General features: G+C 41.6%; 92 protein-coding genes, 7 tRNA genes and 2 pseudogenes (2 of these 101 running past the window's edge). 50 read left to right on the forward strand and 51 right to left on the reverse strand.

All coding sequences use genetic code 11. From position 1 onward, the window contains the following. Positions 1-15, reverse strand: the 5' end (the start) of a protein-coding gene (msrA, locus tag ACVBIU_RS01270) for a peptide-methionine (S)-S-oxide reductase MsrA (RefSeq protein ID WP_447159202.1). The gene continues 465 nt to the left of window position 1, outside the view; only the first 15 of its 480 coding nucleotides appear in the window; it begins with the start codon at positions 13-15; the stop codon falls past the left edge of the window. 283 nt (positions 16-298) lie between these two features. On the opposite strand from msrA, the gene astE reads away from it, so the two are divergent. The 6 genes from astE (at position 299) to ACVBIU_RS01300 (ending at position 6,843) form a co-directional block, all read left to right on the forward strand. Beyond that, positions 299-1,336 (forward strand): succinylglutamate desuccinylase, encoded by a 1,038-nt coding sequence (gene astE, locus ACVBIU_RS01275; RefSeq protein WP_447159203.1) that lies wholly within the window; start codon positions 299-301, stop codon positions 1,334-1,336. Between the two features lie 183 nt (positions 1,337-1,519). Further along, positions 1,520-2,698, forward strand: coding sequence for a thiamine pyrophosphate-dependent dehydrogenase E1 component subunit alpha (locus ACVBIU_RS01280; RefSeq protein WP_447159204.1), 1,179 nt, complete (start codon positions 1,520-1,522; stop codon positions 2,696-2,698). A 3-nt stretch (positions 2,699-2,701) separates the two neighbouring features. Beyond that, the gene (locus tag ACVBIU_RS01285; protein WP_447159205.1) at positions 2,702-3,679 is read left to right on the forward strand and encodes an alpha-ketoacid dehydrogenase subunit beta; all 978 of its coding nucleotides are present in this window, start codon (positions 2,702-2,704) and stop codon (positions 3,677-3,679) included. 9 nt (positions 3,680-3,688) lie between these two features. Beyond that, entirely contained in the window at positions 3,689-5,326 is a 1,638-nt protein-coding gene (locus tag ACVBIU_RS01290; RefSeq protein ID WP_447162775.1) for a dihydrolipoyllysine-residue acetyltransferase, read from the forward strand. A gap of 129 nt (positions 5,327-5,455) precedes the next feature. Continuing rightward, positions 5,456-6,523 carry a quinolinate synthase NadA gene (nadA, locus tag ACVBIU_RS01295; protein ID WP_447159207.1) on the forward strand — a complete coding sequence of 356 codons (1,068 nt, stop codon included), beginning with the start codon at positions 5,456-5,458 and terminating at the stop codon, positions 6,521-6,523. 230 nt (positions 6,524-6,753) lie between these two features. After that, a tRNA-Ser gene (locus tag ACVBIU_RS01300) sits at positions 6,754-6,843 on the forward strand. A 165-nt stretch (positions 6,844-7,008) separates the two neighbouring features. Here ACVBIU_RS01300 and ACVBIU_RS01305 read toward each other — a convergent pair. Together ACVBIU_RS01305 and cls are read right to left on the reverse strand one after the other, a co-directional pair. Further along, positions 7,009-7,647 carry a sulfotransferase gene (locus ACVBIU_RS01305; protein ID WP_447159208.1) on the reverse strand — a complete coding sequence of 213 codons (639 nt, stop codon included), beginning with the start codon at positions 7,645-7,647 and terminating at the stop codon, positions 7,009-7,011. 156 nt (positions 7,648-7,803) lie between these two features. Continuing rightward, on the reverse strand, positions 7,804-9,261 hold the full coding sequence (cls, locus tag ACVBIU_RS01310; protein WP_447159363.1) for a cardiolipin synthase: 1,458 nt from the start codon (positions 9,259-9,261) through the stop codon (positions 7,804-7,806). 169 nt (positions 9,262-9,430) lie between these two features. Between cls and ACVBIU_RS01315 the strand changes: the two genes are divergently transcribed. The 4 genes from ACVBIU_RS01315 to ACVBIU_RS01330 all read left to right on the forward strand — a co-directional run bounded on the left by ACVBIU_RS01315 (position 9,431) and on the right by ACVBIU_RS01330 (position 15,165). Then, complete coding sequence (locus ACVBIU_RS01315; protein ID WP_447162774.1) at positions 9,431-10,312, forward strand: endonuclease/exonuclease/phosphatase family protein; 882 nt, start codon at positions 9,431-9,433, stop codon at positions 10,310-10,312. A 35-nt stretch (positions 10,313-10,347) separates the two neighbouring features. Continuing rightward, positions 10,348-12,303 carry a RecQ family ATP-dependent DNA helicase gene (locus ACVBIU_RS01320; RefSeq protein WP_447162773.1) on the forward strand — a complete coding sequence of 652 codons (1,956 nt, stop codon included), beginning with the start codon at positions 10,348-10,350 and terminating at the stop codon, positions 12,301-12,303. A 189-nt stretch (positions 12,304-12,492) separates the two neighbouring features. Then, the gene (locus ACVBIU_RS01325) at positions 12,493-14,271 is read left to right on the forward strand and encodes a DUF885 domain-containing protein (protein WP_447162772.1); all 1,779 of its coding nucleotides are present in this window, start codon (positions 12,493-12,495) and stop codon (positions 14,269-14,271) included. A gap of 219 nt (positions 14,272-14,490) precedes the next feature. Beyond that, positions 14,491-15,165, forward strand: a complete 675-nt coding sequence (locus ACVBIU_RS01330) for a response regulator transcription factor (protein WP_447162771.1) — start codon at positions 14,491-14,493, stop codon at positions 15,163-15,165. 75 nt (positions 15,166-15,240) lie between these two features. On the opposite strand, the gene ald is transcribed toward ACVBIU_RS01330, so the two are convergent. Next, positions 15,241-16,356, reverse strand: a complete 1,116-nt coding sequence (gene ald / locus ACVBIU_RS01335) for an alanine dehydrogenase (RefSeq protein ID WP_447159213.1) — start codon at positions 16,354-16,356, stop codon at positions 15,241-15,243. A gap of 180 nt (positions 16,357-16,536) precedes the next feature. Between ald and lrp the strand changes: the two genes are divergently transcribed. From lrp to ACVBIU_RS01370, 7 genes are all read left to right on the forward strand, one after another. Continuing rightward, on the forward strand, positions 16,537-17,040 hold the full coding sequence (gene lrp / locus ACVBIU_RS01340) for a leucine-responsive transcriptional regulator Lrp (RefSeq protein WP_447159214.1): 504 nt from the start codon (positions 16,537-16,539) through the stop codon (positions 17,038-17,040). A 189-nt stretch (positions 17,041-17,229) separates the two neighbouring features. After that, the gene (locus ACVBIU_RS01345) at positions 17,230-19,830 is read left to right on the forward strand and encodes a DNA translocase FtsK 4TM domain-containing protein (protein ID WP_447162770.1); all 2,601 of its coding nucleotides are present in this window, start codon (positions 17,230-17,232) and stop codon (positions 19,828-19,830) included. Between the two features lie 69 nt (positions 19,831-19,899). Continuing rightward, on the forward strand, positions 19,900-20,526 hold the full coding sequence (lolA, locus tag ACVBIU_RS01350; protein ID WP_447162769.1) for an outer membrane lipoprotein chaperone LolA: 627 nt from the start codon (positions 19,900-19,902) through the stop codon (positions 20,524-20,526). A 9-nt stretch (positions 20,527-20,535) separates the two neighbouring features. Continuing rightward, complete coding sequence (locus ACVBIU_RS01355) at positions 20,536-21,867, forward strand: replication-associated recombination protein A (RefSeq protein WP_447159217.1); 1,332 nt, start codon at positions 20,536-20,538, stop codon at positions 21,865-21,867. Continuing rightward, entirely contained in the window at positions 21,860-22,234 is a 375-nt protein-coding gene (gene crcB / locus ACVBIU_RS01360) for a fluoride efflux transporter CrcB (RefSeq protein WP_447159218.1), read from the forward strand. The genes ACVBIU_RS01355 and crcB overlap by 8 nt, the downstream gene beginning before the upstream one ends. A gap of 18 nt (positions 22,235-22,252) precedes the next feature. Further along, a complete protein-coding gene (serS, locus tag ACVBIU_RS01365) occupies positions 22,253-23,539 on the forward strand; it encodes a serine--tRNA ligase (RefSeq protein ID WP_447159219.1) in 1,287 nt (428 codons plus the stop codon). Positions 23,540-23,798: 259 nt separating this feature from the next. Beyond that, positions 23,799-24,992 (forward strand): amino acid aminotransferase, encoded by a 1,194-nt coding sequence (locus ACVBIU_RS01370; protein WP_447162768.1) that lies wholly within the window; start codon positions 23,799-23,801, stop codon positions 24,990-24,992. A gap of 617 nt (positions 24,993-25,609) precedes the next feature. On the opposite strand, the gene ACVBIU_RS01375 is transcribed toward ACVBIU_RS01370, so the two are convergent. Further along, a complete protein-coding gene (locus tag ACVBIU_RS01375) occupies positions 25,610-26,113 on the reverse strand; it encodes an HPP family protein (RefSeq protein WP_447159221.1) in 504 nt (167 codons plus the stop codon). Positions 26,114-26,421: 308 nt separating this feature from the next. Further along, entirely contained in the window at positions 26,422-27,333 is a 912-nt protein-coding gene (gene yvcK / locus ACVBIU_RS01380; RefSeq protein WP_447159222.1) for a uridine diphosphate-N-acetylglucosamine-binding protein YvcK, read from the reverse strand. Between the two features lie 154 nt (positions 27,334-27,487). Between yvcK and ACVBIU_RS01385 the strand changes: the two genes are divergently transcribed. Together ACVBIU_RS01385 and ACVBIU_RS01390 are read left to right on the forward strand one after the other, a co-directional pair. Then, positions 27,488-28,315 carry a glucosaminidase domain-containing protein gene (locus tag ACVBIU_RS01385; RefSeq protein WP_447162767.1) on the forward strand — a complete coding sequence of 276 codons (828 nt, stop codon included), beginning with the start codon at positions 27,488-27,490 and terminating at the stop codon, positions 28,313-28,315. Beyond that, positions 28,293-28,916, forward strand: a complete 624-nt coding sequence (locus ACVBIU_RS01390; protein ID WP_447162766.1) for a DUF2987 domain-containing protein — start codon at positions 28,293-28,295, stop codon at positions 28,914-28,916. Before ACVBIU_RS01385 ends, ACVBIU_RS01390 begins: the two co-directional genes overlap by 23 nt. Positions 28,917-29,042: 126 nt before the next feature. Here ACVBIU_RS01390 and ttcA read toward each other — a convergent pair whose 3' ends face one another. The 11 genes and pseudogenes from ttcA to ccoN all read right to left on the reverse strand — a co-directional run bounded on the left by ttcA (position 29,043) and on the right by ccoN (position 39,233). After that, positions 29,043-29,978, reverse strand: a complete 936-nt coding sequence (ttcA, locus tag ACVBIU_RS01395; RefSeq protein WP_447159225.1) for a tRNA 2-thiocytidine(32) synthetase TtcA — start codon at positions 29,976-29,978, stop codon at positions 29,043-29,045. Positions 29,979-30,058: 80 nt separating this feature from the next. After that, positions 30,059-30,991, reverse strand: a complete 933-nt coding sequence (uspE, locus tag ACVBIU_RS01400; protein WP_447159226.1) for a universal stress protein UspE — start codon at positions 30,989-30,991, stop codon at positions 30,059-30,061. 90 nt (positions 30,992-31,081) lie between these two features. Next, entirely contained in the window at positions 31,082-31,834 is a 753-nt protein-coding gene (gene etrA, locus ACVBIU_RS01405) for an electron transport transcriptional regulator EtrA (RefSeq protein ID WP_447162765.1), read from the reverse strand. 57 nt (positions 31,835-31,891) lie between these two features. Then, positions 31,892-32,584, reverse strand: a complete 693-nt coding sequence (locus tag ACVBIU_RS01410; protein WP_447162764.1) for a sulfite exporter TauE/SafE family protein — start codon at positions 32,582-32,584, stop codon at positions 31,892-31,894. A 172-nt stretch (positions 32,585-32,756) separates the two neighbouring features. Continuing rightward, positions 32,757-32,945, reverse strand: a pseudogene (gene ccoS / locus ACVBIU_RS01415) (cbb3-type cytochrome oxidase assembly protein CcoS); the annotation flags it as partial. Then, entirely contained in the window at positions 32,942-35,326 is a 2,385-nt protein-coding gene (locus ACVBIU_RS01420) for a heavy metal translocating P-type ATPase (protein ID WP_447162763.1), read from the reverse strand. The pseudogene ccoS and the gene ACVBIU_RS01420, both read right to left, overlap by 4 nt. 70 nt (positions 35,327-35,396) lie before the next feature. Further along, positions 35,397-35,876 (reverse strand): FixH family protein, encoded by a 480-nt coding sequence (locus ACVBIU_RS01425; RefSeq protein ID WP_447159230.1) that lies wholly within the window; start codon positions 35,874-35,876, stop codon positions 35,397-35,399. A gap of 149 nt (positions 35,877-36,025) precedes the next feature. Continuing rightward, positions 36,026-36,982 carry a cytochrome-c oxidase, cbb3-type subunit III gene (gene ccoP, locus ACVBIU_RS01430; protein ID WP_447159231.1) on the reverse strand — a complete coding sequence of 319 codons (957 nt, stop codon included), beginning with the start codon at positions 36,980-36,982 and terminating at the stop codon, positions 36,026-36,028. Next, positions 36,982-37,158, reverse strand: a complete 177-nt coding sequence (locus ACVBIU_RS01435) for a cbb3-type cytochrome oxidase subunit 3 (RefSeq protein WP_447159232.1) — start codon at positions 37,156-37,158, stop codon at positions 36,982-36,984. The genes ccoP and ACVBIU_RS01435 overlap by 1 nt, the downstream gene beginning before the upstream one ends. An 11-nt stretch (positions 37,159-37,169) precedes the next feature. Next, on the reverse strand, positions 37,170-37,784 hold the full coding sequence (gene ccoO, locus ACVBIU_RS01440; protein WP_447159233.1) for a cytochrome-c oxidase, cbb3-type subunit II: 615 nt from the start codon (positions 37,782-37,784) through the stop codon (positions 37,170-37,172). Between the two features lie 12 nt (positions 37,785-37,796). After that, the gene (gene ccoN / locus ACVBIU_RS01445; RefSeq protein WP_447159234.1) at positions 37,797-39,233 is read right to left on the reverse strand and encodes a cytochrome-c oxidase, cbb3-type subunit I; all 1,437 of its coding nucleotides are present in this window, start codon (positions 39,231-39,233) and stop codon (positions 37,797-37,799) included. Between the two features lie 259 nt (positions 39,234-39,492). Here ccoN and ACVBIU_RS01450 point away from each other — a divergent pair, with 259 nt between their 5' ends. The 3 genes from ACVBIU_RS01450 to ACVBIU_RS01460 all read left to right on the forward strand — a co-directional run bounded on the left by ACVBIU_RS01450 (position 39,493) and on the right by ACVBIU_RS01460 (position 41,968). Beyond that, the gene (locus ACVBIU_RS01450) at positions 39,493-39,957 is read left to right on the forward strand and encodes a hypothetical protein (RefSeq protein ID WP_447159235.1); all 465 of its coding nucleotides are present in this window, start codon (positions 39,493-39,495) and stop codon (positions 39,955-39,957) included. A 246-nt stretch (positions 39,958-40,203) separates the two neighbouring features. Further along, positions 40,204-40,518 carry a hypothetical protein gene (locus tag ACVBIU_RS01455; protein WP_447162762.1) on the forward strand — a complete coding sequence of 105 codons (315 nt, stop codon included), beginning with the start codon at positions 40,204-40,206 and terminating at the stop codon, positions 40,516-40,518. Between the two features lie 157 nt (positions 40,519-40,675). Beyond that, positions 40,676-41,968: a tyrosine-type recombinase/integrase gene (locus ACVBIU_RS01460; protein ID WP_447162761.1), complete on the forward strand. Its 1,293-nt coding sequence runs from the start codon at positions 40,676-40,678 to the stop codon at positions 41,966-41,968. 3,108 nt (positions 41,969-45,076) lie between these two features. Here the strand turns inward: ACVBIU_RS01460 and ACVBIU_RS01465 are convergent. The 8 genes from ACVBIU_RS01465 to ACVBIU_RS01500 all read right to left on the reverse strand — a co-directional run bounded on the left by ACVBIU_RS01465 (position 45,077) and on the right by ACVBIU_RS01500 (position 54,278). Further along, a complete protein-coding gene (locus ACVBIU_RS01465) occupies positions 45,077-46,438 on the reverse strand; it encodes an APC family permease (protein WP_447162760.1) in 1,362 nt (453 codons plus the stop codon). Positions 46,439-46,452: 14 nt separating this feature from the next. Next, positions 46,453-47,466: a low-specificity L-threonine aldolase gene (gene ltaE, locus ACVBIU_RS01470; protein WP_447162759.1), complete on the reverse strand. Its 1,014-nt coding sequence runs from the start codon at positions 47,464-47,466 to the stop codon at positions 46,453-46,455. Beyond that, the gene (locus ACVBIU_RS01475; RefSeq protein ID WP_447162758.1) at positions 47,454-48,569 is read right to left on the reverse strand and encodes a trimethyllysine dioxygenase; all 1,116 of its coding nucleotides are present in this window, start codon (positions 48,567-48,569) and stop codon (positions 47,454-47,456) included. Before ACVBIU_RS01475 ends, ltaE begins: the two co-directional genes overlap by 13 nt. 932 nt (positions 48,570-49,501) lie before the next feature. Continuing rightward, the gene (locus tag ACVBIU_RS01480; RefSeq protein WP_447162757.1) at positions 49,502-50,716 is read right to left on the reverse strand and encodes a GGDEF domain-containing protein; all 1,215 of its coding nucleotides are present in this window, start codon (positions 50,714-50,716) and stop codon (positions 49,502-49,504) included. Between the two features lie 597 nt (positions 50,717-51,313). After that, a complete protein-coding gene (locus tag ACVBIU_RS01485) occupies positions 51,314-52,525 on the reverse strand; it encodes a sensor histidine kinase (protein WP_447162756.1) in 1,212 nt (403 codons plus the stop codon). After that, positions 52,522-53,220, reverse strand: a complete 699-nt coding sequence (locus tag ACVBIU_RS01490; RefSeq protein WP_447159271.1) for a response regulator transcription factor — start codon at positions 53,218-53,220, stop codon at positions 52,522-52,524. Before ACVBIU_RS01490 ends, ACVBIU_RS01485 begins: the two co-directional genes overlap by 4 nt. Before the next feature lie 40 nt (positions 53,221-53,260). Next, the gene (locus tag ACVBIU_RS01495) at positions 53,261-53,647 is read right to left on the reverse strand and encodes a hypothetical protein (RefSeq protein WP_447162755.1); all 387 of its coding nucleotides are present in this window, start codon (positions 53,645-53,647) and stop codon (positions 53,261-53,263) included. Between the two features lie 76 nt (positions 53,648-53,723). Beyond that, on the reverse strand, positions 53,724-54,278 hold the full coding sequence (locus tag ACVBIU_RS01500; RefSeq protein WP_447162754.1) for a PepSY domain-containing protein: 555 nt from the start codon (positions 54,276-54,278) through the stop codon (positions 53,724-53,726). A gap of 517 nt (positions 54,279-54,795) precedes the next feature. On the opposite strand from ACVBIU_RS01500, the gene cspE reads away from it, so the two are divergent. From cspE to cmoM, 8 genes are all read left to right on the forward strand, one after another. Next, positions 54,796-55,008 (forward strand): transcription antiterminator/RNA stability regulator CspE, encoded by a 213-nt coding sequence (cspE, locus tag ACVBIU_RS01505; protein ID WP_447159274.1) that lies wholly within the window; start codon positions 54,796-54,798, stop codon positions 55,006-55,008. A gap of 312 nt (positions 55,009-55,320) precedes the next feature. Next, positions 55,321-55,728, forward strand: a complete 408-nt coding sequence (locus tag ACVBIU_RS01510; protein WP_447159275.1) for a LexA family protein — start codon at positions 55,321-55,323, stop codon at positions 55,726-55,728. A gap of 2 nt (positions 55,729-55,730) precedes the next feature. Continuing rightward, positions 55,731-56,984, forward strand: a complete 1,254-nt coding sequence (locus ACVBIU_RS01515; protein WP_447162753.1) for a Y-family DNA polymerase — start codon at positions 55,731-55,733, stop codon at positions 56,982-56,984. A 147-nt stretch (positions 56,985-57,131) separates the two neighbouring features. After that, positions 57,132-58,175, forward strand: coding sequence for an HlyD family secretion protein (locus ACVBIU_RS01520; RefSeq protein WP_447159277.1), 1,044 nt, complete (start codon positions 57,132-57,134; stop codon positions 58,173-58,175). Position 58,176: 1 nt separating this feature from the next. After that, positions 58,177-59,721, forward strand: coding sequence for a DHA2 family efflux MFS transporter permease subunit (locus tag ACVBIU_RS01525; protein WP_447162752.1), 1,545 nt, complete (start codon positions 58,177-58,179; stop codon positions 59,719-59,721). A gap of 490 nt (positions 59,722-60,211) precedes the next feature. Next, positions 60,212-61,477 carry a cytosine permease gene (gene codB / locus ACVBIU_RS01530; protein WP_447162751.1) on the forward strand — a complete coding sequence of 422 codons (1,266 nt, stop codon included), beginning with the start codon at positions 60,212-60,214 and terminating at the stop codon, positions 61,475-61,477. Between the two features lie 10 nt (positions 61,478-61,487). Then, positions 61,488-62,783, forward strand: a complete 1,296-nt coding sequence (locus ACVBIU_RS01535) for a cytosine deaminase (RefSeq protein WP_447162750.1) — start codon at positions 61,488-61,490, stop codon at positions 62,781-62,783. A 403-nt stretch (positions 62,784-63,186) separates the two neighbouring features. Beyond that, entirely contained in the window at positions 63,187-63,993 is an 807-nt protein-coding gene (gene cmoM / locus ACVBIU_RS01540; RefSeq protein ID WP_447162749.1) for a tRNA uridine 5-oxyacetic acid(34) methyltransferase CmoM, read from the forward strand. 308 nt (positions 63,994-64,301) lie between these two features. Here cmoM and ACVBIU_RS01545 read toward each other — a convergent pair whose 3' ends face one another. Next, entirely contained in the window at positions 64,302-64,940 is a 639-nt protein-coding gene (locus tag ACVBIU_RS01545) for a protein-disulfide isomerase (RefSeq protein WP_447159282.1), read from the reverse strand. A gap of 167 nt (positions 64,941-65,107) precedes the next feature. After that, a complete protein-coding gene (locus tag ACVBIU_RS01550) occupies positions 65,108-66,154 on the reverse strand; it encodes a Preprotein translocase subunit SecY (protein WP_447162748.1) in 1,047 nt (348 codons plus the stop codon). A 994-nt stretch (positions 66,155-67,148) separates the two neighbouring features. On the opposite strand from ACVBIU_RS01550, the gene ACVBIU_RS01555 reads away from it, so the two are divergent. The 4 genes from ACVBIU_RS01555 to ACVBIU_RS01570 all read left to right on the forward strand — a co-directional run bounded on the left by ACVBIU_RS01555 (position 67,149) and on the right by ACVBIU_RS01570 (position 76,177). Beyond that, the gene (locus ACVBIU_RS01555) at positions 67,149-67,613 is read left to right on the forward strand and encodes a rhodanese-like domain-containing protein (RefSeq protein ID WP_447159284.1); all 465 of its coding nucleotides are present in this window, start codon (positions 67,149-67,151) and stop codon (positions 67,611-67,613) included. A 444-nt stretch (positions 67,614-68,057) separates the two neighbouring features. Beyond that, positions 68,058-70,520: a peptidase U32 family protein gene (locus ACVBIU_RS01560; protein ID WP_447162746.1), complete on the forward strand. Its 2,463-nt coding sequence runs from the start codon at positions 68,058-68,060 to the stop codon at positions 70,518-70,520. Between the two features lie 220 nt (positions 70,521-70,740). Continuing rightward, positions 70,741-73,380 carry a molybdopterin-dependent oxidoreductase gene (locus tag ACVBIU_RS01565; RefSeq protein WP_447162745.1) on the forward strand — a complete coding sequence of 880 codons (2,640 nt, stop codon included), beginning with the start codon at positions 70,741-70,743 and terminating at the stop codon, positions 73,378-73,380. A 415-nt stretch (positions 73,381-73,795) separates the two neighbouring features. Then, positions 73,796-76,177, forward strand: coding sequence for an AAA family ATPase (locus ACVBIU_RS01570; RefSeq protein WP_447162744.1), 2,382 nt, complete (start codon positions 73,796-73,798; stop codon positions 76,175-76,177). A 148-nt stretch (positions 76,178-76,325) separates the two neighbouring features. Here the strand turns inward: ACVBIU_RS01570 and ACVBIU_RS01575 are convergent, their stop codons facing one another. Further along, positions 76,326-77,246 (reverse strand): manganese-dependent inorganic pyrophosphatase, encoded by a 921-nt coding sequence (locus ACVBIU_RS01575; protein ID WP_447159288.1) that lies wholly within the window; start codon positions 77,244-77,246, stop codon positions 76,326-76,328. 336 nt (positions 77,247-77,582) lie between these two features. On the opposite strand from ACVBIU_RS01575, the gene ACVBIU_RS01580 reads away from it, so the two are divergent. The 3 genes from ACVBIU_RS01580 to ACVBIU_RS01590 all read left to right on the forward strand — a co-directional run bounded on the left by ACVBIU_RS01580 (position 77,583) and on the right by ACVBIU_RS01590 (position 82,791). Further along, positions 77,583-77,918, forward strand: a complete 336-nt coding sequence (locus tag ACVBIU_RS01580; RefSeq protein ID WP_447159289.1) for a PBPRA1643 family SWIM/SEC-C metal-binding motif protein — start codon at positions 77,583-77,585, stop codon at positions 77,916-77,918. Between the two features lie 490 nt (positions 77,919-78,408). Next, the gene (locus tag ACVBIU_RS01585; protein ID WP_447162743.1) at positions 78,409-79,602 is read left to right on the forward strand and encodes an efflux RND transporter periplasmic adaptor subunit; all 1,194 of its coding nucleotides are present in this window, start codon (positions 78,409-78,411) and stop codon (positions 79,600-79,602) included. A 3-nt stretch (positions 79,603-79,605) separates the two neighbouring features. Next, the gene (locus tag ACVBIU_RS01590) at positions 79,606-82,791 is read left to right on the forward strand and encodes an efflux RND transporter permease subunit (protein WP_447162742.1); all 3,186 of its coding nucleotides are present in this window, start codon (positions 79,606-79,608) and stop codon (positions 82,789-82,791) included. Positions 82,792-83,095: 304 nt separating this feature from the next. Here the strand turns inward: ACVBIU_RS01590 and ACVBIU_RS01595 are convergent. Next, positions 83,096-83,186 (reverse strand) — tRNA-Ser (locus ACVBIU_RS01595). Between the two features lie 90 nt (positions 83,187-83,276). Beyond that, positions 83,277-84,509 carry a purine nucleoside transporter PunC gene (punC, locus tag ACVBIU_RS01600; RefSeq protein WP_447162741.1) on the reverse strand — a complete coding sequence of 411 codons (1,233 nt, stop codon included), beginning with the start codon at positions 84,507-84,509 and terminating at the stop codon, positions 83,277-83,279. 130 nt (positions 84,510-84,639) lie between these two features. On the opposite strand from punC, the gene punR reads away from it, so the two are divergent. From punR to ACVBIU_RS01630, 6 genes are all read left to right on the forward strand, one after another. Continuing rightward, on the forward strand, positions 84,640-85,542 hold the full coding sequence (gene punR, locus ACVBIU_RS01605) for a DNA-binding transcriptional activator PunR (protein ID WP_447159296.1): 903 nt from the start codon (positions 84,640-84,642) through the stop codon (positions 85,540-85,542). Between the two features lie 178 nt (positions 85,543-85,720). After that, on the forward strand, positions 85,721-86,374 hold the full coding sequence (locus ACVBIU_RS01610) for a Bax inhibitor-1/YccA family protein (protein WP_447159364.1): 654 nt from the start codon (positions 85,721-85,723) through the stop codon (positions 86,372-86,374). Between the two features lie 57 nt (positions 86,375-86,431). After that, complete coding sequence (gene tusD / locus ACVBIU_RS01615; RefSeq protein WP_447162740.1) at positions 86,432-86,821, forward strand: sulfurtransferase complex subunit TusD; 390 nt, start codon at positions 86,432-86,434, stop codon at positions 86,819-86,821. An 8-nt stretch (positions 86,822-86,829) separates the two neighbouring features. After that, the gene (gene tusC, locus ACVBIU_RS01620; protein ID WP_447162739.1) at positions 86,830-87,186 is read left to right on the forward strand and encodes a sulfurtransferase complex subunit TusC; all 357 of its coding nucleotides are present in this window, start codon (positions 86,830-86,832) and stop codon (positions 87,184-87,186) included. After that, complete coding sequence (tusB, locus tag ACVBIU_RS01625) at positions 87,186-87,467, forward strand: sulfurtransferase complex subunit TusB (protein ID WP_447159299.1); 282 nt, start codon at positions 87,186-87,188, stop codon at positions 87,465-87,467. Before tusC ends, tusB begins: the two co-directional genes overlap by 1 nt. Before the next feature lies 1 nt (position 87,468). Then, positions 87,469-87,798 (forward strand): TusE/DsrC/DsvC family sulfur relay protein, encoded by a 330-nt coding sequence (locus ACVBIU_RS01630; protein ID WP_447159300.1) that lies wholly within the window; start codon positions 87,469-87,471, stop codon positions 87,796-87,798. A gap of 591 nt (positions 87,799-88,389) precedes the next feature. On the opposite strand, the gene ACVBIU_RS01635 is transcribed toward ACVBIU_RS01630, so the two are convergent. The 6 genes from ACVBIU_RS01635 to ACVBIU_RS01660 form a co-directional block, all read right to left on the reverse strand. Continuing rightward, positions 88,390-88,475, reverse strand: a tRNA-Leu gene (locus ACVBIU_RS01635). Between the two features lie 110 nt (positions 88,476-88,585). Next, positions 88,586-88,659, reverse strand: a tRNA-Cys gene (locus ACVBIU_RS01640). A gap of 603 nt (positions 88,660-89,262) precedes the next feature. After that, positions 89,263-89,348 (reverse strand) — tRNA-Leu (locus ACVBIU_RS01645). A gap of 110 nt (positions 89,349-89,458) precedes the next feature. Next, positions 89,459-89,532 (reverse strand) — tRNA-Cys (locus tag ACVBIU_RS01650). A gap of 12 nt (positions 89,533-89,544) precedes the next feature. Next, positions 89,545-89,620, reverse strand: a tRNA-Gly gene (locus tag ACVBIU_RS01655). 561 nt (positions 89,621-90,181) lie between these two features. Further along, entirely contained in the window at positions 90,182-91,618 is a 1,437-nt protein-coding gene (locus tag ACVBIU_RS01660) for a glyceraldehyde-3-phosphate dehydrogenase (RefSeq protein ID WP_447159301.1), read from the reverse strand. 204 nt (positions 91,619-91,822) lie between these two features. On the opposite strand from ACVBIU_RS01660, the gene ACVBIU_RS01665 reads away from it, so the two are divergent. Continuing rightward, a complete protein-coding gene (locus tag ACVBIU_RS01665) occupies positions 91,823-92,683 on the forward strand; it encodes a DUF2989 domain-containing protein (protein WP_447159302.1) in 861 nt (286 codons plus the stop codon). A gap of 219 nt (positions 92,684-92,902) precedes the next feature. Beyond that, positions 92,903-93,913: a type I glyceraldehyde-3-phosphate dehydrogenase gene (gene gap, locus ACVBIU_RS01670; protein ID WP_447159303.1), complete on the forward strand. Its 1,011-nt coding sequence runs from the start codon at positions 92,903-92,905 to the stop codon at positions 93,911-93,913. A 45-nt stretch (positions 93,914-93,958) separates the two neighbouring features. Here gap and ACVBIU_RS01675 read toward each other — a convergent pair whose 3' ends face one another. From ACVBIU_RS01675 to ACVBIU_RS01705, 7 genes and pseudogenes are all read right to left on the reverse strand, one after another. Further along, the gene (locus ACVBIU_RS01675; protein ID WP_447162738.1) at positions 93,959-95,455 is read right to left on the reverse strand and encodes a transporter substrate-binding domain-containing diguanylate cyclase; all 1,497 of its coding nucleotides are present in this window, start codon (positions 95,453-95,455) and stop codon (positions 93,959-93,961) included. A gap of 194 nt (positions 95,456-95,649) precedes the next feature. Further along, positions 95,650-95,982, reverse strand: a complete 333-nt coding sequence (locus ACVBIU_RS01680) for a hypothetical protein (protein ID WP_447162737.1) — start codon at positions 95,980-95,982, stop codon at positions 95,650-95,652. A 111-nt stretch (positions 95,983-96,093) separates the two neighbouring features. Then, positions 96,094-96,369 carry a hypothetical protein gene (locus ACVBIU_RS01685; protein ID WP_447159306.1) on the reverse strand — a complete coding sequence of 92 codons (276 nt, stop codon included), beginning with the start codon at positions 96,367-96,369 and terminating at the stop codon, positions 96,094-96,096. A gap of 276 nt (positions 96,370-96,645) precedes the next feature. Further along, the gene (gene rimK / locus ACVBIU_RS01690) at positions 96,646-97,530 is read right to left on the reverse strand and encodes a 30S ribosomal protein S6--L-glutamate ligase (protein WP_447159365.1); all 885 of its coding nucleotides are present in this window, start codon (positions 97,528-97,530) and stop codon (positions 96,646-96,648) included. Between the two features lie 84 nt (positions 97,531-97,614). Beyond that, positions 97,615-98,022 (reverse strand): annotated as a pseudogene (locus ACVBIU_RS01695) (ATP-dependent zinc protease family protein); the annotation flags it as partial. 348 nt (positions 98,023-98,370) lie between these two features. After that, a complete protein-coding gene (locus tag ACVBIU_RS01700; protein ID WP_447162736.1) occupies positions 98,371-99,066 on the reverse strand; it encodes an SDR family oxidoreductase in 696 nt (231 codons plus the stop codon). A 444-nt stretch (positions 99,067-99,510) separates the two neighbouring features. After that, positions 99,511-99,900: a glycine zipper family protein gene (locus ACVBIU_RS01705; protein ID WP_447162735.1), complete on the reverse strand. Its 390-nt coding sequence runs from the start codon at positions 99,898-99,900 to the stop codon at positions 99,511-99,513. A 145-nt stretch (positions 99,901-100,045) separates the two neighbouring features. On the opposite strand from ACVBIU_RS01705, the gene ACVBIU_RS01710 reads away from it, so the two are divergent. Further along, positions 100,046-101,092: an oxidoreductase family protein gene (locus ACVBIU_RS01710; protein ID WP_447159309.1), complete on the forward strand. Its 1,047-nt coding sequence runs from the start codon at positions 100,046-100,048 to the stop codon at positions 101,090-101,092. Between the two features lie 87 nt (positions 101,093-101,179). On the opposite strand, the gene ACVBIU_RS01715 is transcribed toward ACVBIU_RS01710, so the two are convergent. Then, complete coding sequence (locus ACVBIU_RS01715) at positions 101,180-101,749, reverse strand: hypothetical protein (RefSeq protein ID WP_447159310.1); 570 nt, start codon at positions 101,747-101,749, stop codon at positions 101,180-101,182. 914 nt (positions 101,750-102,663) lie between these two features. Between ACVBIU_RS01715 and ACVBIU_RS01720 the strand changes: the two genes are divergently transcribed. Continuing rightward, positions 102,664-103,692 (forward strand): tyrosine-type recombinase/integrase, encoded by a 1,029-nt coding sequence (locus ACVBIU_RS01720; RefSeq protein ID WP_447162892.1) that lies wholly within the window; start codon positions 102,664-102,666, stop codon positions 103,690-103,692. 833 nt (positions 103,693-104,525) lie between these two features. On the opposite strand, the gene ACVBIU_RS01725 is transcribed toward ACVBIU_RS01720, so the two are convergent. The 3 genes from ACVBIU_RS01725 to ACVBIU_RS01735 all read right to left on the reverse strand — a co-directional run bounded on the left by ACVBIU_RS01725 (position 104,526) and on the right by ACVBIU_RS01735 (position 108,156). Further along, positions 104,526-105,254 (reverse strand): RluA family pseudouridine synthase, encoded by a 729-nt coding sequence (locus ACVBIU_RS01725; protein ID WP_447162734.1) that lies wholly within the window; start codon positions 105,252-105,254, stop codon positions 104,526-104,528. A 433-nt stretch (positions 105,255-105,687) separates the two neighbouring features. Further along, complete coding sequence (locus tag ACVBIU_RS01730) at positions 105,688-106,728, reverse strand: porin (protein WP_447162733.1); 1,041 nt, start codon at positions 106,726-106,728, stop codon at positions 105,688-105,690. A gap of 84 nt (positions 106,729-106,812) precedes the next feature. Next, positions 106,813-108,156, reverse strand: a complete 1,344-nt coding sequence (locus tag ACVBIU_RS01735) for an FMN-binding protein (RefSeq protein WP_447162732.1) — start codon at positions 108,154-108,156, stop codon at positions 106,813-106,815. 254 nt (positions 108,157-108,410) lie between these two features. On the opposite strand from ACVBIU_RS01735, the gene ACVBIU_RS01740 reads away from it, so the two are divergent. The 3 genes from ACVBIU_RS01740 (at position 108,411) to ACVBIU_RS01750 (ending at position 112,281) form a co-directional block, all read left to right on the forward strand. Further along, on the forward strand, positions 108,411-109,649 hold the full coding sequence (locus ACVBIU_RS01740) for an FAD:protein FMN transferase (protein ID WP_447162731.1): 1,239 nt from the start codon (positions 108,411-108,413) through the stop codon (positions 109,647-109,649). Positions 109,650-109,898: 249 nt separating this feature from the next. Continuing rightward, a complete protein-coding gene (locus ACVBIU_RS01745; protein ID WP_447162730.1) occupies positions 109,899-111,695 on the forward strand; it encodes a sensor histidine kinase in 1,797 nt (598 codons plus the stop codon). Beyond that, positions 111,688-112,281 carry a response regulator transcription factor gene (locus ACVBIU_RS01750; RefSeq protein ID WP_447159317.1) on the forward strand — a complete coding sequence of 198 codons (594 nt, stop codon included), beginning with the start codon at positions 111,688-111,690 and terminating at the stop codon, positions 112,279-112,281. Before ACVBIU_RS01745 ends, ACVBIU_RS01750 begins: the two co-directional genes overlap by 8 nt. Positions 112,282-112,454: 173 nt before the next feature. Here ACVBIU_RS01750 and ACVBIU_RS01755 read toward each other — a convergent pair whose 3' ends face one another. The 4 genes from ACVBIU_RS01755 to ACVBIU_RS01770 form a co-directional block, all read right to left on the reverse strand. Further along, a complete protein-coding gene (locus ACVBIU_RS01755) occupies positions 112,455-112,796 on the reverse strand; it encodes a hypothetical protein (protein WP_447162729.1) in 342 nt (113 codons plus the stop codon). Positions 112,797-112,928: 132 nt separating this feature from the next. Further along, on the reverse strand, positions 112,929-113,690 hold the full coding sequence (locus ACVBIU_RS01760; RefSeq protein WP_447162728.1) for a tRNA-uridine aminocarboxypropyltransferase: 762 nt from the start codon (positions 113,688-113,690) through the stop codon (positions 112,929-112,931). A 139-nt stretch (positions 113,691-113,829) separates the two neighbouring features. Continuing rightward, positions 113,830-115,143, reverse strand: coding sequence for a CDP-diacylglycerol--serine O-phosphatidyltransferase (gene pssA, locus ACVBIU_RS01765; RefSeq protein ID WP_447159320.1), 1,314 nt, complete (start codon positions 115,141-115,143; stop codon positions 113,830-113,832). A gap of 10 nt (positions 115,144-115,153) precedes the next feature. Then, positions 115,154-115,343: the 3' portion of a DUF1904 family protein gene (locus tag ACVBIU_RS01770; protein WP_447159321.1), read on the reverse strand. It continues 143 nt past the right edge of the window; only the last 190 of its 333 coding nucleotides appear in the window; its start codon lies beyond the right edge, outside the window; it ends in the stop codon at positions 115,154-115,156.

Here is a 115,343-nt window from a genome sequence, read left to right on the forward strand (position 1 = left end):
TGTTGCCAATGCCATAGTTTACCCCTTAGTGCTGCTCTCGAATGTTGATGACTTTGCCTAGTAGCCGTTTGGATGGCTAGATGTCTTTATCTTGTTTTATTTTTTTGGCTTATGCAAGCAGAAATTAGACTCGTTGATTATTAGTTATACTATCTCGATAAAATCTGTACCCGAATAGAGGGGCAAATATGCTATTATCCTTGGCAGAATCAGTTCAGAATGCCGTAGAAACAAATGCTTGTTGCTTAATGATTTCTCGGAATATAAAGCTGACGTACCAACAAATAAGGAGTAGTTTGTGTTTCACGAATTGAAACAGTCTAAGGACTTTTTAGCGCTTACCCTGGCACATCCACAATATTTACCAGAAACGTTCGAGTTTGAGCTTGATAATCAGATCCGAGTAGAAGTGTGGGACACGGGTGTTATCATGTTTGAGCCGATTAATGCTAAGCACACCAAAGATATTGTCTTATCTTGTGCGGTTCACGGCAACGAAACAGCTCCGATAGAACTGTGTAATGATCTCATGACACAACTACTGGGTGAGAACATCGCGCTAAAACAGCGAATACTATTTCTTATTGGTAATCCACCGGCTATCCATAACGGCACGCGCTTTATCGATGAAAATCTCAATCGATTATTTAATGGCGCGTACTCTCGTGGTGAGGGCTTGTGCAATCCTGAGCGGGTAAGAGCGCAAAAACTTGAGCATTATATCGATAAGTTTTTTGCCTCTCAATCAGGCGAACGCCACAGAATACATTATGACCTCCATACTGCAATTCGCCCCTCTAAACATGAAAAGTTTGCTATTTACCCTTATCGCGCCAACCGTAAATACAGTAAGCAACAGATCATGTTTCTCGAATCTTGCGGTGTAAATACTATTTTATTACACCACGAACCAACGACAACGTTCAGTTATTTCTCCTCTGAAAATTATCATGCCGACGCATTTACCATTGAACTGGGTAAGGTGTTTCCTATGGGGCAAAATGATATGACGCGCTTTATTGCGATGAAAGAGATGCTAACACTATTAATGACGGGCAAAGATCTACAGTTACCCGACTTTGATATGAAACGCTTAAATCTGTATCAAGTTTGCCGTTCGGTAAATAAACATTTTGATGATTTTGAATTTAGCTTCGCTAACGATGTTGAAAACTTTACTGCTTTTCCAAGAGGATACACCTTAGCGAAAGAGGGCGGCAAAGAAGTCAAAATCGAACAAGAGTTTGAATCGATTGTTTTTCCAAATGCAAAAGTACCTGTAGGGCAGCGGACGGTTTTGTGTTTAAAGCCTGCCGATGAAAGTCAATTGGACTAAATTCAAACTGAATAACTGTGCATGTAAACCAATATATACATGCACAGACATGCTTAGTTGTGGTTTCAATGATGGGAAGTGTTGAGAGTTAGTTTACGTTAACGTAATGTTCTTCCCGCGTATTAGAATAGCAAGGCGCCGTATTTAGTCGTTTAGCGGCACCAACAATAACAAGAGCACATTATGAGCAACGCAACAACGAATGCAGAAACAGTCCATCGCGTGAGCTTTCTCGATAAAGACTCACTGTCGATCCCGATTTTAAAAGTGTTACAAGCAGATGGTACCGCCTATGAAGGCGCTGTATTGCCTGTAATAGACGAAAAGCTAGCCAAACAGATCCATGATACTTGCGTATTTACCCGAGTATTAGACGAGCGTATGTTGGGCGCACAACGTCAAGGTAGAATTAGCTTCTATATGACTTGTACTGGTGAAGAGGCTTCTATTATTGGTAGCACAGCCGCCCTCGATGATGGCGACGTTATCTTAGCGCAATATCGTGAACATGCAGCGCTGCGTTACCGAGGTTTTACGACTGAACAATTTATGAACCAAATGTTCAGTAATGAGAAAGACTTTGGTAAAGGCCGTCAAATGCCAATCCATTACGGCAGCCAAGCACTTAACTATCAAACGATTTCTTCGCCGCTAGCAACTCAAATCCCCCAGGCAACAGGTGTGGCTTATAGCCTTAAAAGACAAGGTAAGCGTAATATTGCTATCTGTTACTTTGGTGAAGGTGCGGCTTCTGAAGGTGATTTCCATGCGGGCCTCAACATGGCTGCAGTGTTAAATTCTCCGGTTATTTTCTTTTGCCGTAACAATGGTTACGCAATTTCTACACCTACAGAAGAGCAGTTCAAAGGTAACGGTATCGCCAGTCGTGGCGTGGGTTACGGCATGCATACTATCCGTGTTGATGGTAACGATATGTTGGCCGTACTTGCGGCAACGCAACAAGCTCGTGCCTATGCATTAGAGCATAACGCGCCAGTACTTATTGAAGCTATGACCTATCGCTTGGGAGCACACTCTTCTTCAGATGATCCATCGGGTTACCGCTCTAAAGATGAAGAAGCAAAGTGGCAACAACACGATCCAGTAAAACGCTTCAAACTTTGGATGATCAATAAAGGCTGGATGAATGAGCAAGAAGATGCCGATCTGTATGTGAAATACCGTGAAGAGGTATTATCTGAACTCAAAGTGGCAGAAAAAATACCCACGCCTCATCTCGATAGCATCATCGAAGATGTTTACGATACGCCAACTCCTTTACTTAAAAAACAGTTAGCACAGCTGAAAGAACACGTTAAAAAATATCCAGAATCCTATCCAAAAAGCGCAGGGAGAGTATAAGCCGTGGCTCAAATGAATATGTTGCAAGCCATTAACCAAGCGCTGAGCTCGGAAATGGAATCAGATGAAACAATGACAGTGTTTGGCGAAGATGTCGGTCACTTTGGAGGGGTCTTTAGAGCAACCTCTGGCCTACAAGAAAAGTTTGGACGCGACCGTTGTTTTAATACGCCGTTAACCGAACAAGGCATAGCAGGCTTTGCCAATGGTTTAGCATCAAATGGCATGACGGCTGTCGCTGAGATCCAATTTGCCGATTATATTTTTCCTGCAATTGATCAAATCGTTAATGAAAGTGCCAAATTTAGATACCGCAGTGGTAACGAGTTTGATGTGGGCGGGCTGACCTTTAGAACTCCATATGGTGGCGGAATTGCAGGCGGTCACTATCACTCGCAATCACCAGAAGCTTATTTTACTCAAACACCAGGGCTTAAAGTGGTTGTGCCGCGTAATCCAGAGCAAGCGAAGGGCTTATTAATCGCCTCTATTCGTGATAAAAACCCGGTGATATTCTTCGAGCCTAAACGCTTATATCGCGCCTCAGTTGGTGATGTACCCGAAGGTGACTACGTTATCGAACTCGGTAAAGCGGAAGTCGTGAAAGTGGGGACTGATATCACGCTTCTAGGCTGGGGAGCTCAGATGGAGATCCTTGAAAAATCGGCTGAAATGGCGGCTAAAAAAGGTATTTCTTGTGAAATAATCGATTTAAGAACCTTGTCTCCTTGGGATGTCGATACTGTCGCGGCATCAGTAAAAAAGACTGGTCGCTTACTGATTAACCACGAAGCACCATTAACGGGTGGGTTCGCAGGTGAAATCGCAGCAACAATTCAAGAAGAGTGTTTCTTGTACCTTGAGTCGCCAATTGCCCGTGTTTGTGGTCTAGATACACCGTATCCTTTGATCCATGAAAAAGAATATATGCCAGATGCGTTAAAGACGTTTGAAGCAATCAAAGCTTCGGTTAAATTTTAGGAGCCCGCCATGATTAAAGATTTTATCCTTCCGGATATCGGCGAAGGCGTTGTCGAATGTGAGCTGGTTGAATGGTTGGTAGCAGAGGGTGATAGTGTTGTTGAAGATCAACCTATTGCCGATGTGATGACCGATAAAGCATTAGTGCAAATTCCTGCGCCCAATGCCGGTGTTATTACTAAGCTTCATTACGCCAAAGGTGAAATCGCTTTGGTGCACGCACCGCTTTATTCTGTCGATGTAACAGAAGAGCTGCAAGTGACGCCAAGCGCTGCTTCAGGCGAGAGCTCGATAAGTGACACAAACTTTGTCGAAACTGCCTCCGTACAAACAAGTCCTTCCGTAGCGATCACTGCAGGTGTGACTATTGAAGAGTTTTTACTGCCCGATATCGGTGAAGGTATTGTTGAGTGTGAACTTGTCGAATGGCTCGTTAACGAAGGTGATATGGTCGTTGAAGATCAGCCTATTGCCGATGTGATGACCGATAAAGCCTTAGTGCAAATACCCGCCATAAAAAACGGTAAAATTAGTAAATTACATTACCGTAAAGGCCAGCTGGCACGTGTGCATGAGCCGCTATTTGCCATTGAAGTTGTATCAGATGCAAACAGTGTAAATGTCACTGATGCAAGCAAGACTAGCACCGTCGATACACTTGCTAATGCATCAGTAACAACAAATGAAATAGTGCCACAAGGCAAAGCGCTAGCAAGCCCTGCGGTGCGACGTTTGGCTCGCAGTCTAGATATTGATATCTCAACGGTGAGTGGCTCTGGTAAAAATGGCCGGGTGTACAAGGAAGATATTGAGCGTCACCACCTTGGCGGCGCGGCAATGCAGTCAGGTATCACTGACGCAGTCAGCACGGCTAAGGCAACGGCGCAAACTGTGGCAGTTGCTCAACACGCACAGGTTGAAAACTTGCAGGTTAAAAACCACGCCGATAGAGTTGAGCCGATAAAAGGTGTACGCGCCGTGATGGCGAAAATGATGATGGACTCTGTATCAACGATCCCACATTTTACCTATTGCGAAGAGTTTGATTTAACCGATTTAGTTGCACTACGTGAAAGCATGAAGAAAAAGTATTCATCAGACGAGCTCAAGCTCACCATGATGCCTTTCTTTATGAAGTCTATGTCACTGGCACTGGCTCAATTTCCAGATATGAACAGCCGAGTTAATGCTGACTGCACTGAGCAGACTTATCTTGCAAGCCATAACATAGGCATGGCAGTTGATTCTAAAGTGGGTCTACTTGTGCCTAATGTAAAAGATGTACAAGATAAAACGATTCTTGAAATCGCTACTGAGATCACGCGTTTAACTCATGCTGCACGAAGTGGCAGGGTATCTCCAGCGGATCTTAAAGGTGGCAGTATTTCAATTTCAAACATCGGTGCATTGGGTGGTACGGTGGCAACACCAATCATTAATAAGCCTGAAGTAGCGATAGTCGCCTTAGGTAAACTGCAAATGCTACCGCGCTTTAATGAGAAAGGCGAAGTCGAAGCGCGTAAGATCATGCAGGTGAGTTGGTCTGGCGATCACCGGGTAATTGATGGTGGTACCATTGCTCGTTTTTGTAACTTGTGGAAACACTATTTAGAACAGCCACAAGAAATGTTGCTAGCTATGCGATAGCTATCAACAACGTGATAAAATGGCGCTAGTGATAGCGCCTTTTTTATCTCTATTAGCCCTGTAGTAGTTTTAAATTTGTTAACTATTCCGTATAATTCCGCTAATCTGTTATTGCCCATTGGTTTTACTATGAGCGCTTTCGCCCCAATTATCGAAAATATTGACTATCCTTTTCCACCCAAGCCTGCTCCTTTATCCGATCGTGAGAAAGCTGAATCAACAGCCAGAATTAAGCAGCTTTTAAAAGAAAAAGATGCGGTTTTGGTTGCGCACTATTATACCGACCCAGAAATTCAAGCTTTAGCGGAAGAGACCGGCGGTTGTGTTTCTGACTCATTAGAGATGGCCCGTTTTGGCCGTGATCATCCCGCTAAAACATTAATTGTTGCTGGCGTTAAGTTTATGGGTGAAACCTCTAAGATCCTAAGTCCAGACAAAACGGTGTTAATGCCAACACTGGAAGCCACTTGCTCGCTCGATCTTGGTTGCCCAATTGAGACCTTTAGCGAGTTTTGTGATGCTCACCCAGATCATACTGTAGTGGTTTATGCTAATACCTCCGCAGCAGTAAAAGCTCGTGCAGACTGGGTTGTGACATCGAGCATTGCACTTGAAATTGTTGAGCATCTCGATAGCGAAGGTAAGAAGATTATCTGGGGCCCAGATCGCCACTTAGGTAGTTATATTGCAAAACAAACCGGTGCTGAAATGTTGATGTGGCAGGGCGAGTGCATTGTCCACGATGAGTTTCAAGCCAAAGCATTGCGTGAACTGAAGAAGTTACATCCCAATGCCGCTGTTTTAGTGCATCCAGAATCTCCCGCTAGCGTAGTAGAACTCGCTGATGCAGTTGGCTCAACTAGTCAGTTGATTAAAGCAGCCCAAACCATGGATAACGATATGTTTATCGTGGCTACCGATAAAGGGATCTTCTATAAGATGCAGCAGGCAGCCCCTAACAAGGAGCTAATTGCTGCACCGACAGGTGGAAATGGCGCGACTTGTAAGAGCTGTGCACATTGCCCTTGGATGGCGATGAATGGCCTCAAAGCAATTGAAAGTGCGTTAGAGAATAAAGACGCGAGTGCGCATGAGATCTTTGTCGACGATGAATTGCGCCTCGATGCACTCAAACCACTGGATAGAATGCTGGATTTTGCGGCTTCTTTAAATATGAAAGTTAAAGGTAATGCTTAAACTTTAGCAATTGATTTTAAATAAAATAGCCTGCAAAGCAGGCTATTTTATTTTTATTCGTCGAGTAAATCTTTTAATTGACCATCAATTGTGCAAACGAAGAGTAATAGCGCTATTTGGCTTGACGCAATAAGGCCTTTTCAGTAAAGTAGCGCTCCGTTGCTAAGCAATTATTGTAAAAGATTTTTGGTAGCAATCGTGGTGCTTAAACACGTAAAAGATAATGCATCGGTGAGCTGGCTGAGTGGCTGAAGGCGCACGCCTGGAAAGTGTGTTTAGGTTAATCCCTAACGAGAGTTCGAATCTCTCGCTCACCGCCATATTAGAAAAGCCCGTTATCGCAAGATAACGGGCTTTTTGCTGTCTGTTACTTAGCTGTCTATCTATATACCTACCGGTAACTCTTTGTGCTACGAATTATCTGTTACTTTCACTCTGTTACTAATAGTTTGATAACAGGGCTTTTAATCAGTTTAGTTAAGGGCTTATCGTTTAGCTGCATAATCAAAAAACTTTCTATTTTCGATCCCCGCACTATTTGAATTCACTTTATTCGGATGCTTATGCTCCGCCCAGCAAGCCACTTTTTTTCCGATATTTAAGTGGGGGAACTTTGGCGTGCCTTCGAATCCGATACCGAGAAAACTCAGCATGCGGGTTAAGCTATCTTGATGGCTAACATTAATACGAATGAAATCATCACGGCCATCGAAATAATGAATGACTTGTTGTTGATGACGTAAGTAACAGGCTTTTAGATGCTCTGCATCATCAGGTTCTTTTGCAATAGCAAGATCGAACGTATTGTTAAAGGTCCGTTTAAGGATCGGGTTAAACGTACCCGTTTTCAGATCCAGCTGTGCCTTCATTTTATTGATAAGCATCTGCATAGAGGGAACCCATTGCGACAAATCACGCTCAAGGTAAACAAATTTGGAGTTGGGAAAGAGCCCATCCAGTTGTTGATAATCACAAAAACAGGGAGAGTCTGAAATGATGTCGGCTAAATGAAATGCCTGTTTAGTATATGCGGTATGGGCGACTTTAAAACCATAATCGAGCATAGCAACACTGATACTTGTAGTGCCAGTTCGCGGAAGGCCAATAATAAAAACTTTATTCATAATGTTGCCAAATATCGCATTCAAGCGATAACTACTATCAGGCCTAGCTTTCTAGGCTAGACCTCGGGGTAATGAGCAAGGGCTCTGAGTAAGAGTACTGGCTAAAGTTCTGTTCAAAAGTTCTGTTCAAAAGTTCAGCGAAAACTACCCAGATGGTTAGAGTAACGGACTAAAAAGATAAAATATTCGCTCAGCGGTGCGGCTAGCAATAGAGCGCTTTGCCCATTCCTGAGGTGAAATCTTATTTGAATCTTTAAGGTAATCCTGTTGAACCTGTTCAAGCTTTTGAGTGAAAACAAGGTTATCGACAGCGAGTGTCACCTCGAAGTTAAGCCATAAACTGCGCATATCCCAGTTAACTGTGCCGATTAAGCAATGATTACTGTCGATAACAACTGACTTGGTATGCAGTAAGCCACCTTTAAATCTATGTATGTTGACCCCAGCCTCTAAGAGCTCGCTGAAAAATGCGCGACTTGCCCATTCAACCATCAATGAGTCATTTTTATCTGGGACAATAATATCAACTTGAACATTACGCTGTGCGGCAATAATCAATGCCATGTGTAAGTTATCGCTGGGAACGAAGTAGGGCGTTGTTATAACAATACTTTTTTGAGCCTGATATATACTTTGGAGTAGCACACGGTGGATCACTTCTTCGCGCATGCCAGGCCCTGAAGGAATCACTTGCACTAAATCGGTAATTTCACTGTCTTCATGAGACAAGCACTTGGGTTGCTCTGGAAGAAAACGTTCGTTGGTTTCAACTTCCCAGTCCCAGGCGTGAATACTATTGAGTACGGGGACAGACGTGCCAGTGATCCTAACCATGACATCAATCCATTGTCCGACGCCCGCGTCTTGATTAAAAAACTTAGGGTCGACCAAATTCATTGAGCCTGTATAGGCAATTTGATTATCTACGACAACAATTTTTCGATGTAATCTGAGATCTAAGCGTCTAAAGAACATACGAAAAGGTGATACCTCTAGCGCGCTAACGACTTCAACACCCTTTTGTTTCATGAGTTTTGGCCATTGGCTTTTGAAGAAGTGTCGACTTCCCGCCGCATCGAGTAGTAAGCGTACTTTCACGCCTCGCGCCGCACTTTGTATGAGCGCCTGGGCAACATCATCGGCTCTGCCGCCGGGGTGCCAGATGTAAAACTCTAATAATATTGTTTCAGTCGCTTGGTTTATGTCTTCAATAAGATTATCTAAAATCTCATAGGTTTCGCTGCACAGGGTTAAATTATTATCGGCCAATGCAGGGATCCCGACTTGCTTTTCACAAATGGCACTGATTGATTGACCATATAGGCTGGCAACATGAGGGCGATACTTTCGGTACTCATAGAGCTTTTTAAACCACTCTCCATAAGGTTTGAACATCAGCTCTGCTCGAAGCGCTCTTTTTTTGCCTAAATTGAGCTCACCAAAAAGTAAGTAAGCAAAAGCACCGCCTAACGGGACAATATAGATAATCATTAACCAAGCGAGTGATACGCCAATCGTTCGCCGTTTGGCAACGACACGAATACTAATACCAGCAATTATCAACCAGTACACAAAGACGCCTGCTATGGTTAGTAGCTGATAAAACTCATACATATTGTGTTTGATAAATTTATCCTTAGTCACTCAAAGCCAAGTGCGGGCGAGCGTTGGAGGGTGCTTGAGCGAATAATCCCTGTCTAGAATGATTATGTGATTAAGCGTAATAAGCTATTATAATGAAAAGATTACTTTAAATCTAAAAACAGAGCTGAATAAGTCAATTATGGCGAAAATTATCCGTAAACTCATTTTATTAGCACTTATCGCAGCTGTAGCCGTGGTTATTTATGTCTACGACGCATCGGTTATTCCCTCTGACGATATTCTCGTTAGTAACGATAATCCTGCAGGTGTGCAGGCCCAGTGTATGACAAAACCAACCAAAGCGTCGCTCGATAGGTTCGGCAAGCTCGATATCACTACTTGGAATCTTTATAAGCAAAACAGCGACGGTTGGGATGATACCTTAAAGCAACTCGTAGAACGTTCTGATCTGTTGTTACTTCAAGAGGCGCAGTTAACCAAAGAGCTCAAGAGCTTTGTGGAGTCACAAAAGCTTTCTATGATTCTGGCGCAGGCATTTAGTTTTGATGGCGAACCCGTTGGAGTGATGAATTTGACGAGAGAACCCGCAATGAGTAGTTGCGTGTTTAGGAAGGCTGAACCTTATATCAATTTCCCAAAATCAATGTTGGTGTCGTATTATTTACTGTCAGATCAAAGCCAGCTGTTAGTGATCAATATCCATAGTATTAACTTCACCATCGGTCTAGAAGAGTACCTATCTCAGTTACGGGTAGTGGAAGAAGCGATGCAAGATCATCAAGGACCTGTCATTTTTGCTGGTGACATGAATACCTGGAGCGATACTCGATTGGATACGGTTAAACAATTGGCAAAGCGCACAGGTTTAACTGAAGTTATTCCTGAGGTTGACTCTAGAACAACCATTCTTGGTCACCAGCTTGATCATATATTTTATCGAGGACTAGAGTTAGTAAAAGCTGAATCAATCATCACCTCAAGTTCTGATCATAACCCGGTTAAAGCCTATTTTAGACTAGTGAAAAAACGCCCCGTTAAAGGCATCGCGACAACTAAATAATCATCACATTTACAAAAAATCATACAGGATTTTATATGGATAACGCACTGGCGTTACTTAATCGCTATTTCGGTTTTAGCGAGTTCAGATTGGGGCAGGGCGATGTTATTAACAACGTGTTGAGCGGAAAAAGCGCGGCGGCGATTTTCCCTACAGGCTCGGGTAAATCCTTATGCTATCAATTGCCAGCACTTGCATTACCTCACCTTACTTTAGTGGTTTCACCGTTACTTGCGCTGATGGATGATCAATTACAGTTTCTTAATCGCAAAGGGATCCCCGCGGCATCAATCGATTCAACACAAACAAATGAACAGTCCAGTGCCGTGATCCAAGGTGTGACTGACGGGCAGATTAAAATTTTAATGATCTCGGTTGAGCGTCTAAACAATGAGCGTTTTAGACGTTTTATTTCATCGGTTCCCATCTCGTTGTTAGTGATCGACGAGGCGCACTGTATTTCTGAGTGGGGCCATAACTTTAGACCTGATTATCTCAAACTGCCAGCGTATCAAAGACAACTTAATATTCCTCAAGTCCTGCTGTTAACAGCCACTGCAACTCCGAAAGTTATCGAGGATATGGGCAGTAAGTTTGGCATAGAGCCGCAATGTATTACCCTGACGGGTTTTTATCGCGCTAACCTTAATTTATATGCGGTAGGAATAAGCGCACAGGATAAAATACGTTACTTAAGTGATTGGTTGGTTCAAAAACAGGATCAGAATCAAAGTGGCATTGTCTACGTCACCCTACAGCAAACAGCTGAGACTGTAGCTAAAGCGTTAGTTAATAGAGGTTTTTCAGCTGTTGCTTATCATGCAGGAATGGATAGCGATAAACGTAAAACCATACAAAATCAGTTTATGGCGGGTGAGGTACCCATTATTGTCGCAACGATCGCGTTTGGCATGGGGATTGATAAAAGTGATATCCGTTTTGTGGCGCATTACGACCTGCCCAAATCGATTGAAAATTATGCCCAGGAGATTGGTCGAGCTGGACGAGACGGCTTAAGCTCTGACTGCCTAGTGCTGGCTAATCGTGACAATCTTAACGTGCTAGAAAACTTTGTGTATGGTGATACGCCAGAGCCTAGTGCCATTGAATTTGTCCTAGATGAAATCCGTCAAGCGTCAACCGTAAGCACGCAGTGGGAGCTGATGCTTAACCAACTATCAACGGCCTCAAACATCCGTACATTAAGCTTAAAAACCTTACTGGTGTACCTTGAAATGCTGCGGGTGATTAAGCCTAAGTACAGTTATTTTGCTGATTATCGTTTTAAACTTTTATGTCCTATCGATGAGCTCTTGTCAAAGTTTGATCCGCAGCGTCAAGTGTTTATCAATGCTGTTATCGACAGTTCTGATAAAGCCAAACTTTGGTACAGCGCCAACTTCAGTGCACTGGAGCAAACACTCCCAAATAGCCGAGATCGTGCCATTAAAGCACTCGATTACCTACATCAAAAGCAACTTATAGAATTACAAAGTAAGCAATTAACTCAGGTTTATGACATCTATAGCGCTAATATCAACGATTCGCTCGCGGCGCGTTTATTCGACCGATTTAGCACTAAAGAGCAGAGTGAAATAAGCCGAATTAATCAGTTAGTCGACTTTTTCGACAGCGAAGTTTGTTTAAGTTTACAGCTGGCACAATATTTCGCCGATCCTCACTTAACAGCCCCTTGTGGTCACTGTAGTGTATGCCTAGGTAATCTTGCGCGCTTACCTGCACCGCAACCCCTTAAGCCTTTAACCGACTTCTATTTTAATGATATTTGCCGTGAAGCAATTGAAAAGTTGGCTAAACACCTATCTCCAGTATTATTAAGCAGGTTTTTATGTGGTTTGACGACGCCGATATTTACCAAGATAAAGCTACGGCAGGCTAAAGGTTTTGCTCAGTTTGAGCATTACCGTTTTGCAGAAGTATTGGCCTGGGTTGAAGCCAACCTAGAAGCAGGTCGAATGCAATCAGAATAAAGATGTGAACCCTTAGCGAGAATGTAACGCTAAAAGACAATTTTTAGTGCCGAGCTTTGACAGCCTTTGTTGTGTAACAAAGGTTGTCAAACTGAGTTTAGTTACTGAAAATATGCACAGAACATGATTTACTGGAGCGGATTTTAAAGTGGCAGTAGACCACGCTCTAACAAATTAAGGGACCACACCATGAAAAAAGCCGCACTGCCTTTGGCCATTGCGTTATCTCTTGTGGGCTTAACAGCCTGTCAAAGTCAGCCTACAACTGAGCAAGTGGCGGTTGAGATCACCGATCAAAACTTAGCATTTGCCCAGTTCAGTCAAAATTTTATTGATGCGTTATGGATAGAGTCTCCAACTTGGGCACTTTATAGTGGTTTTCATAAATATGATGGTGTGTTAAAGGTTCCTAATGCTGAAACCCGTGCAGCGAGTTTAGCGTTTATTCAAACACAACAAGCAGCGTTAGCTAAGTTTGACCCTAAACTCATGTCACCAGCGACACTGACCGATTACCGTCTTATCGAAAACTTACTTGCCGAAATGAAGTGGAACATTGACACCTTCAAGTCATGGCAATGGAACCCTGCCAGTTATAACGTCTCTGGTGGATTTGCCCAGATTATTAATGAAGACTTTGCCCCGCTTAGTGAGCGTTTGCGTTCAGTGTTAGCAAGAATGGAAAATGTGCCAGCTTATTACGCTGCAGCAAGAGAAAACATTCAAAACCCAACGATTGAACACACGCAACTCGCGATAATGCAAAACCAAGGCGCATTCTCTGTTTTTTCTAATGATCTACTGAATCAAGTTTTAGCGTCGAGTTTATCCAACGCTGAAAAGGCGTTATTTGCTAATCGTTTTAATAAAGTGACCATGGCAATTAATGAACACATTGATTGGTTAACTGCATTAGAGGCTAAACTTGAGGTCGAGGTCGAGGGCGCGAAAAGCTTCCGTATTGGTGAGAAACTGTACGAACAAAAGTTTACCTACGATATACAAGCGGGTATGTCAGGTAAGGCGCTTTATGAAAAAGCTGTCAAAGACAAAAATCGAGTTCAGGCCGAAATGGCCAAAATCACCAAGAAAATTTGGAGTAAATACTTCGATACTCCCATGCCAAAAGATGACAAAGTTGCAATTAAACAACTGATTAATAATCTTTCTGCCAAGCATGTTAAACGCGAAGATTTTGTTGATGAAGTTCGAGCGCAGATCCCAGAGCTGATTGATTTTGTTAACGAGAAGAACCTAGTCACCCTAGATCCAAATAAGCCCTTGGTGGTTCGTGAGACACCCGCATACATGCGTGGATATGCCGGCGCTTCAATTAGTGCCCCTGGCCCCTATGAAAAGTCAGGTAACACCTATTATAACGTGACACCACTTGATGGAATGAGTGATCCCTCTGCTGAAAGTTACCTCAGAGAGTACAATCATTGGATACTACAGGTACTTAATATCCATGAGGCCATTCCTGGACATTACACTCAATTGGTTTATTCAAATGAATCGCCGAGCCTAATTAAAAGTTTATTTGGCAACGGTGCGATGGTAGAAGGCTGGGCTGTGTATACCGAACGTATGATGCTTGAAGAGGGCTATGGCAATTTTGAGCCTGAAATGTGGCTGATGTACTACAAATGGAACTTACGAGTCATCGCGAATACTATCCTAGATTACAGTATTCAAGTTAACGGCATGACTGAAGAGCAAGCTTTAGATCTTATGATTAACGAGGCATTTCAGCAGCAAGCTGAAGCTGAAGGGAAATGGCGCCGTGCAACACTGAGTCAGGTACAGTTAACCAGTTACTATTCGGGTTACCGTGAGATATACGATTTAAGAGAAGAGTATAAAACGCTTAAAGGTGATGACTTTGACTTAAAGGCATTCCACGAAGAATTTTTAAGTTACGGCAGCGCACCGGTAAAATATATTCGTGAGCTTATGCTGAATAAATAAGTTGTTTACGGTCAATACGTCAACATTAAACCTGCTTACATAGACAAAGCGCAGAGCCGCCAGTAAAAACTTGCGGCTCAGCTTCTTTCAATACCAGATCCTTATCAGAAAAATCGCGATAAATCCCGTTAAATCAATCCAAGTTAATCAAAGATGCTGGTAAATTCTTACCTTTCAATGTAATCTTAATGAAAATTATTCGTATTAAGATTGTTTGAGATGAAACACCTTCTATTGGTAGATGATGATATTGTATTCCTAAAAGCTTTATTACCTGTTTTGGAACAAGAAGGCTTTATTGTCACCGTTGTAAATAGCGGCGCCGATGCACTGGATAAACTAAAGTCCATTAGGCCGGATTTGATATTGTTAGATATCAATTTGCTAGAGTTAAGCGGCTTTGAGTTGCTAACACTGCGACTCGATAAAACACCGGCTATCGTTATCTCAACTTTAGATACAGAAGAGGACAGAATTAAAATATATGAGTTAGGTGCCGATGACTTTCTGAGTAAGCCATTTAGTCACCGTGAGCTAGTGGTGCGGATTAACGCATTGATGCGCCGAATAGACTGCATTAAAAATAATGCTGATTGTCAGCTTAAATTCTCTGAAGATATTAGCTTTGATGATAACCAGTTTATGATTTCAACCTCTGAGCAATCAGTATCGTTCACTCAAACAGAGTTTAAACTGTTTAAGTATTTATTTGAAAGGAAAGGTTTGGTCGTAACAAAGCAGGAATTGCAGCTTAGGGTCTTACAAAAAGAGCTAGGGCAGTTTGATCGTAACCTTGATATGCATATCAGTAATACACGCCGTAAACTGTCAGAAAATCAACTCCCGAAGACATTGATCAATACAGTGAGAGGTAAAGGGTATAGCTTTGCGTAGCCAAGTTGATAGGTTTTATATGTTCATAAAAAAGGGAGCGATTTGCTCCCTTTTTTAATGACTGGTTCTGAGGTGTTACTTAAGTAGAATCATTGGATCAACAAATTCTAAATTAAGCGCTTCAGCAACTTCAGCACAAGTGATCTTACCGTGCATAACATTAAGACCGTTCAGTAAGTGCTTATCTTGTAGAAGTGCTTCTCTGTAACCGAGTTGAGCCAGCTTAATGATGTATGGCAGTGTTGCGTTGTTCAATGCAAATGTCGAGGTGCGAGCGACTGCACCTGGCATGTTAGCAACGCAGTAATGAACAACATCATCAACGATGTAAGTAGGATCTTGGTGAGTCGTCGCATGGGATGTTTCAATACAACCGCCCTGGTCAATTGCAACATCTACGATTGCAGAGCCAGGCTTCATGCGTTTGATATGTTCTTTAGTCACAAGTTTCGGAGCCGCAGCGCCTGGAACAAGAACACCACCAATCACAAGATCAGCTTCAAGTACATGTTTCTCAATTGCATCAGCAGTTGAGTAAATTGCTTTAACTTTATTGTCAAATTGAGCGTTAAGGCGACGAAGAGCATCAATGCTTCTATCTAAAATAACAACGTCGGCACCTAAACCCACAGCCATTTGCGCTGCGTTTGTACCCACCATGCCGCCGCCAATAATCACAACTTTAGCAGGCTCAACACCTGGCACGCCACCGAGTAACATACCGCGTCCACCCATAGATTTCTCTAGAGCCATGGCACCGGCTTGAATAGACATACGGCCTGCAACTTCAGACATAGGGGCAAGCAGTGGAAGGGTACCGCGATCATCAGTGACTGTTTCATATGCAATACAAACAGAACCGCTTTTCACTAGGTCTTCTGTTTGTGGAAGGTCTGGCGCTAAATGAAGGTAGGTGAATAGCAACTGGTCTTCACGTAACATTGCGCGTTCAACAGCTTGAGGCTCTTTTACTTTAACAATCATCTCTGATTGAGCAAACACCTCTGCAGCAGTGTCCAGTATTTTTGCACCGACTTCGATATAATCTTGATCTGTAAAACCAATGCCTGAGCCAGCATTTGTTTCAATAAAAACCTTATGACCACGTGACGTCAATTCACGAACACTTGATGGAACCATGCCAACACGATATTCGTGGTTTTTGATTTCTTTTGGAACACCTATAATCATCTTCGAGCCTCAAATTCGCATAAAAACCCATTTTCTATGGGTGTAATTGTTATTTTGTATTGCCTGAACGTGAATGTTTCAGGGAAATCTAGTATAGTATTCATTCCGCAGTTTATGCTGCTGAAGTTTTTTTAAAAGCAGATAATAATATCGTCTTTGACGTCAACCAGGGTTATATATATGGTTAATAATAAAAAGAGTCCTATAAAAGACTTAGATCGCATCGATAGAAATATACTTAATGAATTACAGATTGATGGCCGAATTTCTAATGTCGAGTTATCTAAGCGCGTAGGGTTAAGCCCAACACCTTGCCTAGAGAGAGTGAAACGACTTGAAAAGCAAGGGTATATAAAGGGTTACACAGCATTAGTGAACCCTCATTATTTAGGTGCCTCTTTGTTAGTGTTTGTAGAGATCACTCTAAACCGTGATACTGCAGAAGTGTTTGATAAGTTTAATAAAGCGGTTCAGTTACTCGATGATATCCAAGAGTGTCACTTAGTCTCTGGAGACTTTGACTACCTATTGAAGACCCGAGTTTCTGATATGTCTGCATATCGTCGCTTATTGGGTGAAACACTTCTTAAATTACCAGCAGTTTCAGACACTCGTACTTATGTCGTGATGGAAGAAGTTAAGCAAACTAATCGTGTTGCTATCAATACTGTTTCAGACTCATAAATAATATACTAAATACAAAAAGGGGCCTAAAAGGCTCCTTTTTTTATACAAAATCCAAACTGATACAAATTGATGCAAACTGTTTGGGTGCATATTTATTCAATATTACTAGAAAGTCGCAAACGCTGCATAAAGTCTTAAATTCTGGTATGTTATCCCTAATTAACGTTTTTTAGTGTAGGTTTTCCATTGTCTAAGGGAAATAGTGTTAAAACGCTCTCAGGCGTACAACGGCTATTAGAAGGTAGTCTCATTGTTTGTTGCATGTTGGCAACTTACGTTCTTATCGCTTTGAGCAGTTTCCATTCTTCCGATCCAGGGTGGAGTCAATCAAATTTCAGTGGCGAAATTAATAACCTAACGGGCGCTGTAGGCGCGTGGTTAGCGGATGTTTTATTTTATTTCTTTGGTTACTGCGCATACATCATTCCTATCATTATCGCGTTAACGGGTTGGTTACTGTTTAAACGAACTCATAAGCTGTTAGAGATTGACTATTTTTCTGTTGGTCTACGTTTAATTGGCTTCTTGTTAATTGTATTTAGTCTTGCTGCGCTAGCGAGTATGAATGCAAACGGACTATATGGTTTTTCAGCCGGCGGCGTAGCGGGTGATGTTATTGGTCAAGCAATGCTGCCTTACTTTAATAAGTTGGGGACGACGCTATTACTACTGTGTTTTGTCGGTGCCGGTTTTACACTACTGACCGGTATTAGCTGGTTAACCGTGATAGAGCTAACAGGCTATGCCACTATTTGGCTATTTAAAAATCTGCGCGATCTACCTAATAAATTTAAGCCTGAATTGGGTGATACCGAAGATACACGCGGTTTTATGTCTGTGGTTGAACGCTTTAAAGAGCGACGTAATAGACAAACAGATGATGACTCGCATGAATACGAAGACGTCGATGAAGACGGCATTGAGCATGATGAATTTGATTCACAGCAAAAAGCCCAAAACAGTAACAGTAAGATTGTCGGACGAGAGTTAACACCTCAACCAAGAGTAAAGCCTAAAGTTATTGAACCTCAATTCAATACACCTAAGGCCAATGAACCTCAATTAACCGAGGCTGATAGCCACCATGCTACTTTAGCTGATGAACCAAGGATTTCAGCCCCATGGGTGAATGAAAGCTGTGATGAAATTGAATCAATCGATTTCAATAATAACGCCTCGTCGGGTGCGGTTAATGCAGTTAAGCGTATTGAGGATGACAAGGCTAAGATTGTTGATGGGATAGTTGTATTACCCGGTCAAGCCATTGAGCAAGAGCGCCAGCCTATGGCGCCGTTACCTAGTATCTCTTTATTGGATGTCCCAAATCGTAAGACCAATCCAATTAGTCAAGAAGAGCTAGAGCAAATTGGTAAGCTAGTTGAGGTTAAACTCGCCGACTTCAATATTACTGCAAACGTAGTAGGTGTTTATCCTGGCCCGGTTGTAACTCGTTTTGAGCTTGAACTCGCTCCTGGGATTAAAGCCTCTAAAATCACCAATTTATCGAAAGATCTGGCGCGTTCATTGTTAGCTGAAAATGTACGAGTTGTTGAGGTGATCCCAGGTAAAGCCTATGTGGGGCTAGAGTTGCCGAATAAGTTCCGTGAAACGGTATTTATGCGTGATGTGCTCGACTGTGAAGATTTCAGAGACGACCCTTCACATCTAAGCATGGTGCTCGGTGCTGATATCGGTGGTAAGCCAGTTGTTGTTGATTTAGGCAAAATGCCGCATCTGCTTGTTGCAGGTACTACCGGTTCAGGTAAGTCAGTGGGTGTAAACGTAATGATCACTAGTCTGTTGTATAAATCAGGCCCTGATGATGTGCGTTTCATCATGATTGATCCTAAGATGCTTGAGCTATCTGTTTATGAAGGGATCCCGCACTTACTGTGTGAAGTGGTTACCGATATGAAAGAAGCAGCTAACGCGCTACGTTGGTGTGTCGGAGAGATGGAGCGTCGCTATAAATTGATGTCAGCACTTGGCGTGCGAAATCTAAAAGGCTATAACGCTAAGATTAAACAGGCTAAAGAGTCAGGGCAGCCTGTACATGATCCACTGTGGAAGTCGTCTGACAGCATGGAGCCAGAAGCGCCAGAGTTAGATAAACTGCCCTCTATCGTAGTGGTCGTCGATGAATTTGCCGACATGATGATGATTGTAGGTAAAAAAGTAGAAGAGTTGATTGCACGTATCGCTCAAAAAGCCCGTGCTGCAGGGATCCATTTAATCCTTGCTACTCAAAGACCTTCTGTTGATGTGATCACCGGTTTGATTAAAGCTAACATTCCAACACGTATGGCGTTTCAAGTTTCATCTCGCATCGATTCGAGAACGATTCTAGATCAACAGGGCGCGGAAACCTTGCTTGGTATGGGGGATATGTTGTACTTGCCACCAGGTACTAGCGTTCCTATCCGCGTTCACGGTGCATTTATTGACGATCATGAGGTTCATAAAGTGGTCGCCGATTGGCATGCTCGAGGTAAACCGCAATATATCGAAGATATTTTGCAAGGTTCTGCAGAAGGTGAGCAAGTGTTATTACCTGGCGAAGCCAGTGATTCAGAAGAGGAGATGGATGCCTTATACGACGATGCGGTTGCGTTTGTGACACAAACTCGTCGCGGTTCAATATCAAGTGTGCAGCGTAAGTTTAAAATTGGTTATAACCGTGCAGCGCGTATTATCGAACAGATGGAACTTCAAGGTGTTGTCAGTGCCCAAGGTCATAACGGTAATCGAGAAGTATTAGCGCCGCCACCGCCAAAAGATTACGTGTAAATAAGTGCCATGCCCCACAAAATATATTCAGTGTTAAGCCTAAAATATAGGCTTAACTCGGAGAACAAAATGAAAAAGATTTTTGCTATTGCAGTGCTAAGCCTGCCTTTGTTGAGCCACTTTCCAGCTTTTGCTGGAGCGTCTGATGAACTAAAAGTTAAGTTGACTGAGGTCAATAGCTTAAAAGCTAACTTCACTCAGACTGTTACCGACATCAACGATAAAGTGATTCAAAGGGGCGAGGGGGTATTTGCTTTGTCTCACCCCAATCAATTTTATTGGCATTTAACCGCACCTGACGAGTCTTTAATTGTTGCAGACGGTACTGACGTTTGGATTTATAACCCATTTGCAGAAGAAGTTTCTGTTATGGACCTAAATCAGGCTATCAATGCATCTCCCATAGCCTTGTTAGTGCACTCTGACGATGCCACCTGGTCACAATACAATGTTATTCAACACCAAAACTGTTTTGATATCAGCCCTAAAGATAAAGACAGCGGTGTATCTGAAGTGCAAGTTTGCTTTAACGATAAGCAGTTAACTAAAATGGTACTCAAGGATCAACAGGGCAATATCAGTGACTTTACACTGACCAATCAAAGTGTCATTGCCGGTAAAGACCAAGCACTGTTTGAGTTCATCGTACCTGACGATGTAGATATCGACGATCAACGTCTTAAATCGACTAATTAAGAGAAGTTCGTGTCCAGTTTCAGTTTTGATTTTGCACCAGACTTTAGACCGTTAGCCGCAAGAATGCGGCCTGAACGGCTAGAGCAATATATTGGCCAGTCACATCTGTTAGGTGAGGGCAAGCCTCTGCGCCAGGCGCTTGAAGCGGGTCGGGCGCATTCGATGATGTTCTGGGGACCACCAGGCACAGGTAAAACAACCCTGGCCGAGTTAGTCGCACATTATGCCAATGCACATGTAGAACGCATTTCTGCGGTTAGCTCGGGGGTTAAAGAGATCCGTAGTGCCATTGAGCATGCCAAGAGCGTAGCGCAGTCGCGAGGGCAACGTACCTTACTGTTTGTTGATGAGGTACATCGCTTCAATAAGAGCCAGCAAGACGCCTTCTTACCCTTCATTGAAGATGGTACGGTGATATTTGTTGGTGCCACGACTGAAAACCCATCCTTTGAGATCAATAATGCATTGTTATCTAGGGCGCGGGTATACCTTATTAAGCAGTTAGCGCCCGATGAGATAGGCCAAATTGTTCAGCAAGCGCTTGAGGATGAAGAAAGAGGGCTTGGAAAACGTCATTTACTCATGCCTCCAGATGTTTCGTTAAAGTTGGCTCAAATCTGTGATGGTGACGCGCGGAAAGCGTTAAACCTGATTGAGCTAATGAGCGATATGCTTAAAGATGGCGAAGCATTTACCGAAGAGATGATCATCGCAGTTGCAGGTCAACAGCTTGCTGGATTCGATAAAAATGGTGATCAATATTACGATCTGATTTCAGCGGTTCATAAATCAATTCGTGGCTCGGCTCCTGATGCGGCGCTATATTGGTTTTGTCGGATGTTAGAAGGCGGCTGCGATCCTCTTTATATTGCACGTCGCCTGTTAGCGATTGCATCTGAAGATATTGGTAATGCTGATCCTATGGCGATGACAGTCGCCATTAACGCGTGGGAGTGTTTTCATCGGGTTGGGCCATCTGAAGGTGAGCGAGCAATCGCACAAGCTGTATTATATCTTGCTAGTGCACCTAAAAGTAATGCGGTCTATACTGCTTTTGCAGCTGCACGTCAGTTAGCGCGTGAAACGGGTCATGAGCCGGTACCTGAACATTTACGTAATGCACCGACACAACTGATGAAAGATATTGGATACGGCGAGGGCTATCGTTATGCTCACGATGAACCAAATGCGTACGCCAGTGGCGAGAAATACCTTCCGGCCTCGATAGTTGAACATCGTTTTTATTATCCTACCGAGCGTGGATTTGAAAAGCGGATTAAAGATAAGCTATCTCAATTACAGCAGTTAGATGAACAGAGTGAGGTGAAAAGATATGAATAATGTACTTTTTATCGCCTTGGGTGGATCAATTGGCGCTGTTTTACGCTATCTTATCTCATTATTGATGCTTCAGGTATTTGGTAGTGGATTTCCTTTTGGTACACTGGTCGTTAATATTTTAGGTTCGTTTTTAATGGGTGTTGTTTTTGCACTCGGAGAAGTTAGCGAACTTAGCCCAGAGATAAAAGCGTTCATTGGGGTCGGCCTGTTAGGAGCCCTAACCACGTTTTCCACTTTTTCCAATGAGTCTTTGCTTTTGATGCAAGAAGGTTTATTGGTTAAAGCCATATTGAATGTTGTTGTTAACGTATGCGTTTGTATTTTCGTCGTATATCTAGGACAGCAATTGGTGTTTTCTCGTTTTTAACTATTAAGATAATAAAATATGTTAGATCCAAAATTTTTACGTAATGAATTAGAAGTGACCGCAGAGCGTTTAGCGACTCGCGGATTTATTTTAGATGTTGAGCGCCTAGGCAAGCTTGAAGACAAGCGTAAGTCACTACAGGTTGCTACCGAAGAATTACAAGCATCACGTAACGCTATCTCTAAATCGATTGGTCAAGCTAAAGCTAAAGGCGAAGATGTTGCACCAATCATGGCTCAAGTGGGTTCACTAGGTGAAGAGCTTGATGCTAAGAAAGTTGAGCTTGCATCTTTACTCGACGAGCTAAACTCTATCGCAATGAGCGTTCCTAACCTACCTGATGAGTCTGCACCTATTGGAGCGGATGAGTCTGAAAATGTTGAAGTTCGCCGTTGGGGCACGCCTAAAGAGTTTGATTTTGACGTTAAAGATCATGTAGAGCTTGGTGAGAATATTGGCGGTTTAGACTTTAAGAATGCCGTTAAGATCACCGGTTCACGCTTTATCGTTATGAAAGGCCAAATCGCTCGCATGCACCGCGCACTAGCACAGTTCATGTTGGATCTGCACACTACTGAACATGGTTATACTGAAGCTTATGTGCCTTTACTGGTGAATGAAGACAGCTTATTGGGTACCGGTCAGCTACCGAAATTTGGTGAAGATCTATTTCACACCAAACCAGCAACAGAAGAAGGTCAGGGCCTAAGCCTTATTCCAACGGCAGAAGTTCCGCTAACTAACTTAGTTCGCGATACCATTGTTGATGAAGAAGAGTTACCGATTAAGCTTACGGCACATACACCTTGCTTCAGAAGTGAAGCGGGTTCATACGGTCGTGATACACGTGGTTTGATCCGTCAGCATCAGTTTGACAAAGTTGAGCTAGTACAACTTGTAAAGCCAGAAGATTCTATGCAGGCATTAGAAGAGCTAACCGCTCACGCTGAAACTGTGCTGCAAAAGTTAGGTCTACCGTACCGTACTGTTGTGCTTTGTACTGGTGACATGGGCTTTGGTTCAAGCAAGACTTTTGATATTGAAGTTTGGTTACCTGCACAGAACACCTTTAGAGAGATCTCATCTTGCAGTAACATGCAAGATTTCCAGGCACGTCGTATGCAGGCTCGCTTTAAGGCTAAAACCGATAAGAAGCCAAGCTTACTTCATACTCTAAACGGTTCAGGCTTAGCAGTAGGTCGTACTTTGGTAGCGGTTATCGAAAACTACCAAAATGCAGATGGTTCTATCACTGTGCCAGAAGTATTACGTGGTTATATGGGCGGCTTAGAAAAGATTGGTTAATACCAAGCGCCATTAACCGTAAAAGCCTTCATTTATTTGAAGGCTTTTTTGTTTGTGGCAATGTACGCACCGTCTTACAGTATTGTGATTAATTCGGAAAAATTTTAAGAAATACGTATATTTACTCCCCTTCGACTGATGAAAGCTAAGCGATAGCGCAAATTTTACTAATAGTCGCAGATCTCGCTTTGTGCTATTTAGCTTCAATGTTATAAATACACGCGAAAACCCTACACTTCTAATATTTAGGAAAGCCGTCATGATATTTTCCCAGGTTGAACTGGCCCCAGCTGATCCCATTTTAGGTCTAACAGATGCATTCAAAGCAGATGCTCGCGAAAACAAAGTGAATTTAGGCGTTGGCATTTATAAAGACGAATCAGGCCAGACACCTATCCTAAAGTCAGTAAAATTTGCAGAAGAAAAGCTATTAGGAACTGAGAAAAGTAAAAGCTACCTCGGTATGGAAGGCGTTCAAGCGTACAACCATGCCGTTCAAGGCTTACTATTTGGTACTGAACATGATGTAGTATCACAGCAACGCGCATTAACGGCGCAGGCACCAGGTGGTACGGGCTCTTTACGCGTTGCGGCAGAATTTATTGTTCGTCACACGTCATCAAAAACTATCTGGATCAGTAATCCTACATGGGCCAACCATAATAATATTTTTGCTACTGCGGGCCTACAAATTGCTGAGTACCGCTATTACAAGGCTGAAACTCATGGTCTAGATTTCGAGGCTATGCTAACAGATCTTCAGGGCGCTAAGGCTGGCGATCTTGTCTTACTTCACGGCTGCTGTCACAACCCAACGGGTATCGACTTAAACCTTGACCAATGGCAGCAAGTTGCTGATCTGTGTTTAGAGAAGTCGTTAGTTCCGCTTTTTGATTTTGCTTACCAAGGTTTTGGTGCTGGTGTTGAAGAAGATGCTCAAGGTCTTCGTATTGTTGCTAATACGGTTCCTGAGTTAATCGTTGCCAATTCATTTTCAAAAAACTTTGGCCTATATAACGAACGTATTGGCGCAGTAACGGTTGTTGCTTGTAATAGCGGCGAAGCAGTGAACGCATTCAGCCAAATTAAGAGCACTATCCGTGCATCATATTCGAATCCTCCAGCACACGGCGCGCTGATCGTTAGTACTATTTTGGCTGATGACACACTTAAGCAATTATGGCACGACGAACTAAAAGAGATGCGCGAACGTATTGCAGAAATGCGTACGCTGTTTGTAGAGTCATTAAAAGCGGCTGGTGTTGAGCAAAATTTTGATTTTATCTCTCGCCAAAACGGTATGTTCAGCTTTTCAGGTCTTAATAAAGACCAAGTTAATCGCTTAAAAGAAGAGTTTGGCGTTTACATTGTGGGTTCTGGGCGTATTAGTGTTGCAGGCATGACTAAAAACAATATGCCGGTCATCTGTGAAGCTATTGCTAAGGTTCTTTAATCTAGTGATGATACGATTACATCGTTGAAGATAAGCTCAGCCTAGTTATCAGAAGCTTAACATGCGCGTCAGTGACACACTACGCGCATTTTTTATGCTTATCTTTTAACAATCAGTATAAAGATCTCCTCGCTTAGCAAGAGTTTAGTACTTTCAAACCAGGAACATCAATAGCTCCTGTGTTATACCAATCGCATTAAGTATTTAATCAATTCAGAAGCGCTCAAGCTGTTCAATTGAAGGCCCATGGACGACAGAATGGTTATTCCCTTGTGAGTCGGTGCAAAGCATTACTCTAATCTTATAATTTATATCCATATAGTCATGCATTAATAACATTGGCAGCTTATAAAAGCATTAAAACTGGGCTTTAGCAGTGTTATTGGCCTTCCTACTACGGCGTTGAATAACACCTCAAGGGAAATTCTACTTTTTGATTCATTCGTTTAGTTTTAGTTGGTCAAACACACTCTGAATAGAAAGCTTTCTTAATGCAAATTAGTATCAATTGAGGTTTATTAGGCTAATAAACCTCTTGCTGCCGAGCATAAAGTCAATTTAGTTGTTATTGCAAAAGTGGTGATAGTGATATTAAAACGGCACGAGTTAATACTTAATTACTCTTTCTTTTCAAAGTAGGGATAAATATGCCCAGGAATTAACTTATGGTAGAGCACTGCTAATACCACAATTCCTAAGGTGCCAATTAAGATGGGATGCAGTAAAAAAGTCCAACTTGTATGGCCTCCAAGCATAATAAGCAAAGGGTTTCCCCCTGCGGGTGGATGGGTAACATCAAAAAGTAACATGAAAAATAGGCCAAGTCCCACAGCTAAACCAAGTGTTAAAGATGTGATAGGGAGATAGTTCACAAAGATAAGCCCAACCGTTGCAGTAATAATATGGCCCAATATGACATTTTTAGGTTGTGCTAATGGACTGCGGTGCACCCCAAAAATAAGCACCATAGTCGCCCCAAAAGGTGCAATTAAAACATAGGGAGAGTCAATTTCAGTATCAATTGCCGCTAGAGTCCATATACAAAGTGTCGCGCCTATTGCTGAAATAGTCGCTGTAACTAATTTATTATCTTTAATAAGTGAGGTGAGAGATGTTTTCATCGTGACAACTGGCCATTGCTTATCGATATCTGTAACTATTCAGTCTGGCTAGAGGAACCTAATAGGTCAAGTAATGGAACAGTGAAGGGCTGAGTTGCCAAATGCAGATAATAACGTGTGTTGTAATGACGGAATTCAAATATTGTATTACTAAATAGAAACTTACTGACCTGGATTTACGGCCTTTCTAATGCGATGTTTAAGTTAATTATATCAAACAATAATCCATCGCATTTTGTTAGCAACCCATAAAAAAGCGCTTGGCTGATTCCTCGTTAATCCATGGTCAACTCTTGAGTGGTTCTTGACTATGTTGTCATTACCTTAAAATCGTGACCAACCATTAAAGACAGTGCATCTGCTAACGCTCGTTTATCGTGTAAACCAATATGGTGTGAACTACGCAGCGGATAATAACTAATATTACCTTCCTGGTAAGCACTGTCAGCGTTGCACAGCACTTGATCGATAATCTTTAGCCCCAATACTTGATGGCACCAATCGATTTTGTGGCTCAAGCTGCAATTAGCAATGGGAGACGGCTCATCGGTGAGATTATCAATTAAAATCACTTCAGCCTTTGATTGTGCGAGTGCATTGGCTATTTTGGGGAGTAATAGTGGTGGCATAATACTCGTTAAAAAACTACCTGGACCTAAAATAATCAGCTCGGCCTCTCGAATGGCTTCACAAGCTTCGCATGTTGCCTGAACTTGTGGATCGAGTGACAAGGCGATGGGAGTATCTTGCATTCTATCAACATCGGTTTCACCAAAAACACTTGTCCCACAGGCTTGTAGTGCCACTAAGTGAGTAGGCTCTTCTGACATGGGGATTAGGCGAGTGTCGATATTAAGAAAGTTACGCACCAAGTTGACAGCGTCTAGCGGCCGTACACAAAGTTCATCCAGTGCCATAAGCATTAAATTGCCAAGGTTGTGACCTGACAACTCATTATCGCCACTAAAGCGATATTCAAACATTAACGAGCCGACAGAAGGGCGCTTGGCAAGTTGAGTTAAACAGTTACGTAAATCTCCCCAAGCAATGCAGTCTTGCTCTGCTCTTAACCGTCCCGTAGAACCACCGTTATCGGTCGTCGTAACAATACCGGTAAGCCTAGGGCCTAAGAATGAAAGTGCAGATAAAACTTGTCCTAAGCCATGCCCGCCACCTATGGCTACCACATGTTTGTATTGATTAAGCCCATTTTGTTTCATTTTTGGGGTCTCCTTCCTGAATACCCAAAGCAATATAAAAGACTGCAGAATTATAACTGAGATAACAAAATTATTCGCGATGTATTCTCAGCTAAAGCTAGCATATAATGGCCGTAATTAAGCAAAGTATTAAGCGTTTGATAAAGGAAAATGAGTGAAAACAGGTAAAGTCGGATTGTTTACCCTAGCATTAGGGCTTGTGATAGCGCTAATTCTACTGGTTAGATTAATATTAGTTCCCGTGAGTGAAGAGCAAACACAATCATTAGGAAAAGCAGTTAAAAACGCAGAAACTGCTAGCTTAGTGCCGGATTTTGCAGCCATCAACGATGTTAGCGAGAAAAAAAAGGCCTTCTTTGCCTTTCTTAAGCCTTCGATCAAACATCAAAATGCCATCATTCAAGATGAGCGCAACTTTCTTATTGGTATTCGTAATCAAATCGTTAATGACAAAGCGCTTACCGAAGCCGATGAGTTTAGACTGCAGCAGATCTCTGAAAAGTATCAATATACCTTTAGAAGTCTCAATATTGGCAATATAGATACCTTATTAGTTCGTGTTGATGTCATTCCACAAGAGATGGTACTTATTCAAGCTGCGAACGAAACTGGTTGGGGCAGTTCGCGTTTTGCTCGAGAAGGGCTTAACTTCTTCGGTCAATGGTGTTTTAGAAAAGGTTGCGGACTGGTGCCACAATCTAGAACTGAAGGCCTGTCTCATGAAGTCGCACTATTTAAAACAGTTGAAGATTCAGTGGCTTCTTATATGCGTAACTTGAATTCGAATGCTGCTTATTCTTTGTTGCGATCAATTCGTGCAGATTTACGTGCTCAAGACAAAAATCCAGAAGCACAAGACCTTGTTTATGGTTTAATTAATTACTCTGAACGTCAAGAAGCTTATATTGATGAGTTACTTGAAATGCTACGCCAAAACCAACGATTTTTAGTGGATAACAATGAAAAAACAACTGCTGTTTAGCTGTATCTTATTAGGACTTGCATCTGCAAGTCAGGCTGCGCCGATCTCACTTGAGTATCAAAGCTTTTACCAACGCCTTAAGCAAGTTAATAAAGGGAATTACCAATTAGTTGAACTGGCATTTTCTGTATCAAAGGCGAATGGCTGCAAAGTTAACAGTGGCACTATAACGACTGAAAACGATTCTTTTCCGCTGACAATCACTAAAGATCAACGTTTGTTCTTGCCTTATGATGGCCAACTAAAATCTGATCGCGCGCTAATTAATTTAGACGTTGAAGGTGATGCCAAGTCTTGTGCTATTGCCATGCAGGTTAGAGCTAAAAATACAAAAAAAGCCTATAACCAAGAAGAGCTTAAACAGATTGCAGCAGAGATGAATGCATTGTTGAGTCAGATGCAAGGTTTTCCAATGCGCTTATTTGCATCCGATATAGCGGGTCTAAATCTTGAATTTGATGGTGATGCAAGTTTAATCATTGATGGAAAAGTGATCCCTGTTACGGGGACTTATCGTCTTGTGATGAGTGACTTAGATAAACTGACAACGCTAGAATCTTCAGTAGCACCTAAGGTCATTAGTCCCTGGACCGCGAAGTAATAGGCATGTATATAAGCTAATGAAACTCAGTCATCGAGGGCATCTAGCTGCATAATCTAAGTCATAAGCATACAAAAAGCCCTGCATTGCAGGGCTTTTTGTATGGGCTTTTTATGCCAGTATTAACTAATCAGGCGTATAGGTGCTGACCACATCAATACGGGCCGCTTTATCTAAATTGATGTGGCCATTGTTGGCTACATCAACAAAGTCAAAGGCGGGTAGATCAGACTCAGCCACATCACCACGCATAGGTGCATCTGGATCTCGAGTCAATGACAAGAAATCGAACTGCTCTCTATCGACACCTTGAGACGGCGCAGTATTTTGCATCGCAGTGAAGATGGTTTCAATACGGCCTGGATGTTCACTATCCCACTGGACTAACATCTCCTTTACTGCCGCACGCTTTAAGTTTTCTTGTGAACCACAAAGGTTACAAGGAATAATTGGGAAGTTTTTAAGTTCAGCATATTCAGCGATATCTTTTTCACGGCAATAAGCTAATGGGCGGATCACCATATTGGCGCCATCATCTGACAACAACTTTGGTGGCATCGCTTTCATTTTGCCAGCAAAGAACATGTTTAGGAACATGGTTTCAATGATGTCATCTCTGTGATGGCCAAGGGCGATCTTGGTCGCGCCAATTTTCTGTGCAAAGCCATAAAGCGTACCGCGGCGTAGACGAGAGCACAGAGAGCAGGTGGTTTTACCTTCTGGGATCTTATCCTTAACGATAGAGTAAGTGTCTTTTTCCAGAATATGGTAAGCAACGCCTAAAGTATCAAGATACGCTGGTAAAATGTCTTCAGGAAAGCCAGGTTGCTTCTGATCTAAATTAACCGCTACGATTTCGAATTTAATAGGTGCGCGTTGCTGAAGATTCAACAAGATATCAAGCATGGCATAACTATCCTTGCCACCAGATAGGCAACACATAACGCGGTCACCTTCTTCAATCATGTTGTAATCACCAATAGCACGGCCAACTTCACTGCGTAAACGCTTTTGCAATTTTGACATGCGGGTGACTTGTTTTGGAGTTAATTCTTCGGACATAAAAAAACGCGCCTAGTACACAAATGTTCAGGGCGCGTATTATTCCAGCTTAAAGGCTTTTGGTAAAGCTTAGAAAGCGGTTATACCTCTTCTAATGGTGATTTATAACCATCAGGCTTTATCGCAAGTAGATCGCAGTTGATGCTATCAATAACATGCTCTGCAGTATTACCGATTAAGGCTGCTGAAAGTCCAGTTCGGCCAACGGTACCTAATATCACAAGTTCTGCATCTAAAGAGGCTGCCATGTCAGGGATAACATCTTCTGGGAGACCTTCTTTAACGTGGCAAAAATCGGGTGAGATCCCATAAGCATTAGCAAGGTAACTGATGCGTTCCTCATGCTGTAACTTTATGGTTTCACTATAGGTATGAGCATCAAAGTCGGGGAGTTCGATAGCCAAGTTAACGGGGGTGCCAGGATAACCATTAACTAAATGCACTTGAGCGCTAAACTGCTGAGCGAGCTTTTTCGCGTGAGAGATAATCTTACCATTGAGTGATTCGTTAGCATCTTCTTCAGAGCTGACATTAACCGCACAAATAATTTTACCCGCTACAGGCCAATCATGCGTTTTTACAAGTAGCACTGGAATAGGGGCTTTACGCAACAAGTGCCAATCTGTCGGGGTGAAAATGACTGATTTTAACTTGTCATGTTCATGGGTACCTTTGACAATAAGATCATACTCACCATCAATAGCGTGTTTAATGATGCTTTCGAACGGGCGGTTGTGCCAAATAACATCTAAATTTATGGTTAAACCGTCTTTACGATAGGGTTTAACCACATCTTCAAGCCACGCTTTGCGTTGATTAACCACGCCTTCACGCATTGACTCTCGCTCTTGACCTGAAAGAATAGAGGTCATTTCATAAGAAAAGTCAAAAATGGATAAAAATACAGTTATTACGGCTTGATTATCACAAGCAAGTTCAACAGCTCTGGCTAGAGCCGTCTGTTTATCTGTCGTAGGGTCGACAACCACAAGGAGTTTTTTATAGTCCATCATAACTTTTTCCTTATCTAATATCGTCTAGTTTTATCTTGCATCAATAAGATGATTTCGTATTGTTCTAGATCAAGTGATAACCTAAAAGTTCTACCTTGCAATATTACTGTTACCAGATAGTTCGCTCAAGGCACCTATATCAAGTATTGTAATATATTTACCTTTAACTTCAATTAGTTCTGCTTTCTGAAAGCGGCCAAGCAGACGGCTGATGGTTTCAACGGTTAACCCTAGATAGTTACCAATATCACCGCGAGTCATGGTTAATCTAAACTCTCTTGGTGAGAACCCTCGGCTGCCAAAGCGTTTAGCTAAGTTACTGATAAAAGCTGCGAGTCGTTCTTCTGCATTCTTTTTGCTCAGTAATAAAATCATCTCTTGATCGCTTTGAATTTCGTTACTCATTAAGCGCATGATCTGCTGTCTAAGCTTAGGCATTTTACCTGTAAGTTCATCGAGGGTCGTGTAGGGGATTTCACACACCATCGACGTTTCAAGCGCTTGAGCAAAGCTTTGATGAAATTGTGAATGAATTCCGTCAAAACCGATAACGTCACCCGCTAGATGAAAGCCCGTGATCTGTTCATCGCCTTGTTCGGTGATGGTATAACTTTTAATTGTGCCAGAGCGAATAGCAAATAAAGACTTTAATGGATCACCTGATTTAAAAATTGGCTCACCTTTTTGAATCGGCTTCTTGCGCTCAATAATTTCGTCAAGTTGATCTAACTCAGTAGAGTTTAGTGTAAACGGAATACATAGCGTACCCATGCTGCAATCATGACAATGAATCGCACATCCAGAAGCCATTTGGCGACGATTTTTGTTGTTATCTGTTGGCATTGTCTCTCTCAATTTTGACTATTCATCTACTATGTTAAACTAATTTGATATTAGGAGCTAGCGAAGCTGGGCGATAGCAATGTACAAGGTCTGCAATCCGAACCCCACCAAAGCGATCCCGCTGATAATGCGTACGGCTCTTTTCTGTACCCAACGGCTAAATGTACTTGCCGCAATACCTGCACTTAGCAGGGCGGGTAACGTACCTATACCAAAAGCAAACATAATTAAGGCGCCGTCTAGGGCATTTCCTGCTGCAACCGACCAAGTTAACATGCTGTAGACTAAACCACAGGGTAACCATCCCCATAGGCTTCCGGCGATAAATGCATGTCGCTTGTTTTTGATTGGAATAAATTTGTTAGCAATAGGCGAGATGTACTGCCACAGCCATTTTCCGAGGCGTTCTATCTGCACGATGCCGGCCCAAATTTGAGCAATGTAGAGGCCGGTGATAATCATCATAAAGCCAGCAAATAGTCTTAGTACCAGCAAATAGGTGTCAACATCAAATAACAAGCCTAATGCACTGGTGCTGGCACCGACTAATGCGCCTGCTATTGTGTAGCTAATTATCCGGCCACTGTTGTAACTTAACAGGTAACCCAACTGTGCAACGAGCTTATTGCCCGTTTGTTGCTTAGGCAGGTTTGCAGATAGTGCGCCAACTAGCCCACCGCACATACCAATGCAATGACCGGCGCCCATGATTCCCACAAGTAATGCGCCAATTAAGCTATAGTCATTCACTTTTAGCGCTCTTTTGTTTAGTAGCCTCTTGTTGAGCTGTATCGGTTTTCGCACTAGTTGCTGCTGAGGAGGATTCAGTGCCCTGGGGAGCGGCAGCGTTTGTTTCAACAAGCTGTATATTTTCAGCCTGTGAACTAGATGTTTTGAGGTTAGTTGTATTAGCCAGGGGATCAGACAGGTTGCTTGACGTATTGTGCTGGCTAGCATTGTCACTTTGCGCTTTGTCGTCTTCAAAGAGTATCGATACGCTTTGCTTTTCAAGATCATCAAACTGATCAGACTTTACAGCCCAAAAGAAGATCCCAACGGCAACCAAAACAAAAAGCATGGCAATTGGGATTAGGACATAGATAATACTCATAAACGAACCTTAAGTAGTCTTAGGCTATTACTGACAACAATGAGTGAACTGGCGGACATGCCTATTGCTGCAATGTATGGAGCGACGTGACCGGTTACGGCCAACGGAATTATAAACAGGTTGTATCCAAGCGCCCAGAATAAATTCTGTTTGATGATCCGCCCGGTAGATTTGGCCACTTGGACCGCATCGGCAAAGCGTGAAAGGTTATCACCCAACAAGATAATATCTGCACTGTTTTTAGAAATCGCAGCGCCACTGCCCATCGCAATAGATAAGTTCGCGCCAGCAAGTACAGGCGCATCGTTAATACCATCACCAAACATGGCCACTTGCCCTTGCTGCTGAAATTTGTCAATTAATGCCAGCTTACCTTTGGGTGAAAGCCCTTTGTGCACATCATCAATGCCGAGTCTTTTACCTAATGCTGTTACTTCAGTCGAGTTGTCGCCACTTGCGATACTCAGTTTGCAGCCCATCTGTTTAAGTTGTGCCACGGCTTTAGCGGTATCAGGTCTAACTTCATCATTTAACGTGACCTTAGCTTGAATAACGCCATCACAACTTAACCAAACCGTTGTCGCACTCTCTATTGTATCGGTGCCATTAACAAATTGCTGACTGCCCACTTTAAACGCCTGGCCATTTATCACTCCTGACAGACCATTACCAACCACACTTAGTCTTTGTGTCACGCTAATAGACTTATCGATATGAGCTGTAAACGCTTTGGCAATAGGGTGCAAGGAGCCAGATTCTAATGCCGCAATGTAACCAAGTGCTTCGGCCTTTGATATGTCGCCGGTTAGCTCCACATCACTAATCGACAATGAACCTAAGGTAAGGGTACCGGTTTTATCAAAAACAACATGTTGGATTTTAGGCAATTTTTCAAATATACCAGAGCGACGGGTAATGATCCCAAGGCGGGTCATAATCGCTGTACCACAGGTCACAGCGGTTGGCGTTGCTAAAGCAAGGGCGCAAGGGCAGGTTGCTACTAATACCGATAAAGTGACCCAAAAAGCGTCTTCCGGTGAATAGAAATACCAAAACAGATAGGTCAATGTGGCAATCAGTAAAATAGCCGCGGTAAAGTAATTAGAGAACCTGTCGGCGTATAAGGCGACTTTGGGCTTATTATTAGATGCTATCTCTTGCAGACGAATAATTTCAGCAACTAACTGATCTTGCCCAAGCGCAGTCACTCTAACTAATATTGGCTGCTCAATGTTAATGGTACCGGCAAACACCTCTGATTCAAGCGCTTTATGTAATGGCATCTGCTCACCCGTTAACATGGCTTCATTTACCGCAGACTCACCTTCAACAACAACACCGTCAGCAGCAATAACGTCACCCGGCTTAACTAAAATGATATCGCCAATAACCAGCCGTTTAGCGGGTACTTCATCAAAACCTTCGTCAGTTTTTAATTGTGCGGTTAACGGTACAAGCTTATGGAGGTTGCTGGAACTCACTGAGGCTTTTTGACGGGCATTTTGCTCAAAGAAACGGCCTAGCAACAAGAAGAAGGTAAACATGGATACCGACTCAAAGTACACTTCGCCAGTACCATTGATGGTTTCAATACAGCTTGCGATATAAGCGCCGCAAATGGCGATACTCACAGAGACGTCCATGTTTAATCTGCCCATCAGCAACGAGCGCACGGCACTAAAGTAAAATGGTTGAGCAGAATAAAAAACAACAGGGGCGGCAAATAACATGCTCACCCAACGAAAGTAGTCTCGGTACTCGGTATCAAGATCGCTAAAATAGCCGGAATAAAGGGCGAGGGCGAACATCATCACCTGCATGGTCGCGAAACCTGCAAGGCCGAGTCTTAATAAAAATTTACGACTGTCTTTCTTACTTTTAGTTTCTTGTTCGTCGACTTGAAACGGCGCTGCTTGATAGCCAATATGGCTAATTTGATTGAGAATTTCGCTGAGTTTGATTTTGTCACTGTCCCACGCGATCAAAGCACGCTGCGTGGTTGAGTTAACTTGAATGTTAGCGATGCCATTAAGCTTATTAATCTTATGTTCAATCAGCCAAGCACAGGCCGCGCAAGTGATCCCATCAACCGTTAACGAGACTTCATTTAACGCATCTCTTTGTTGAATAAAGTCTTGCTGCACTTCTGGTAAGTCATAAGCACTGAAATTTGATAACTCTTCAGGCACCAACGCAGTTTGCTTATTACCAGGCTCTGTACGGAACTTATAGTAATTGGTCAGTCCAGCATCGATAATCGCTTGCGACACTGCTTGGCAACCTGGGCAACACATGAGCTGCTCCACTTCGTTAATGGTGGTTGTGAATTGCTGACCAGTTAAAACGGGTTCGCTACAATGAAAGCAGCTTGTTTGACTCATGGGATGTTATTCTTTTTGTAAGTATTTGAAAAACCCGCTGCAGATGCGAACGGGTTAGGCCATAAACTAATTAGTTTAACCAGTACTGTTGATCATCTTTTAGCGTTACGCGTTGCTGTATACGCCAAGTTTGATCATAACCTTCAATTCTGACGTCCCAAGGGCCTTCAATACTCTGCGTTAAATCAATTCGATATACGCCATTGGCATCAGCGGTGACAATTTGCGAGAAATCTCGTTCTTCAAGAGTCGGGTGATAAAAGCTAATGCTTAAGCCTGCAAGATAGGTATCGCCACCTTGTTGAGAGAGCTCAACGTATTTGTCATCAAACTCTAGCATGTAGTTCATGCCAAGCTGCTTAGCATGCTTTATCTTTCGAAGGTCAATATTAATGCCTTTACCTTCTTTATAGTATTCTTCGGTAACCAATGGGTCTTGGTTGTTAAAAGCAACCCAAAATAAATTGATACTTGCGACCACGGCACATAATGGCAGTATGATAAGAAACCAAGGCCAGAACTGTTTATACCAGGGTTGTGGAGTCGACATTATTTACCGCCTTTACTTATTAGAATAGTTGTTAAATGCTGGGAAAAAAGAACGCATATTTTACCCAAAAAACTGTGATTTAGCACTTAAAAAAAAGGCCTCGTTGGTGACGAGGCCTTATTAGCACACTAGATGTTACTCTGGTGTAATTACTTGTTTGACAAGCTGTAAACGTAAGCTGTGATTACGTGAACTTTTTCTTCACCTAATACATCTTTCCATGCAGGCATAACACCTGTACGACCGTTCTGAATTGACTGCTCGATAGCGCCACGACTTCCGCCGTAGACCCACGCATTGTCAGTTAGGTTAGGTGCACCCATAAACTTGTTACCGGTGCCGTCCATACCATGACAGGCAAAACAGCCTTTCATAAATGAACCCTGTCCTTGAGCTGCAAGTGCTGCGTCGTGCTCACGACCAGATAGGCTTACAACGTATTCAGCTAGACCTGTAATCTCACTGTCTTCAATCGGTAAACCACCTTTTGGCGGCATCATACCGTGACGACCGTTCATGATTGAGGTCTTAATCGTTGCCAGCTCACCACCATATAACCAAGCGTTGTCGGTTAGGTTAGGGAAGCCTTTGCTACCACGCGCGTCACTACCATGACACATTGCACAGTTTTGTAAGAATAGACGTCCACCCACTTTTAGGGCTTCTTCATTCTTAACTAACTCTTCCAATGGTGTATCAGCATATGCCTTGAAGATAGGACCAAACTTTTCGTCTGCGTGCTTAACTTCTTGGTCATACTGCACCCAACGCCCTTCATTTTGAGCGTCAATAACAGCTTGCTTTGACTCTTCAATAGTACGAACGCTTTGGTTAGCACTTGTCCAACCTAATAAGCCTTTGAAACTACCAAGTCCTGGGTACAGTGCTAAATAGATAACACTGAATACGATGGTAATGTAGAACATATAACTCCACCACTTAGGTAGTGGGTTGTTTAGTTCTTCAATACCGTCGAAGCTGTGACCCATTGATTCACCTTCTTCTACGCCCGTGTCGTTCTTAGAACAAGCACGAAGTAGAACAATACAACCAATGATTACCACAACGGTGAGTACGATAATCCATACACTCCAGAAGTTACTCATCACTTTTGTTCTCCTGAGTCCTTCGATACCGAGATTTTCTCATCATCTGAGAAAACTAGGTTAGCTGCATCGTCGAATTGTTTCTTACGACTAGCGCTATATGCCCAGGCAAATATACCGATGAAGGTCACCATTACAACGATAGTAATAATTCCACGTAATGTGCCGTAATCCATATTTTGCCTCCTTATTTAAGCGCGTGGCCAAGTGATTGCAGATATGCGATCAATGCGTCCAGCTCAGTCTTACCTTTCACAGCGTCTTTAGCGCCAGCAATCTCTTCAGCTGTATACAACTTATGAGTTGGGTGAAAGTTTTGCAGGATTTCCATCTTCTCACCGGTCAAATCACCAGTAAGGATGTTTTCTGCTAACCAAGGGTACGCAGGCATATTTGACTGAGGTACAACAGCGCGAGGATCAATTAAGTGAACCTCATGCCATTTGTCACTGTAACGACCGCCAACACGGGCTAGATCTGGACCTGTACGCTTAGAGCCCCACTGGAATGGGTGATCCCAAACTGACTCGCCAGCTACAGAGTAGTGGCCATAACGTTCAGTTTCTGCGCGAAGAGGACGGATCATCTGGCTGTGACAGCCATAACAGCCCTCACGAACATAGATGTCACGACCTTCAATCTGCATTGCCGTATAAGGGATCTGACCTTCTAATGGCTCAGTTGTATCTTCTTGGAACAGTAGGGGTGTAATCTCAACCAAGCTACCAAAGCTGATTGCGATAACAGTAAAGATCCCTAATAGACCGATGTTTTTCTCAACTAGCTCATGATTAAATTTCATCGTATCTACTCCTTAAGCTGCTTTTGCTTCAGCAATTGCTGGCAAAGAATCTTTAGGGGCCTTAACAGTACGCAGTACGTTGTATGCCATTATGAACATACCTGTAAGGAAGAATACACCACCTAGGAAACGTACAAAGTAGAACGGGTAAGAGGCTTCTAAGCTTTCAACAAAGCTATAAGTCAATGTACCGTCAGAGTTAACTGCGCGCCACATTAGACCCTGCATCACACCAGAGATCCACATTGAAACGATATAAAGAACAGTACCGATTGTTGCCAACCAGAAGTGAACGTTAATTAGGCTTGTGCTGTACATACGGCCGTGGCCAAACAGAACTGGGATCAAGTGATACAAAGAACCGATTGAAACCATAGCAACCCAGCCCAATGCACCAGAGTGAACGTGTCCAACAGTCCAGTCAGTGTAATGAGAAAGTGCGTTAACCGTCTTAATTGCCATCATTGGGCCTTCGAAGGTAGACATACCATAGAAAGACAATGAAACAACAAGGAAACGCAAGATTGGGTCAGTACGAAGTTTGTGCCAGGCACCAGATAAAGTCATGATACCGTTAATCATACCACCCCAAGACGGAGCGAATAGGATTAGAGACATCACCATACCAAGTGACTGTGTCCAGTCTGGAAGCGCTGTATAGTGTAGGTGGTGAGGACCAGCCCAGATATACAAAGCAATCAATGCCCAGAAGTGAACGATAGATAGACGGTACGAGTAAACTGGTCGGCCAGCTTGCTTAGGAACGAAGTAGTACATCATACCTAGGAAGCCTGCAGTTAGCAGGAAGCCCACCGCGTTGTGACCATACCACCACTGGACCATCGCATCTACTGCACCACTATAGAGTGAGTAAGACTTAGTCATCGTTAACGGTACAGCCATAGAGTTAACTATGTGAAGTACTGCTACTGTGATAATAAAGGCACCAAAGAACCAGTTCGCCACATAAATGTGGGACGTTGTTCGTTTAATGATAGTACCGAAGAAAACCACAGCATAGGAAACCCATACGACGGTAATTGCGATATCAATTGGCCATTCTAATTCAGCGTATTCTTTACCACTGGTAATACCAAGCGGCAAACTAATGGCTGCTGAAAGAATGATGGCTTGCCAACCCCAGAACGTAAATGCAGCTAACTTAGGTGCAAATAGTCGAGTTTGACAGGTGCGTTGAACGATATAATAGGATGTGGCGAAAAGGGCTGAAGTGCCAAACGCAAAAATCACGGCATTCGTATGTAGTGGTCGTAGACGACTATACGTTAACCATGACGTTTCGAAGTTTAGCTGCGGCCAGATCAACTGAGCTGCAATTAATACACCTACTGACATACCAACAATTCCCCATAACACGGTAGTTAGGGCAAATTGACGGACGACAGTGTAGTTGTAATCAGCGCCTTGAGGCTGGGAATGGTTCATCATATTGCTTCCACTGCTTATTACTTATACTTATTGTTGTGTAGAGTAAAGCTCTACCCGTATATATGACAAAAACCATGCTACCTAACGGAAACATAGGTTATGTGTCAATGTGTAACCTTACATTTCATGAAGTAACGCAAGGCAAAGCAATGATACTTGAGCTATATCAAAAAAGATAGGAATTACCCCTCCAGATAAGTTGATCTAGATCAAGGTACTCAATAGAATGTTAAAACAAATGATGTAAAGGTTAAATAACGTGCAAGTTACTCACAAATCAACACTATTAAGAATTCTATACAGCCTCATCCCGGTCGCATTTTTACTGGGGTGTGAGCCAAAAAGCCAAGATGTTACACCGTCAACTCCTGTAGATATAAGTCTTTGCAGTTTTAAAACGGGTCCATGCATCAAAACGGTTGCCGATGTTGACATCGAGTTAAGCCTTAACCCTTGGCAGGCGCCGAGTGAGCAGCCTATACAGATGACACTGCATACCTCGAAACCCTTAAGTAATGTTAAGGTTAAATTACAGGGTAGAGACATGTTTATGGGCATTATTCCGGTAAATTTGACCCAAATGGGAGAAAATGACTATAACGCACCACTAATATACGGTTCGTGTAGTAGTGGCTATATGGTTTGGAGTGCAGTAGTCAGTTTTGAGCACAATGGCGTAGAGTCATTTACCACTTTTGACTTTTTGGCCGATAGCCCCGAGTAGGCCTGAACAAGATAATCAGGGTAATTTTTAGTGCACTGCTTATTAAGAGTGTGCTGTTTATTCATCGTTTCGGCCTGTTTATTAATAGTAAACACTCAAGCACAGATTAAGCACACCAAGCTTTGGGTTTTGGTTTGGGTTTAGGTTAAACAATGCTCAGTTATCACGCATTCATAAAACAGTTGTTGATAATCATTCTCACGTAGGTATATTGTTTTTAAATGAATCGCATTGGGAGGTTTCATCATGACCACTCCAACCAGACAGTTAAATATCAGTATCTCTGAAGACAAAATAGCTAAGCTTATCCAGCAAGGTGTACTTTGCGCCGCAGATTTCAAATGCCTCGATAGCGACACCAAAAAAGCGGTTTGGCAACTTTGTTTATGGAGCTGTGAGAAACGCATTCACTGCGACAAGCAGTGCCAAGACCATTGTAAAAACCAATGCGCTATTGCCGAAAGCTCTGATGTACAAAGCCCTAATGTACAAAAAATTGATGTACTAAGCTCTGATGTACAAAGCTCTGAGCTGATCTTAATGTCGCAAACTGTTACATAAGTTGTGACATAAACTGTGATAGAAACCTTAAGTATGCACACATTGATCGCTTGTTAAGCGATACGCCCATTTAAGCCGGTTAAACCCTAAATAACCATATCGCTTCTTCATCTTACTGATTAAGATAGTGATATACGGATTGTTACTGGCTCTATTTATGCAATTACCCCCGGTTATCCCATTTTTTGATTCCATCGATTTTATTCAACAGGGTAATCCCGTTGTTAATCAACGCATCACTCAACTTAGCTTGAGTTCACTCGATGAAGCAGGGCTCGCCTACGAGTTAGCTACCGATTGGTTGTTTGAGCAAAAGTACAATGAAAACAACTATAAAGCTTATAGAAGCGAACTGACGACATTTTTACATTGGTGTTTTGATGTGATTAAACTGAACGTTAGTGCAATAGGGCGCAAAGAGATCGGACTCTATGTCGACTATTGCAAGCACCCGCCGTTAGCCCTTATTGGCTACTTTAATGTCGCCCAATTTAAACAAGATAAAACCAGCGACATGAGAACGCCCAATCCAAGCTGGCTTCCTTTTAGAGGCTGCAAGGTCGATGGCCAGATAAAACCCTATGCCCTCAGTGATAGCGCACTCAAAACAAAGATAGCCATTCTATCTAGCTTTTATAGCTACTTAATGGGTGAGGACTATTGTGAGCGGAATCCTGCGCAGATGTGGCTCAATAAGAGCCGCTTTTCATCTAGCCGAAAATACCGCCTCAACACTGACGACGATAATCAGTTGGCATTTACCGAGTTGCAGTGGTCCTACATTATGTCCACGGTTGAGAAACTGGCCAAAGCACAGCCTGAATTACACCAACGTAGTTTGTTCCTCATTAAACTTATCTACTCCTGTTATCTGCGCGTATCAGAAGTCTCTGCCAGGGCGGGTTACTCACCGGTGATGAGCCAGTTTAAACAAAACCGTCACTCTGGGATCTGGAGTTTTCATATCCCTAAGAGTAAAGGGGGCAAGAGTCGAAGCGTGGCGATATCTAAAGCATTATTAGCTGCCTTAGTGGATTATCGACGTTACCTAAAGCTGTCAGATTATCCCTCTGCTACTGAGCAACATCCATTAATCGTACGTCAAAAAGCCGCTGGGCGAGGGCGCGAAGTTGGCAATGTAAATGCAAACCTCGGAATACGCCATATCCGAGACGAAGTCGATAAGATCATCGAAATAGCGGCGATTAGCATCAAAACTGACGGTTTTATTGAAGATGCCCTACAAATGCGCGGCTTAAGTATCCACAATATTCGTCACACCGGCATTACCCACGACATCAATATTAACGGTCGTCCGTTATCACACGTACAAGCCGATGCTGGACACGAGAGTATCGACACCACCTCGCAATATTTGCACACCACTCAGATAGAGCGTCATGAGAGTGCACAGAATAAACCATTAGATTATCTGCAGGGGATTGAGTAACTGTTTGTATAAAATGAATGAAAGCTGAGTAGGTACCAAATACAAACCAACGTAGCCACCTGCTAAAACTAGACTGCCTAGCAGGGGCTTTGCTTTCGTGCTTTAGCAAGACGCCGTAAATATATCCCTGTGGTCTTTCTTTATAGTATGAGCTAAGGCATGGCTAAATCCCTGACCGCCATGGATTGGTGGAAATGCCAACAAATGTAGGGAACATTTGTGGCCCTGATTTAGAAGCTTGCACAGCATTTCTAGCAAAGATTCACTTTGACACTGTATTTAACTCCCGCAAAGGCTGCTCCCGTGGACTGTCACCTATTGTAGTAAATGCCGCAATCGGAGCTTATGCAGAATAACGCAGGCGAGTAGGGCATGTAGACACACCTTTTACAGCTAATGCCATTTGAACTCCTACCAATAGAAGTCCATTTATCATCAAAAGGTTCCTGCTAATTCTCGTGATACTGCGAAAGCGGGGGAAGATAACGCCTGCTTTTATAGGCGAATTTTGGGGTGTCATGTGAGGCTTTTAGAGCTTAAGGACCAGGAGATAAGGATCAAGAGATAAGCGCGGAGTTAGCAGTCAAAACAGCCAGGCGAGCAGGGCGCTGTGATGACTGCGATCTGTCTAAAAATCTTGTCCGAATAAACTTGTGTGAACTTTTATGAATAAAGTGGCAAAAATACAGGCTCAAACCTTAAAAGGAGATAACAGGTTTTGGCGGTTGTTTGGCTTATTCCGCTTTAATAAATCAACTGATACATGATTAACATCAGCAGAGAGAACCGCGATAAAGTAGGGCGCGTGCGCGATATTTTACCGCATAATAGTATTCGAGATGAAGTTAACTAGATGGTTCAATGTTAGTTATAAGTGGCTGATTATATGTAAATAACCTCTGGGTCACGCCAGAAGCACAGGCCTTATAACGTCAGCTGATATTAGCCATTTGAGCTCCTTAGCTTTTGCCAAGCTTGTAACTCAGTACTTTGTTTTATTCCTAATCCTGTGCCTAATTCTGTGGCTAATCTAATTGCTAACGATAAAAGCTAACTTAGCGTTTCAGCTTGGAATTTTACCGAAATTGCTGCTGGGATTTCAGAGACAGGTTAATGCCGATAAGTGACATTATCGGCATTTGCCTTAAAAGGGGATTTTGGGGCTATATCTCTATATATCCTTAAAGTTCTTATCTGTCTGCTTAATGCTTTAACTATTTACTTAAAAGTCAATCGCTCACCAGATATGACGTCACTCTATCAGAAAGGTAATGACTAATGTTGGGCTATCCGTACTATGTTCGTTTTTTGGCATGAGGCTGCGTTCGCAGGCTTTCTGATTACCGATTTTTTACTATTTAGTTTGAGCTAGTTTAGTTCGATCTAGTTGAGTTTGAGTTACTTAAGTTGGAGTTAGCCTGCAGCTAATCCTAAGTCTACTCAAACCTTATCTGAACCCTGAAACTAACTAAGTATTAGCCTTAACAAGATTTGGCGAGATTTAGCCAAGGTTAGCTAGGTTTAGACAAAACGGTTCCAATTAAGACTCTCCAGTTTACGGCATTGTGAGTTATGACATTGCTATGATTAAGCTAGATATGACTTAGCTGGATTAACGCTTGTTTGGTACCGTGCTGATAACTAGCTGTGCTAGACAAAGCTACTATTAGAACAGCAGTTTCAGATCTGGACTTAATCTAAGGCTAAGATTTGGCTAAACCGGTTATTGGTATCTAGCTAGTTATAGTCAATCAGTTTTAGTTAATCAGTTTTAGTGAAAATCATACGGCGCGCTGTGTGGCTGCTTTAAAGTTTTGCCTAGCTCAGCGCGCCAGATTTCACGTAGCGCACGATAAAAAATAGCTAATTTCACTATATTTTCAATCTACTGCGAGCTTTCTGGGTTTCTAGCTATAGGACTAAGACGCTGCATTTTATTCAAGTGTTCAGTGCAAAGCGCTTAGATTAAGTGCTTAGGCTATGTGCCAAATCAAATGCATCGTGGCACATAGTAAGTCCAAATATAATCTGCTTAGCTGTTAACTGAGTCTGCGTGATTGAGTTTGTGTATCAGCTTTTGAATATGAGATTTTGAGTATCAGCCTTTGAGTATGAGGTATTAATTTAGTATTTAGAGCTTGGGATATTAACGCCATTTAAGAATGCTGCTTGATAACCTGAAGCCTTAACCAAATGAAGCCTTAACCAAGTTCAGTTCAAGTATTGTTTTAGCCAAGTGAAATAGAAAGCCGTAGCTTAAAACAGCAAAGGCTCAATACATAAACCAAGTGATGTAAATCTCAGGCTGCAGGCATACAGCTTGTATGAAACTAGAGAACACGAACGTACATAGTAAAGTATTGCCTTAGGTGTCAGCATAGAATCACTGTAGAAGCTCATTTGAGCTAAACATTCAGGTCTAACCCCATCTTAATAGCTCTCACATAGCTATGCGCACAATGTATATTATGTTAAATAAGATTTATGAAGAGATACCTTTTCTGATGTTTTTGGGAATTGTCACCTAATTTGAGAATCTCAGTCAGCTTGTGTATTTAGAAACTATGACTTGGCAAACACATGCTAAAGCTAAAACCATGTAGGCATTGTCTGCTGTGGCTTAAAGCTTGTGAGTCTAATCCTGTGAGCCATTTTTTTATGGCTCTATCTTGCTTCAAAACATTCTCATTAACTCTATCTAATTAACCAGATAAACGAGACGCTGCAATGGATTAGCGCTTTTCTTTGCTGCATGTTTTTTGTTTAGCTCTGTGTTCAGTTCTATGTATAGCCCTGTGCATAGTCTGAATAAGCTTAAAACAAAGCTCTGTTAGTGCTGACTTTCTGTAATTGCTTACTTTGCTCTGAATTACATCGGTTCTAAATGGTTTAAGATCAATGACCGTAGCAGCCAATCTATTGAAATTCGCTGTATTTATTTGAACGCTTGATAAAATGCTTACGGCCTGACGATATCGGCTTACCCAGTTGCTTAAGTTCGCAAAAGGCGCTGCAGAATAGCTGTAGCGCCTTATAATATTGGCCAATAATGAAATCGCTTAAATGAAAGTCATAATGAGAGTTATCTATCAGTGACTATTACTTTAATTAGTCTGATAGTAACTCTTCATTCATACCTGTCTCTGTCTCTGACATGGTTTTGGGTTTTCTTTGTAAGGCGTATATAGGTAAACCTAATAAAATCAGAAAGAAAGAATAAAAGACAATCTCCTGCCCTGCTCCCAAAATACAAAACAAACTATATACAAAGGTGCCAATGCCAAGAATGATGGCGCGGTTTCGTGCTGCTGATGGTTTATCCTGTTTTAAAAAGTAGAACTCTGCAATGGCACATAAGGTGTAAGCCATCAAGGTCGCTAACGTCGCCATCATCACTAAAAAAGTGAACGCGCCGATTAAGCCTTTGGTGTAATTCATTATCAATAACACCGAGACAATAGCGCCCGACACGAGTAAACCGAATGTTGGCGTGCCATTTTTAGACAAACGTTTAAAGCGCTTTGGAAATAATCCATTGCTCGCAATGGCCATCGGCATCTGTCCACACATTAAGGTATTCGCATTTAGCGATCCTAGCGTCGACAATAAAGCACCAAGGGTCACGACTAATGCGCCAACAGGACCCATTAACCGTTCTGCTGCTAACTTAAAGGGCGCGGTTGAATTTTTAAGTTCGTTTGTAGGCACCGTTAGGTTCACCGCTAAACTCACCAATATATACAAGACTAAGATAGTCAGCACTGAGGCAATGATGGCTCTTGGGATTGTTTTTTCAGGTTTAATCACATTACCCGCAGGAACGGTGGCAGATTCAATCCCTAAAAATGACCACATAACCAACATAGTGGCAGCAGATATTGCTGCGATTGGTGATAACTCTGTCGGATTGAACTCAGGTAGCATCTCCGGCTGCATATTGATTAAGCCCAATAGCGCGAGTATTAACAAGGGCACGATCTTTAAAATGGTCGTGATGACTTGAAAGGTACTACTGCCCTTAATCGAGCGAATATTTAAACCGACAATAAGCCAAATTAAGCCTAAACATGCAGCTAACCCGGCTTCATTGTGTTCTGCCAGTATCGGCACATAAGCGGATAAATAACTGATAAATGCAATGGCAACGCTTGCTACGGCAGTTAAACAGGAGATCCAATAGCACCAGCCGACAATAAATCCGGCCATAGAGCCTAAACCTGAGTCAGCGTAAATATATAAACCACCGGTTTTAGGTATTCTGGTTGCTAGCCTTGCGAATGTCAGTGCAATCAGCACCGTACCCGCGCCAGCAACCAACCAGCTACTCAATCCTAACATGCCATAAGGGGCCAATAATGTCGGCATCATAAAGATCCCCGAACCAATAGCGCAGCCTACGGCAAGGGCCCAAACGCGCCAAAACCCCATGACTCTGTGGTCTTGGGGATGTGCAGTTATATTTTGTGTCATCAGATGTCCTAGCGTTAAGCCGCTTGTTGAAATAACTCAATAATGGCTTTTAGATCATCATCATTAATATTTAAGTGGGTAACCAGTCGCATCTGCTCCCCTGAAGGCAGCAAAATATTGTTACTGGCTTCACGCTTTGCAAGGCGTTGTCTCATTGCTTCGCTAACGCTCACATATAACATGTTTGTATGGGCTTGGCCGAGAGGGATCCCTACACCGTCAATTTGTTCTAATGCCCTTGCTAATTCGTTGGCTCGCCGGTGATCTTCGCTCAAACGATTTATGTTGTTTTGTAAGGCATACAAGCCCGCAGCCGCAATAGTTCCTGCCTGGCGCATACCGCCACCTAACATTTTTCGCCAGTGCCTAGCTTCGTCGATGAACTCATTTGAGCCAACAAGTAGCGAGCCAACTGGCGCCCCTAAGCCTTTTGATAAGCATATTGAAACACTGTCAAAATCTGCGGTTAAGGCTGCAGCGCTCGTGTTACCGTCAACAACAGCATTAAACAACCTTGCGCCATCTAAATGCATGGCTAAGCCATGGCGCTCTGCTATCGCCTTAACGTCTTGAGTGTAACCGCGAGGTAAAGCGAGACCACCATGAGTGTTTTCTAAGCAAATCAACTTGGTTCTGGCATAGTGAACGTCTTTCGGTTTAATGGCTTTTTCCAGTTCGGATAGATCCATGGTTGCATCGCGTTGTAGCGTTAATGGCTGGGGTTGAATGCTCCCTAATACCGCAGCGCCGCCACCTTCGTAAAGATAGGTGTGCGCGACGCTGCCGACAATGTACTCATCACCGCGGCCACAATGAGACAGCAGTCCCATTAAGTTGCTTTGGGTGCCAGAGGGACAAAATACCGCGGCTTGTTTATTAAGTAACTCTGCAGCATATGCTTCAAGTTGCTTAACGGTAGGATCTTCACCGTAAACATCATCTCCCGTTTCGGCTGATGCCATTAACGCGCGCATGTTCAGGCAAGGCTGCGTGACGGTATCACTGCGTAAATCGATTACTCCTGCCACGGTGTTTCTCCCTTTAAGGTTAACTTTTTGCTAATGTAATCTTCTCGATTAGTGTAGCCGCCAGCGAGATGACGAAAACCGCTAAAGGCTGTGCGCGCATGAAGTACACGCCAATTATCAAACCATACCGCACGGCCAGGTTGTAATTGAAAGCTCACCTGAAACTTAGGGTCGTTAATTAAACGCTGAAACATACCATAGGCATGATAAAAAGCCTTTTGCTCACTAGCACTTAGCATAAAGGGGCTGCGATCAAAGTTATTAAAACAAATTTGTTCAAACTGGCCATTAATATCTTCGCGCACAACCTCATGCTGACCTTTTAATTGAATACCGGGCTCAATATAATGGGCTGGCACCTTAATCCTGGTCAGGACCTCATAGGCGGCTGGATCTTCATTTTTAATGGTTTGAGCAACCTTAAAGCCATCGGCAAATTGATTGAAAGCACCTTCGCCGTCAAAGGCCAAACAATGCAGTAACTGTAATCCAGGAGGATCAAGTGTATAGGTACTATCGGTATGTAGGCCTATGCCCACACTCGTGTAGGCACTGTCACTATGAGCGCCATTATTAGAAAAGTCCCATAAACTACCGAATACGGTATCTCGAATATACCCGACTTGATTGAGTAACTTTTTAGTGGCTTCCATGTCCGTTGGCATGCCCGAAAATGTGACTAAACCATATCGTTCCATACTTTCTAACACAGGTAAAAAAGCAGCATCGTTAGCCGTCACCTGTTCAAAATCAAAATCTGGGACTTGGTTTTGTAGCTCGTTAGCCCATAACTGATATGCCGGCTCTTTGACTGGCGTAAATGCCATATTAAACAGAAAGTCAGCATCAAACTCGCTCACTACATCAGCATCCAACCACTGAATGCGCAGTTGAGCGCCGTTATTAATCACTTGGAATTCTTTTAGCTCAGGGACTGCTGGTAAGGAAAAGGTGTCAACATCTCGTTGTAATGTACCGGGGTTAAGGCTAGAAGCATCGTTACTGTGATCTCTCAACCAAAATAAACTGAAGTGTGATTCTTTATTATTAGAAAATTTAATCGAAAGACTTTCATCCACACGTTTACATTCGTGAATAAACATAAAATAGATCCCTAAGTTAACCTGTCAAATAACAGTTAACACCGCAAAGAAAATAACAATCACCAAACTTAACACTAACAAGTTGCAACAATCAAGCTGTAAGCAAAGAGCTTTACCGGGAAGGTCTTAAAGCCATCTTCGGCTAATAATGTTTTCATTATGTTAAATTAAGTGGCTATCCTTTTATCCCTAGAGGCTATTCTCATTATTCTATTTTGTCAGGATCGCAATATTAAATTTCCGGCCAAGCTTGATCCGTAGAGCTAAAAACTATTTTCTTTATTAACGTTAGTCAAAATAGCTGCTGCGGACTACTCGTATTTATTTCTTTACGGGAAACATGAGATAAAATCAGTCTATAAACTCGCTCTAAAAAATCAGTTGTGACTGAACTTTTGCGCACACTTAATCACTTGCTCTCTAAGCCATTTACGGCTTGGATCGCTCGTTATTGATGAATGCCAGTACATGGCAACAATTAGCATAATGTATTTCAGTGTATAGCAACGTCTAGGACGACCAATCTAGAGCATCGCTTTTATTATTTGCACAAGTAATGTCTTGGAAATGGTATGAATACAAGCTGATTGTTTCTAACCCAGCATTGGCAAAAAATATGAAATGAAGTTTATAACTGATATGAAGTAAGTTGAGTCAAATTGAAGCAGGTAAACGGGCTAAAGGCATTACTTGGCAACAGCCAAGCAGCATAATGAACAACTAAGCCCCTAATTGTTCTGGGCTGTAGTTGTTCATTTAGTTGTAGCTTTGGTTCTAGTTTAGGTTGTAGCTTTAGTTGTATTAGCCTAACAACTTTTAACCTACTGAAAGTAACACTCGAACAAGATTGGCCTCACAGCCTTTGGGCAGGAGGTTCATCGCCGACATCATGCATGTTAAATACAATGGCAATCATTAGATTGTATATGCACTCAACTATGACGATAAATGGTGACTTTATTTCGTCCAGAGTTCTTTGACTCATAAAGCGCTTTGTCTGAAAATTGAAACGCTTCCTGCAATTTCATTTTAGATTCACAGTAAATAGCACCTATAGATATAGTAACGCCAATCTCATTTATTTTTTCACTATTGATTACACTCAATAATTTATTCGCTTTGTTATTAAATTGTTCGAAAGAAAGCTCACCATTAAAAATAACAACAAACTCCTCCCCGCCCCATCGGATTGCGAGATCAGTGGAGCGCATTGAGGATTTTATTCTATTCGCTACTTCTGATATCACAATATCACCAACAACGTGTCCATGAATATCATTGATTTTCTTAAAGTGGTCTATATCAATCAGACACATAGAGGTAACTGACATATCTTTATTCATAAACCCATCTTTACGATAGAATCCAGATAGCCTATCTATGCTGCTTTCGATATAGAATCTTCTAATGTATTGTGCAAGTAAAAAACAGCTATGTATAATTAGTGTGCATATGAAGATTGCTATGCCGCTGTATAGTAAGGAAGTCTTTATTGTTAGACCTACTTTTTTGTTTTCAGTTTTAAGCGCTAAAGATTCGTAAACAAGCGTACTTATTTTTTTACTGTCTTCATCAGAAATATCAAACCAAGTGAATTTTTCATTATTGAAATCTGAGATGAAGTCATTCAAAAAATTACTTTTCACATCAATGACCAATACGGAAAAAACGTCACCTTCTAAATATAATGGATAATAAATTGAATATAACTCTTCATTAGTGCCAGATTCTATATAAGGCCCAAAAACCCTCACGGTTTCAAAAACAGTTAAACCACTGCCTTTTAAAGTCTTTTCTATATTTTCTAATTTCAAAATACGTTCTAAGTAGTTTCCCTCCGCAAAATCCCTATCATAAAGGTGAACGTACTGCTCTCTAAATGGCTTGGGAATGACATATTCTGGATATACATTCGCGACCGTCCATAGATTGTCAGCTATGATGGGGTTTCTTTTTAATACACTAAATAGGTTATCTATATGCTTAGATAGGTCTCGAATTTTCTTATCTTGAGAACCTTTGACTATGACCCCCTGGCTTAAATCACCAGCTGGTAGAGAAATATACTCACTGTTAAGGCTGTTGACATTAAAGCGGTATATTGCATCACTAATAAAAAGGATGTTAGTTAAAAACTTACTATTCAACTCGCTCTTATTGACAGTGATAAACAAATTAACAGCACTTATAGATACAATAAAAGATAAGCAAATGCTAAGCACGTTCCTTTTTGTCATAATATTTACTATCCGGTAATGGTTATAAAAAAGTGGTCACAACTCAAAATTATTTTTCAACAAGAATCCTTTATCAAGATTTCTTTATCAAAAGTGCTTTGTTAAGAATGTTTTGTTAAAAATCTTTTATTAAGAGTTCTTTGTTAAGGGTTCTTTGTTAAGAGGTAATTGCTACATATCAATAGCTTAACGTTAATTTTAATCGATTTGCTAATCTGATAAGTCCTGTACATATTCATAAAGTCTGAATACTAGTTCAATCTTAAATTATATCATAGATTTCGCATTGTATTTTCCACTAAGAGCGAACAAGATTGCCCACTCAATATGCACAAGCAATAAAAATCCCGAACATAGGTTCGAGATTTTTCTACACATTAAGGCTGTGTTATTGCGTGGCTTTGGTAAGTGCTCTCTAATCTCCGTCACCGTTAATCGAGCTAGATTAACGTTCACTAGGTATTAGGCATTAGAAGGCAATAAGCACTTGGCATTAAGCATTAAAAATTAGACATCTTCTCTTGGCATCGTGATCATCACACCCAGACCTGGCTCACAATCATGTAAGGTAATAGTGCCGTGATGTAGGCCCGCAACCGCTTTTGCCAACGAGAGACCCAGCCCCAAGCCACCATCGGTACGGCTTTTATCGACACGATATAAACGTTCAAAAACACGCTCCCTTTCTGTTTCAGCAATACCGAGCCCATTATCTTCAACCTTGAGCCAAACCAGTGAGGCTTTATCATCCGCGCCGCAGCTGAGCTTGATCACACTGCCTGCAGAGCAATATCGCAGCGCATTTTCTATCAAGTTGGCAATTTGCTGGATCAGCAGTTCTCGATCGCCTTGGATCAGTAACGGTGATTGGGCTTTATGGATCTGCAACTGCATTGCGGCATCTTCTGCAACATCGACATAAATTTCGGCGACGGTATCAACAATCTGGGTTAAATCCGTTGTCGTGAAGCGGCTTCGTCTCGCGCCTGACTCAATTTGAGTAATGCGTAACAACGCATCAAAAATAGAAGCAAGACGTTGAGAATCAGCTAAGGCATGGTCTAACTCATTGTTAAAGCTCTGACTTTGCGCAATTGATGATGCATCAGCCTCGTCACGTAAGGTTAGTAAATTGTGCCTCAAACGCGTGATAGGCGTTTTCAGCTCGTGGGCAATATTGGACGAAATATCGCTCATCGCCGCCACAGAGCCGTCTAAACGAGAAAGCATTTCATCCACAGAGACAGATATTCTCGCCAGATCGTTATAGGTGTTTATCTCGCCCGTTCGTGCCGACAAATCACCGTCTGCCGCCGCGTTCAATACTTGCTCAATACGAGATATTCGTTGCTGACTGACACGGCTCATCGCGACAACAATGGCAATGGTAAAGAGTGATACTAAAACGCCAGCAAGAATAAAACCTGTGGTAAGCACCGCGATAATGTCGTCATCTTCAATCGGATCTTCGTCGATATCGTGTTTATCACCTGTTGCCCGTAGCTTTGATTCTTTGACTATCTCACTGTTCTGTTGACCCAGTTCATAGTCAACATAGAGAATGGTCACGCTGGCCATAAGCACAAGACTAAACAGCGACACCAGAGCAAACATCACGCCTTGCTGGATAGCAGAGCTTTTCATCCACATTGGGAGTCGATTAACGATTCGCTGAAGTGAGACTTTATTTTGCAACATATCAAGCAGTCTGCGTTTCATTTAGCCTCCTCAATATGTCGATGTTCTAACTTGTAGCCTGCGCCTCGTACGGTTTGGATCAAAGTGTCGCCAAAAGGCTTCTCTATTTTATTCCTAAGACGACTAATGTGAGTTTCGACAACGCTGGTTTGAGGATCAAAATGAATATCCCATACATGCTCAAGCAGCATAGTACGGGTGATCACGCGGCCAGGATGACGCAAGAATAATTCTAGAATACGAAACTCTTTAGGCTGTAAATCCAATAGCTTACCTTGACGTGTTGCGGTATGTTCAAACAGGTTTAATACCACATCGCCAAAAGTCAGTTGCGGTTTAGTGTCGGTTGATGTCAATCCGGACCGGCGAGAAAGAGCGCTAACACGCGCAAGCAGTTCAGAGAATGCAAATGGCTTAGTGAGATAATCATCACCTCCCGCTTCCAACCCTTGCACACGGTCATCCACCCCGCCTAAGGAGGTCAAAAATAAGATAGGTGTTCCCACTTGCGCAGCTCGAAGGGCCTTAACTAAAGACAATCCGTCTAACCCCGGCAACATGCGATCGACGATCGCCACATCAAAGTGTTCCGTCATGCATAGGGTCAACGCATATTTGCCATTTTCTGTCACCTCGACTTGATGCCCAGCTTCACGCAGCCCTTTTTCAACAAAAGTGCTCAGACTCACATCGTCTTCAACTAGTAACACTCGCATGACGGTTCTCTCTCAGATCATAGGGTAACGTCGTTGTCGCTTAAGCCGCAACGATAGGGACATTTTGTTGTTCAGTTGGCGTTGGTTCTGCCACATTAGTTGGCATCGTTTCCGCTTTATGCTGTTGCCATTTCATCATAATCACCGCTGCGATACCAGCTAATAAGCTCGCGCCCAGCGTAACCAATCCTAGTATGAAAAACAGAGAGAAAGAGGCTAAACCAATAAGTGCTTTTGGTCCATTTTCACGAAGGATTTTAAGCCCTGATGGTATGTTTGACGACGATTGTTTCGATTTGTTAAGCAACAGTTTCACTTTATTAATACAGCATTTGACACTGTTTAACCAAGACGTCGACCTTTTCGAGCAAGGCTCAGCTTCTTGGTTGGTATTTTTTGATTCAGTTGATTCAGTTGATTCAGTCATTAGATCTCCTTGGGGTCATCAAAGATCACCCCTTTTTTAACTATTCATTGTTCGGCTCAAGTGTTCAACGAGAGAATTATTTTGTCACTGCTGTTGTCAATGCATTCACTTCAGTTTCAACTTGTTTACCATTGACTGTCATCAACTTGATTTCATAACAAACATTACCGTGGTCATCATCAAGTTCAACGCTCCACGCTTTACCGCTAAATTGTATTTCTGCTTGCTTCACAACATCTGCAAACGATAAATATTGACCACTGTTCAAGCCAGATAAATACAATGCATCTTCTAATTTATCATCAGCGTCATGATCATCATTCTGACCACGATTGTCTGTTAAAATAACATCACCGGTTTGTGTGTTGATTGCGGTATAAATTTTCTCACCGTTTTTACCGATTAATTCAATTTCATAGAAAACGTGTCCCATTTTCACTTCACGCTCGGCTTCAACCGTTACGCCGCCTGTGTTGGCTTCAGCCAATGCGACAGCCTGAAGTAGAGAGACAGTGTCTTGATTAAAAGATTTAGGGGCATCACCTGCATTTGCAGAGCCAATGGCCATCATGGCGCTCAGTCCAAGCAGAGTTGAAATAGTTGTTGTTTTAAAAACTGATGTATTGTTCATGGTTAAATCCTCATTTGTTTTAATGCAGACAGGGTGTTTCCTTGTCGATGAGGCTACTTTACTTAAGACATCTTTCCGCAAGTTTTCCTGAACTATACATTTTTGTAAGGTTTCAAGGCGAAGTCATATTGCAAGAGATAGGTTTAGGCCTATTTCTCTTACCCTGACAGCTCTTCCCCTAGCCAAAGTCAATGAAGCTAAAGTCAATGAAGCTAAAGTTCAATGGAGCAATGCGGTCTAAAACGAAAATATGCATATAACTGTTAAATAAAGGTATTGCTTAAACAAGGCAAAATAAATCAAAAAAGTGCTGTACAAAAAACGCACAGCAGTTATTATATCGCTCAGTTGTTCAGAGAGTTATTAAATGCAGCATCAAGTACAAGTAAAGCTTCCACTATCAAAACCGTGTTTTGTAGCTAGACGTTTGCCTTATATTTTAGCGTAACATGATATAATTCAATAAATTAACATAGTGTTAATGTTGAACTTTTTAAAACTAAATAAGGGGCATCATATGTCTAACTCAACTACTGGTACTGTAAAATGGTTTAACGAAGACAAGGGATTCGGTTTCCTTGCTCAAGACAACGGTGGCGCTGACGTATTCGTACATTTTCGTGCTATCGCATCTGAAGGTTTCAAAACGCTTACTGAAGGTCAAAAAGTGACTTTCGAAGTAGAGCAAGGCCCAAAAGGTCCACAAGCAAGCAACGTAGTCGCTCTTTAATCAAGCGCTAATAACGTAAGCTGATATGCAAAAAAGGTCGCTAATGCGGCCTTTTTTTGTGCCTGTTATTTTGAAAAAGTTGAATAAAAATCCGCTTTATTTACGACATTAACATCCCCCATAAAAGCGGCGTTGTTGGCTTAACCACCAGAGCCCGCTCTAGCTGCAATACCGTTGCTCATACTTGGCATACCGCCCCACCTTTCGCGCGTTCAATCTGATCACACCGCTCACAGAAATCTGTCATCCTTATTGCGCAAAATCACATAAAACCACTATACTGTATAAATATACAGTTAACTATTTTTTAGCATGAACATAATTCCAATTTCAGCCAGTGCAGGCATAACAGGTTTTGAATCCCCTGCCACCGATTACAAGCAACTGCCGTTAAGTCTTGATGAATTACTGATTGAGCATCCGAGCTCGACCTTTATTGGCCATGCTTGTGGTGACTCTATGCAGGGGGTCGGCATATTCGATGGCGACATTTTAATAGTCGATAGGCATGTTGATGTGCGTAATCAAGACGTTATCGTGGCAAATTTTAACGGTTCATTTGTTTGTAAGATTATTGATAAGGTGAACAGATTGCTGTTATCTGCCAATGAATCTCACATGAGCACGCCTATCCTCGAGCACGACACTTTTAGTGTTGAAGGCGTGGTGATCCGCTCTATTCGCTGCCATCGTAAAAGCCCAATTCTAGAGAACGACTAACCATGTATGCGCTTGTCGATGCGAATTCTTTTTATTGCAGCGCTGAGCAGGTTTTTAGACCTGACTGGCGTAACCGCCCTATCATAGTGCTAAGTAATAACGATGGCTGCATTGTTGCGGCTAACAGGTTGGCAAAAGAGGCTGGAATTAACAAGTTCGGTCCTTACTTTGAAGCGCAAAAACTGTGTGAGCAAAAAGGTGTTATCGCTTTATCTTCAAACTACGAGCTTTATGGCTCGCTATCTACTGCAATGATGGAAGTGATTGGCCGTTTTGCTCCTGAGCAGCATATTTATAGTATCGATGAGTCATTCTTATCGTTTAAGCACTGTTACCCCGCTATCCCTTGTTTAACTGAGCATGCGATGAAGATAAGGCGCGCAGTTTGGAAGGAAACACGGCTTCCAGTCTGTGTTGGGATTGGCTCGACGCTAACTCTGGCTAAGGTCGCCAATCACGCAGCTAAGAAAATACCCGGTTATAAAGGTGTTTGCGCCATTACCTGTGATGAACAGCGCATTTCAATTTTAAAGACTATGAAAACTGACGATGTATGGGGGGTTGGCAGACGTATATCTAACAGACTTGCGCTGATGAATATTCACAGTGCTTTTGCCTTGTCGCAGATGAAAGTCGGTATCGCAAGCAAGCAATTTAGCATCGAGCTTGAGCGCACCGTGAGAGAGTTAAATGGCGAAGTGTGCAAAAATTGGGATGAGGCTCGTGCTGACAAGCAACAGATCTTTTCTACCCGCAGTGTTGGTAACCGAATAACCGACTTAACATCATTGTGTCAGGCGTTAAGCAAGCATGCATCAACCGCGGCAGCCAAAGCGAGGGCTCAAGGCTCACTCTGTAAAAGCATGTTAATTTTCGCTTCTAATTCCCCTTTTGATGAGCAGCCTAGCGGTTTTAAGTTTGTGTATCATTTTGCTTATCCAACGAATGACACGTGTGAATTGATAGAAGCTGCAACACGCGCGGCTATCGTCAGATTCAACTCCTCTATTCGTTATTACAAAATCGGCGTTGGACTGATTAATCTATGTAGTGAGGCAAACTTGCAGCAGGACTTGTTCGAAAGCAGCAGAAACCCCAATAGAATGCAGGTATTAGATAGCATTAATGCTAAATATGGCACAGATTCTCTGTTTTTAGCAGCTCAGGGCATATCGCAGAAATGGGGAATGCGCAGAGAGATGCTAACACCTCAATACACCACTCGCTGGAAAGACATCCCTATCATTAAGTGTTGATGGGGACTTTCTAAATTTTTTTAACGACTTACATTGTTACTGAAACAAACTAGGACTAGTATTTGTTGAGACGAATGAACGCCTTGAAGCGTTATGAGTCTTCACCCCCTTCTCGACGACTGTCGAATAACCGGACTGGTTAACATTATGAGCGAAAATTCAACACAAGCACCATCCCATCTAGTACGTAATCTTATTCTTGCAGCCGTAGTGCTCGCAGTACTTGTTACTCTGAGTTATTTCTATATTCAACATCAAAAAAACTATCCGAGCACAGATGACTCTTATGTGCATGCCAATATTATCTACATCGCTCCACAAGTCAGCGGCAAAGTCGTCAGTGTTAATGCATCTGATTATCAAAAGATTAGTCAAGGTGACTTATTGGTGCAGATCGACCCTGCTCCCTTTCAAGCTAAACTAGATGAAGCTCGCGCAGCCTATGAAATGGCGCTGCAAAATAATGCGGCAACCGATGATGCCATACTTGCTGCGAGTGCCAATGTTAAAAGTGCCGTCGCTCAATTATCTGATGCTCAGGTAACCTATAAACGTATTAAAGACTTAGTCGATAAAGAGTTGTTGCCTGCTCAGCAACTTGACGACTCGCGTGCCAAGCTATCGGCAGCTGAACAGAGTGTTATCGCCGCGCGGGCAACCATGGCTCAACTGATCAAATCTCAAGGTGCGCACGGTAATGCTGCGCCAGAAGTGAAAAAAGCGGCTGCAGCACTGAGTCAGGCAAGTTTATCGCTTTCATACACTAATATTTTCGCGCCTAAAAACGGCATTTTAGGTAAATTAAGTGCTCATGCTGGTAGCGTTGTATCTCCAGGGCAAGCGCTTGTGCCTTTAGTTGTTGATAACACGTATTGGGTTCAAGCTAATTTTAAAGAAACCCAACTTGAACGATTGACCGCAGGCCAGAGTGCAACAATCACCCTAGACCTTTACCCTAAGGTGGATTATCACGGCACAATTGAAGCCATTTCACCGGCCAGTGGCGCTTCCTTTACGCTGTTGCCGCCTGAAAATGCCACGGGAAACTGGGTTAAAGTGCCACAACGTTTCCCTGTGTTAATTCGCCTCTCTAACGAAAGTGAGCATCCTGACTTTCCACTACGTGTGGGTGCAAGTGCTAACGTAACCATTGATACGATTGATAGCCAACCAAAGCATCAAGAGAAGTAACATGAGCGATAATTCAGAGAAAATGCCTAATACTGATGACAGTCAGGTATTGAGTGAAAGCAGCCGCAAACTCGTCACGTTAGCGGTAATGCTATCTGCCATCATGGTATTGCTTGATATGACCATCGCCAATGTTGCCTTACCGCATATGATGGGGGCATTGGGGGTCACGTCTGATCAAATTACCTGGGTACTGACCTCTTATTCTATGGCTGAAGCGATATTTATTCCGCTAGCCAGTTTCCTCGCGCTTAAATTTGGTGTGCGTAATCTACTGTTGGTTTCAGTGAGTGGCTTTATGATCAGCTCTGCACTTTGTGGACAAGCAGATAGCATTGCTGAAATGGTCACCTTTAGGGTGATGCAAGGAGCATTTGGGGCTTCGGTTATCCCACTGTCTCAGTCAATAATGGTGCAGATCTATCCCGCAAGCCAACGTGGTAAAGCCATGGCACTGTTTAGTGTCGGGATATTACTAGGGCCTATTTTAGGGCCGACACTGGGTGGCGTTATTACCGAGAATATGAATTGGCGCTGGATTTTTTATGTGAACCTCCCCGTTGGCGCTGTCTGCCTTACGCTGATTTACTTATTTGTTAAGCTCGGTGGTAAAGGTAAACCTAAAATTGATTGGCCAATCGTCATCGCAATGACCATTGGTATTGGTTTGTTGCAGATGGTGCTCGACCGAGGGAATCAAGAGTCCTGGTTTGAGTCTAATACCATCTTGTTTGCCACCATTATTAGCGTAATTGCGATAGTTTTCTTTGTCGCGCGCTCTTTTATTACTAAGAGTGATATTGCACCAGTGTGGTTGTTACGCGATCGTAACCTTGCTATGTCATGCCTTGTGATGGCGGGTTTCTCAATGGGGATGTTTGGCATTACTCAGCTGCAACCCATGATGCTGGAACAGCTATTGAATTATCCGGTTGAAACAACAGGTTTTGCAATGGCACCAAGGGGCCTAGCCTCTGCAATTGTTTTGCTAGGAATGGCACGTTATATGGACAAAATCGATGCAAGGCTGCTTATTACTGTTGGCCTATCGCTTAATGCCCTTGGCACCTATTTGATGACTCAGTATTCACTTGAAATTGATATTTACTGGATTTTACTGCCGAGTATTATACAAGGTGCGGGAATGGGATTGGTTTTTGCACCGTTAAGTCAGCTGGCCTATGCAACCCTATCACCGAAAGAAACGATTAGTGGTGCTGTGGTGTTTAATTTGTGCCGAACTATTGGTGGCTCTTTCGGCATATCTATCGTTAATACCTATTTCTCGCGGATCCAGCAACAAGAGTGGAACCAGTTAGGCGGCGCTCTTTCGCCAAGTAACCCTGTTTTACAGAACGCGGCGCAGATGCAAGGTACTACGATCACTGACCCGTCATTTATAGCCCAACTGCAGAATATACTGCAGCAGCAATCAACATTAACGGCGTTCGTGTATACGTTCGGTTTTTTACTGGTCTCCTACTTATGTTTAATTCCGCTACTGGCTTTATTTAAACCTAAGCCCAAAATTGAATCGGCACCATAACTCAATTCACATTTTCTAACTATGCTGGCAGTTTAAAATAATAAGCTAAGCGTTCTATCAGAGGACGCTTAGCTTTTATTATTTAGTCTTATATGTCGAGAATCCAGGCTTCACTTCGATAACACTAGGGTGATGATTAATTTACGCTCGATAAATGGATTTATATCAGCCTACTTTTTACGTTTAAGCTTTTGATACAAACTTCGACATAAGTTAACGCCCCCGCTCTAGGCGGTCTGCCATTAACATTTTGTATTGTTATCCGCCTCATTTCACATCGCTCTACAACTAAGCATTAGCTTTATTTATACGGCTTGATTACGTTTGTTTTTATTTATTAGATTCGCTTCTATATTTGCTTGACTCTGCGTCAACAATCACTAAACTACGCGCCGTTTGCCTGATGTGCAACTGCTGTAGCCCTGTATTGGCGTAGCTTTTTCGTTTTAGGTAAGCCGTGTATTTTCTTTATTTAATCCAAGGACAATAAATGGCAAGCGATAATAATTATAGTTTAACCCCGGTACCGATATCGGCACGTAAAGGGGTGCTTTCTCTAACAATGGTGATGTTAGGGTTAACCTTTTTTTCAGCAAGTATGTGGACAGGAGGAACACTCGGCACTGGCCTCTCCTTTAATGATTTTGTTCTCGCAGTTCTCATTGGTAATTTAATTCTCGGTATTTACACTTCGTTTCTTGGTTACATCGGCGCTCAATCTGGTCTTTCGACTCATCTCCTCGCTCGTTACTCTTTCGGTTTAAAAGGTTCTTGGTTACCCTCGCTACTTCTCGGTGGCACTCAAGTTGGTTGGTTTGGTGTTGGCGTTGCTATGTTTGCTATCCCAGTCCAAAAAGCCACAGGCATCGACACTAATCTGCTTATCATTATCTCGGGTCTATTAATGACCATCACAGTTTACTTCGGTATCGGCGCGATTATGATTTTATCCGCCATAGCAGTTCCTGCAATCGCACTATTTGGTGGTTTCTCAGTAGTTCAAGCGGTTGATACCATGGGCGGGATGCAAGGTTTAATGGCTGTTGAGCCACAAAATCCAATTGATTTTAATACCGCCTTGGTTTTGGTTGTTGGCTCGTTCATTTCAGCTGGCACACTGACTGCAGATTTTGTTCGCTTTGGTAAGAACCCAAAAACTGCCGTGTTTGTCACTATGTTTGCCTTCTTCGTGGGTAACTCACTGATGTTTATCTTTGGCGCTGCAGGCGCGGCGGCAACAGGCCAAGCCGATATTTCAGAGGTGATGATTGCACAAGGCTTGTTGATCCCAGCGATTATCATCTTAGGCTTAAATATTTGGACCACTAACGATAATGCGCTATATGCTTCAGGCCTTGGTTTTGCAAACATTACCGGCTTACCGAGTAAATACTTATCGATTTTTAACGGCATAATCGGCACCCTGTGTGCACTATGGTTATATAATAACTTCGTCGGTTGGCTAACCTTCTTGTCTGCGGCAATCCCGCCGATTGGTGGCATTATTATCGCCGACTACCTTCGAAACCGCGAAAAATACAAAGACTTTGCCAATGCCAAGTTTGCGACTGTCAACTGGGCTGCGATTAGCGGCGTCATGATAGGCGTACTGGCAGGCCATTTGTTACCTGGCATAGTGCCAATTAATGCTGTGCTTGCTGGCGCCTTCAGCTATCTATTAATAGATGAAGTTCAGGTTCGTATAGGCAAACAGAATTTAGTTAAATCAGATTGTAAAAATGCTACCAATGCATAAGGAAAACTCCATGTCATCAGCAAATATGTTGATCAAAAACGTATCGCTAAGCGGTAAAGAAGGCCTTTATCAACTACTCATTGAAGGTGGTCAGTTTAAAGCGATTGTGCCAATGGCTGATAGCATTGAGCTGCCAAGCTCTGCGTCATTAGAGATCATCGATGGCGAAGGCGGTATGGCTGTAGCTCCTTTTTGTGAGCCTCATGTCCACTTAGATACAACGCAAACCGCTGGTGAGCCAAGCTGGAATATTTCAGGCACCTTGTTCGAAGGTATCGAGCGTTGGTCTGAGCGTAAATCTATGCTGTCTATCGAAGACGTTAAGTCTCGCGCTAAGCAAACACTAAAGTGGCAAATAGCCAACGGTATTCAACATGTTCGTACTCACGTTGATGTGTCTGATCCAACCTTGATTGCACTTAAAGCTATGCTTGAAGTGAAAGAAGAGATGAAAGACTGGGTCGATATCCAGATTGTGGCTTTCCCGCAAGAAGGTATTTTGTCTTACCCTAACGGTAAAGAGCTGCTAGAAGAAGCCGTTAAACTTGGCGCGGATGTGATTGGCGCAATCCCCCACTTTGAATTTACCCGAGAATACGGCGTTGAGTCATTGCATTATGTATTTGAGCTAGCGCGTAAATACGGCCGCCTTATCGATGTGCATTGTGATGAGATTGATGATGAGCAGTCGCGCTTTGTGGAAACCGTTGCAGCCCTTGCCCATAAGTATCAAATGGGCGAGCGCGTAACGGCGAGTCACACCACGGCGATGCATTCATATAATGGTGCTTATGCGTCGCGTCTGTTCCGCTTACTTGGTATGTCGGGCATTAACTTTGTCGCTAACCCGCTGGTTAATATCCACTTGCAAGGTCGCTTTGACGATTACCCTAAGCGCCGTGGTATTACCCGTGTGAAAGAGATGCTCGCCGCTGACATTAATGTTTGTTTCGGTCACGACGATATTTTCGATCCTTGGTATCCGCTCGGTACAGCTAACATGTTGCAGGTGCTGCACATGGGTCTACATGTTTGCCAAATCATGGGTTACGATCAAATCAACAACTCGCTTGAGCTTATCACCAGCAAGTCTGCCCGTACGCTAAATATTCAAGATCAGTATGGGATTGAACTTGGCAAGCCTGGTAACTTGCTCGTTCTACCTGCCGACAATGGATTTGATGCGGTTCGCCGTCAGGTTCCTGTTCGTTATTCAATACGCCAAGGTAAGGTGCTGGCTGAAACTCAAATTGCCACCACGCAGATCCATTTGGCTGAATTAGAGAATGTGACCTTCCGTCGTTAAACAGTATAACCTCAGTTTCAGACCATTGAAGTTATCATCACAAGTGGTTCAAGATTGTAAAAAACGGCTAAGCTAACCAGCTTAGCCGTTTTTTATCTGCAAGTGTTGCATTAAAAATGCTTGAAACCATTAGCTGTAGAGTTAAACCCCGAAGTGAATCCATAATCACGTTTTATGCAAAATAAGAAATATAACCTCGGGAATTTTTGATACCTTCATTCAGCTATCTGCATATCTAGTCGTCACGGTTTCAGTCTTCGTATGCAAAACCAAGTTAATACCCTTCTCTTCCACGTCTTTACAAAGCTTTAGATTATACTGATGGTAGTGTGATTTTCATTTCTATGATTTGATTTTTATGCAAGCTATGAGAAAATCCGCGCCCACGTAATGTAGCCGCAAAATGATGACCCAAGTGATAGAAGATAGAAATTTTGATGATTTAGCTCATAAGTTTGCCGCCAGTATTTACGGCACCGCTAAAGGCGAAATAAGGCAAACCGTTGTTTGGCAAGATATTGAACAGATCTTGTTGATGCTATCTAACGATAAATCGGCCAATACCGCGAGTGAGCTCAGTGTGCTTGATGCGGGCGGGGGTCTAGCGCAACTATCACAAAAAATTGCAGCACTTGGCCATAATGTCAGCCTATGCGATCTATCAAGTGAAATGCTCACTCTGGCTAAGCAAGATATTAGTGGCAATCAGCTGTTGGATAAGTACCAGTTTATTCATAGCCCAGTGCAAAACATTGCTGAGCACTTACAAGCTCCTGTCGATTTAATCCTGTTTCATGCGGTGATGGAGTGGTTAGCGGAGCCGATTCAGGCGTTATCGACACTGTGTGAGCAGGTCAAACCTGGCGGCATTATTTCGGTGATGTTTTATAACTATAATGGTCTGCTATTTAAGAATTTAATCTGTGGCAACCTTAACCATATTGAAAAAGGGATGCCCCACCGTAAACGGTTTAAGTTACAACCTCAGCAGGGAATAAAGCCAGAATTGGTATATGGATGCCTTGAGCAAGCGGGTTTTAATATTTTGGGGAAAACCGGCGTTAGAACCTTTCATGACTATATGCAAAACCATGATATGGGAGACTTTAGTTTTGAGCAGATTGTTGCCATGGAGCAGAAGCTATGTCGTCAAGAGCCATTTTTATCGTTAGGCCGCTATATTCATGTTTATGCACAAAAATGGGTATAAAAATAGCACTATTAATCCCCGTTTAACCTTGTGTTGATAAAATAACCGTGACAAAAGTTGGAGCAAAAGTATCACAAGAGGTGCTTTATGTTTATTGGTACAGGGTTAACATTGAAATGGCTAGGGCTGGTGATCTTTTATATTGTGCTCATAAGGATCTGCTCTAAATAAGTCACTTTATGCGGTGATGATTATGCAGTAATGGTTTAGAGTAACCGCTTGAATGGCTATAAAATCGCGCTAACAATAACTCACTGTTAGCGCTTTAGCGCAATTACACTATCCGCATTTAACTATCGCAAGGCGGCCTAACTTAACGCTGCTAACTCTTTTTGTACCGCTATCACGACATCTTCAGGTTTAGCTAAATACTGTGAGTGATCGATAAAGATAGCATCATCACCATAAGTCAGCACGAGTACAGGAAACGCCGATGTTCCAATGGCCTCTCCTATGTCAGCAATCCCCGCCAACACACTTTCAGCTTCGTGGCTGATAACATCTTTAAAAACTTTATTAGAAGGCGAAAGCTTGTATTGTGCAATGATAGGCTCGAAATCTTCTCTAGAATTTAATGGATTGCCAGTAACAAAGTGTTGCTTTTGCAGTGCTTGTAGCAATTCAAACTCTTTATCAGCCTGTTTAGACTGAGCCCAAGACATGAAGTTAGCGCTCTTGATTGAGTTAACTTTAGTGCTGACTTGTTTTACGTAGTCATCACCAAAAACGACTGGACTGATAGCGCGAACTTGCGAGACCTGATCCTTTTTAGGGGCATCTTTGCCATTATAGTGGGCACAATGTAGTAAATGAATTTCAGTAAAATCAAAAGCATTAATCAGTTCAGCAGCGATAGGTGTAACTGCATAGCTCCATGGACAATGAGAGTCGTAGATAAAATAAAGCGTTAAAGATTCGTTGTGAGTATTTGTCTGATTGGCTGGCATTGACGATGATCTTGTTCATATATTCTGTAATGCCGATCCTAAGGGCTTTATTGTTTTTATTCAAACAGCAATCTTGTTTATCTGGAACATTTTTATAAAAAGGGCATAAAAAAAGGAAGTAACTTGTCAGATACTTCCTTTTCGCCTGAAATAGCTCGTTATTACGATTATATGGCTTCTGGTTCTAAGACCGGGTTGACACCTTGCCATTGAAAATGATTATTTGGTTTTTTAGTCACTATGCCTTCACTAAACATTTTACTGAAAATGTCATCAACCTCTTCAGCACTGATCTTCAAGTACTGACTCACCGCGCGTTTACTGCAATTAACTCGATTTGCACCTAATGCATCGATTACTTGCTCATAAGTCGACTTAGCTTCTGGCTCGTTGAGTTGTTTAGGCTCAAACAGAGGAATAAAACCGGTTTCATCACTATGTAATCGTCTATAAGCATCTAGCGTAATAGGTTCAAGTTGCGCCGATTGTTGTTTAAATCGTTGTCGAAAACGATTTTCTTCACCAATTAGCCCCACAAAAAATGCGGCAAAGAAATCCAATAAAATGGATAAGAACACCACTAATCCAAGCTGCGCTGTCTCAGCTTTAATATTCAATGACATTGCTAGACTTTCAATTAAGCCAACAATCGAACCTTGGCTTACAACCGGGATGCTGTCTCTCTGGATGGCTAGCTGTTGTTGCTGCTCACGTAATTTATTGTTCTCTTTTTGAATTCGCATCACACCGGTAGCAATTCGCTCCATCTGGATGTACTTTTCAGCGGCAACATTGTTAAGTGCAATCTGCTTGTCGATAGCATCGATTTGCATATTAAAGGCATTAGCCTTGCTCTGCTGCACATGAACATGTTCTTGGGCCTTGTTCGTGGCGCTGTTGATCCCGCCAATAGAACCGCCAATAGAGATGGCAGCCAACACGGCATAAAAGCCAAGCGCTGAAAACATGCCAATAAAGTTCTTCCTAGAGTAACGTTCACCGACTTCATACCACGCAAAGAATTTACCGAGTTCAAAAATGACGGCTAATCCACCAAATAACAACTGCATGACAGGATCATCATCAATTGAAAGAAACAGTAATAATGAAAAGATAATCGAGGCTAAGATAGATGCGCCCGTGAAGCTGTAAACACTCCACATAGCAAACTTGCCTTTTGGAAAACGAACTGCGTGATTTTGATTGTAAAGCATAGTGGACTTCTAATATTAGACTTATAAGTGAAAATAGGAAGGAAACTCTGAGTATGTATTACTTGAGAATATAAGCGTTTAGCTTACACTAATTCAGACTAATTCTCTTCAACTAACTTAGTTACTAGAATCTTATGCGCAATATTCAGCCGGATATTAAATTTATGCTAATTCAATGTTTGAATTCAGATGATTAACTGGCAAGTTGTACCGCTTATGTCGAGAATTTAGGAGTAAACGTACAAGCCTTTATATTAATTTGGTTCAATCTATCGTTTTTCCAAAGTTAAATGAGTCAGAGTTAAGTTCGTTCATTGGTAAATTAGTTGATTATTAAATTCCTACAGAGTTTAAATCTAGCTAGGTTTGAATTGGTCCATTGAGTTTTTATTAAACAAATCCATTTTATAAGCACGTTAAGCTTGCTCAGTGAAAGAGCTCTATGAAATATCTCTTGAATGAATTGAGTAAAAAAACTATGCACATAATCAAGTTTAACTATTCTACTCATAAGACTATTTAGCGCGCTTAAACATCAAGCATGTTGATCTCTTTTCCCCCACATGCTTAACAAAAGCTGAGATTTATAAATAAAACATTGTAAATCAACTGTGCCGTCAATCTAGCCTGGCTATAATGCGCCGCATGCGGTAGTGACCATATCACTATGAATTTATTGACTTATATCATTGTTGTGAACCGATGAGATCTAAATGGTGCGTCGTTAACGCCTTTTGATTTTCATTGAGATCTTATCTGCAACTTTAATGTGATTTAGTGCAAAAACTTTAGCCGCCCTGTCTATCTATAATCAGTTTGCTTCACTGTGAACTGAAGCACTGCAGCTAAGCCAAGTTCATTGGGCTGAATACGGTTTCAAATAAAGACTGTTTTTAATAAATACCAAATAAAAAAGATACTATTTTAACAAAACAATAATAATGTGAGGACAAGCATATAGCTAACGCTCACAATAAAACTGGAGATAAGGTGTATGAACAAAGTGGTAAATATGACGTTATTATGTGCGCTACTAGGCCTTAGTGTACAAGCTAACGCATATGACGCTAAATTGGCGAATAGCTTTAATGACCAATTTAGCCATGCAACAGGTAAAAGCGTGGGTAAAGATATTGGATTGATTAGTGCTGAAGTCTTTGTTAAACAGTTACAAAATAACACTGGCGTTACTGCTATCGATATCCGTACCATCGAGGAGCGTCAAGTGTTCGGTCTTGCGATGAAAGATCAGCTAAATATTAGTTTAGATGAACTGTTTATCCCTGAAAATTTAGATAAAATCCCAACAGATAAGCCAGTCGTTATTGTGTGTAAATCGGGGGCGCGCGCTATGGCGGCAGGTACTGCCCTACGTCAATTAGGCTTTGATAATGTCAAAGTATTAAAAGGTGGCTATAGCAAGTTGTCTAGCTATGTCGGCCCAAATATCGCTAAGTAAATTTTCTAACGAAAAAAGCTCTTGTGGGTAAGGCTGGAAATCAGCACAGAATCTGTTATCCCCTCCTCCTTACCCTATTAGAGCCCACCTTAACTTCCACTCTGCTTTCATCTGCATGTTAAATCTTGTTTGAACTGCTTGCTAACCGAATAAGAAAGCACTCTCTATTTGCAGGCCCCTTAATCTTAGTCCCTTATCAGTGTCCATTAATCAGTGACCCCCTTTTCGGCTCACTTTTAATCTGTCCCTATAATCAGGGCCTTCATGATCAGTGGCGATAGGGCCAACAATGGATCAATATCATAATTTAGTAAAATAAGATTGCCTGTCCTAGATCTCAGCTGTACCACACCTTACAATTCACAAAGCAACACCAAACTGCACCATAACCAAGCAGTTCCCCATGAATTCTTTATCAGGAATTCAGCCATCAATAGGAATACCATGAGAAAACTTGAATTACTCGCGCCAGGTGGCGACATCGAGTCAATTAAAGCGGCTATCGTTGCCGGTGCTGACGCGGTGTACTGCGGTCTTAATAGCTTTAATGCCCGTACCCGCGCCGAGAATTTAAGTTTTGAAGATCTGTACGGTCTGCTGCGTATTGCCCACCAGCATAATTGCCAACTGTTTCTAACGCTTAATATCATTGTGTTAGAACAAGAACTGCCTGCATTACTAAAACTGCTAAATCAATTGGTTAATACCGCTATAGATGGCGTGATCGTGCAGGACCTTGGCTTATTTTACCTATTGAAACAGCACTATCCGACGTTAGACATTCATGCATCGACTCAGGTAACGACCCACAATACGGGGCAAATCGAGTTTTTGTCACGTTTAGGCGCATCAAGAGCAAACTTATCGAGAGAGCTTAATCTGACCGAAATTAAACAGCTGTCAGACAAAGCTCATGCTCTTGATATGCTCACGGAAGTCTTTGTGCATGGCTCAAATTGCATTGGCTTTTCTGGTCTGTGTTACTTTAGCTCGGCCCATGGCGGTAATTCTGGCAATCGTGGCCGTTGCAGTCAACCTTGTCGCGATCAGTATCAAACCACTGATACTGGTGCACAATATCCACTAAACCTGAAAGATAACTCAGCATTTTCAGATCTTGATGCGCTTTACGCTGCTGGCGCTGACTCGTTGAAAGTGGAAGGTAGAATTAAGAAGTCTCATTACGTGTATCGGGTGATTGATACATGGCGTAAACAGATCACAAGACTTGAGCTGCGCAGCGCTATCTCGACCGACAAATCCCCGCTATATACCGTGTTCAATCGTGACTTTTCTAATGGTTACTTACACGGCGCAGTGGGTACAAATATGTACATAGATAACCCACGCGATAACGCGGTGCAGCATTTTACTCAATTAGAAAGCCTTAGATTGCTTACCGAGAAAAGCTCTGCTGCCTCGGTGAATGTGAAAAAGGCGCTCTATGATGAAAAAACAGAAATTATTGCTACTCTTGGCGACAAAATAGCGCGACTTAGTTTAGCCAAGCCGCTTATTTCGCTAAAATTTTATGGTCAGGAAGGCCAAGCATTAGGGATAACACTCTGTGTTCGGCCTGCCAACATGCTAGACGTTGATGCTGAGCAATCTGAGGCGATACGTGAATTTAGTCTTTTATCTGACGCTGCGCTTGTTACATCTGATAAATACGGGCTAAAAGAGGAATTACTAAAACGTTTCACAAGTCTTGGTAACATTGAGTATGCCTTAGACTCTATTTGTTTCGATGATTTAGCCGCAGACTTGTTTGTGCCGTTTAAGCAGTTAACCACTATGAGGCAGCAGATAGTGACATGGTTAAATAGCGGCCGAGAGCATGTTGAGCCAGTATCTTTGCAGCAGGTTCGCCAGCAAATAAATAGTGATCTATGCATCAACAGCGTTAACGCAGCAACTAATACAACGAACACCATCGCTCAGGCACAGGTTTCACATAACGAGAACCTCACTCAGTTATCAATACTAATAGCCAATAGACGGGATCTTGCTCTGTATCGTCAATTAAAGCAGCAGATCGAACTTAAAGGGCTCCAGGTTTATTATTTAGTTCCAGATGCGATAAACGCAGAGCGCGAGAAACTCGCCCTACTGTTTTCTCAAGAACCTGAGCTTATTCCTTGGTTTGGCGCTGTTATTATGCAAACAGATTTTAATGCCGCTAAACAATTACTCGAAGAGATAAAACCTAAGTTGATCGTGACTAACAATAGTGGCGTTGGCGTTGTGGCCACAGACTTAGGTATAAATTGGGTTGCGGGCCCTTACCTTAATACCAGTAATTCGATAAGTATGTACAGCTTGCAGCAACAAGGATGCAGCGGCGCGTTTGTGTCTAATGAACTAAATAAAATACAGATAAAAGCGATTAAAGCGCCTAAAGGCTTTAAGGTGCATTACAGTCTTTTTCACCCGATAATGTTAATGACTAGCCGTCAATGCTTGTTTTTACAGTCCAGTGGTTGTGACAAAGCAGTGATGGATGATGAGTGCTTAACGGTTTGTAAGAAAACCAGTTCACTGACTAATGTAAAGGGGGTTGATTTTGTGATAGACAAGAAGCGCCGTGAGCATAATGCCTTGTATGGCAGTCAACACTTCTTTAATCCACAGATCTTGACTGAGCTATCAGGTTACTTTGATAGCGTTATGCTGGATTTACGCGCGATTGTAACTAATAGCCAATTACAGCAAAATCAGTTTGATACTGTAATCAAGTTAACTCAGTTTCTATCATCGCAAGCACTATCAAGCCCAGGGTTATCAAACCAAAAGTTATCAAGCTCGAAGTTATCAACAAAAGAGGTATCAAGTCCAAATTTATCAAGCACTGAGTTTACAAACCTTGTTAGCAATACTACCAACGTTCAATACTTAAAAGGTCTGTAAGGCAACCTGAATAAGCTCTTAGCAGTTGGAGTTAGGAGCTTAAAGATAACGTCATCTCACTTAAGGATTTTTTCACAAAGCGCTATCGTTATTGATGTAGGGCAAAGACATGAATAGTTACGTGATATTTAATCCTAGCTAGCTTGTCAAAATAGCGGTTATGTACCATAACCAATAGCATGTTCCTCTACAATCTTCCATAAGTGAGAGCCTGACTGATATGACATTCTCTAGACGCACCTTCCTTAAATCTGCACTCGCAAGCACCGTTGCAGCGCAAGGGCTTACCTTGTTTCCTGCAGGCAAAGTATTTGCAGATGACACTCAATCGATCCCCCATGCCAGCCATTATGGCCCCTTCAATGCTATCGTCAAAGAAGGCGTTCTGATCGGCGTACAGCCATTGAAAGACATAGATCCTTTCCCGACCAAGATGCTATTAGAAGGGATCTTAAGCCGAACTTACAGCGACACTAGGGTTAAATACCCGATGGTGCGTAAATCCTATTTTGAAAATCCATTAGGCGATCATAAACCACACCTTAGAGGCAAAGAGCCTTTTATCCGTGTGGACTGGAACACCGCTATGGCCATGGTCAGTACTGCGATTGCCAATACGATAGCCAAGCATGGTAACCAAGCGATTTTTAGTTCTTCTTATGGCGGTTGGTCCCATGCTGGTTTAATGAGGCCACAAACATTACAAGGCCGGTTTTTTAACTTAATTGGTGGCCAAAGTGCTTGTAGCGGAGATTACAGCGCGGGGGCGTCTGAAGTAATATTGCCTCATGTAATAGGCGATATGGAGGTTTATTCCCCTCAAACAGCATGGCAAGTTATCGAAGATAATACAGAACTGATGTTATTGGTTGGCTGTGACCCATATAAAACAAATCGGATTGAGTTTAGGGTTGCTGATCATGCTATGCATAAACACTGGCAAGCCTTTGCTGAAAAAGGGATTGAGTTTATTTCGATAAACCCGCAACAAACCCAAACAGATAAAGCCATGGGTAGCGAGATGATCAATATTCGCCCCAATACAGATGTCGCACTGTTTACCGCTATGTCGTTCCATATTTACCAATCCGATTTGTATGATAAGGCTTATCTAGACAAATATACGGTCGGCTTTGACCGGTACCTTAACTATCTCAAAGGGGTTGATGACAATACACCTAAAACCCCTGAATGGGCGGAGGAAATTACAGGAGTCAGTGCTAAACAAATTCGTAAACTAGCAGAACAGGTGGTAAAAAAGCGCACGCAGATCTGTGCCGGTTGGTCACTGCAGCGAGCGCAACATGGAGAGATGATCCACTGGGCGATTATTAACTTTGCGGCTATGGCAGGTAAAATAGGTAAACCGGGTGAAGGCGCAGGCTTCAGCTGGCATTATGGTAACGGTGGGATGCCACAGTCAGGCAAAAAAATGCCTGCGGGTCTATCGCAAGGGCGTAACCCTATAACTGCACGTTGCCCTGTGGTACTTATTTCTGACATGCTGAATAATCCTGGGAGCAACTACACTCGTAATGGTCAAACCCTGAAATTCCCTAACGCCAAGCTTATCTATAATGCAGGGAATAATTTGCTGTCCCACCAGCAAAATACCAATGAACTCATTCAAGCACTTAACAACAACGTGGAAACCATCATTAATCAAGATCCATGGTGGTGTGCCTCCTCACTGTATGCCGATATTGTACTCCCCAGCACGACAACGCTCGAACGCAATGATATTAGCTCTGGTGGAACCTATTCTAACAATAAGATCTATGCCATGAAACAGGTCATCAAGCCTGTAGGCGAAAGTTGGAATGACTATGAGATCTTTTCGGCATTGGCAAAAATATTTAATGTCCAGCAACAATTCACAGAAAATAAGACCTTTATGCAGCACCTTAAAGATGCATACGCGGCATCTGATGCGAGCGAAAGCTTTGACAGTTTCTGGCTTAAAGGTGTAACCCATCTCAGTACCCCAAAAACCGCCAATGACTGGGTTAGACACCGCGATTTTTACCTTGATCCGGCTAAACATCCATTACATACCCCTTCAGGTAAAATTGAGCTTTATTGTGAGCAGATAGAGTCTTATCACTTACCCGACTGCCCGCCCATGCCTGAATGGATCCCTCCTGCCGAGTGGCTAGGAAATGCCAAACCTGATCAAGTCCATGTATTGAGCCCACATCCATGGATGCGCCTTCATTCCCAAATGGCAAATGCTGACGTTAATCGTTATGAGTCTGTTGATGGCCGTCAATTTGCGTTAATTAATAAAGATGATGCGGCGCACCGTGGCATTAAAGATGGGGATTTGATTGAAGTATACAATGAACGCGGTGCGTTATTAGCGGGAGCAAAAATAGCTGACAATGTGATGCCCGGCGTTATTTATATCCATGAAGGAGCCTGGCTGCAACTGGATAAAAAAGGTCGCTGTAATTCAGGTTCGATTAACATGCTAACCTCTGCTCGGCCATCAAGTGGACTCAGTCAAGGAACGAGTGCGAATACCTGTTTGGCAGCCTTTAAAAAGTGTTTAGATCCCGAATCCCCGAATAAGGCTTACCAGGCTCCCAAAATTGAAACACTTAAGCAGCCCTTCGACATTAAAAGCTTGGGACTTGCAGCGGCTCTAAAATCAATAAAATCTGTGAAACAGCAAGTTCAGAGTAAAGGTGAAAAAATCTTCTACCATGCATGTACCATGTGTCATGCGGCGCCAAACCCTGCCGATCATAGCTATAAACAGTGGCAAGGTATCACTCGTAGTATGTTCCCAAGAGCAGGATTAAACCCTGATGAACAGGCTGAAGTGCTAAAGTTTTTACAACAGCATGCTAAACAATAAAACGGTTTAAGTTTATGCTTATGTTTAAGTGCCTGAACGGATAGTCTGATGTGATGCACGTAGAGCCCTCTTATAAATTGAGGGCTTTTTCTTTTTGTCGTAAAATTTTCTTTCTTGTCGTAAAAAGTGTCATTAATTGTCTCTTAAGCTCATCATAATCCTCGTCATAAACCACTTAACAAACTAAGTCATAAAAGATAAGTACGTTTATGCCCTATAGCGACAAAGTCTTTGAAATAGTCACCTTTTTTAAAAGTATTTCGCTGAAAAAAGTCATCGCAACACCGTTATGGTTATAAAATCGGCAGTCAAGACTGTTTTTCGCTCAATATTTGGCCTAAAGGTAAATAATTGCAGAAATATGCGATTTAACTGTATAGAGTAAAAATATTGACCGTCATTAAGAGGACGTATTATGCCAATAAAACCTCTCAGCAGTACCAAGCTTTATCGCGTATCGGCGCTTAACAAGCTCTCTTCAGACTGCAAGTCGACAAAACACCTCGAACCATTAGACCAAATTGTGGGTCAAGCCCGCGCTCAACAAGCGGTAGAGTTTGCGCTTTCTATGAAAGAGAAAGGCTACAATATTTATGCGCTTGGTCGCAATGGCCTAGGAAAACGCACCATGGTGCTGCGCCATCTAAACCGTCAAGCACCCAATAGTAACGGCCGCACCTTATACGATTGGTGTTATGTGGTAAATTTTGACGATACTCGTAGCCCCAAGGTGCTTAAGTTACCTGCAGGTATGGGCTTATGCTTTAAAAAAGATATTGAAAAGCTCATGTCAAAACTGCTAAAGGCATTGCCTTTAGCATTTGATAATGAGATGTACTATAGCCGCGCTGACAAATTAAAGAATCAGCTTGCAGCCAAACAGGAAGAAGCCTTGCTCTTGCTGACAGAAGAGGCGAAGAGTCATTCTGTAGGACTCTCGATTTCCCCTCAAGGTAATTATGAGTTGGTAGCATTAAACGGTGACGAGCCCCACACCGAAGAAAGCTACTTGGCGTTATCGGCCAAAGAGCAAGATGTGATGCAAGATGCGATTTCTGCACTTGAAGCACAGCTGCGTGGCATCGTAAGACAAATAACCATTTGGGAAGAGGAGTATTCTGAGAAGCAGCAAAAACATGATGAACAAGTTGCTGAAGAAGTCCTAACCCACAGCCTTACTGCGTTAAAAGAGCAATATAAAGACCAAGCGAATGTAAAAGCCTATATTAAGGCGATGCATAAAGACATCATTGATAATCTGGATATCTTCCTAGAAGAAAGTGAAGAGCAAGCTGCCCTCGCCTATGCCTCAATGAGCAAGAAAATGCCAAGGCGTTATCAGATCAATGTACTGGTGTCGCAAGCGTCACAATTGCAGCCGATTATTGTTGAGGAAACCCCCAACTATCACACCATTTTTGGCTACGTAGAAAATGCGACCTATAAAGGTACCGTTTTCACTGACTTTTCATTGATCCGCCCAGGTAGCTTGCATAAGGCGAATGGCGGCGTGCTTATGATTGATGCGGTTAAAGTACTTGAGCACCCTTATGTATGGGACGGACTTAAGCGTGCGCTGCGTTCTCGCAAATTGAGTTTGACCTCACTGGAACGCGAAGTCACCTTATCTGGCACGATATCTCTGGATCCTGAAGCGATCCCCTTAGATGTTAAGATCATTTTGTTTGGGGATTTTGCGACATATAAACTATTACAACAGTATGACGCCGAGTTTACTGAGTTGTTTAGGGTTACAGCTGATTTTGAAGATAGAATGCCACGTAGCGATGATTCTGAGGCCCATTACGCCCAGTTCATCTCGAGCATAGTACACAGCAATAAAATGCTGCACTGTGATAAAAAAGCGATTGGACGTGTAATCGAATTCAGTTCTCGCCAAGCCGATGATCAAAATATGTTATCACTGCACTCCGTCGATATTGCCAATCTATTACGAGAAGCAAATTATTGCGCGCGTTCAGTTAACTCAAACATGATTAGAGTCAACCATGTAGAGCAAGCGTTAGCGAATAAAGAAAAACGGATCTGCCGCGCAAAAGATGACTTTATGCAAAGCTTTGTTAATGGCACTACCCTAATTGATACTCAAGGAGAAACCGTTGGCCAAGTGAATGGCTTATCGGTGATGTCGACTTCCGATTACCAATTTGGAGCCCCTAGCCGGATCACCGCGACGACCGCTTTTGGTGAGGGTCGAGTGTTCGATATCGAGCGCAAAGTAGAGTTAAGTGGCAGCATTCACTCTAAAGGCGTAATGATTTTATCCGCATATATCGCATCGATTTTAGGCAAGACAGATAAAATTCCGTTGTCGACACACCTTACCTTTGAACAGTCCTATGGCGGTGTAGATGGTGACAGTGCTACCATGGCAGAGTTGTGTGCCATGCTATCTTCTTTTTCAGGGGTTGCGCTACGTCAGGATATTGCGATAACAGGTTCGATGAATCAGTTTGGTGAATCTCAGCCGATTGGTGGCGTTAACGAGAAAATTGAAGGCTTCTTTGACGTGTGTAAAATCAAAGGCCGTAAAGATACGCAAGGCGTCATTATTCCCAAGTCAAATATCCATAACTTAATGTTACGCCGAGACATAGTTGACGCGGTGGAAAAAGGAAAATTCCACATTTGGGCAATCAGTCATGTAGAGCAAGCAGTAGAACTACTGACAGGGACTAAACTCGGTAAAATAAATACCAAAGGTGAATATACCAAGGGCAGCATTTTAGGCTTATCCCAATTAAGGCTAGATAAGTTACGTGAAAAAGTTACGTGAAAATGACACTAAAAAGTAATGGCTAATTCATCCGCATTTTATGAAATGTGTAGCTAACAAAAAGGCCGAACTCAATGTTCGGCCTTTTTTGTCAACCTATTTTAGGACTGACAGCATTTTAAGACTAGACAGAACTTGCTAGTAGAGACTAGGCAAACACATCTTGCAATGGAGGCACGATTTGCTTCTTACGGCTTAATACCCCATCTAACCATACTTTACTGTTTTGTGACTCACAGTTATAAGCCGATTCGATTTTTGCTAAATCGTCACTGACAATAAGCATCTCAGAACCTTCTCTCATGATGTCGGTCAGTAATAATAGAACGCTGTGACGATTACCTTCTGCTTTTAGTGCCGCAATATCAGCTTCAAGTTCAGCTTTAATCTCGTCAAATACAGCAAGGTCAATCACTTCAAGCTGACCGATCCCCACTAGGTTACCGTTCATGTTGAAATCTTTAAAGTCACGCATAACAAGATCACGAGCAGGCGTGCCTTCTACAGCAGATTTCACTTTAAACATTTCCATGCCTAATGCTTTAACATCTTCAATACCAGCGATTTCAGCTAATGCTTCAACACACTTAATGTCAGCGGTTGTACAAGTTGGTGACTTGAAGATAACCGTGTCACTTAAGATGGCACAAAGCATAATGCCTGCGATCTCTTTTGAGATCTCAACGTTGTAGAAGTCATACATCATCTTAATGATGGTGTTACTACAACCTACAGGGCGGATCCAGCACTCTAAAGGTGTTGAAGTCGTTAAGTCACCCAACTTATGGTGATCAACAATACCAACAATCGTCGCTTGCTCGATATCATCTGGTGCTTGAGTTAGCTCAGAATGGTCAACGATATACACTTCTTCGCCAGCGTAGCTGGTTTTAAATTCTGGTGCTTCGAAACCGAATTTTTCTAAAATGAAAGCTGTTTCAGGTGATAACTCACCTAAACGAGTGGCAACTGATGCTTCACCAATTTGGTTTCTTAGGTGCGCAAGTGCAATAGCACCACAAATTGAATCTGAATCTGGGATTTTGTGGCCCACAACATAAACTGGCATATATAAAGCTCTCCTTTAATTTGCCGCGATTTTAACAAAGTTTTTCACGATGCGGAAATACCAAAAGGTCGCAGATGCAAATCAATTGGTCAAAAATCACGATTTAAGCCGTTTTAACGCGTAATCAGCCGAAATAGCAAGCCATTGACGCCTACTTATTTAGACCAATCCTATAACGTGCAGTTCTCAAATGAGTTAAGAACGATACTGAAAACCGTGAATATGGCGCATTTTTAGATAAAATTGCCGTCTAGATTAGACTTCGATACCACTGAGTCCATTTTTATAGTATAAGCTTGCGTAAATTTATCTTTATCAAAATTGAGCGCCATAGCTATGTCAGACAAATTCTTCTTTAAAGGGCGTAAAACCCCAAAGCCTAAGCACGAAAGCTATGGTTACAACACTAAACGTGAAGTTAAAATCGGTACTGAAGTAAACCCTTTAGTACTTATGGTTCAAAATGCTGAGCGTGAAGCTGAAATCACCCAGTTACTCAGCGATAATGAGCTGGTGGGCTTAATTACGGTTGATGCAACCCAGGATGAAAACGTCGTTCAACTGATGGGGCTGCTCAATAAGCCACAGACAACTCGTTTTGAAAAAGTACCTAATCGTAACGACGCTTGTGTTTGTGGAAGCGGCAAGAAATATAAGAAATGTTGCGGTTAACATCGTAAAATTCAAAGCAGTGCATGTCGCACTGCTTTTTTGTATGTAATGCCCTTTCAAATCCCCTCATGCCCTTCTTTCTACCCAGCGCAGATAATCAATCTAGCTTCTATTCAGTTTCTAAATCCAAATGGTTTGAGTTATAAACAGTTTTTTTACATTTTTGCCAATTCAAAAATAAAGCGTTTTTATCGATTCTGGATCAACAATAGCCAATTACATCCCACCAGCCAAAAAATCTTCCATTTAAATACAAAGACTTGCACTAAAGCCAAATGCGATATCAATAAACTAAACGCCTATGTGTAATTCATAGCGTATTCATAAATGTTAATTTTAGTTACACACGTTTACACAATCATACTGTTACATTTCGCCAGTTCCATTAACATGTAGTCAAAATTCTAAATAGATTACTCATCTTTATTTTTTAAACACCAATAAAGATGGGGCATTGAGTGCAAAATTGCTTCAACAAGAGGACGTGTTTGTGGCTACTAAAAAACAGATCATTTTACCAATGGTTGTCATTGCCGTTGGCGTGGCAGGGTTTATTGGCATCTCGGCATTAAAAAAGCCCCCTGAAGAAAAGGAAGAGCTTGATACCACTCCCCTAGTATCAATTCAGTCAGTTGAAATCAACCCGATGAGTTTTGCTGTTACTTCATATGGAGTGGTGAATGCCAAGTACGAAACAGAATTGGTCTCACAAGTGAATGGTGAAATTGTTTACCTATCAGAGAAATTTGTCCGCGGTGGCTTTGTCAAAAAAGGCGATGTTCTCGCAAAAATCGACCCAAGTGATTATGAAGCTGCGCTTATTGATGCCAAAGCCAGTATGGCGTCAGCAAGAGCTACACTGGTACAAGAAAAAGCATTTGGTAAAGTGGCAGCCGAAGAATGGAAGCGCATTGAAAATGGTGTACCCACTGAGCTGAGTTTGCGTAAGCCACAGCTTGCCCAAGAAGTGGCTAAGTTAAACTCTTCGGAAGCGGGCCTAAAACGGGCTAACCGCAACCTTGAGCGTACCATCATTAAAGCCCCTTACGATGCCTTAATAGAGGCTAGAAATATTGGTTTAGGTTCTTATGTCAGCATGGGGACTCCCCTTGGTAAAGTATTGAGTACAGCGCATGCGGAAGTGCGCTTACCGATTGCCGACAAAGAGCTGCAGTTTTTAGATAGCAAAGGTAAAGGTGCTGAAGTTATGTTAACTGGTGAGTTTGCCGGACAAACAACACAGTGGCCTGCGACAATAGTGAGAAGCGAGGGCGTAATTGATAGCCGTAGCCGTATGACCTATTTAGTTGCTGAAGTGACAGATCCTTATGGGCTTAACTCGAACAACAATGAACTGCGTTACGGCACCTATGTGACGGCCAATATTGATGGTAGCCATGCAGGTCAAGTCGCTGAAGTACCACGTCATTTGGTTATCAATAATCAAATTGCAATACTCGATGATGAAGGCAAACTTAGATATAAAGACATTACTATTTTGCGTCAAATAGGCGCTAAAGTTATTGTATCTGCGGGATTAGAAGCAGGTATGAATGTCATCACCTCAGCCCTTGATTACCCGATTGAAGGCATGCAGCTCGCCTTACCAGAAGATAAAGCCTTATCTGAGGATGAACCTACCGCTCCACAAGCTACCCAGATAGCGATGGAAGATGAGGAATAATTCATGATCGATACCAATAAAGGCATTATCGCTTGGTTTGCGCGTAACAGTGTAGCTGCTAACTTATTGATGATTATCATTATCATAGGCGGCTTACTTACCGCTAACACGATTCGTAAGCAGTTCTTCCCAGCCGTTGAGATCAATTGGTTAGAATTCAACGCGGTCTACCCCGGCGCAGCACCACAAGAGGTAGAAGAAGGGATCACCATTAAGATTGAGGAAGCACTGGAAAGTGTGCAGGGCCTTAAGCGAGTGATCACCTATTCTAACCGTAATGTCTCTTCAGGCTATTTCCGTGTAGAAGACTCTTATGATCCACAGGTGGTACTGGAGGAGGTAAAATCAGAAATTGATTCGATCTCAAGTTTCCCCGATGGCATGGAGCGCCCCAAAGTTGAGCGTATAAAACTTCGCCAAGAAGTGATGTATATGAGCCTCTATGGTGATTTATCCCAACGACAACTAAAAGACTTGGGTGAAAAAATTCACGATGAGCTTTTACAATTACCACTGGTTAATATCACGGATTTCTATGGCGGACTTGGCTATGAGATTGCCATTGAAGTCAGTAAAGATAGATTACGAGAGTTTGGTTTAAGTTTTAATGATGTCGCCGAAGCGGTTCGTGGTTATTCGCGTAACATGTCAGCTGGACAGATAAGGGCCGAGAACGGTTATATTAACTTACGCGTTCAAAATCAGGCCTATGTCGGCTATGAGTTTGAAAGCTTGCCGTTAATCACCCTTGAAGATGGTACCACTTTGCTGTTAGGCGATGTGGCAAACGTAATCGACGGTTTTGAAGAAGGTATTCAATACTCTAAATTTAACGGTAAAAACTCAGTTACTTTCTTTATTGGCGCCGCTAACGATCAGAGCTTAACCGATGTTGCTGACGTCGTTAAGGCTTACATTAGCGATAAACAGAAAGTGTTGCCTCAAGGGGTTAAATTAGAGCCTTGGGTCGATATGACCTATTACCTTGAAGGTCGCTTAAACCTCATGCTCGACAGCATGAAAAGTGGTGCCATATTAGTCTTTATATTACTAGCACTATTTTTACGAGTGAGACTGGCATTTTGGGTGATGATGGGTTTACCTGTTTGTTTCTTAGGCACCTTACTCTTTATGCCTATGGGTATGATTGATGTCACGATTAATGTCATCAGCCTATTCGCTTTCATTTTAGTGCTCGGTATTGTCGTCGATGATGCCATCGTCATGGGCGAAAGTGCTCACGCCGAATGCGAAGAAAAAGGCCAAAGCTTAGATAACGTTATTCGTGGCGTAAAGCGGGTTGCTATGCCAGCTACCTTTGGTGTGTTAACCACCATTGCAGCATTTTTACCTATTACACTCGACGACGGTCCCTCTTCTGCATTTGGCCAGGCTATTGGCTTTGTGGTGATCTTATGTCTTATCTTTTCGTTAGTAGAATCTAAGCTTATCTTGCCCGCGCATTTGGCACGTATGAAGCAAAAAACTATCGTTAAACCAGGATCAAAGAATCCGATTGACTGGCTACGTATCGTGGTTAACTTTTTACAAGGGAAAGTTGATACCGGCCTTAAAACCCTAATCACTCACTATTACCGCCCTTCTCTTGAAGTTGCTGTTAAGTATCGCTACACAGTCATTATGGTTTTCTTCAGTCTGATCCTAATTTGTGCAGGTCTTTATTCAGGTGGATTAATTCGTTTTATTGGCCAACCTAAGATCCCGCATGACTTTCCTCGGATCACTTTTGAGATGAATATTGATGCGTCTGAAACAGCGACATTATCAGCAGCCTTATCTATTGAAGAAGCATTGAGAAACGTTGATAGCAAGCTTGAGCAACAATATGGGCAAAAGATGATATCAGACATGCAAGTCGAACTTCGTGGCCGCACGTCGGCACAAGTGATGACTAAGCTGGTTGATCCAGAAATTCGTCCAATCGATACCTTTGCGGTGGCAGAGCTATGGCGCCAGAATATGCCATTAATCCCCGGCATGAAGTCTTTTACTATCCAGGATAACCTATTTGGTGGAGGCCGCGATGATGGCGATATTAGCTTCAGACTTGAAGGTAAGGATGATGCGCAGTTAGTCGCAGCAGCAAAAGAGCTCAAAGCAAAATTGAATACCCTTAAAGGTGTGGGTGACGTTAATGACAGCCGTCAGTCCAGCGCTAAAGAGATCCAATTTGAATTAAAGCCTCTTGCTCATAGTTTAGGCTTAACGCTTGCCGATATTGCGCGTCAGGTCGGTAATAGTTTTTATGGCCTTGAAGCTCAGCGGATCTTACGTAATGGCGAAGAGATTAAAGTCATGCTGCGTTATCCTGAAGAGCAGCGTAACTCCATCGCGCAGGTATCAGATGTAAACATAAAAACTCCACAAGGGGCTGAGATCCCATTGTCTGAAGTTGCAGAAATAGTTGTAACGGATGGCGTTAACAGTATTCGCCGTGAAAATGGCAACCGAACAATTAATGTTTGGGGTTCAGTAGATGCAGATCAAGCAGAGCCCTTTAAACTTGCTAAAGATATTCGAGATAACTATTTACCAGAGTTATTAAAGAAGTATCCAAGGGTTAAGAGTGAGGTGTCTGGTAATATCCAGGAGCAACTAGATAGTGCTGATACTCAGTTACGAGACTTCTTAATCTCTATGCTGGTGATTTACAGCCTATTAGCCGTACCGTTAAAGTCATATTCTCAGCCAATCATGATCATGTCGGTGATCCCTTTTGGTGTCATTGGCTCTGTCCTTGGGCATATGCTTTTAGGACTCGATCTCAGTGCCCTTTCAGTATTTGGTATTATTGCGGCAGCAGGTGTTGTGGTGAACGACTCGCTGGTGATGGTTGATTACATCAATAAATCACGGGAATCTGGTATTGCGATGAAACTATCGGTACTCGAAGCGGGTTGTCGCCGTTTTAGAGCCATTTTATTGACCTCTCTCACGACCTTTATCGGTTTAGTGCCCATCATGACTGAAACCAGTATGCAGGCGCAGATGGTGATCCCTATGGCTGTATCATTAGCCTTTGGTGTGCTGTTTGCCACTGTTGTGACATTAGTATTAATCCCGTGCTTGTACGTGACGATTGAGGACATTAAACGATTAATTGGCAGCAAATCTCGTGTGCAAGAACCTGTTGAGCCTGAACTGCCGACCGAACATGCAGTAAGTTAACTTATGAGTTAGGTTATGCGTTAGGTTAAAAATCATCTAGAAAGTCAACAAGGGCTTCCCTCTATCTAATGAGTGGAAGCCCTTTCTTTAAATATGGCGTAGGGATAGCCGGCTTCTAACAATAGCAACCCTAGGGTTCAATATGACCTCAAGAATGCGAAAGGCCTCTGCATTTCTGCTGAGGCCTTATCTAAATGTGGTGCTGGGATAGCTGACTATTAAACAATAGGAATCCTGGGTTCTAATCAGCTTTATAACCGAAACGAGAAAAGGCTTCCATTACTGGAAGCCTTTTCTCTATATGTGGCGGAGGGATAGGGATTTGAACCCTAGATGGGCTATAAACCCATGCCGGTTTTCAAGACCGGTGCATTCGACCACTCTGCCATCCCTCCGAACGCCGCGAATAATATAGCGCTCTGTTAACCTTGTAAAGAGATAATTATCATAAATTATCTCTTTGAACAATTACCAAGCTGTTTAGCTTATTTATCATCCTGATTTATTGCGATGCGAGCAGGATCGGGCATAACAATGTTTTCGCTCACTTCTTGCCAATTATTGTGATTACGTAGCTTGTAGCCAATAAACACAATAAATGAACAGATCATGATGCCCCAACCTATCGCCACTTCACCGCTGGTTGCCCAAATGGCAACAAGACTTGAAGCGCCAAAAGATAAACTTATCTGTAAGAAGTTTTGTAAACCTGCCGCTTTTGCAGCGTTTTCAGGAAACTGCTGTAAGGCGCCATTAACCACGATGGGGTATATCGCACCATTACATGCAGCAAGAACAGAGAACACAGCTAGCAGTGGGAATACTGACAAGCCTGTAATCAAAATAGTCACTACAACGATGGCAAGTGAACATAAGCCAAATACTGATAACAATACTGTTAGCGCTTTTTCGGCACCGACTTTACGAATAAGCGTCTTGCTTGCATAGCCGCCTAAAACGAACATGATAGTTTGTGGAATAAAGCTCAAACCGATCGCTGTAGCATCGAATCCATGCTGCTCCATAACCATAGGCCAAACAGTTAGGTATGAGAAGAATGCACCAGAACAAGCACCAAAAATAACAACATTGCCTAAATATTTGGTGTTCTTAAAAATTTTAAGGTAACTGATCTCTTTCTTTTCATGATTTACCGCTTTGGTTTCACTTGGCACAAACCAAACAGTCAATAAAATCATGGCGACTGACATACACGTCAGAGTAACGAAAATGCTTTCCCAGCCCATTGATTCCAGAATGAATGCACCTAAAATTGGGGCTAATGCTGGCGATAACGCCACAAGCGGCATAATGTTTGAAAAAACACTTTGCGCCTTTGAAGCATCATACTTCTCAATCACAATGGCTTGCCAGATCACACCTGCAGAACAAGCACCCAACGCTTGCATAAATCGTGATATGTTAAATACTAACATTGAGTCACTAACAGATAGTGAAAAGCTCGCAACCGAAAATAATACTAATCCAAAAATGAGTGAGTTACGCTTACCAAAGCGCTCTACTAATGGACCATATAATAATTGACCCAGTGCCAAGCCCGCTAAAAAGAAGGTCAAAGACATCGCGACTTGTGATGGCGAGGTTGCCATTGAGTCTTCAATTGCTTTGAACGCAGGTAAGTACATGTCGGTTGCAATAAAACCTAACATACTTAGTAACGCAAGGTAGGCTAAAAACACATAGTATTTAACATTCATTAGAGGTTTCATAAGTAAAATTTTAAATGGTAATTTAATAATGGCGCGCAGTGTAAACACTTGCTAAACCCCTGTGAAACGTTTATTTTTCACATTAGCCATCAAAAAAAATCACAGCAGGATGTGACCTATGCTTTCAGAACAATCTCTTCAGCTCATTGACATGGTAGCCCGTGTAGGTAGCTTTACCGCTGCAGCCAATAAATTACACAAAGTTCCTTCCGCCGTAAGCTATGCGGTTAAACAAATTGAGGAAGAGTTAGGGGTTGTCTTGTTTATTAGGCACCATAGAAGTGTGAGCTTAACCCCTGCAGGAGAGCACTTTGTTAAACAAGCAAGAAGCTTACTCACCGATTTAGACGTGATGAAAGCCGATACGATTCGGGTCGCAAATGGTTGGCAACCCACCCTATCTATTGCCCTCGACAACATTGTTAGGGCCGACAAAATAAGTAATTTAATCGCCGACTTTTACCGTACATTTGATAATGTCGAGCTGATTATCCGCATCGAAGTGTTTAATGGTGTTTGGGAGTCAATTGCAACGGGACGAAGTGATATTGCAATTGGTGCAACAACAGCTATACCTGTCGGTGGAGACTTCCATTTTAGGGACATGGGAGAAATTGAATGGAATTTTCTTGTTGGCAAAAACCACCCGCTGGCCAATATTGATAGACCGTTAAGTGACGATGAATTAAGGCAATACCCTTCTATATGTCTTGAAGACACTTCACGTGAAATCCCCAAAAGGATGACCTGGTTACTTGAGAATCAAAGACGTCTTGTTGTACCTGATTGGATCCGCGCGATTAATTGTTTTAGAGAGGGTCTTGGTATTGGTTATATGCCCGCGCATTTTGCATTCCCGTTTATCAAAACAGGCGCGCTTATTGAAAAACAACTTGAACGCCCAAAGCTTACCAGCCCTTGTTGTTTAGCCTGGAACGCCACTAATCAATCGCCAGCCATGGCCTGGGTACTTAATTATTTAGGTGATAGTGAAAAATTACATAAGGATTGGCTCGATTAACTAAGCTTAACTTGAGGTCTTTTATGCGCTAAGCGCTTTATACCTTGTTGTGCCTGCTGTATGATTCAATAACTTAACGAGCGATAGGTTCTCATTTTGACTGTGAGGGAACTCCTTGTTTAACTCATGTTCAAATAGATAGCTTTACATTTTGTCTTCGGAGAAAGATATGAAAGATATGACACAACAAACCGCGTATAGCAGTACTACCGTTGAGGTAAATAAACTGCTTAAAAATACGTATATGCTGCTCTCTATGACCTTAGCTTTTTCTGCAGTGTGCGCAGGTTTGGCGATGGCATTAGCAATCAGCCCATTAATGTCTATTGGACTATCACTTGGTAGTTTAGTGCTTTTATTTGTAACACTAAGAAAAGCTGACTCTAGTGCGGGTCTATTCTGGGTGTTTGCTTTTACAGGTATGCAAGGTGCATCGCTAGGTTATATCCTTAATCATTACGCAGGTATGGCCAACGGCCCACAATTGATCATGCAAGCATTGGGATTAACCTCAGTAATCTTCATCACCCTTTCAGGTTATGCTGTTACGACTAAGAAAGATTTCTCTTTCATGCGTGGTTTCCTTATTGCCGGTCTTGTTATCATGGTCGTAGGCCTTCTCGTTAACCTATTCCTAGGTAACGGCATGGTGTTTATGGCGCTTAACGCCGGTATCGCATTATTAATGACAGGCTTCATTCTTTACGATACAAGCAAAATCGTTAACGGTGGCGAAACTAACTACATTCGCGCGACAATCTCTTTGTACTTAGATTTCTTGAACCTTTTCATTGCTCTACTACATTTAATGGGTATTGGCGGCGATGACTAATACCAATTAAATTTAATTGAGTTAAAATGGTCCTATTACAGGGCCATTTTTTTTATCATGAGCAAATTTATTATCCAAGTTAACTCAGCAGCTTACGGCAGCGCCTCGAGTTACAGTGCCTATCGGTTCGCTAAAGCGGCTGTTGATAGCGGCCATATTGTCGAAAAGATTTTCTTCTACCAAGATGGCGTTCTTAATACTAATCACCTTAATAGTCCGGCTAGTGATGAGTTTGATCTAAAGCAAGCATGGATTGACTTGCATGAGCAGCACGGTGTCGCTTTGGTCAATTGTGTATCTGCTGCGCTGCGCCGTGGTGTATTATCTGAGTCTGAGGCTAAAGAAAACCGCTTAGAGCATTGGAATATGCAAGCTCCATTTACTATGGGTGGTTTGGGTGAGTTAGTTACCGGTATTGAGAAAGCTAACAAGCTTATCTGTTTTTAGGAGCGTGCATGAAGAAACTTTGTATTATCTTTAAACAGGCTCCTCACGGTACAGCACACGGCCGAGAAGGTCTTGATCTGTCATTGTTAAGTGCCAGTTTTGAACAAGAAGTTAGCCTTATATTTACCGGTGAAGGCCTGTTAACATTATTAAAAAACCAAGATCCTGAATCTATTGGTTGTAAAGACTATATAGCGACACTCGGTGCACTCCCCCTTTACGATATAGACACTGTATTAGTATGCCAAGAGTCGATGCACGAATTGGGTTTGCTTGAAACAGATTTTCGAATTACAGCTTCTATTTCAACTGCCATAGAGATTTCCACTCATTTAGCCGGTGTCGATGAGGTAATTGTTTTCTGATGATATTACATCTAATACAGCACTCTCCTGACCAGAGTGCATCACTAAAAACATGCTTACGTTATGCAACTAAAGAAGATTGCATCTTATTGTCAGGCAACGGTGTCAACAGTTTGCTCAAACAAGCGTGGCGAGCACAATTATCTGAGTATAGATGTGTTGCTTTGCAAGAAGATGTCGATGCTCGGGGCCTTACTCGCTTTTTAAAAGAGATAGAGCTGATAAACTACAACGAATTTGTGGCGCTTAGTCTAACGCACGATAAAGTAATTAGTTGGTAAAATGATAGAATTTAATGGAAAGCAGATAGACACCGATCCGCAAGGCTATTTAAAGTCGGTAAGTGACTGGACTCCAGAATTGGCGCTAGTCATTGCAGAGGAAGAAAAGATAGCGCTCACTGATGCACATTGGGAAGTGATTAACTTTGTCCGAGAATTTTACCTCGAGTTTAAGACTAGCCCTGCTATAAGGGTATTAGTCAAAGCAATAGGCCTTAAGCTTGGAGCTGACAAGGGAAACTCTAAGTATCTCTATACCCTGTTCCCCGTTGGTCCCGCCAAGCAGGCAACCAAAATAGCCGGCCTACCGAAACCCGCTAAATGCATTTAATCTCAATCTTTATAAGGCCCTACTCGTTAGGGCTTTTTTAGGCCTATTTAATACAGGTTTGGTTATTTATTCTTTATAAGAAGGCTGTGTCCTGGCCTGTACTGCTTTATAAAAAGAGCAGCCCGGCCTACTTTATTGAATTTGAGGGGATCTCGTATCAAAATAAATCGCTTGTCGCTTGATGCATGTTTCAGAGTGATTTACTGAAGCTAAAATTTAAACGTAAAAAAAACCAGCTCAATGGCTGGTTTAGTCACTCTTCATATGAATATGGTACACTTACCAGACCTGCTCTATCAAATGAGAGGCACGCTTATTCAGCGAGGCATCTCTTACAAAAAATAAATCCCTTTTCGCTTATTCAGGGTTAAATTTGAAATACAAAAAAGCCCCGACATTGTCGAGGCTTATCTGCAACTCTCCGTAGAGAATTATTTGGTACCCGTGCCCAGACTTGAACTGGCACGCTTATTCAGCGAGGCATCTCTTACAAAAAATAAATCCCTTTTCGCTTATTCAGGGCTAAATTTGAAACACAAAAAAGCCCCGACATTGTCGAGGCTTATCTGCAACTCTCCGTAGAGAATTATTTGGTACCCGTGGCCAGACTTGAACTGGCACGCTTATTCAGCGAGGGATTTTAAATCCCTTGTGTCTACCGATTCCACCACACGGGCAAACTCTTTGACTTTGACGATACGTATTGTCGGTATCAATACTGCCTGACTTCTTAATGATTAAGTGTCAAACTCACCAAACTCTTATTCTTTATAACTATAAAAAGTTATGGAGGCGCGACCCGGAGTCGAACCGAGATCGACGGATTTGCAATCCGCAGCATAGCCATTCTGCCATCGCGCCATTTTGTTTCCCTCTTACCGGGGAACGAGGCATACTTTACTAGAATTAAAAAATGAGTCAACAAGTAATTAATTGATTTTATTCAAGTGGTTAAATCGCATACTAAACAGATATTATATAAACAATGAACGCGTAAATAATATTCGTTATAGTGAATCAAAGCTTAAAGTAACGCTTTACCGTGCAAAGAAGTCGTAGCGGAAAGCGCGTAACAGAAAGTATTAGCTTATTTGTTTATTTCTCTAAAAAATAAACTGCATCGCTGTTGAGGATGCAAATGCCATTAATAGGGGCTTTACGAGTAGAGGGGGCGTGATTGAGCACCTCAAAGCGCTAAATGATTGCTGTTCGCCCTGCTTTATGTTGATGGGTATGAACTCACTGAAAGTCTAGGCGCAAAAAACAGCTCAATGCCTGGTTTGATTACTCTTCATATAAAGATGGTGCCCGCGGCCAGATCTGCTTTATCAAAAGGAATCGCAGGCTTATTCTGCGAGGACGCCAAGATTTTATCGTATACCATCATTCAATGGGCTTAATTTGAAATACAAAAAAGCCCCGACATTGTCGAGGCTTATCTGCAACTCTCCGTAGAGAATTATTTGGTACCCGTGGCCAGACTTGAACTGGCACGCTTATTCAGCGAGGGATTTTAAATCCCTTGTGTCTACCGATTCCACCACACGGGCAAACTCTTTGACTTTGACGATACGTATTGTCGGTATCAATACTGCCTGACTTCTTAATGATTAAGTGTCAAACTCACCAAACTCTTGTTCTTTATAACTCTATAAAGTTATGGAGGCGCGACCCGGAGTCGAACCGAGATCGACGGATTTGCAATCCGCAGCATAGCCATTCTGCCATCGCGCCATAACTTTAAATTGGAGCGACATATCGGGTTCGAACCGATGACCTATACCTTGGCAAGGTATCGCTCTACCAACTGAGCTAATGTCGCTTTTCAATTTAAACTGTATTCAAGTTCTTGCTTGGTTTGCTTCCCCTTGACTACGGAATGGCATTCTACCGATTTGGTTGTCAGAGTCAATCGAGAAAAACCTTTTTTATGACTGTTTGATGTTAAATCAATCAATGTAAACAATATTGCAGCTTTTTGCTTATTAGATAGTCAAAATGGTAAAGCGACTCACCTGCCCTCGACTACATTTATTTGCATTGCCATGGTTTTAGCTTCTTTACTAGCGTCAATACCGGAGCCTTTAATACCGGAGTAAATTAATTGGCTTGTCTTTAACTTAATGGCATTAGCTCAGGAATGTAAAACTCTCGGTGGCGAACGCGCGTTCTAACTGATTGGCGATAAGTATCGTGATGACTTTATTATTTTAAGGATAATGTATTTTAAGACCTGAGTTTTTAAAACCCCAGAGCAGCCTGTAGTTATACCTATTACTGTTAGTACGTTTCAACCAATAATACTTAAAACAAAAAACGCCCCTATAAATAGAGGCGTTTTAGTTACTTAGATCCGCGATCTAAGCTTAATCCTAATTAGCATTTATGCATTAGGTAATGATTGGTAGTTAAGACCAAGCATTTTTTGCATCACACCTACAACTTGACAGCTGTAACCAAATTCGTTGTCATACCATACATAAAGAATAGTACGGTTACCGTCAGCAATAGTCGCTTGTGAGTCCACAACACCCGCGTAACGTGAACCGACTAAATCACTTGATACGATTTCAGTCGAATCAGTGTAATCAATTTGGTTTTGCAGTTCAGACTGCAGCGCCATATCTTTTAGGTACTCGTTCATTTCATGTTTATTCGTTTCACCGTCGAGGTTAAGGCTAATGATAGCCATAGACACATTTGGTGTTGGAACACGAATAGCGTTGCCTGTTAACTTACCTTCAAGCACAGGTAGTGCTTTTGAAACTGCTTTAGCTGCGCCTGTTTCAGTAATGACCATGTTTAGTGGTGCACTGCGACCACGGCGATCTGCACTGTGATAGTTATCGATAAGATTTTGGTCATTGGTGTATGAGTGAATAGTCTCAACGTGACCATTTACGATGCCATATTTATCGTTAACAGCTTTTAGTACTGGGGTAATAGCGTTAGTCGTACAGCTTGCTGCAGATACAATTGTATCTTCGTCAAGAATGTCTGACTCGTTAACACCATAGACGATATTTTTAATGGCTCCTTTTGCAGGAGCGGTAAGTAACACTTTACTTGCACCAGGTGACTTAAGATGTAGACCTAGACCCGCTTCATCTTTCCAAATACCTGTGTTATCAACCACAAGTGCATTTGAAATACCAAACTTAGTGTAATCGACTTCATCTGGAGAATTTGCGTAGATAACCTGAATGTAGGTACCATTGGCAATGATTGCATTGTTTTCTTCGTCAACTTCTACAGAGCCATTGAATGGACCATGTACAGAGTCACGACGCAATAAACTGGCACGTTTTTCTAAATCGCCCTTGCGGCCACCACGAAGTACAATTGCGCGTAGTCTAAGCTTATTGCTTACACCTGTTCTTTCGATAAGAAGACGAGCGAGTAAGCGTCCGATACGGCCAAATCCGTATAGCACAACATCTTTGGCTGCTTGTGTGTCTTCTAAGGTGATTGCATCTGCAAGTTCGCGGCTCATATAAGCCTCTATTTGACTCGCATCTTGATACTCGCGCCAGTAATTGACTGCCAGTTTACCGATATCAACTTTACATTGTTTTACCGCTAACTTACTTAAAGCCTCGATAAATGGAAAGCTTTCACGTAATCTCAGTTTTTCACCAACATGGCGACGCACTAAACGGTGCGATTTAATGATTTCGATTGTAGAAGCATTTAGCAGAGGTTTGCCATAGACGACGACTTCTACACCTTGGTTACGATATAATTTACCAAGTAGAGGTTGCATAGCCTCTGCCATTTCGAAACGTTCTTGCCAACTTTGTAGGTGTTTATCAGCGCTCATTAACAGATCCTTTATCTCACTTTTCCAATTTTTTAATTAGAAATGTTTGAGTAACAAAAAGAAAAGACCAATAATCTAACGTTATATTAGGGTTCTTTCCCCGTTTGGTCGGCGCCATTGTAATGAAAAGTTAGCTTTCAGGCTAGTCAGAAATTTTCGTTAACAATGTAATTTTATTAGAAAAAAGTCCGCTTGGAGCCATGTTTGAACAAAAACTTTGTAATGTTTACATCATTTTTAGGAATTAGCGCTTTTTTGGGGCTTTTTGGCTGTGAAGGACCTACAAATACTCAGGTGATTTGTAACAAAAATCCCGAACTTTGTGCCGATTTGCACAAAGATAGTTGGTGTCGCTTCGAAAAAGGTGACCTGATCCGTAATCGATTCAAGTTGAAAGGTACACCGGAGCCCTCAGGTAAGCTAGTTTATGAGCAATTGTTATATTTAGAACGTTACAATAAATGTGTTGAATTGGCAGCTGGAGTTCAACATATTTTGCATCCTGAGCGAACCAATGATCGTGCTAGAGCATTTGGGTTAAGTTCACAATCATTAGCTGAGCTGGAAGCAACCACTAAGGGCAGTAATGACCCTCACCTCGCCTACTATCATTGGTCTCGATTTAATGATCCTCAGGCCGAGAGAATATTGTTTGCCGCAGAGGAACGCGGAGCTATTACCGATATAGTATTAAAAGCAGAGTTGGCTTCTTACTATCTTAGAATAAACCAGGCTAAGTCTAAGCAGCTCTATACTGAGGTGCTCGATGGCAGTACTGAAGAAAACTTTAACCCTGATTGGTTACTTGCTTTAGCGACACTCTATCGACAAGAAAACCAGTTAGAAATCGATTATTGGCTCTCTAAAACAAATATTGAATTAACTGAGGCTAATTTTTCCGAAGAGCAAATGCTGGCGTTGCTGAAAGGTGATAAAAGATTGCAGCGCAAATTAGATAAAGACGCGTTAATACTTGCAGATCAACTACAATCTGGAAGTTATCAAAAGAGTAAATTAAAGAAACTACTTGATAAAGATATGAATGAAGCTTATTTACCATTATAAGCTGACATTTAACTATCATTTAGTTCTGGCAATATATTTGCCAAGTTTCAAGTTTTTTGTACATTTGTGCAATAATTGCTTGGAATCGCGACATGTGTAAAAAAATTACCTAAATTACGCTGACAAAGTGGCTTTTATAGCCGATATAACTTGACGATAGCTGTCAGTTTGGTAATTTTACTACCAGATACTTTTAAACATTTACCTGAGGGATATGAGATGACTATCCGAGTTGCAATTAACGGCTATGGCCGTATCGGCCGCAATGTTCTACGTGCTCTATATGAAAGCGAGAAGAACTATCCTATCAAGATCGTTGCACTTAACGATTTAGGTGACGCTTCAATCAACGCTCATTTAACTAAGTACGACTCAGTACATGGACGCTTTAACGCTAAAGTTGAGCATACTGATGACGCTATTTTTGTTAACGAAGATAAAATCCTTACCTTCCAAGAGCGTGACCCTTCAAAGCTTCCTTGGAAAGAGCTAGATATCGACGTGGTATTTGAATGTACTGGTATCTTCACTTCTAAAGAATCTGTTCAATCACATTTAGACGCTGGCGCAAAGAAAGTACTTATTTCTGCTCCTGGTAAAAATGTGGATGCAACTGTTGTTTACGGCGTAAACAACGATGTTATCACCAGCGATATGACTGTGATTTCAAATGCGTCTTGTACTACTAACTGTTTAGCTCCATTTGCTAAGCCGTTAAATGATGAAATTGGTATTGAATCAGGTCTTATGACAACGATTCATGCATACACCAATGATCAACGTTTGTCTGACGTTTACCACACTGACCTACGCCGTGCTCGTGCTGCTGCAATGTCAATGATCCCAACACAGACGGGTGCTGCTGCAGCTGTAGGTCTTGTTGTTCCTGAGCTTGCTGGTAAGTTTGATGGACTAGCAGTACGTGTACCTACTGTTAACGTGTCACTCGTTGACCTGTCTTTCGTGGCTGCACGTGACACAAGTGTTGAAGAGATCAACGCCATCATTGAGAAAGCAGCTTCTGTTGCTCCATTGAGTGAAGTGTTAGCTGTAAACCACGAGCCATTGGTATCAATCGACTTTAACCATAATCCATACTCTTCAAACTTTGACGCAACTCAAACTCGCGTTAACGGTCGTCTAGTAAAAGTAATGGCATGGTACGACAACGAATGGGGCTTCAGTAACCGCATGTTAGATAATGCAGTTGCACTTATGTCTGCTAAGTAATTCGAATGTTGTAATAAAAACCCAGCGAATGCTGGGTTTTTATTGTTATATACTTGAGAACTCGAAACAATTACGACCATTACCTTTCGCTTTATACATAAGTAGATCGGCTTGATTCATCAAGTAAGTGCAATCTATATCAACGTTCTTGCAATAAATGGCACCTAGGCTAACGGTAATAACTAACTGTCCAGCATCGCTATCTACCTTCGCCTCTGAAATACATCTTTGTATCGTATTAGCAAAAGCTTCTGCTTGCTCTTCGTTAAGCCCAGTCAAAAAAACACAAAACTCTTCGCCTCCTACACGGCCAAATACAGCGCTTCCACAAAGTGTTAGTTCCACTCTTTTGACGATTTCTATAATCGTTTGATCACCAACCTGGTGGCCAAACGTATCATTAACCCCTTTAAATCCATCGATATCGAACAGTAATAGCGTAATACTAGTTTTTCTAATATTATTTTGACGTTCAAACTCACTCATAAAAGCACGTCGATTATCGATACCCGTTAATGAATCTTTCTTCGCCAATAATTGTAATTCCTGATTTGCCGAGTAGAGTTCTTTAGTTCGCAGCATGACGGTTCTTTTAAGCTGTATAACGTAAATCGCAATCATGCTTAACGATAAAACTATCAGTAGTGGCAGTAAGTAACTCGGGTATACCGTTTCAACATGCAACCATTTCCTCTGAATACGATTCAAAGTGTCCTGCTCTACGCGGTTAAATCCATTCTTAACAAAATTAAGCAGTACCTCATTCCCTTTTGCTACAGCGGGTTTAACTGACGCGGTATAAAGATGCTGGACAGGTGCAAAAGCACTTTGCCTGTTTGATGTATACAAATAAAAGTTTGCAACTTGAAAATCAGCTACAAAGGCGTTGATGTCAGAACGTAAAGCCGCTTCAATCATCTGCTCATTATTTTTAAAACGGATAAATTTAGCTTTTGGGTAAGCTTGACGGATGAAGTTATCTTCATAGCTTCCTTCGATCACGCCTAGCGTTGTGTGCTCTACAATTGAATCTAAACTATCGCTAAGTAAAGACTGCTCTACAAATAGTTGACCTTCTAGCTGAGCGAGGTTATTAGCGTAGTCCAAATACCTCGCCCTATCATTTGACCATACTAAGCCAGCATGTATGTCGGCTTTACCTAGCCGTACATTATCGATAGATTCTTGCCAATCAGATAAAAGAAATTGAATTTCTATCTGATTAGTCTCGCCAAACTCTTTCCATAAATCAATTAGCAAACCTCTGGGCTCATTTTTATCATCAAGGTAAGAAAAGGGTTTCCATGCTTTGGAGTTCGCTATCACGAGTGCGATAGTGCTTTTGGGCGTATTATAAGATGAGGCTCCAATGCCGTTTGGGTACATTGGTGTTAATAAGAGAATTAATACCAATAACATAAGCATTGAGAGGATAGTTAAAGGCGCAAATCGTAGGAATGGAGATTTACTGATTGTATTAGGTTTTTGCTGTTCTTGGTCACCTTTGGGGAAAGTCGCCACGGGATACAGTTCCTTTGCCATAATCCTTTAGGGGTAAAAATAACACTTTTAAAACAATTACTCTACGTCACCTGATTTATGTAAGCATGATTAACACTTAAGAATGATAACAAGCGTAATTTCGAATTTTGGCATGTTTTATGGGGCGGCGCGTATTGATGTCGACATAAACCCCATAAGTCCATTGTGTGCAATAAGAGCAGGAAAAGGAGAGTTTAGATAAATTTCCGTTTTTTTGTTGAACTAGATCCAATAGCTTCATCTATTACTTCGATATTTTGATTGATATAGCTAATTAGTATGTGCTTCTCGCTATCACCCATTCCAGTATTTAACACTGCACGGTGTAACTCTAGAGCTTCAGATTTATGACTAAGAAGTGTAAGCGCTGATATTTGGTCTAAATTGTGATAACGCATCAATAAGGCTCGTTGAGTAAGCCTTATTGATGCATGAATAAGTAATGTGAGACTTGTCACTTTGTCTTCAGTAATCACTCGCGGCTCAAAAGCCTGACATTGAAGAGCTTGTTGTCTAGTGGAATGCATATTTACCCCTGTAAAGTTTGCCCTGCTATTAGGCTATTGGGGTAAATAGTAACTTTCTAACGCTGTACGTTGGCTTAATGGCTATATTATCAACAAAGACACGTTCCAGGGTTAACTTCGTTTTATTCTCACGACTTTAAAAATATCCATTTCGAAGCCAGCAACCCCCTGCTTGTCTGGATAATAAGTCATGTTTACACGGGCACCGCTCAAACTCTTATATTTTTTGGTTCGCCTGAACGTAAAAGGAGTATCACAGTTATCAATCATGACAGTGTGAATGACCCAGTCATCTTTAGCTCTTTGTGTATGGGAACAAACTTTAACATCTTCTGAATGAACGAGCTTGTCATGCTTAACTAACATTTTGTCTACTGTGGACTTCACAATTTCCTCCATAGAAAAAAAGTAAGTAATAAAAGTAGCACAAAGTACTATTTGAGTAAAAAAATTTACTCAAAATGGCGGCCTTTAACCTAGCATAATCGTCATTGCTTCATTATTCCTGTTCATCTAAAGCCAGCTATGGGTCACCAAAGTAATGATTGTTATATGAAGGTAAACTTATTGCAGAATGCCACAAAAAGCATGCGGATATTGGATGAAAAAAAAGCGCTATGTCTGAGACATAACGCTTTTAATTAAGTCGTTATTGGATGCTAATTATTCAGGCTTCCAACCTAACTTCTTCTCTATTGAATCAATCATTGCACCAGCAATATCAATACCAGTAGCAGACTCAATACCTTCTAGTCCTGGCGATGAGTTGATCTCCAGTAAAAGTGGTCCACGGCTTGAACGGATAATATCAACACCGGCAACACGAAGTCCCATTGTCTTAGCCGCTTTAAGTGCTAACTGGCGCTCAGCAGCACTTACCGAAACGATAGATGCACTACCACCTTGATGAATGTTAGCTCTAAACTCACCAGGAGCCGCTGTACGCTCGATAGAAGCAACAACCTTACCGTCGATTACAAAGCAACGTAAATCCTTACCTTGAGCTTCTTTGATAAACTCTTGTACCAATAGATTTACATGTAACGATTTAAAAGCATTAATCACACTTTCAGCTGCTTTTGTCGTTTCTGCAAGTACAACGCCTTTGCCTTGAGTACCTTCAAGTAGCTTAACGATAAGTGGTGCACCACCAACCATATCGATTAGATCTTTAGTATCAACAGGTGAATTTGCAAATCCACTGGTAGGAATATCTAAGTTATTCTTTTGCAATAACTGCAAAGAGAATAGTTTGTCTCTTGAGCGTGTTATCGCATCAGAAGTATTAAGCGCCATGATATTCAGACTTTCAAAGTGGCGTGTTAACGCACAACCGTAAAAAGTCATACTTGGTCTGATCCGCGGAATAACCGCATCGAGGTCGTTTAATATACGGCCACCACGGTAATGTACTTCAGGCTCAGAAGCATCAAGCTTTAAATAACATTGCTTGATGTTTAAGAATACCATCTCATGACCGCGCTGTTCACCAGCTTCGATTATACGGCGGTTACTGTATAAGTCAGGGTTGCTCGCTAGTAAGCCGATCTTTAAACCGCTTTTCTTAGCCGATTTAACACCATATAGTTTTTCAACTTCATCATCATTTTGCTCACCTAAGCAAAATGAAGCAGAAGGGTCAACTAAGGTCTTGTTGCTCATCGCTTCACGGCCTAACAGCATGCGGTAACCCATGCTATCGCGGTTCGTTAATGTAAGTTCTACTTCCCACGCGTGACCACCTAGCTGAATAACAGAGGCAATAACGTAACGCTTTTCTGATTCGCCATTTGAACTCTTGATATTACGACGATCGATAACTTTACTTTCACATCGAAGAATGATCTTGCGACTATTTTGTATCGGGTGAAGCTCAAAAGAAACCCATGGCTCGCCTTCTCTTTTAAAAGGTCGGATATTGACAGCATGGATTGATGACGTTCTGGCGCCAGAGTCTACTCTAGCCTTAATTGCAGGAACACCAAGAGCTGGGAATGCACACCACTCTTCACTTCCGATAATAAACTTATTGTCGCTCATTACAATTCTTCCAGTTAAGTTAAATTAAGGAGCGCGAAAGTACTCCTTTTTTCAGCAGATGCAAACTAAATTTTAGTTATTTTCTGCATACCGATAGATTTTTTTCTAAAATCCTGAAAACTGAGATGTTCATCGTCGTTTTATAGACGTATGAACGGCTGACATCACGTTAACTCGATTAAAGATGTAGAGTATCAAAAATATGTTTTTTTGAGTAGTTTCATTAAGTAAATTATAATTTATACACATAATAAATGTGTTATTTTTACAATTTGTCAGTCAGTAGTTCTCAACAGCAATCGTTTTTATCCAGGTGCAACCGTGTAACGTATTCTGTTCTAAATACTGTTACCAAGGGATCACCTTAGCCTGATAATCATAAAATTCACCACTTTGTTCTTGTGTTAAAGAGTCTAATACTTGCATCATTCCTTTTACTGATGCATCTGTATCTATTAATGCATTAGGCCCCCCCATTGCAGTTAGCACCCAGCCAGGGTGTAAGGCGACACATTTAATATCATCAGCTTTAAGATCGATTGAAAGGCTTTTAACGACAGAGTTTAGTGCCGCTTTTGACGAGCGATAGTAATAGCCCCCTCCACTACTGTTATCCTGCATACTTCCAACTTTGGAAGAGATAAATGCAGCAATGCTGTTAGACCCAAGTTTGAGATTTGTATATAAGGCTTCTGTTATTAGTAAAGGGGCAATGGTGTTGATCTCGAGTACTCTTCGCCACTCATTTGCATCCGTTTGTCCAAAGCTGACTCCCTTAGGACCATAATACCCGGCGTTATTGATGAGTAGATCTATCGGAACGCCATCTAATTCAGTGGTTAATGCCGAAATGGATTCTGCCACAGTAACATCTAGCGCTATCACCTTTAGCTGATCGAAGTTCGACTTTAGCACCGACAGCTCTACTGCTTTTTTGGGGTTTCGGCAACTAGCTGTAACTTGCCAGCCCGCCTTTAAATAGTGCTCAACGAACGCACGGCCTATTCCGCGATTCCCACCAGTTATGAGTACATGTTTAGTCATTTAATTTACCTTAAAAAGATCGAGTTCTATCATCAAAGCTCAGTCTAGTTCAGAGTCATGCAAAGTTGCGAAATAATGAGGAAAAAAATACAAAATATGAAGTATTAGTTACTCATTAACATCTATGCATTTCAAAAGCTTGTCTATTATATAAATGTGTTATCAAACGATATTATTCAGCAAATCAAGTGTTAGAGCGTCTGCTCGACTATTGGATACCGATACAGCGCCATGCTTGCCCTGATAGACTTAGTCTATGTTAAAGATAAAGCAGAACACCTAATCAGATTGCAAAGGTAAAGAAAGTGTAAAACTCACACCAATTTAAGTGATGAAAGTTTAGCTACTGCAGATGAGCTTCTGCAACCACAGAATCACATGTGAGTAACAACTGGCAAGTATGGACCATCTCTTGCCAGTTTAAATGTAATCCCATTTATCCTGTTAATTTAAGACCACATAGCCACGATTTGTCATACAGTTTTTGATCACTGTTTGCTGCTCGGCTTCAAATGAATCTCTGTTTTGGCGCTTCTCTCTACCCTTAGAAATCACCCCAATTCCGAGCCCTATTGCAGCGCCCTGTTTTGCCCCATCGGAACCTGAACCACCTGCGATAGCCTTACCGGCAGAGCCAATTGCAGCACCTTTAGCTGCAGTGCCAACAGCGCTCGAGTCTGTACTTTTGTGTTTAACTTGAGTTGATAACTCTGTACATTGATGCAAATCATATACATAGTCCTTCTCATCAACTCCTGTTTTATCCACAATAATATTGGCTATGGCACTAAACGGTAACAACATACAACCAATTGCTAATAAATAACTTTTCATTAATAATTCCTATTTATCAAATAATTTTACTTTAATCATCAACAGAATCAATGGACATACTCTGTTTTGAATTCTTATGTATATCGATTATAGTACAGCCTTTTTCCTGTCCATCACTTGAACAGATCTTCACTAAGGCTCATTAATGAAACAAAATGTAAAATCTGTTGAGGAGGCCTTGTCTTACATATTGGGCACACAATCTTTCTACAAAGTAGAAACAATACAGTCGCTCTGGGCTGGATATGGTGAGATAGCAAGATACCGATTCACTTCATCAACACAGAGCAAGCTCAAGAGTGCAAATACCTTTATCGTAAAACATATCTGTCCGCCAAAGCAGGTAAAGCACCCAAGAGGATGGGCTGGCTCTTTTTCACATCAGAGAAAACTCAACTCTTATAAAGTTGAAATGAACTTTTATAAAGACTTTGCCGACCAGTGCGATCATAATTGTCAAGTACCTATGCTATTAGGGATGACAAGCTTCAAACATAGAGATGGATTGACCCAGCTGATTGTTATGACTGATCTAGATTCAAACGGGTTTTCAACGAGAGCGTCATGTCTGACGATAGATCAAACTAAGTTATGTCTTCGTTGGTTAGCGCATTTTCATGCAAAGTTTTTAAAAATTTCAACTGAGACTGCACATGAAGGGCTTTGGCCAATTGGAACATATTGGCATCTTGAAACTCGCCATGAAGAATGGCTTGCAATGCCTGATACAATGTTAAAATCAAATGCAGCCAAGATAGATAACATACTGAAACAATGCAAATATCAGACACTAGTACATGGTGATGCCAAAGTTGCAAACTTCTGTTTTAACAAAAAATTCACGGATGTGGCCGCTGTCGATTTTCAATATGTAGGCACTGGAGTGGGTGTTAAAGATGTCATTTACTTGCTTGGTAGTTGTTTGACTGAAATAGACTGCGAGAGTAATTTCTCAGTATTACTGCATGATTATTTTTCAGAGCTTGCAAGGGCCATAGAATTATACCAACCCAATATTGATGCCTTACTCGTCATCAAAGAGTGGCAAAAATTAGTCTTTTTTGCCTGGGCTGACTTTGAACGCTTCCTCGTTGGCTGGGCACCAGAACACACAAAACGAAATCGATTCAGTGAAAAGATAACGCAAACGGCTTTAAATTATTGTAATGATCCTGCGTATCTTAACGTTTAACAGAACTAAACCGAGAGCAAACCGAGTGAAAGGCAAGAATATACTTGGATAAAATTTCTTATATATTAGCCAAGTGTTCCTCACTCTTTAGTTTCTATCTTGATATTCACTTAACAGAAAATCAATTGCTTGATCAAAAGTATCGACTTGATTGATAGACATGAACTCTTTTAAGCGAGTGACTAAATCATTACCAATCTCTATATGTGATTTTTTTTTACGTTTTTTTATTTGCGATAATTCTTTACGAACCATTCTCCAACCATAATCACTGAAGTACTGGTTGAGCAAAATATTCGATTTTTCCAAAGCTATATCTAAACCACGATTCTGTTTACGCTTATGATTTAGCTCTGATAAACTTTCTGTCAACATAATATACAGCTGATGACTATCGCCATTAGAATTAAATTCAACGAACCAGTCTTTTCTCTTTGTAACTTCAGTTAATGGAATGAGACGATAGATCAAAGGTAACGCAAATATCAGTTCATCGAGTTGCAGCAGTTTTAACATCCGCCCTGCTGTCGGCTTTGCGTTATGGTACTGCCAAACTTGTGCTGGCTTAACTGGATTTTTTGTATCTGTACCAGATTTAGACTCAGTCACAAGCTTAGACTTTTGTTCAACCTCAGATAACATTTTTTGTGTGACCATAATAAATTCTCGAGCCCTGTATAAGTATCAGAATAATGCATAAGGAAATAACCAACAGATAAAGTATGGTGTAACCACATTATATAAAAGTATTACTCTTTTCTCTATATAACTATCTATTAAATCTAGTGTTTTTATATTGCCCTCTATACATATAGGTAAGACAGATAAAATGGTGTCACCATACTAAACCCGTTGTTATCAAGTGTTATCACTCACATATTAGAACCTACATGCTAATCTAGCTTATTCATAAATACTCTGTTTCTTGCTATCTTGTTTCTAGTTAGCTTGGTCTTAATGGCCGTCCTTCTGCAGGATAGTTTTACTGTGTAAAATTTTACTCAAATTATAATGATGTCAGACTTACCTATTAGATATTATTGCCACGTTATTTACCTATGCCTTGTCTCAATTTATTTAAACTAGTTCTAACTCAAAGCCAACTCAATTTAGAACCAATTTCAAACATTAAAATGGTTACACCATTCTTTATTGAAATGATTTTCTCAAGTGCAATGCACCTGAGCAGGTTAATTTTAACCACTAAGTTTTGATTTCACTATTGCTGTTAAAGTGAGCAAAGAATGGCTACCTTTGTTCATAAAAAACGCAATTCTATCTTTTTTAATCTCTACCAGTGATAATGACGATTATCACTGGTAGAAAATACAGGATTTATGTAGAATATCAGTGATTTACTGGGCTATTCTCCACAAGCAGATGTTGGTTTTAGGTGTATTTGAAAGATGAGTGTTGATAAAAACATAGATGATATTGACAATAATGCAGAAAAAACAGATGTCGAATTATCAGTCAATATTGCAGCAGTAGATCCTCATGCTAACTTCCATGCTAAAAGCGATCCCGACGCTAATGTCGTTACCTCTGGCTATGACAATATTCACCCTCAAATCAATACCCTAAACAAATCGCAGTACAGCCAAGGTTCAGATGAAAAGTTTTTTCGAGAGCAACAATTGCCGGTTTCAATCTTAGATGATTATAAAAGTGCCGCAGATGAAACTCAGTATGAAATATCTCACAATACTCGCAGAGTTTACTCTTCAAGTTTCTCGATCTTTCAACGTTACTGTGAACAACACGGATTAAATGCCCTGCCCGCGGATCCACGAAGTGTCATTTCGTTTATCGGTCATCAAAAAGAGTTGTACCAAGAAAAAAGTGGCCACCAGCTTTCAAAACAAACTATCAATACTCGATTAGCCGCGATCCGTTTTTTTCATATTCAAGCCAGTTTTCATTCGCCAACAGAACATCCATTGGTGATAAGAGTTATGCGTGGATTAATGCGCAATCAATATCGGCATATGTCAGATTACGATCAGCAACCAATAACTTATGATGAACTAGAGATGCTATTGTCTGTGATCGATGAACAGCCGCAAGAGTTAACGCGATTACGAGACAAAGCTATTTTACAACTTGGATTACAAGGTGGGTTTAGACGTTCAGAGTTGGCTGAAATTAAAGTAGAACATATTAGTTTTTTGAGAGAAAAACTTAAGGTGCGAGTGCCCTACTCTAAAAGTAATCAACAGGGCCAAAGAGAGTGGAAAGATCTTCCTAAACAAGAAATGTTTTCTGCTTATGAGGCTGTACAGCTATGGCTTACGGCAACTAAAATAAAACAAGGCCACCTTTTTAGATCCCTCAGTCGAGATGGAAACAGTGTACGAGATTATATTGTTAACAAGCCAAGAATGGGAAAAGGTTTCTTAAAGGGAGATGATATTTATCAGATGATAAAAAAATATTGCGACAGAGCCGGACTAAACTCTCGTTTTTATGGTGCTCATAGTTTAAGAAGTGGTTGTGTTACCCAGCTACATGAAAACAATAAAGATCATCTCTATATTATGGGTAGGACGGGTCATACAGATCCGCGTTCACTTCGCCATTATCTAAAGCCAAAGGATTAGTTGTTTAATATGCGGTGCTTGGTTTCGACAGCAATCGATGCTACTTAGCTGATTGAAGCCTCCATTTACGATTGATTTTGTTAACAGTAAATCCTGGACAGGCTTCTCACTGCCAAATAAAGCTCTGATGTAAAGCGCAACAGTATTATTGATTTTTATCGTTTTAAAAATAACTTTTTAAATTTATTTAAAATACAGTAGTTCATTCTATATTATTTTAACACGCTATTTCATATTGAAAACAGAGCAAGATTAAGACCGAATTAATGTTAAGAGCATTTTCAAATATAGATGATGTACGTTATTGCTACGATTAAAAATAATGCGCTTACCTTAATAATTTGCATATAGCTCCTAGTTATAAAACAAGTTTATTGTGAAGCTGAGTTGCCTGTGTATTTCAAGAAAGTATCATGCTTTAAATATATTTCACTACAAACATATTGCACTTTAAACATATTGTACTTTAAAAAGTGTAAATCTCAATTATTAATACCGAGTTATACATGTTGATATTGATTGTATATCACATTAATTAAATTCCACAATTTTTATATTTTCAGTACGCGAATGATAAATATTTATCAGCACGGTAAATATAAAACTAGCTGGTTTTTTATCTAGAACATCAGCTAAATATCTGTTAGCTGTTAGCTGTTACAAGTAGACATATGAAGATGGTGCTAACTTTAAATAACCTAATCAAATAATTTAGTATTAGTACTAACTACTCGCCTCACGGATTACATCAATCACAAATGCCAATTAAAAGGATGAAGATTAAAAGCTATCATTACAAACTATTATTAATTGAATCACAATAACCTTCGAAACTAGAATGGGCATGGGCTATATCCTAGTATTCTTTTGCCTGTAATAGGATGATCAAACTCAAGTCGGGTTGCATGCAACATTAATCTTGAAGCCACTTTATGTGAAAATGAAGTGCCATAAAGATCACAACCGATAATAGGATGACCTAAGTATTGACTATGGATCCGTAATTGATGAGTACGACCTGTTTCGGGCGTTAATTCAACTCGAGTGACATCTATAGATTTATCATCAACATTCTCAATTAGCATTTGCTTTTGTACTGTTGGAATGACAGAAAATCTTTCTCTAGATAATACCTTATAACGGGAACAAGATGGTTTACCGCTTTCGGCGCAGATTTTCATCATAGGAAAATTAGGTTTGTCTTTAGCAATTGGGGCCGATATCAAGCCGTTATCATCAGCAAGTGCTCCCAATAAAAGTGCGTTATATCTTTTTAACACGCTACGCTCACTAAACTGTTTACACAGTAGCGCGTTTATCCCCCTATTGAGTGCGATCAACATAATTCCAGACGTACCCAAATCTAATCTATGCACTAGAGAGCATCCGGGGAAATCTTTCACTAATCTATGGTGCACCGAATCTAAATTAGCGGGATGCTTACCCGACAAAGATAAAAGGCCCGAGGGTTTGTTGATAAGTAGTAAATCATCGTCCCGATAAAGTATTGTAATATCTTCAAAACATGGCGGAGCGATAAAGTCATCTACGATTGGCAGCATTGGTGATCCCAGGTGCTAAAATATGTGATGGATGATACATGAGTTTATCTTTATCAACGAGTGATGCTTTAGTTAAGGCTGTAGCATGGTTATGCATGAGTTTGAATTATTACTCAAAAGTTAAAGTGCAAACCCGAGATATTTTTAACTTAACAACATAAAAAGTCAGATATATGAATAAAACTGGTGGCAGTATCATTAATTTTTATTTTAACAATAATGAGCATGGCAGAGAGAGTAACTGTGAGACTGATTGTGAAGTGATCATGAAAATGATGAGTACAGAGTAATATAGGTGCAGAGAACAGTCAGTTTTAAAATGAAATAGACTAGTCTTTTATGAAGAAATAGTACATGAAACTTAGTCGAGTAAACCAAGAAAGTGCACATCCTTGTACACCCTCGAGGAGCAAACTATGAATTAATTTAGCGCTTAAAAGTCTATTCTAAAACCAATACTTGCGATAGTATCATCAAAATCTGAGTACTGCTTTACATCAAATTGGCCTAATTCAGTGTGTACTCTCGTTGACTTAGATAAGCGATATTCTGCACCAATTGCCCATTGAGACACCTCTGGTACGTCTGTCGCTGCAGCGCCTAACTTGTCATATACACGCCCAGCAATTTTACCTGTACCTGAATCATCCTGTCCGTATTGCGCTTTTAGCGTCAACTTATCAATTTGATATTTAGCACTGACAGTAAAGCCATCACCATCACGTTGCTGCCAGTTATCTAAATTTGGATTAACAATTTCAGAGCTCTGATAGATAGAACCTAACATTAAATTATCATACTTATACTGAGCAACTGCGCGGAAACCTTTTATATCTTCAACACCGTCAGTATAGGCTGCAGCTAGATATAGGTCGCCTGTTTTAAATAGCTTGTCACCATATGTTAGTGCAACTTGATAATTACCATTATCACGACGAACATCATCTTCGCCGTAGTAGTTATCTTCTAAAATATAACTTGCACCAAATTGTACTTTATTCCATTTAACGGTTTTATATTCTAGTGAGTCACCCCAACGTTTATCACCCGCAAATAAACGGTCATGCTTTAGCGAGTACATGTCCATAGCATCGGCAGTACCTTTTGCCATTTTAAAAACTGGATCAATACGACCTGCGGCAAGTTGACCAGCTGTAGAGTGCTTTATTCCTAAATACGTTGGACGCGCCGAGAAGGGATTGTTTTGTTTACCTTCAGTTGCACCATTTACACCCACTTCAATTTGATAAAATACACTAAAATCATCATTTAACGGTGCGTTACCTTTAACACCAAGACGGCTCCAGTTATTTTCTAAAATGGTACCGCTTTTTCCACTGTGAGTTGCACTACCGCTGTCAGAGTGTGTAATTGAGTAATCAATGCGGCCATAAAATTTATAAGCATCAGCCATTACAGTTGGTGAAGCTAACACTGCTGCGGCAAGTAAAGTCAGTTTAATTGTTTTCATCATCTTCTCTTTTAATGTATTAATACGTTGAAAGGCAAGAAGACTCCTTGGCTCTGTGGCAATTAGGAGTCGACGTCCAGAGCTGGATTAGTTTTGTTTGTGTTTAACAATCACGCCGTCTTGGCGCATTTGCGTATATAAGATCTCAGCTTGCTTCAAGTAAGTATCCCAAGAGTTAGAACGCTTAGTGAAACCCGTCGCAGCATAGCTACCGGTATCGCCGGTAGCAGGTAGATCATTAATTAAGAATAATGAGCCGCCTTGCTGCAAATGAGTATTAAGCGCATCAATCATCACGTTAAAGCCAATTCGAGCCGGTTCAACGTAATTAATAGATTCATACTTTGACTGACGGTAGAACTTCTTTTGCGACGCATCTGTGATCGAAGCTTTCTCATCAGCAAAGATTTCGTCGTAATGAGCTTTGGTAATTTGCTGAGTATTGGTGTCGACAACAATACGCAACATGGCTGTTACGCCAGTCCATTTACCTTTGCTATCAACGAGCTTTTCAGCGTATTGATAAAAACGTTGATGAGTACCATCCCCATTGATCTGAGCATGAATTTTGGCAGTTAGCGGTACCATAGACTGTTGAATACTGTTTGAGGCTCCAGCGACAACATCGATGCCGGTGTATTTTAAACGATTCGGTTCTTTAAGCTTATTGCCTAACGATGGATCAAAATCAGGATTAAGCTCAAAAGTTAGCTTGTCTTGCTCTACCATTAATTTTTCCATGGTTAGAGCTGATTGAACCCAAGCCGTGCCCTTTTTCTTACCCATAGAAAAGTTATATTCAGACATACGCTTAGGGACATCTTGGTATAAACGGGTGTAGTAGTTAGGACGCCCACTTTCATTAAACTCTGCAAATATCACGTTATCTGAGTTTTTAAGCTCGGTAACTATGGCTACACTACCCATGTGACCTTGACGGAAGCGGGCCTCTTGGTAATAATAGTCACCCTTTAATAAACCAAGTTGAGGCTGAATAGACCATTTCAGTTTGAAATCTTCATCAGCTGATTCATCTTTTGCACCTACTGACACATATTCAGGTTGACTACCATCGGCTCTAGGCAAAGTGTTAATCGCTTCTAAAATGCCATTCGATGAATAGGTCGCACCAGAAACAGCATCAATACCTTCATGGCCATTATTCGCCACAACTTTAGCCAATAAGCGCTCAGCATTTAAGTAAAGTGATTCAGTTTCTTTATGAGACTTTGTTTTGATATCAACGATATGACCATTTTTAACTTCGACGGTTAGCGTGATTACACTTTTTTTGCCTTTAGCTGATACATCATGAGTACCATCAGCATACTTACCTTGGCTCATGGTTGTTGAACAGCCTGCAAGTGTCATGGTGGCGAATAATATTGCGCTGCTTACAAGTGTTTTATTGAATAATGTTAAGGTTTTCATTCTGTCGGCCTTCAATGTTTATTGCATTGAGTTCAGAATATAAGTTTTAAATTTATCCACAATTGCGGTTTTCCGCAATAAGGCTTGCTTAGTTCTATTTATATGACAGAGTTAACATAACGAGAAGTTGTTTTTCACTCAATTCACTGTCCATGATATTTATTTAAATATTGCCATCTAAGCCTGAGAGTAATGTGAATAAAATACCAGCTTCGCGTAAATCATGCAGATTACCTATGATGTACTCGTCCGTAATGAGCGGTACTACATCCAACGGTACTGTATCTAACAGCTCTAAATTTAATCGTTCCAAAAGAGTTATATCAAGATTACTTTTTTCCATGTTCGTGATATCTAATTCGGCTTATGCACAAACACAAAACAATTTTCCTGAAGCGCCAGATTTCACCATCATTAAAGTGGACACAAAAGGTAGACCATATCAGTGTGAAGGTAACGCAATTATAATAACTGATGAGATAAAAACGAACCTAACAACACTTAAGTATTTTGGCACATCAATAAGTATCGATATATATGACAAAGAAACAGAACATTTAGATAAAACATTGTGTAACGCGTTAAATGTAATCCAGAAATACCATTATCTTGCATCGAACTACAGTACTTACCCACACGTCACCAATATTAAAAGCATCAATAATGAGCCAGAGAAAAAGCACACTATTGATCCTAAACTCACTGAGCTTATCCAAGCAAGTATTGACTGGCATGCTAAAACCAATGGCTATTTCAATATTGCATTATCGCCTGTTATCGATCTTTGGCGAGGTCATAGAGCCCAGTGTAAAGGCGAACGTAAACAACAGGATAAGTGCAACATTCCTACTCAAAAAGCACTTGATTTAGCTAAGCCATTAACCAATATAGACAATATAACGTTAGACTCAGAACAAAACACCATAGAGATGCAAGCGGGTATGAGTATCGATCTTGGCGGTATCGCTAAAGGGTGGATGGCTGAAATGCTCTACAGACAATTGAAAAACGATGGCCTAAAAAACTTCATGATAAATGCAGGAGGCAATATTAGGCATTACGGCATTCATCCTCAAGGGCGACTGTTTGCGACAGCTGTAGAAAACCCAGTATGTAAAAAATATAATAATACTTTGCCTCAATGCCAACTCTTTGAAGAGCAATACCATGAGATAATAAGCGGTAATGATATCACTGTTGTATCCAGCGGTAATTATTTAAGGTACTACAGGGTTAATGGTAAAGAATATCACCATATCATTAATCCTAAGACGTTATACCCAAAAGAATCTGGGATATCGACAACAATCGTGATGAATAGCAACCAACTCTTTGCCGATATTATTTCAACCGCGTTATTTTTAATGCCTATAGATGAGGCGATTAAATATACTAATAGTCACAATGAGATTGAAGCCGTTTGGTTCTTAAATGAAGCCGGCGATAAAGTAGAATCTAAAAAATTTGACGACTATAGATTAAAAAATGACTGAGCAATAATTTAAAGTTGATTTAAAATTAATTGATACATTAAATAAACTTCAATCAAGCAATGGAATTATAATATTAACCCGTAAACTAATTATAAAGTTACGGGTTATTTTTTATATAGCGGTTTTCCGCAATCGCAACTAAAGCGTGATGAGCTTCACTTAACGACCGCGTATTCCCAACATTTAGCGACAAAAGCGTCATAATAGCGTTTTAACTCTTGTTGAATCACCTATCTGTTGGGCTAAATGATGTTGGTAAAACTAGCTGGCCTAGTAAGCTTAAGTACTCTTATTTTCTGCTCTATTAGTGATGCCTACGCAGCACAATCGACTCAAGCCAGTCCAGTACGTGTCGGGGTGCTTGCTTTCACACATCCAGGTACAGTAGAAAAGCGTTGGCAACCGACCATTGATAAATTAGAGGACGACTTAAATCATCCCTTTGAGCTGGTGGCGCTAACACCGACTCAACTTGATCAAGATGTTGCACAAGGCAAATTAGATTTCTTAATTACCAATGCGTTAACCGCGGTGAGCTACAAAAAGGATTATGGTACTAGCAGCATACTGACGTTGGTGTCTTTAAATAATAAGCAGCCGACGTTGTCCGTTGGTTCCGCATTAGTTACCCGTGCAGATGTCGACGTATCAAATATGGCGGTTCTTAAATATCTAACAGCGGTTTCTACAGATAAACAAGCATTTGGCGGATTTCAAATATTCGCAGGAGAGATGGCGCTAAACGGCCTAAACCCGTTTAGCGATTTTAAACAGCTCAACTTTGTCGGCTTTCCACAACAGAAACTGCTTAATTTAGTATTAGATGGCAAGGCTGATATCGCAATATTACCAACCTGTGTTTTAGAGAACGCTGTGAGTAAAGGAGAGATAGCCCCAAATAGCCTGCATGTAGTGCTGACTAAACCACAGACTCACTTCAACTGCCAAAGCTCCAGTGCGCTTTATCCTTACTATTCATTCTCCAAATTGGGAAAAACAGATCATCTTTTGGCAACTCGCGTTGTTCGCTCATTGCTATCCATCACTAAAGATGAGCCCGCGGCTATCGTTGGCCGTTATGACTCTTGGTCTGCAACCGTCAATGATAGTGAAGTCTTTAAACTGTTAAAGCAGTTACAGCAGTGGCCTTTTGTCACCAACTGGACCACAATTTTTAAGAGTGCGCTTCCTTGGGTTATCGTCGTGTTAATCGTACTCTTACTCGGTTATATCTATCATTTACGAGTAAAGCGCTTAGTTGTTTTGCGTACCCAAGATCTTCAGGCTGAAGTTGAACAACATACCCAGACACAAAAAGCTTTACTAGAACAAACAAAGCAGTTCTATAAAGCCCAACGCGTATTATTAACGGGTGAAATGGCATCCGGTATCGCCCATGAGTTAAATCAACCATTAGCCGGGATCCGTTATTTAACTCAGGGCTGTATTTATCGATTATCAGATGATCAGGCTGATCTAAAAGATGCAATGACAAAGGCTATTCAGCAAGTCGATAGAGCTCAAGCAACCATTAAGCGCTTTAGGCATTTCTGTCAGCAACCCAGTGTTATGACACAGTGCAGTCTCAATCAGATTTTAGACGATACATTAAGCCTAATGGCCGCAGAGTTTGCCCGAATGCTAATAACACCAGCGATCAGCTGCGAGCAAGTAGAATTACTCGCGGATCCAAGCTTACTCCAGCAAGTGCTAGTCAACATTATCCGTAATGCACTCGATGCCATGGAAGCCAGTAGCGATCCTAAGCTTTCAATCTCGCTAACCAAAGATAGGCAGAAAGCCCATATTGTATTTATAGATAATGGTTGTGGCCTGAGTGACATCGCACTAGAACGTCTGTTTTTTCCCTTTGAAACATCTAAAGAGAATGGCTTAGGGCTTGGCATGGTGATCTGTAAGCGCATCATCGAGGAACATGATGGCCAAATAAAAGCGACCAGCAATTTCAATCAAGATACTCTGCCGCCACAAGCGGGTTTAACCATGACCATAACATTACCAATTAAGGAGTCCTTAAATGACTAATTTGTATCTAGTCGATGACGATCAAGCTGTATTAGACTCGCTAACCTGGATGTTGAACGGCCTAGGTTATCAACCTAAAGGCTTTAACTCTGCAGATGCCTTCTTACATCAAGTTGACTTGCATAGCCCGGGGATCGCAATCTTAGATGTACAGATGCCAGGAATGGATGGCAGTGCCCTATTAACTCATATGACCCAAGCACAGAGCCCTATTGCCGTTATCATGCTCAGTGGTCATGGCAGTATCGCGATGGCGGTACAAGCGATTCAAAAAGGTGCCCTCGATTTTTTAGAAAAACCCGTAGATGGCGATAAGCTTGTTCTACTGCTCAATCAGGCAAGTCAACAAACAGAGCAAACCATGCAGCTAAAGCTGGAGCGTCAAGCCTTAGGTGATAAGTTAGCGACTCTTACCCCAAGAGAGCATGAAGTAATGAACAAGGTACTTGAAGGCAAGCTTAATAAAGTTATCGCGGCAGAGCTCAATGTCGCCCAGCGAACCCTTGAACTACATCGTCAAAAAGTCATGCAAAAAATGCAGGTCAGTAACGTTGCAGAACTCGCATTCTTAATGGGAAAAAGGTAATGTAGAAGCGTTCAAGTAGAAGAAAACTGAGCCCTTGATACAGCGATATGTGATACCGCTAGGATTAAAGCGACTAGCCAGCTTTTAATTGATAACTCATATCCAGCAGCTCATATGTAGTCGTTTATATGTTTTAAATCATACGCAAGTAAACTTGCCGACACAGTAGATCACTAAGCGATTCGACTGCCAGGGCTACGGCCTGATTTGGCCCATCTGGCACAAAACTCCCAACCTTTGTCCTGGCAGACAAGCCCTGCACTATAGCGACTTTTTACCAGCAGTATCTTACGCGATTGAGTTAGCGATACTACAGAGGTAAACACCTCTTGAATGTTACGTTTTGCAATAAGGTTATCTAACATGCTCAAGTCTTGACCTGATGAACTACAGGTTAATGGCGCCACGTTTGAGAGGACAAAAACAAACATGCTAGGTATGAGCAGTAGACAACGGCTAAACGAAATAAACGGTTTAGTTAAACCGCCAAAAAATAACACATTACCAGCTGCCATTGATGCTCCTTAATCACTAATAGCTCAACCAAAAAGCTATCAAATAGTAAGCATAACCCAAATAGCAGCAGATTCAACTCCTTGATTTGCCGATTAACTTTATACGGCTAATCGCACGCCTAACCGCCTACTCTACTTATCTTTTCCGCAGGCGTTCTGATACGCAATAGAATAATTTTGCTTAAGCAGGCTTAATGTTGAAGCCTCACGAACATTGCGAGTTCGTCCGCGCAATGAAGACTCCACGAAAAGTGCAAACCATGCTTCTAGCACCGCACTATTTTTGTTTTCTCCAGCTGCTGACAGCGCCAGCGAGGCCACTTCAGCGGTGCCCAATTGAAAATCTCTCGCCCCTTTTCTCAGGGCATAAGCCGCTGCCGATTCTGGAGAGAAAGAAAATAGCGGAAATTGATGCAGATAATCACTCTTACGAAACATCTTAATAGCTTCACGCCAACTGCCGTCTAATAAGATAAAAAGCGGCTTTTTATCTTGGTCGAGTTTTGTTTTTTCTACGCGATCAACCACCGATTGTCCATCAACCGCATATTCTGCCGGAAAAATAACAAATGGCTGATACTTAGGATCGTTGATGATCGACAGCATCTTACGATTAGGTTCGTTACGTGACCAAATAAACGCATGCGTATCAGGAACAATATCTGCGATTAACCGTCCGCTGTTGCTAGGTTTAAGTACTTCATCATCGTACATGATCAGCATAAACGCTAAATCACTATCAATCTGCTTGCGCAAACTACAGGTACAAAGCGTCTCTGCCAGTAAGCAACGTTGACAGCGTATTACATTCTTGCCCCTTGCAGTAAAAGGCCTTGAAGAGATAGCTTTTCTGTACTCATACAGTTGATGCACAGCATGTTTAGGCAAATTCATTTTCGCAAAACCTTTTTAGTAAAACTTTTGCGCCAAGTTATTTAGCAAAACTATTTAGCAAAAATTAGTCAAATGATAAAAGTATGAGAACAAAAAAGCCTACTAATAAGCAGGCTTTTTCATCACAAAAATCTTAAGCTTACAGGATACGCCTTAACAAAAAATCTGCTTTTAAGCGTTTAATGCGCTTCATGATCTTGCGTACAGGGGCTGGATAGTTATGCAATGTCTCGATTTGGCTGTAATGGAACAAACGCTCAGTATGCTCAAGAATATGCGTTTGCTCTTGTTCAAACTTTTCTTTCCAGCACTCACTTTCATCTTGCAGTAACAAACCGTTTTCTAAATCCAATGCCCATGCTCTTGGATTTAAGTTGCTACCCGTTATTAAATGGCGCTTACCGTCAGCACTGATCCCTTTTAAATGGAAACTATTACGACCATCTTTCCAAAGGTGAATATTCAGCTGACCGTTTTCTATTGCCCATTGCTGACGTTTAGCAAACTTTCTAAGTGACTGCTCATACATGTAAGGCAAAGCACCAATAGTAGAAAACTCTTCTTCTGGTGGAATATAGAAATCGTTAGACGTTTTATCCCCTACCACGATGTCAATCTTCTTACCCTTACGCAGATGCTTAGCCAACGCCCTAACTAAAATGTATGGCGGATTAAAGTACGGCGTACAAATAAACAAAGTGTCTTCAGACTCTTCAACTAAGGCAACAATAACCCTATTAAGTTTGTTATTTTTACGGCCAAGACCAACTAAAGGTGTAACCCGGTTGCCTATTTTCGTCTGGCTAAACTGATACTCAGCTTTTGAAAGACGATGTTTAAGGCTACTGACCTCGCCTTTAGTTGGTAAATGCTCTGTTTCTTTAGGTTGAGTTAAAGAGCTGACAGCAACATCGTTAACGAGATATGTTTTCACCATGTCACGCATGCTGCGTGCAAGCTCTGCAGATTCAATCACATGGTAACGATCAAAACGGTATTTATCATCTTGATGCAGGTAGATGTTATTAATGCTTGCTCCACTAAAAACAACCGCGTCATCGATAACAAAACCTTTCAGGTGAAGTACACCCATAAACTCACGAGATTTAACCGGAACACCTAGAATATCAATTGGATATTCAGCGGCCTCGATCACCTTGCGATACATTAAATAATTACCGCTATCGCCTTTATGGCCAATAAGGCCACGACGTGCACGATGAAAATCAACGAGTACTTTTATATCAAGTTGAGGGTTCTGTTGCTTCGCATCCATCAGCGCTGCGAGGATCTCTCTCCCCGCTTCATCATCTTCTAAATAAAGTGCGGCGATATAAATAGAATGCGTTGCGCTTGCAATTCGAGATAACAATTCAGCTTTTAACGCTTTAGGCGTCAATAACCAAGAAAGCGAATCTGGTTGTAGCGGTATGCCACCTAGCTTACTCAGCAAGGCTCTCTCCTTAATAGTGCTGACCATCTTTAAAATATGTGCTTGGTTCAAGCTGTCTAAACATCACAATGATATGTTCTAGCCCCGGATAAACCTTTAATATGGCTTCACGGATAACCTGTTCTGCACGATGGTGTGTTTGAGGATCTTTAGGGAACCATAACACCTCGACTTGAGCGATATCGGTGACTTTTTTGCCG

The organism is Shewanella sp. 30m-14 (genome assembly GCF_052977125.1).

Bases quoted from the DNA above. Each gene is read 5' to 3' on its own strand.
- ACVBIU_RS01280 (WP_447159204.1), top strand. From the start codon at position 1,520: ATGAGCAACGCAACAACGAATGCAGAAACAGTCCATCGCGTGAGCTTT.
- ACVBIU_RS01290 (WP_447162775.1), top strand. From the start codon at position 3,689: ATGATTAAAGATTTTATCCTTCCGGATATCGGCGAAGGCGTTGTCGAA.
- nadA (WP_447159207.1), top strand. From the start codon at position 5,456: ATGAGCGCTTTCGCCCCAATTATCGAAAATATTGACTATCCTTTTCCA.
- ACVBIU_RS01305 (WP_447159208.1), bottom strand. From the start codon at position 7,647: ATGAATAAAGTTTTTATTATTGGCCTTCCGCGAACTGGCACTACAAGT.
- cls (WP_447159363.1), bottom strand. From the start codon at position 9,261: ATGTATGAGTTTTATCAGCTACTAACCATAGCAGGCGTCTTTGTGTAC.
- ACVBIU_RS01315 (WP_447162774.1), top strand. From the start codon at position 9,431: ATGGCGAAAATTATCCGTAAACTCATTTTATTAGCACTTATCGCAGCT.
- ACVBIU_RS01320 (WP_447162773.1), top strand. From the start codon at position 10,348: ATGGATAACGCACTGGCGTTACTTAATCGCTATTTCGGTTTTAGCGAG.
- ACVBIU_RS01325 (WP_447162772.1), top strand. From the start codon at position 12,493: ATGAAAAAAGCCGCACTGCCTTTGGCCATTGCGTTATCTCTTGTGGGC.
- ACVBIU_RS01330 (WP_447162771.1), top strand. From the start codon at position 14,491: ATGAAACACCTTCTATTGGTAGATGATGATATTGTATTCCTAAAAGCT.
- ald (WP_447159213.1), bottom strand. From the start codon at position 16,356: ATGATTATAGGTGTTCCAAAAGAAATCAAAAACCACGAATATCGTGTT.
- lrp (WP_447159214.1), top strand. From the start codon at position 16,537: ATGGTTAATAATAAAAAGAGTCCTATAAAAGACTTAGATCGCATCGAT.
- lolA (WP_447162769.1), top strand. From the start codon at position 19,900: ATGAAAAAGATTTTTGCTATTGCAGTGCTAAGCCTGCCTTTGTTGAGC.
- crcB (WP_447159218.1), top strand. From the start codon at position 21,860: ATGAATAATGTACTTTTTATCGCCTTGGGTGGATCAATTGGCGCTGTT.
- serS (WP_447159219.1), top strand. From the start codon at position 22,253: ATGTTAGATCCAAAATTTTTACGTAATGAATTAGAAGTGACCGCAGAG.
- ACVBIU_RS01370 (WP_447162768.1), top strand. From the start codon at position 23,799: ATGATATTTTCCCAGGTTGAACTGGCCCCAGCTGATCCCATTTTAGGT.
- ACVBIU_RS01375 (WP_447159221.1), bottom strand. From the start codon at position 26,113: ATGAAAACATCTCTCACCTCACTTATTAAAGATAATAAATTAGTTACA.
- yvcK (WP_447159222.1), bottom strand. From the start codon at position 27,333: ATGAAACAAAATGGGCTTAATCAATACAAACATGTGGTAGCCATAGGT.
- ACVBIU_RS01390 (WP_447162766.1), top strand. From the start codon at position 28,293: ATGAAAAAACAACTGCTGTTTAGCTGTATCTTATTAGGACTTGCATCT.
- ttcA (WP_447159225.1), bottom strand. From the start codon at position 29,978: ATGTCCGAAGAATTAACTCCAAAACAAGTCACCCGCATGTCAAAATTG.
- uspE (WP_447159226.1), bottom strand. From the start codon at position 30,991: ATGATGGACTATAAAAAACTCCTTGTGGTTGTCGACCCTACGACAGAT.
- etrA (WP_447162765.1), bottom strand. From the start codon at position 31,834: ATGCCAACAGATAACAACAAAAATCGTCGCCAAATGGCTTCTGGATGT.
- ACVBIU_RS01420 (WP_447162763.1), bottom strand. From the start codon at position 35,326: ATGAGTCAAACAAGCTGCTTTCATTGTAGCGAACCCGTTTTAACTGGT.
- ACVBIU_RS01425 (WP_447159230.1), bottom strand. From the start codon at position 35,876: ATGTCGACTCCACAACCCTGGTATAAACAGTTCTGGCCTTGGTTTCTT.
- ccoP (WP_447159231.1), bottom strand. From the start codon at position 36,982: ATGAGTAACTTCTGGAGTGTATGGATTATCGTACTCACCGTTGTGGTA.
- ACVBIU_RS01435 (WP_447159232.1), bottom strand. From the start codon at position 37,158: ATGGATTACGGCACATTACGTGGAATTATTACTATCGTTGTAATGGTG.
- ccoO (WP_447159233.1), bottom strand. From the start codon at position 37,784: ATGAAATTTAATCATGAGCTAGTTGAGAAAAACATCGGTCTATTAGGG.
- ccoN (WP_447159234.1), bottom strand. From the start codon at position 39,233: ATGATGAACCATTCCCAGCCTCAAGGCGCTGATTACAACTACACTGTC.
- ACVBIU_RS01455 (WP_447162762.1), top strand. From the start codon at position 40,204: ATGACCACTCCAACCAGACAGTTAAATATCAGTATCTCTGAAGACAAA.
- ACVBIU_RS01460 (WP_447162761.1), top strand. From the start codon at position 40,676: ATGCAATTACCCCCGGTTATCCCATTTTTTGATTCCATCGATTTTATT.
- ACVBIU_RS01465 (WP_447162760.1), bottom strand. From the start codon at position 46,438: ATGACACAAAATATAACTGCACATCCCCAAGACCACAGAGTCATGGGG.
- ACVBIU_RS01475 (WP_447162758.1), bottom strand. From the start codon at position 48,569: ATGTTTATTCACGAATGTAAACGTGTGGATGAAAGTCTTTCGATTAAA.
- ACVBIU_RS01485 (WP_447162756.1), bottom strand. From the start codon at position 52,525: ATGAAACGCAGACTGCTTGATATGTTGCAAAATAAAGTCTCACTTCAG.
- ACVBIU_RS01490 (WP_447159271.1), bottom strand. From the start codon at position 53,220: ATGCGAGTGTTACTAGTTGAAGACGATGTGAGTCTGAGCACTTTTGTT.
- ACVBIU_RS01495 (WP_447162755.1), bottom strand. From the start codon at position 53,647: ATGACTGAATCAACTGAATCAACTGAATCAAAAAATACCAACCAAGAA.
- ACVBIU_RS01500 (WP_447162754.1), bottom strand. From the start codon at position 54,278: ATGAACAATACATCAGTTTTTAAAACAACAACTATTTCAACTCTGCTT.
- cspE (WP_447159274.1), top strand. From the start codon at position 54,796: ATGTCTAACTCAACTACTGGTACTGTAAAATGGTTTAACGAAGACAAG.
- ACVBIU_RS01510 (WP_447159275.1), top strand. From the start codon at position 55,321: ATGAACATAATTCCAATTTCAGCCAGTGCAGGCATAACAGGTTTTGAA.
- ACVBIU_RS01515 (WP_447162753.1), top strand. From the start codon at position 55,731: ATGTATGCGCTTGTCGATGCGAATTCTTTTTATTGCAGCGCTGAGCAG.
- ACVBIU_RS01520 (WP_447159277.1), top strand. From the start codon at position 57,132: ATGAGCGAAAATTCAACACAAGCACCATCCCATCTAGTACGTAATCTT.
- ACVBIU_RS01525 (WP_447162752.1), top strand. From the start codon at position 58,177: ATGAGCGATAATTCAGAGAAAATGCCTAATACTGATGACAGTCAGGTA.
- codB (WP_447162751.1), top strand. From the start codon at position 60,212: ATGGCAAGCGATAATAATTATAGTTTAACCCCGGTACCGATATCGGCA.
- ACVBIU_RS01535 (WP_447162750.1), top strand. From the start codon at position 61,488: ATGTCATCAGCAAATATGTTGATCAAAAACGTATCGCTAAGCGGTAAA.
- cmoM (WP_447162749.1), top strand. From the start codon at position 63,187: ATGATGACCCAAGTGATAGAAGATAGAAATTTTGATGATTTAGCTCAT.
- ACVBIU_RS01545 (WP_447159282.1), bottom strand. From the start codon at position 64,940: ATGCCAGCCAATCAGACAAATACTCACAACGAATCTTTAACGCTTTAT.
- ACVBIU_RS01550 (WP_447162748.1), bottom strand. From the start codon at position 66,154: ATGCTTTACAATCAAAATCACGCAGTTCGTTTTCCAAAAGGCAAGTTT.
- ACVBIU_RS01555 (WP_447159284.1), top strand. From the start codon at position 67,149: ATGAACAAAGTGGTAAATATGACGTTATTATGTGCGCTACTAGGCCTT.
- ACVBIU_RS01560 (WP_447162746.1), top strand. From the start codon at position 68,058: ATGAGAAAACTTGAATTACTCGCGCCAGGTGGCGACATCGAGTCAATT.
- ACVBIU_RS01565 (WP_447162745.1), top strand. From the start codon at position 70,741: ATGACATTCTCTAGACGCACCTTCCTTAAATCTGCACTCGCAAGCACC.
- ACVBIU_RS01570 (WP_447162744.1), top strand. From the start codon at position 73,796: ATGCCAATAAAACCTCTCAGCAGTACCAAGCTTTATCGCGTATCGGCG.
- ACVBIU_RS01575 (WP_447159288.1), bottom strand. From the start codon at position 77,246: ATGCCAGTTTATGTTGTGGGCCACAAAATCCCAGATTCAGATTCAATT.
- ACVBIU_RS01580 (WP_447159289.1), top strand. From the start codon at position 77,583: ATGTCAGACAAATTCTTCTTTAAAGGGCGTAAAACCCCAAAGCCTAAG.
- ACVBIU_RS01590 (WP_447162742.1), top strand. From the start codon at position 79,606: ATGATCGATACCAATAAAGGCATTATCGCTTGGTTTGCGCGTAACAGT.
- punC (WP_447162741.1), bottom strand. From the start codon at position 84,509: ATGAATGTTAAATACTATGTGTTTTTAGCCTACCTTGCGTTACTAAGT.
- punR (WP_447159296.1), top strand. From the start codon at position 84,640: ATGCTTTCAGAACAATCTCTTCAGCTCATTGACATGGTAGCCCGTGTA.
- ACVBIU_RS01610 (WP_447159364.1), top strand. From the start codon at position 85,721: ATGACACAACAAACCGCGTATAGCAGTACTACCGTTGAGGTAAATAAA.
- tusD (WP_447162740.1), top strand. From the start codon at position 86,432: ATGAGCAAATTTATTATCCAAGTTAACTCAGCAGCTTACGGCAGCGCC.
- tusC (WP_447162739.1), top strand. From the start codon at position 86,830: ATGAAGAAACTTTGTATTATCTTTAAACAGGCTCCTCACGGTACAGCA.
- tusB (WP_447159299.1), top strand. From the start codon at position 87,186: ATGATATTACATCTAATACAGCACTCTCCTGACCAGAGTGCATCACTA.
- ACVBIU_RS01630 (WP_447159300.1), top strand. From the start codon at position 87,469: ATGATAGAATTTAATGGAAAGCAGATAGACACCGATCCGCAAGGCTAT.
- ACVBIU_RS01660 (WP_447159301.1), bottom strand. From the start codon at position 91,618: ATGAGCGCTGATAAACACCTACAAAGTTGGCAAGAACGTTTCGAAATG.
- gap (WP_447159303.1), top strand. From the start codon at position 92,903: ATGACTATCCGAGTTGCAATTAACGGCTATGGCCGTATCGGCCGCAAT.
- ACVBIU_RS01675 (WP_447162738.1), bottom strand. From the start codon at position 95,455: ATGGCAAAGGAACTGTATCCCGTGGCGACTTTCCCCAAAGGTGACCAA.
- ACVBIU_RS01680 (WP_447162737.1), bottom strand. From the start codon at position 95,982: ATGCATTCCACTAGACAACAAGCTCTTCAATGTCAGGCTTTTGAGCCG.
- ACVBIU_RS01700 (WP_447162736.1), bottom strand. From the start codon at position 99,066: ATGACTAAACATGTACTCATAACTGGTGGGAATCGCGGAATAGGCCGT.
- ACVBIU_RS01705 (WP_447162735.1), bottom strand. From the start codon at position 99,900: ATGAAAAGTTATTTATTAGCAATTGGTTGTATGTTGTTACCGTTTAGT.
- ACVBIU_RS01710 (WP_447159309.1), top strand. From the start codon at position 100,046: ATGAAACAAAATGTAAAATCTGTTGAGGAGGCCTTGTCTTACATATTG.
- ACVBIU_RS01715 (WP_447159310.1), bottom strand. From the start codon at position 101,749: ATGGTCACACAAAAAATGTTATCTGAGGTTGAACAAAAGTCTAAGCTT.
- ACVBIU_RS01725 (WP_447162734.1), bottom strand. From the start codon at position 105,254: ATGCTGCCAATCGTAGATGACTTTATCGCTCCGCCATGTTTTGAAGAT.
- ACVBIU_RS01730 (WP_447162733.1), bottom strand. From the start codon at position 106,728: ATGATGAAAACAATTAAACTGACTTTACTTGCCGCAGCAGTGTTAGCT.
- ACVBIU_RS01735 (WP_447162732.1), bottom strand. From the start codon at position 108,156: ATGAAAACCTTAACATTATTCAATAAAACACTTGTAAGCAGCGCAATA.
- ACVBIU_RS01740 (WP_447162731.1), top strand. From the start codon at position 108,411: ATGAGCGGTACTACATCCAACGGTACTGTATCTAACAGCTCTAAATTT.
- ACVBIU_RS01745 (WP_447162730.1), top strand. From the start codon at position 109,899: ATGTTGGTAAAACTAGCTGGCCTAGTAAGCTTAAGTACTCTTATTTTC.
- ACVBIU_RS01750 (WP_447159317.1), top strand. From the start codon at position 111,688: ATGACTAATTTGTATCTAGTCGATGACGATCAAGCTGTATTAGACTCG.
- ACVBIU_RS01755 (WP_447162729.1), bottom strand. From the start codon at position 112,796: ATGGCAGCTGGTAATGTGTTATTTTTTGGCGGTTTAACTAAACCGTTT.
- ACVBIU_RS01760 (WP_447162728.1), bottom strand. From the start codon at position 113,690: ATGAATTTGCCTAAACATGCTGTGCATCAACTGTATGAGTACAGAAAA.